We start from the raw sequence: 115,343 nt of genomic DNA, 5'->3' as shown, positions 1-115,343 counted from the left end.
GAAACGTACCAGCTCGAAGACCAAGGCCAAAGCCGCCGCCAAGACCACCGGCGCCCCCTCGACGGCCCCCGTGCGCCGCAGGAAGGCGGCCTGACGGATGGATGAATTCATCGACTTGCTCCAGTGGCCGGCCATGCTGGTCACCCTGTACGCGGCCTATTTGATCGGCTCCAAGCGGCCCGAGCGGCGCGTGTTCGGCTTCTGCATGTTCATCCTGAGTAACGTGCTGTGGATCGTGTGGGGCATCCACGACGAAGCCTGGGCCCTGATCACGCTGCAGGCCGCGCTCATGGCCATGAACATCCGCGGCATCTTCAAGAACGAATCGGGCTGAGCGCCGTCCGGCGGCTGCCCGCGCTCGCCCATTCCGCGCGTCCGATTCCGCGCGCGTGAGCGATACTTGCAGTATCTCGACTATTCATCCCGGCACCGACCATGACCGACCATGCCATGCCCTTCCTCGTGCTGACCCGCGCCGGCTTCGACGATATCGCCGCCCGCGTCGATCTCGGCAGGGCCAGCCTGTTCCTGAATCCCGGCCTGCTGTCGGAAGCCGACATCGCACGCCTGCGCGAAACGGGCACCGCGGTGCACGTCATGGCGACGCCGGTCGATCCAGCCAGGCCCCGGGAGGTACAGCAGGCCCTGCTCCTGACCCGCAACGCGCGCGGCAGCGTCTGGGTCGAACGCGGTGCGCCGCTTGCCGCCACGGCGGCCAACGCCACCGACAGCCTGCAGCCGGCCGACGCCCCGCTCACGCCTGCCATGCCGCTCGGGCGACGCCTGGCGCGCAGCGCCGGCGCCTTCGCCGGCGCTGCGCTGCGCCGGCTGCGCGCGCCCGAACGCGGGCGCCGCCTGATGGCGGTGCCCTACCTCGGCTTCGGCAATGCCGGCCGCATCTGGCTCAAGGGCCGCCTGCTGGACGAAGCCGACTTCCGGGAACAGAGCGACCTTGATACCGGCTGGCAGAACCTGGTGGCCCTGTACCAGCGGCTGGAATCCGACGAAGTCGCCGATGCGCGCGTGCAGGCCCATTTCGCCGGGGCCATCCACGAGACCCGCACCGACAACGGCGGGTATTTTTCCTTCGACTTCGCGACCGGCGCGCCGCTGGCGGGCGGCTGGCACCGGGTCGAACTCGAATTTCCCGATAACCTGCAGCCTGACGGCGCGCCGCTGCGCGCCAGCGCCGAGATCCGGGTGCCGTCCGCCGGCGCGCGCTTCGGCATCATCAGCGACATCGACGACACCGTCCTGTGGACCAACGTCACCAACAAGCTGAACATGGCCTTGATGCTGGCCCGCACCAACCACCACACGCGCAAGCCCTTCAAGGGCGTCGCCGGTTTCTATCGCGCGCTGCGCGACGGCGTCGGGGGCAACGAGGACAATCCGCTGTTCTACGTCTCGAGCAGTCCCTGGCACCTGTACGGCCCGCTGGTCGACTTCCTCAAGCTGCAGGACATCCCGCTCGGCCCCCTGCTGCTGCGCGAACTGAGCGTGCGCCAGGTGCTCAAGCTCACCGAGCACGGCAACCACAAGCTGGAACAGATCGAACGCATCCTGAACTTCTATCCCGGCATGCAGTTCGTGCTGATCGGCGACAGCGGCGAACAGGACCCGGAGATCTATGCCGAAGTGGTGCGTCGCCACCCGGGTGCGGTGAAGATGATCTACATCCGCAACGTCAATCCGGACCCCTCGCGCATCGATGCGCTGGATCGCCTGATCGAGGAAGTCAGCGCCACCGGCACCCAGCTGGTGCTCTCGCACGACAGCGTGTTCGCGGCCTCCCATGCGGCGGCCGAGGGACTGATCGCGGTCGACCGGCTGCCGGCGGTCCGCTCCGACAAACGCGATGACGAGGAGGCGCGGCCGCCGAAGACCGGATTGTGAAAAGCTATCACTGCGATACAATCAATCAAATTTATTAATTTCCGGCTCAGCCATAGAATCTCCCTATTGATCACACATCGAGGAGATTCCCGAATGCGCCACCCCCGCCTGACCACCGCTTCCGGCATCCCGGTCGCCGACAACCAGAACTCGCTCAGCGCCGGCCCGCGCGGCCCGCTGCTGCTGCAGGACTTCCACCTGATCGAGAAGCTGCAGCACTTCAACCGCGAGCGCATTCCGGAGCGCGTGGTCCACGCCAAGGGCTCGGGCGCCTACGGAACCTTCACCGTCACCCACGACCTGCGCCCCTTCACCAAGGCCGGGCTGTTCTCGGAAATCGGCAAGACCACCCCGGTGTTCCTGCGCTTCTCGACCGTCGGCGGCGAAAAGGGCAGCGCCGACACCGAACGCGACCCGCGCGGCTTCGCGCTGCGCTTCTATACCGAAGAAGGCAACTGGGACCTGGTCGGCAACAACACGCCGGTATTCTTCCTCAAGGACCCGATCAAGTTCCCGGACTTCATCCACACCCAGAAGCGCGACCCGCGGACCAACCTCAAATCGGCCAACACGATGTTCGACTTCTGGAGCAAGGCGCCGGAAAGCCTGCACCAGGTGACCATCCTGTTCTCAAGCCGCGGCACCCCGGACGGCTACCGCCACATGGACGGCTTCGGCAGCCACACCTACAGCCTGATCAACGAGGCGGGCGAGCGGGTCTACGTGAAGTGGCACTTCAAGACCCGCCAGGGCATCAGGAATCTCAGCAACGCCGAAGCGGTACGCCTTGCGGGGCTCGATCCCGACCACGCCGGACGCGACCTGTTCGAGGCGATTGCCAAGGGCGACTATCCGCAGTGGGACGTCAAGGTGCAGGTGGCGACCAGCCGCCAGCTGGCCGACTGGGAACAGCGCACCGGCTGGAACCCCTTCGACCTGACCAAGGTGTGGCCGCATGGCGACTTCCCGATGCTGCCGGTCGGCGTGCTGGAGCTGAACCGCAACCCGGACAATTACCATGCCGAAGTCGAGCAGGCGGCCTTTTCGCCGGCCAACGTGGTGCCGGGCATGGGCTACTCGCCGGACAAGATGCTGCAGGGCCGCCTGTTCGCCTACCACGACGCCCAGCTGTACCGGGTCGGCACCAACCACCAGCACCTGCCGGTGAACGCCCCGCGCTGCCCCTTCCACAACCAGCAACGCGACGGCGCGATGGCGATCGCCAACGGCGGAGCCGCCCCCAATTACGCCACCATCGACAGCGTCGGGAGCGGCGCCCTGGGCATGGGCCACGGCGAGCCGGAGCTGCCGATCACCGGCGACGCGGGCCGCTACGACTTCCGCGGGATGGAAGACGACTATACCCAGGCCGGCAACCTGTTCCGCCTGATGACGCCGCAGGAGAAGCAGAACCTGTGCGACAACCTGGCCGGGCCGCTGAGCGGGGTGGATGAGGACATCCTGCTGCGCCAGCTGCGCCAGTTCGACAAGGCGGATCCGGCCTACGGGCGTGGGGTGCGGGCCTCGCTGAAGGCGCTGGGGCGGAACGTCGATTGATGCCCGCGTGTTTGTAGGGTGGACGGCTCGCGCCGTCCGCTCCTTCAAGCACACGATGACTGTGCGGTCGCGTGGTTTCGGGCGCGATTCGAACGCGTCAAACCCTTGACTAGTCGTCGAATCCCAGCAGCTTCATCGCCTTGGTCAGCCCCTTGGCCGCCTTGGCGTAGCCCGCCCACGGTTCGTTCCCCTTGTCCAGCCGCGTGTGCACGTTGGCCACGGTCCACTGCGCGCTCGACTTCAGCTTCATCAGTTCATCCCACGCGAGCGGCACCGAGATGCCCAATCCCGGCCTGGCGCGCGCCGACCAGGCGCTGATGGTGGTCGCGCCGCGGCCATTGCGCAGGTAGTCGATGAAGATCTTGCCGACCCGGTTCCTGGGGCCGCTCTTGAAGGCGAAGCGGTCCGGCAGGGTCGCCGCCAGGTGCCGCACGATGGCCTGTGAAAAGGCTTTGACGGTGTCCCAGCCGTACTCCGGCTTGAGCGGCACCACCACGTGCAGGCCCTTGCCGCCGCTGGTCTTCAGGAAGGACGGCAGTCCCAGTTCGTCGAGGAAGGCGTGCATGATCTGCGCCGCCTCCTGCATCTGGGTCCACTCCACGCCCTCGCCCGGGTCGAGGTCGAACACCATGCGGTCGGGGGTCTCGTAGCTTTTCGCGAGCGCGTTCTGGGTGTGCAGCTCGATCGCATTCCATTGCGCCACCGACAGGATGCCCTCGACGCCGGCGATTTCCAGCATCGGCGGGTTGTCCGGATCGAGCGACTGCGCCATCTGCTTCACGCCGGGCAGCTTCTTCACGTCGGCGTGCTTCTGGAACACCAGTTCCGCGCCGATCCCGCTCGGCGCCCGCACCAGGGTCAGCGGGCGGCGCTTGAGGTGTTCCATCATCAGCTCGCCCACCAGCGCGTAGTAGCGGACGACATCCAGCTTGGTGATGCCGGTAGAGGGGTCGACCACCCGCTCCGGGTTGGTCACGCGCAGCTTGTCCGGCAGCTTGCCGTGCAGGCCCGGAGGCGGCGGCGACACCGGCTCGTCGGGCGCCGGACGATGCCTGCTTTCCTCGATGTCGTCGATGTGGCGCGGTTCCTCGCGCCGGATGCCGCGCGCCGGCTTGTCCTGGCGCAGTCCCTGGAACACCGGGTGGCGCACCGAGCCGGTATTGGTCCATTCCGAAAAACTGACCTCCGCCACCAGCACCGGCTTGACCCAGTGGTGCTGGCGGCCCGGCACCGCGCGCGGCGGGAACGGGCTCTCGTCGGTGCGCAGCGCTTCCAGGCGTTCGCTGATGTCCATCAGGGAGGCGTGGTTGAAGCCGGAACCGACGTTGCCGGCGTAGCGCAGCTTGCCCTCGCGGTCGTAGAAGCCGAGCAGCAGCGAGCCGACGCCCTTGCGCGATCCCTTGGGGTCGGTAAAGCCGCCGATCACGAATTCCTGGCGCAGGCCGCACTTGAGCTTGATCCAGTCGGGCGAACGGCGCGACACGTAGCGCGAATCGCGGCGCTTGCCGATCACGCCTTCCAGGCCGACCTTGCAGGCGGCCACCACCAGCTCGTCCGGATTGTCGCCGAACTCGGCGGAGAAACGCACCTTGTCCGACCTGGCCTTCTTGAGGATCTGTTCCAGCGCCGCGCGCCGTTCGACCAGGGGGACCTCACGCAGGTCGTAGCCATTGCAGTAGGGCGCGTCGAACACGAAGTACACGACGTCGGCGGTGCGCACGCCATCGAAGGCCAGCTGCAGCAGGCCGAAGTCCGGCTTGCCATGCTCGTCGTGCACCACGATCTCGCCGTCGTACCAGCCGTCCGGCAACTTCATGCGCACCAGTTCGTCGTGCAGGGGCTTGAGCTTGTCGGTCCAGTCGTTGGCGTTGCGCGTGATCAGGCGCACCGCGCCGTTCTCGACCCGCGCCAGCATGCGGTAGCCGTCGAACTTGACTTCGAACACCCAGTTTTCGGGATCTGGCGGGGCGGCGTCGACCAGCGTCGCCAGTTCGGGCTGGAATGCTTCCGGCAGCGCGGCCTGCTGCACCCCGTCCGGCAGCACGGCCTTCGCGCCCTTGCTGCGGCTGCGCTTGGCCGCGGGCCTGGCCGGTGTCTTGGCATCGGCCTTGGCGGCCGCACGCTTGCGCGCGGGTTTGGGCGCATCCGCGGCCTTCAGTGCCGCCAGCTTGCCGCGCGCCGGCTTCGGCATCGGTAGTTCCTTGACGCTGTCGGGCATCTCGTCGACCACCGAGAATGCTTCCGCCGGGCGGGCGTACTCGTCGTTCTCCTTGATCAGGAGCCAGGGTTCCTGCTTGTCGTCGCCGCGTCCCTTCATGCGCACCAGCACCCAGCGTCCTTGCATTTTGTGGCCGTGGATGGCGAACTTCAGGTTGCCTTTGCGGTAGCCCTCGTGCGGGTCGCCGATCGGTTCCCAAGTACCCTTGTCCCAGATAATGACTTTGCCCGCGCCATACTGCTTCGGCGGAATGGTGCCTTCAAAATCGGAATAGGAAATGGGATGGTCCTCGACGTGCACGGCCATGCGCTTGTCGTGGGTGTCGTAGCTCGGCCCCTTGGGCACGGCCCAGCTCTTCATGGTGCCGTCGAGTTCGAGCCGGAAGTCGTAGTGCAGGCGGCTCGCCCAGTGCTTCTGGATGACGAAGCTCAGCGCCTCCGTGCTCGCCACGCCGCCTTCGGCAGGCTCCGACGTGATCTTGAAATTGCGCTTGGCCTTGTACTGTTTGAGCGCGTCTGGCATGTGACACCTCCCGGCTATCGGCGTGCAGCCAGTGTAGGCCCCTGCAAGCCGGCCCGACTGTACGCCAGCTAACCGTGTCGCCGGACTTGTAACCGGTTGTAAATACCGTCAACGCGCCTGTGCGCGTCCCCGTTGAATGGCCAGGATACGGGGATGGCCCCGGTTCCCAACCTGAATGAGGACAAGCACCATGCGCATGATCGTTGCTACCCTGATCGCCGGTCTGTTCGCCACCTCGGCGTTCGCCCAGACCCCCGACGCCAAAGCAGCCAAGGACGTGGCCAAGGCCGAAGCCAAGCACGACAAGGAAGTCGCCAAGGCCGACGCCAAGGTAGAAAAAACCAGGGCCGAAGCGAAGAAGGACGTCGCCGAGGCGAAAGCCGATGCTGCCAAGACCAAGGCCAAGGCGCATCAGAAAGAGGCCGCCAAGAAGGCCGACGCCAAGGCCGACAAGGCTGAAGCCAAGGCAGAGAAGGCCGCCGACCATGCCGATGCCAAGACCATGACGACCGCAGCCACCAAATAATACGCCGCCCAGGCCCCCATATGCCAAAGGACAGGTTCGCCCTGTCCTTTGTCGTTTCCGGATCCCGGATGGCGTCTACAATGTGGTTTTCACCCGCTGCGAGCACGCCATGCACCGAATCGTCTTCCTCGACCGCGACAGCCTCCAGGCCCATGTGCGCGTCCCCGCCTTCGAGCACGAGTGGCAGGACCATCCCGGCAGCGCCGAGCAAGACGTGGTCGAGCGCCTGGCCGGGGCCACAGTGGCCATCACCAACAAGGTGCCGCTGCGCGCTGCGGCCATCGCGCGCCTGCCCGACCTGAAGATGGTCGCGATCGCGGCCACCGGCACCGACAACGTCGACCTCGAGGCCTGCCGCGCGCGCGGCATCGCGGTGTCGAACATCCGCGATTACTCGCTCGTCTCGGTCCCCGAGCACTGCTTCGCCCTGCTGCTCGCCTTGCGCCGCAACCTGCGCGCCTACATGGCGGACGTCGAGGCCGGACGCTGGGAGCGCTCGAGCCGTTTCTGCCTGCTGGACCACCCGATCGGCGACCTGGCCGGCAGCCGCCTCGGCATCGTCGGCTACGGCGCGCTGGGGAAGAAAGTGGCGCAGCTCGGTCGTGCCTTCGGGATGGAAGTCGTGGCCACTTCGCGCTCGCCGGTCAAGGAAGCCGGCGTGGCGCAGCTGCCGCTCGAGGCGCTGCTGGCCACGTCCGACGTGGTCAGCCTGCACCTGCCGCTCAGCGCCGAGACGCGCCACCTGATCGGCGCGCGCGAACTCGGCCTCATGAAACCGCAGGCCCTGCTGATCAACACCGCGCGCGGCGGGCTGGTGGACGAGGCGGCGCTGGCCGCGGCCCTGCTGGACGGGCGCATCGGCGGCGCCGGCTTCGACGTGCTCGGCAAGGAGCCGCCGGAACCGGACAATCCGCTCCTGCGCCTGCGCCTGCCGAACTTCATCCTGACCCCGCACGTGGCCTGGGCCAGCGGCGGCGCCATGCAAACGCTGGCCGACATGCTGGTCGATAACATCGAGGCCTGGGCCGCCGGGCGGCCGCGGAACCTGGTGGCCTGAACCGCTCAGGCCGGCGCGGGCGTGTCGATTGCCCCGGGCGCCGCCTGCGGGTCGGGTGCGCGCAGCGGCAGCTCCAGGATGAAGGCTGCGCCCTGCCCCGGCTGGCTGTCGACACGCAGCGATCCGCCCAGCAGCGTGGTGACGATGTTCCAGGTGATGTTCAGTCCGAGGCCGGTGCCGCCCTGACCCATGCGGGTGGTGAAGAAGGGGTCGAAGATGCGCGACTGGTGCTCCGCGGGGATGCCGCGTCCGTCGTCGCGGAATTCGATGCGCACGCTGCCGCCCTCGACCAGCGTGGCGCCGAGCAGCATGCGGCCGCCCGGGCCCTCGAAGGCGTGCAGCAGCGCGTTGTTGACGAAGTTGATCACCACCTGCCCGAGCGGGCCGGGGAAACTGTCCATCGCGATCCCCGCCGGCACCGCCAGCTCGAGCCGGTGGCCGGCCAGGCGCACGGTATTCATCAGGGTGGCGGAGATCTCCTGGCAGACCTGGGCCAGGTCGAAGCGGCGCCGCTGCGCGCTGGCCTGGTCGACCGAGACCTGGCGGAAGCTGTTGACCAGTTCGGCCGCATTGTGCAGGCTGCGCATGATCAGGCCGGACGCCTCGCGCGACGCCGACATGTACTCGGCCAGGTCGGAGCGGCGCAGTGTCGCGCCGTCGAAGCGCGCCGCGATGTCGCTGGTCTTTTCCTGCAGCGTGCTGGCCATCAGGAGGCTGTTGCCGATCGGGGTATTCAATTCGTGGGCGACACCCGCCACCAGCGAGCCGAGCGAGGCCAGTTTTTCGCGCGCCGCGAGCTGGGCCTGGGTTTCCTTGAGCTGGTGGTAGGCGCTGGCGTTGTCGATCGCCACGCCCACATAGGCGGCCAGGGTTTCCAGCATGTCGAGGTGGACCTGGCCGTAGGCCCGGGCGGCCGGGCTCTGCACCGTCAGCGCACCCTGCACCCGCTCGCCCACCATCACCGGCACCAGCAGCAGCGAGCGCGGCGCCATGCCGGCGCGCGCCGCGCAGGGCAGCGCCAGTGCGAGCGCGCGCCCGGGGTCGTCGTGCGGCAGTGCCGGCAGGTAGTCCATCAGCTCGTGCGCCAGCGCTCCCTGCGACTGCCCGGCCAGCAGCTCGCGCCCGCGCACGATCGACCAGGCCGCCAGGTGCCGGTCCGGATCCTCGGCCAGCTCCAAGGTATCGCGCCGCTCGCCATCCACCACCACGTAGACATAGTCGAGGGTGCCCCGTTCCGGATGGCGCAGCACCACCGCGAACAGGGTCGCATCCATCAGCGCATGCACCTGCTCGTACAAGGTACACATCACCGCCTCCAGGTCCAGGTTGGACGTGAGCGCGCGCCCGATGTCCGACAGCAGTGCGATGTTGCGGTGCGCCTGCTCCACCACTTCCTTCTGTTCCTCCACCTCGCGCTTGCGGCGCTCGGCCGACTCCTTCTGGCGCAGCAGTTCGTCCGTGCGCGCGCCGACCTCGCGCTCCAGCAGCAGCTTCTGGGCCACCAGGGCGCGGATGCGCAGCCGGTAGCCGGCGGTGAACAGCGCCAGCGCGGCCAGCACGGCCAGCATGCGGAACCACCAGGTCTTCCAGAACGGCGGCGTGATCGTGATCGTCAGGCTGGTCGGCTGCGTGCTCCAGACGCCGTCCTTGTTGCTGGCGCGCACGCGGAACACATAGGTCCCCGGATCGAGGTTGGTGTAGCTGGCGTAGCGGCGCCGCGCATCGGTATCGACCCAGCCCTGGTCGAAGCCTTCCAGCTGATAGGCATAGCGGTTGCCGTCGGGGTCGGCGTAGTGCAGCGCGGCGAATTCGAGCGCGAACACCGAATCGCGGTGCGACAGCGTCAGCGCCGGCTGCGCGTGGAGGTCGGGCGTGGCGCGCGAGCGGTTCAGCACCAGGAAGTCGGTGATCACGACCACGGGCGGATACGGGTTCTCGCGCACAGCGTCCGGCATGAACGAGGTCAGCCCGTTGACGCCGCCGAACCAGAACTGGCCGTCCCGGCCGCGCATGGCGGCGCCGACGAAATAGGAGCCGTCCACCAGCCCGTCCTTTGCCGTGTAATTGGTGGTCGCGCCCGAGCCGGGATCGACGCGCGTGATGCCGGTGGTGGTGCTGGCCCAGATAAAGCCGTGCTGGTCCTCGATCACGGCCCCGATCGGCCGCGCCTCCGGCCCGCTGCCGAAAGGATAGTAGCGGAAGCGCACGCCATCCTTCCCGGCCTGCATGCGGTGCAGGCCGCCCGCCGTGCCGACCCACAGCTCGCCGCGCGCCGACTCCATCAGGTAATAGATGCGGCTGTGGCGCAGGCCGTTCGGGTTGCCCGGTTCGTGGCGGAAGTGGGTGAAGCGGCCGGTCGCCGGGTCGTAGCGTTCCAGGCCGGTCTCGGTGCCGATCCAGACGATGCCGCGGCGGTCCTCCAGCGCCGTGAAACCGTAGTTCTCGCCCAGGCTGGCAGGATCGTCGGCAGCGTGGCGCCAGGTGCGCACCCGGTCGCCGCCGGCTGAGCGGCCGGGCGCCAGCGCCGCCAGCCCGCCGCGCGTGACGACCCACAGCGTGCCGCTGCGTCCTGCATGGATCGCCTGCACGTAGTTGGCGCCGGGGTTATCGCCGAGCGCGCTGCGGCCGAACCGTCCGGCGGAGTCGCGCCAGGCCAGGCCGGTCGGCGTACCGATCCAGGTGCGGCCGGCGGCGTGCGCCAGCGCGGTCACGACCTCGCCCGGCTGGTCGCCGCGGCCGATGCGTTCGACCTGCCCGCCCGGCCGCTCCATGCGCATCAGGCCGTCGCCGGTGGTGCCGATCCAGACCCTGCCGTCCGGATCTTCGGCGATGGCGCGCACCTTGGCGCGTCCCAGGCCATGGTTGCTGCCGTAGCGCACGAAGCCGCCGCTGGCCAGGTCGGTGCGGTTGACGCCGCCGAACTGCGTGCCTGCCCACAGGGTGCCGGTACGGTCCACCAGCATCGCGCTCACCTGGTTGTCCGACAGCGAATGCGGGTCGGATCGATCATTGCGGTAGCTGAGGAAACGTCCGGTAGCCGGATCGAGCCATTTCAGGCCGTCCATGTCGGTGCCGACCCACAAGGTGTTGCCGCCGTCGTGGTACAGGGCGTTGATACGCGATTCGCCCAGGCCGTCCTGGCTGCCGATGTGGCGGCGCTCGGGCTGCGCGTAGGGGGTGCCGTCGCCGAGGCGCCAGGCTTCCAGCCCGGCCGCGGTGCCGATCCACAGGGTGTCGCGCGGGCCCATCGACAGGGCCAGCACGGTGTTGCGCTGCAGGTCGCGGGCGTCGACGTCGTAGTGCTGGAAGTGCTCGGCGCCCGGCGCCAGCCGGTCCAGACCGGCTGCGGTGCCGATCCACAGGTTGCCGTGGCCGTCGAGGGCCAGCGCGCTGACGCGGTTGTCGCGCAGCGTGGCCGGGTCGGCCGGGTCATGCCGGTAGCTGCGCAGGCGGCCGCTGGCGGGGTCGAGGAACTGCAGGCCGTCGCTGGTGGCCAGCCACAAGCCGCCGCCGGACGCTGGCTGGATGTCCAGCACGGCGCGGTTGCCTGCATAAGGGCTGCCGGCATAGGCGCTGGCGCCCGGCGCGCCGCCGGCGTTCGGACTGCCCGCGCGCCGGCCGTTCGCCTGCGGCGCAGCGTAGCGCACGAAGCCGCCGCGAGCCGGGTCGAAGCGGGCCAGGCCGCCCTTGGTGCCGAACCACAGTCGCCCCTGCTCGTCCTCATGGGAGGCCAGCACATAATTGTCGGGAAGGCTGTCGGGCTTGTCGGGGTCGTTGCGGTAGACCGTGAAGCGGTAGCCGTCGAAGCGGTTCAGGCCCGCCTGCGTGCCGAACCACATGAAACCGCGCCGGTCCTGCAGGATGGTCAGTACCGATTGCTGCGACAGCCCCTGCTCGATCGACAGGCGCTCGAAGCGCAGGCTGCGCGGCGCGGCCATGGCGGCGCCGGCCCAGGTCCACAGCAATATCAGGGCGCACAGGGCAAGGCGCGGTCCCGGCTTCCAGGCAAACATACGAATCCTCGATGATCGAACCCGGCTAATCTACCAGAGCTCGTTTGCCTACGGAAAAAATTGATACTTCCGGAAATAATAAGCCGCTGCTATAATGCGTGCATCGGGCGGCTGTAGCTCAGCTGGATAGAGTACTTGGCTACGAACCAAGGGGTCGTGGGTTCGATTCCTGCCAGCCGCACCAGAATATCAGGGACCAGATTGAAAAATCTGGTCCCTTTTTCGTTGTGCCGTCGTCGACGACGATGGATGACGCCGATCGCAATGCGGAGCGATCGCTTGGCAGAGGCGATCCGGTTGCCGTCGAACGCCCATCGTCATGAAGCTTGGGCCGCTAGTGCGCCGGCGGGGCGGCTCGCCCGCTTGCTGCGCAATGCCGCGCTGGCGGGCAAAAGCCCGGCAGGCGGCATGCCTGCCCCTCACTAAGGCGCATGCATCGCCGCTTCCCATGGCGGCTGCGCAGCTCGGCCATGCAACGGCGCAGCAGTTCAAACCTCATCCATTGCCAATGGATGGCGGCGCCGTCTTCGCTGCGCGTCGATTGCGCCTGCAAGCTGCCTGGCGTCTTCTTTCCATCCGGATGCCAATGAGATTTTGCCAATTAGCGATCCCCTGCTATAATGCGTGCATCGGGCGGCTGTAGCTCAGCTGGATAGAGTACTTGGCTACGAACCAAGGGGTCGTGGGTTCGATTCCTGCCAGCCGCACCAGAATATCAGGGACCAGATTGCAAAATCTGGTCCCTTTTTTCGTTGTGCCCTGCCCCCATCTTGCGGTGTGCCCGCATCGCGGAGCGAGGCAGCGCCGGCATGCTTGGCTGGGTGCCGATAGGGTTTTGCCAATACGCGAACTCCTGCTATAATGCGTGCCTCGGGCGGCTGTAGCTCAGCTGGATAGAGTACTTGGCTACGAACCAAGGGGTCGTGGGTTCGATTCCTGCCAGCCGCACCAGAATATCAGGGACCAGATTAAAAAATCTGGTCCCTTTTTTCGTTGGGGCGCCGGCGCATCCGGTCGCCTTCTGCATCGTTGCCGACGCGCTTCACATCAGGCCACATGTTGTCTATCACCACCATTATTTACGCCAGTGAAATTGTGTGAATTTTAATACGCGCTCGTCATGTAGACTGCCGCGCATGATTCCTCGCACTCAACTGAAAGTCGCAAACGGCCTCATGCTCCTGGGGGCCGCCCTGGTCCCGGTCGGTTTGGACCGTTTCCTTGCTGCCGCCGCGCCGGCGCCACACCGAAGCGCCATGCTGGCGGAAGGCTTGCTGATCCTGGGGGGATTGATCGCCTTCGCGCTGGCCGTCGGGATGTCGGGCTTCGTCTGGTCGCTCCTGGTCGAGAAACGTCATCCTTCGTTGCGGGTCGCCGGAACCCATGCGATCCGCATCCTCGTCTTCATCGTGCTGTTCTCGCCGATCGTCATCGGCAGCTTCTGAGCCGCGCCGGGCAACCCCTGGGGCCGGTTCGCCGCGATCACAAATGGGGTTTGCCAATCCGGCAGCTGCTGCTATAATGCGTGCCTCGGGCGGCTGTAGCTCAGCTGGATAGAGTACTTGGCTACGAACCAAGGGGTCGTGGGTTCGATTCCTGCCAGCCGCACCAATTTTTTTTAAATGGCTCAGAAGCGATTCTGGGCCATTTTTCTTTTCTGCCCTCCTCCCTCGTTTTTTCTGACCTGAGTAGGCGCATTCTCCGGCCTCGCGCATCGTTCCTCATCGCGTATGGCCGCGGCAACTCAGCAAAAAGCACCTAAAACCCATCAACTTCTACGCTTCAATCATTAAACCGGGCTGAAATAGCGGGGCCTCGACGCCGGAGAGGCTCCCCTCTTTTTGTAGGACTATGCCCACGCTTTTTTAGCAACCCGATAAAAATTTTCTATTCTTCAACGCCTATCAGCCGCGTTCTCCTATGAGGAAACGCGCTTTAGCATGTCCCGTTGGAAATTTATTGATTCCTAGCATGACAATCACGAATTGACCGTTCAATCACACTTTCACGTGCTTTTTTTTATCCTTTTGATAGCATGAAGTTCCCCGATACTTGAAACCCAGGCTGCAGGACGCGGCTGATTCTATGCGAGGAAAGAAATGAAAAAATCTCTTATTGCTGCAATTGTGTTGGCTTCCGCTTCGTTTGGTTCGTCGGCCGTCATGGCCCAGGACGTCGTCGGCAACTCCCCTCAGGCGCTCGACCTGATCGACAACAGCGCCTTCTTCGGCGATACCTTTGAAGCTGACAACGGAGGCAATACCTTCGCTGACCGTTTCACCTTCACCATCGATGGTGACATGGGCATGAACCTGGATGCGATCATCTCGTCGATCAGCCGCAGCGCCGACGTGGGCCTGGACATCACCGGGCTGGCTCTGTACGGCGAAGACGACACCCTGATCACCAATGGCACCATGCTGCAGAGCGGCGCCATCGATGTCTGGAGCATCACCGCCAACAACCTGAGCGCCGGCGATTACTACCTGCGCGTCAGCGGTAACCTGGTGTCGGATGCCGGCGCCTCGTTCGGCGGCGCCGTGATGCTGGCCCCGGTTCCGGAGCCGGAAACCTACGGCATGATGCTGGGCGGCCTCGGCGTCCTGGGCTTCCTGGCGCGCCGTCGCAAGGCCAAGCAGGCCTGATAGCAGCCTGGCATAGCACATAGACGGAAGCGCGCAAGCGCTTCCGTTTTTTTTCGTCTTTCGCCTGCGTACCGGACAAGGGCGGGTGGACGATCGGCCGGCTCCGCCTGGAGCCAGTGACGCCACGCCCGGTTCACGTTCCCTTCCCTGCCGCGCAGTATCCCTTCCTCCCGATCAGGTGCGCAGCTTCTTGATGATGCTGCGGTTGCCCAGGATTTCCTCGATCTGCTCGAAGCGCACCGGCTTGACCATGTGGTGGTCGAAGCCCGCCTCGAAGGCGAGCTGGCGGTCCTTTTCCTGGCCCCAGCCGGTGACGGCGATCAGCACCGTGATCGCGCCGCAGGGCAGCTTGCGGATGCCGCGCGCCAGGTCGTAGCCCGACATGTGCGGCAGGCCGATGTCCAGGAAGGCGTAATCCGGGCAGAAGCGCGCCGCCGCGGCCAGCGCATCGGGGCCGTTGTGGGTGATCACGACGCTGTGGCCCATCGCCGTGAGCAGCGCGCCGATGCTGTTGACGAAATCGACGTTGTCGTCGGCCAGCAGGATGCGGTAGCTCTCGGTGCTGATGAAGGCGGCCGGCGTCGGCTTGGCGATCGGTTCCGGATCGACCACGATCGGCAGGCGCACCACGAAGCGGCTGCCGTGGCCCAGGCCTTCGGACCTGGCTTCGATCGTGCCGCCGTGCAGCTCGACCAGCTTGCGCGCCAGCGACAGGCCGACGCCCAGGCCGGCGACGCTGCGCTCGAGGGTCGAGTCGACCTGCACGAACATCTCGAACACGGTATCGAGCATGTCGGGCGCGATGCCGATGCCGTTGTCGGCCACTTCCAGCACCAGAGTGCGGTCTTCCACGCTGGCCTTCAGGCTGACGTGCCCGCCGCGGTTGGTGTACTTGGCGGCGTTGTTCAGGAGGTTCGACAGCACCTGCGCCAGGCGGGTGGCGTCGCCGTGCAGGAACACCGGACGGTCCGGCAGGTCGATCGACAGCTCGTGGCCATGCAGTTCTATATAGGAGCGCACCACCTCCAGCGCGTCGTTGACGACCGCCTTCAGCTCGACCCGTCCCATCTTGATGGTGAACTTGCCGGTGTTGATGCGCGAGACGTCCAGCAGGTCGTCGACCAGTCGCACCATCTGGCGCAGCTGGCGTTCCATGATGTCGGTGGCGCGCTGGGTCGCCTGGGCGTCGCCGCTGCGGATACGCAGGATGTCCAGCCCGGTACGGATCGGCGCCAGCGGATTGCGCAATTCGTGCGCCAGGGTGGCGAGGAATTCATCCTTGCGACGGTCGGCCACGATCAGGGCCTGTTCGGCGCGCTCGCGTACCGTCATCTCGTGTTCGAGGGTGCGGTTGGCCGCCTGCAGCGCGTCGGAGCGGCGCCCGATCTCGGCCAGCATGTCGTTGAAAGCCTCGACCAGCACCCCGATCTCGCCCTTCTCGTTGCCGGGCACGCGCAGGGTGAAGTCGCGCCGCAGCATCACCTGGCGCGCCACGTCGGTGACCGCCTCCAGCGGACGCGTGATCGAGGCTTGCAGGCGCGAGGCCACCAGCGCGGCGATCACCAGCGCGCCCAGCATCACGACACCAAGGATGGCGCCGTAGCTCAGCACGCGGTCGAGCAGGCCGTAGCGCGAGCGCAGGTAGACGGTGCCGAGCGGCTCCCCGTTCTCGACGATCGGGCGGAATACCACCAGTTCGCCGCGCTCCATGCGGTAACCGGCTGCTTCCGGCCGCGCCGGGAAGGCGGCTTCGGTGCCGGCCTTGGCCCAGGTGGCGAAGCGCTGGCCGCTGTTGGTATAGATGGCGCCGGCCAGGATCTGCGGACGCACCCGCAATACCGCCAGGCTGCGGGTGGCGGCGGCGGTGTCGTTGAACGAGAGCGCGGGCGCGGCGACGTTGGCGACGATGTCGGCCTGGGTGCCCAGGTCGTCGACCCAGACGCGCTGGAAGGTGCGCAGGTCCACCAGGATCATGGCAATGGCGGCCGACAGCAGCGCGACGACCGTGGTCGCCACCGCCATCAGGATCAGCTTGCTGCGGACCGAACCGGTATCGTGGATGCTCATCACGAGCCTCCTTTCTGGATTCGGTTGGCGACCGTCAGCAGGCGCGAACTGAGCTTGACGTTGTTCTTTTCGGCGGCATCCAGCGACACGTCGAAACGCACCCGCTCATCCACGATGCGGAAGTTGATGACGCTGCCATAGCGCAGGCCGCCGTCGCATTCGGTCACGGTAAGGAAGGAGCCGGGCGCGGCGCGCAGCACGCGGCCGGCGCGCTCGCCGTCGCTGCCGGCAACGAACAGCAGGTGCACCGGCGGCACCGTTTCGTGCTCGGCCACCCGGCGCACCGCGATCGGGCGCCCGGCGACCACGCGGCCGGCGGCAATGCGCGCCAGTTCGGCGGCCATGTCGTCCGAGCCCACCACGGCGATCGTGAGCGGCCCGGCCGGGTCGGCGAAGGCCTGCGGCGGGAATTCGGCGTAGCCGAGGAATTTATACAGGAAGGCCGCCTTGACGCGGCGCTCGAGGGCCTGGCCGGCGGCGCCGGCAACATCGGCGCTGGCGCGCGGCGCCGTTCCCGCGGCTGCCGCGCACAATGGAAATGCGAGCGACAATACGAGCGGCAAGGCCAGCGTCCTGCAGGCCAGGCGGCGTCGCATGCGGTCGGGAGGGTGGATCTTCATTCTGGTCATGGGCCTTCAAAAACGCAGCGATGCGCTGGCGAACACACTGCGTTCGGCCAGTTGGCGCACGCTCGCCGCCCCGAACTCGGGATGACTGGCATGCAGCAGGTTACGGCCGGTGAGGGCCAGTTCGACGCCGGGGCGTGCCTGCCACGCGATCCGCGCGTCGAGTTCATGATAGCCCGGCACGGCCGGCTGAGGCAGTCGCGCGACGCGCCGCAGCAGCAGGTCGGCCGCCAGGCCGCGCGCCAGTTCGTGCGAGGAGCGCAGCTGCCAGTAGCTGCGCGGATCGCCGGTCGCCAGCCCGATGCGCGCCGAGGCATCGCGGCTGGACGGCGCGACCCCGGTGTCGACGTCCTGCAACACCGCGCCGGCCGACAGGCGCCAGCCGCGCATGGCCTGCCAGCTGCCCCACAGCTCCAGCCCGTGGCCGCGGCCGTAGCCGAGGTTGCGGAACACCGCCCCGCCGGGCTGCGGCTCCAGGGTGCGCAGCCGCGCGTAGTCGCTGTAGAACAGCGTAGCCGCATATGACAGCGCCGTGGCCGGTTGCGCCCGGTAGCCGAGCTCGAACACCTTGGCCGTTTCGGACTGCATGTCCGGCCCACCCGCCACCAGGTAGGCGCGCCCGTCCGCGGCCGGGTCGGCCAGCATCAGGTCGCGGTCGATGCGCGCCGGCGCCCGCACCGTGCGCGACGCCGCCGCCCACGCCATGGCGCCCGGCGCATGGTCCCAGGCCAGGCGCAGGCTGGGCAGCACCTCGGTGCCGGTATAGTCATTGTGCTCCAGGCGCAGCCCGGCTGTCGCGCGCAGCGCCGGCGTGGCGGCAAACTCGTCCTGCGCGAACAGGTTGGACCAGCGCAGGCGGCGCTGGGTCGGCGCGAACTGCAGGACCGGGCCGTTCTCGAAGCGGTCGCGCGCATGGCGGTAGCCGCCGCCCCAGGTCAGGGCGTGGCGCTCGCCGACCCGGGTGGCTAGCTGGGCTTCGATATCGGCCGTATCGAGCCGGTGCCTGCCGACCCCGCGCTGGCGGCGCCGGTCCTGGTCCACCCAGGCCTGCAGGCGCAATGCGGCGGCGCCGGCCAGGCGGCGATCGAAGCGCGCGACCAGGTTGGCGCCGGAAAAATCGGTGCGCGGCGCGCGGTTCTCGCGCAGCGCGCCGGCATGCAGGTCGCCGCTCACGCTCAGGGACTGCTCGGCGCCGTCCCAGTCGAGCCGGAAGCCGGCCTGGCGCCGGCCCACGCCGCCGCCTTCGCTTGCCGCGGGGTGGCCGGCAGGGTCCAGCTTCAATGCGCCGGCCTCGTCGCGCTTGCCGTACACCCGCACGAAGGCGCCGTTGGCCAGCCGGCGGCCGTGGCGCAGCACGGCGCCGGCATAGCGCTGGCCCGCATGGACTTGCGCCAGCCCGCCCTGGGTGTCCGCGGCGCTGCGCGTGATGATGTTGATGACCCCGTTGACGGCATTGGTGCCCCAGATGGTGCCGCCCGGGCCGCTGATGACCTCGATCCGCTCGATATCGGCCATCACCAGGTCCTGGGCTTCCCAGTAGACGCCGGAGAACAGCGGCGAATACACGCTGCGGCCGTCGACCAGCACCAGCAGCTTGTTGGCCAACTGCGAGGAAAAGCCGCGCGCGCTGATCGCGTACTCCTGCGCCCCGGCGAGCGCCACCTGCAGGTTCGGCGCCAGGCGCAGGGCCTCGGGAATCGTGAGCGCACCGGCGCGCGCGATGTCGGCGCCGCTGATCACGTACACCGACGCCGGCGCGCTGGCCAGGCGGCCCGGCTGGCGCGCCACCGAAGTGACGACGATGTCGGACAGCTGTTCCAGAGAGTAGTCTTCCAGCGCCAGACCGTCGGGCCCGGCCGCACCGTCCGCCGCGGCCTGGCCGGACGCGTGCCCGCTGCCCGTGTGCAGCAGAAACAGTGCTGCACAAACGCAGGCAAGCTTGGAAGGTTTTGACATAGTTGCCATCCTAGAACATTTTCCCTCCTGCACCAAGGGCGCACGATTGCCGCGGCGCCGGCGTCGCAGCGACGCCACGAACCGGTTGACAAAGCGCGCTCATCAATATTCCTGATGGCAGTCATTGGAAATATAAATTAGACGAATTTGCGGCAATGCAGCATCATCCTACCTGTCTCCTCTATTCTCCTCCAAGGAAATAGATTCAGCCCGCTTCCAGTAAGCGGGCTTTTTTTTGCTCGCGCGGCGCAAGGCCTGCACGGATCGAGACGGCAGTACGGCGCCATTTGGTGTAGGATTGCCGCCATGTTTTCGTTCCTACAACAGTTTGCCCATGCCTGAATACGATCCGCGCAGTGCCACCGAGCCGCGCAACGCCGCCTCCTACGACTGGTCCGGCACGAGCCTGGGCGAGCCGGGCCGCTGGCCTGTCCCGCTGCGCGTGGCGGCCGACCTGCTGCTCAATACGCCCCTGCCGGGACTGCTGGTGTGGGGACGCGAAACCGTCTTGGTCTTCAACGAAGCGTATGCCGCGCTGGCCGGGGTGGGTTGCGGCCGGGTGCCGGGCGGCTCGGTGCCCTCGGTACTGCCGCCGCCGCTGGCCGGCGCCGCCGGCGCGCTGCAGGGGGCATGGGACGGCCAGCCCGGCGTGGTCGCCGACGCGCACATTTCCTTCCGCCACGCGGACGGCCCGCTCGCGCACCACTGCGACCTGCGCCTGACGCCGGTGCCCGACGGCGCCGGCGGCATCGGCGGCGTGCACGTCCTGCTGGCCCCGCCGGCACCCGCCCCGCTGCTGGGCGAGCAGGAAGCGCCCGACGCCGCCTTGCGCATCCTGGTAGTCGAGGACAACCTCGATTCCCAGTACCTGGTATGCGAAATGCTGAAGGCCTTCGGCCACGAGGCCGACGGCGTCGCCCATCCCGACGACGCCCTGGCGCTGCTGGGAAAGCAGCGCTACCACGTGCTGTTCTCCGACGTCAGCCTGCCCGGCATGTCGGGGGTGGACCTGGCGCGCCGCGCGCTCGCCGACCATCCGGGGCTGAAGGTGATCTTCGCCTCCGGCTACGGCGACTCGCTGCTGCGCCACCTCGAATTCCCCTACCTGTCGCTCCAGAAGCCCTACGAGCTGGACCAGCTCCAGGACGCCCTGGCGAAGGTCTCGCAGCGGCCGGCGCAGGGACGGTGACCCTGGTTTCCCGACTCAGCGGGTCCCGGCTGGGCTACAATGGCGCTACCTTGGTCGTGCCGGGCCCGGCGCAGCCGTGCGCCCGCGGCCTGCTACCATGCCAGCGATGATGATTCCGACTGAACCGATCGGCAGCATTCCCCGCCCGCCCGAGCTGGTCGCCGCGATCCGTGGCGGCGCCGGGCCGCACGAACTCGCGCCCCTGCTCGATGCGGCGGTGCGCGCCACCGTGGCCGAGTTCGAGGCGACCGGCGCCCCCGTCATCAGCGACGGCGAACAGGGCAAGCTCGACAACTTCTGGTGCTACCCGGTGCGCGGCGCGGCGAATACCGCGCCGGACGGCTTCATGATTCCCCTGTCCAACGGCAGCAAAGCTGCGCGCCACCGCATGCCGCGCCTGACCCACGGCCCGTTCCGCTACCGATGCCATGCCGACCAGTTCCTGCGCGCGGCGCGGCGCCACGCCACCCAACCGGTCAAACAGGCCATCATCTCGCCGTCGGCGCTGTCGCTGCTCTACCCGCCCGACGGCCTGCCGGGCTATCCGCGCGAGCAATTCCTGGACGACCTGGTGCGCGAACACGAAACCGAGATCCGGCGCTGCCTGGAAGCCGGCGCGCACAAGGTGCAGATCGATTTCGCCGAAGGACCGCTGGCGATGCGGCTCGATCCGAGCGGCGCCCTGCTGGCCAGTTTCATCCACCTGAACAACATGGCCCTGAGCCGCTTTTCGAGCGCCGAGCGGGCCCTGATCGGGCTGCACGTGTCGGCTGCCGGGATACGGCCGGCCGGCGCCCGCCCGGCCGCGGACGAGCACGTCGACTATGCCGAACTGCTCCCGGCGCTGTTCGAAATCCGCGCCGGCAGCGTCTATATCGCCATGGCCGGCCAGCCCGAACCCGAACGCGTGCTGCGCATCGCGCGCGACTATGCGCGCCCGGACCAGCGCGTGTTCGTCGGCGTGACCGACCCGGCCAACCCGCAGGTCGAAAGCCTTGAGGAGGTGCGCGACCGGGTGCTGCTGGCGGCGCGCTACCTCCCTGCGGACCGCCTCGGCACCACCGACGATGCCGGCTTCGCGCCCTTCTTCGACGACGACAGCGTCAGCCGCGCCACCGCGTTCGCAAAGGTAGCAGCGCGGGTCGAAGGCACGCGCCTGGCCGCCATGCTGCTGGAGGGGGGTGCATGAGCGACGAGCACGAACTCGAGATGATGCGCACGGCCGCGCTGCGCAATGCGCAGAGCGTGCTGGCCGCGCGCCAGCGCGCCGAAGACGAGCTGCTGGCCGCGCAGGAAGCGCTGCGGCGCGCCAACGAGCGCATGGAAAACATGCTCGAGAGCCTGTCGGACGGCTTCTGCGCGGTCGACCGCGAATGGCGCATCATTTATATCAACGGGCGCGCGCTCGACATGATCGCGCCGCTCGACAAGCACCGCGCCGGCCTGCTCGGCAAGAACCTGTGGAAAGAGTTCGAGGACCTGCACGGCACCTCGGTGGCCGAGGACTGCCGGCGCGCCATGGAGCAGCGCGAGACCGTGGTGCGCGACTTCTATTATGTGCGCCTGCAGTGCTGGCTCGAGATGCGCCTGCACCCTTCGCCCGATGGCCTGACCCTGTACTTCCAGGACATCACCCAGCGCAAGCTGGACCAGCAGGCCCTGGTCGAGAACAACAACCGCCTGCAGGTGGCGCTGGCGGCCGGCCGCCTGGGCGACTGGCGCTGGGATGCGGCGCTCGACCGCGTCATCCTGGGACCGCGCGCCGCCGGCATCCTGGGACTGCCGGCCGAGACGCCCCTGCCCTGGCCGCAGTTGCGCGCGCGCCTGCACCCCGAGCATCGGATCCAGGTGCGGCGCGCCGTGCTCAAGGCCTTCAAGGCGCGCGCCGACCTGAACATCGAATGCCGGGTTGCCGCCAGCCATGGCGGCAAGCCCGCCGATCCGCACGAGTCCGGCCACGGCGCGACGCGCTGGGTGGCCCTGGTCGGGCGCCCCGACTATGCCGAGCGCAAGGGCCAGGAAACCCTGGTCGGCATGACCGGCGTGGTGCAGGACATCAGCGGCCGCAAGAGCGCCGAGGACACCCTGCGCCAGAGCGAGGAACTGCTGCGCGCCCTGGCCAACACCATCCCGCAGCTGGCCTGGATGGCCGGCACCGACGGCGGCATCGTCTGGTTCAACGACCGCTGGTACGCCTACACCGGGCGCACGCCGCAGCAGAGCGTCGGCTGGGGCTGGCAACAGGTGATCGAACCGAGCGTCCTGTCGGCGGTGATGGCGCGCTGGCGCGACACCATCCGCACCGGCGAGCCCTTCGAGATGGAATTCCCGCTGCGCGGCGCCGATGGCGGCTACCGCTGGTACCTGACGCGGGTGAGCGCAGTGCGCGACGCCGAAGGCCGCGTGGTGCGCTGGTTCGGCACGAATACCGACGTCGACCAGGTCAAGCGCGCCGAGCAGGCGCTACGCGACGAGTCGCACGTGCTCGAACTGCTCAACAATACCGGCAACGTGCTGGCCTCGACCCTCGACCTGCGCGCGCTGCTGCGCGCCGCCACCGAAGCCGCGCTGGGCGTCAGCAGTGCGCGCTTCGGCGCCTTCATCCACTACGGCCAGGCGGACGACGGCGCCGTGTTCTCGATGGCGGCGGGCGCGGCGGCATCGAGCCAATTCCAGGGCCTGGACGCGGCGCGCGTGGATGCGCTCTACCCGCCCGCGCTGCGCGCCGATGGCCTGGTGCGCAGCGCCGACCTGGCCTGCGACCCGCGCCATGCCGGCGCCGCGCCCCAGTTCGGCCTGCCCGGCGGCCACCGCGCAGTGCGTTCCTACATGGCGGTGCCGGTGGCCGCGCGCTCGGGCGAATTGCTCGGCACCATGGTGTTCGGCCACCCGGAAGCAGGCGTGTTCAACGAGCGCAGCGAGCGCATCGTGCGCGGCATCGCCGCCCAGGCCGCGATCGCGGTCGACAACATCCGCCTGTACGACGCCACCCGCCGCGCCGCCGAGGAGCGCAAGGTGCTGCTCGAAAACGAACGCGAAGCCCGCGCCGAAGCCGAGCGCAGCAGCCAGATGAAGGACGAATTCCTGGCCACCCTGTCGCACGAACTGCGTACCCCGTTATCGGCCATCCTCGGCTGGTCGCAGGTGCTGCGCCGCGGCAGCCGCGATGGCGCCGACCTGCAGCGCGGCCTGCAGACCATCGAGCGCAACGCGCGCGCCCAGGCCCAGCTGATCGAAGACCTGCTCGACATGAGCCGCATCACCTCGGGCAAGGTACTGCTCGACATGCAGGCGATCGCGCCGACTTCCTTCATCGACGCCGCCATCGAGACCGTGCGTCCGGCGGCCGACGCCAAGCACATCGCCATCGAGAAGCACTACGAGGCCCCAGGGGCGCTGGTGGCCGGCGACGCCGGCCGGCTGCAGCAGGTGATCTGGAACCTGCTGTCGAATGCGATCAAGTTCACTCCGCGCGACGGCAAGGTGGCGGTGGAGGTGAACGAGCGCGAGGCCCAGGGCGGCAAGGTGGTGGCGATCACGGTGCGCGACAACGGCGTCGGCATCCGCTCCGAGTTCATCACCCACGTGTTCGAACGTTTCCGCCAGGAAGACGCTTCCATGACGCGCCGCCATGGCGGCCTCGGACTGGGCCTGTCGATCGTCAAGCACCTGGTCGAGCAGCACGGCGGCACGGTGCGCGCCGAGAGCCCCGGCGAGGGCCTGGGCGCCAGCTTCACGATCGAACTGCCGCGTGCCGAGGCGCCGGCCGGGGCCGGGCGCCTGCTGCGCACCACCCCGGCGCCGATGCCGACGCCGGAAGCACCCGAAGCCGCCGCACGCGACCTGAACGGACTGACGGTGCTGGTGGTGGACGACGCACGCGACGGACGCGAGCTGATCGCCCGCATCCTGACCGATTGCCACGCCCGGGTGCGGGTGGCGGCCAGCGCGCGCGAGGCCTTCGACGCCCTGCGCGCCGACCGCCCCGACCTGTTGATCAGCGACCTGGGCATGCCCGAGGTCGACGGCTTCGAACTGATCGGCTGGGTGCGCGCGTTGCCGCGCGAGCTGGGCGGCCAGCTGCCGGCGATCGCGCTGACCGCGTTCGCCCGTCCGGAAGACCGCTTGAAGGCGCTGGAAGCGGGTTTTTCAACCCATATTTCGAAGCCGGTGGAACCGGGAGAACTGATTGCCGCGGTGGCCTCGGTGGCCGCGCCGGCCAAGCCGGCGGCGCTGGCCAGGCCGGCCGGGGACGCACAGGAACACGGTCGTTGATGATCCTACCGCGACACGCGGCGCTGTCCTACAAGAAATTTTATGAGCTTTGCTAGACTATGAAGAGATGGGATGTGTCCATTCCAAATGGAAATGGAACATACTCCCGACAGCATACAAGAGAACGAGCATGCCGAGCAGACAAGACATTTTGAACGCGAAGATCCTGGTGGTGGACGACTCGCCCGACAATATCGAGCTGATGGAAGAGATATTGCGCGAAGAAGGCTACACTTGCGTGAGTTCGACGATGCTGCCCGAGCAGGTTTGCCCGCTGCACCGCGAGCACAACTACGACCTGATCCTGCTCGACCTGCAGATGCCGGGCCTGAACGGCTTCCAGGTCATGAAGGGCCTGAAGGAAATTGAACAGGGCGGCTACCTGCCGGTGCTGGCCCTGACGGCCCAGCCGAGCTTCAAGATCGCCGCGCTGGAAGCCGGCGCGCGCGACTTCATCAGCAAGCCCTTCGACCTGCTCGAGGTGCACAAGCGCATCCACAACATGCTCGAGGTGCGCCTGCTCTACAAGGAACTGGCGCAATATTCGCGCGCGCAGCAGGAACTGGCGCTGCACGACGCCCTCACCGGCCTGCCCAACCGCCGCCTGCTGGAAGACCGCATCGAGACCGCCCTGCAGCACGCCAACCGCAGCCATACCAAGGCCGCGATCATGTACCTCGACCTGGACGGCTTCAAGGCGATCAACGACACCTATGGCCACGCCTACGGCGACGACATCCTCAAGATGGTGTCGCAGCGCCTGCTGGCCAGCTCGCGCAAGGAAGACACCGTGGCCCGCCTCGGCGGCGACGAATTCATGGTGGTGCTGGGCGAGATCCACAGCCTGGCCGACGCCCAGGGACCGGCCGCCAAGCTGGTCGAGGCGGTGTCCGAGCCCTACTTCATCAACGACCTCACGCTGCGCCTGTCGACCTCGATCGGCATCAGCATCTATCCGGACGACGCCGAATCGGTGGACGCCCTGATCAGCATCGCCGACTACGCCCTGTACGAAGCCAAGCGCGCCGGCAAGAACCGCTTCTGCTCGCCGGCGGCCAACCGCCAGTCCGGCGCCAAGGCGGCGGCGCCCGCGCCCGCAGTCGAAACCGCCGCGCATCGCTGATTACCCCTCTTCCAGCCGGACCATGAACTGGCCGGAATGATGCTGCTGGCATTATTCCGGCCAATGTCATTGCGGCCATGTCATGAGCCCTGAAGCAGGCGACATGAAAAACGGGCCACGGGAGGCTGGCGCCGCCCGTGGCCCGTCATCGCACGACGGCAAGCGCCGTCTAGCGGTTCCCGCCCTCGTCCTTCTGCAGGTACCTGGTATTGATCTCCGCCGTGCGCAGCATCTCTTCCCTATTGGCTTCGATGGCCTGGGCAGCCTGGTGGTCGCGGCTGGCGTCGACCTTGTCCGGCGCCACTTCGATCCGGGTGATGCTGGACTGGACCGAGACCGGATCGCTGGCCGGGAAGGTCATCTCGACGGCGTCGTCGAGCAGTTCTTCTTCCGCCTGCTCCTTGCCGGTCGCGCCTTCGCAACCGGCCAGTGCCTTGATGGCAATTGCATAGTTGACCAAGCGCATATTGGCCAGCTCGCCGATGGTGCGTACGCCGGCGGCGGCAAAGGCGCTGGCCTGTTGTTCGCTGACACCGCATAGTGCGCTGAGTGGCGCATTGACGAGTTCAGCCAGCGATTTGCCGTGATAATCCTGATTGACGATAGAGTCGATATTCATTGCGTGTCCTTTCATGTAGGCAGCCCCGTCTTCCATGGATACGGTTGAACTGGACGATTCCACTATCGCACACCCACTCTGCGGCGTATGTGCGGCACCGAACATCGTCACCGCGCGCACGATTGATTTTTGCCTATTTGCACTTAAATTGCTCGTGATATCATTCTTTGTTATTACAGCGATTTCATTACGCTGCCGTTCGTGATCTGGTATACCCTTGCCTGAAGGCAAATCTTCTGGCGAAAGCATGACATTGCATCGTGGCCGATACTGATAAACCCAAGATCCTGGTCGTCAACGACGACGCCGCCAGCCTCCTCGCGCTGACGAGTCTGCTCGACCAATGGGCGGACGAGAGCAATTACAGCGTCCATTCGGCCCGCTCCGGCCAGGAGGCCTTGCGCCAGGTGCTGCTCCACGATTTCGCGGTGATCCTGCTCGACGTCAACATGCCGGGCATGGACGGCTTCGAGACGGCCGAGGCGATCCACCAGCGCGCCCGCTCGGCCGACATCCCGATCATCTTCGTGACCGCCTTCCTGGCCGACGAGATCGACCGCCTGAAGGCCTACCAGCGCGGCGCCGCCGATTTCCTGTTCACCCCGGTGATCCCGCAGATCCTGCATGCCAAGGTGTCGGTGTTCGTGGCGCTGGCGATGAAGAACGAGCAGCTCAAGCGCCAGGCCGAGAAGCTGTCGCAGCGCACCACCGAACTGACCGCCACCAACCGCCGCCTGGTGCGCGAGATGGAAGAACGCCGCGACGCCGAACGCAAGAGCCACGCCAAGGACGAATTCCTCGCCATGCTCGGCCACGAGCTGCGCAACCCGCTGTCGGCGATCAGCAGCGCTTCCTCGCTGATCGGCCTGCCGGGCGCCAACGCCGAAACCGTGGGACGCGCCAAGCAGATCATCCAGCGCCAGAGCCAGCACCTGTCGCGCATCGTCGACGACCTGCTCGACCTGTCGCGTGCGATGTCGGGCAAGATCCTGCTCACGCGCAAGCCAATCGACCTGTCGAACCTGGTCTCGGGCTGCCTCGAGACCTTCCGCGCCACCGGCCGCACCGCCGGCTACCGCTTCAGCGTCGACCTGGCCCCGAACTGGGTGGACGGCGACCCGACCCGCCTCGAGCAGATCACCTCGAACCTGCTGGACAACGCGCTCAAGTACACCCCCAGCGGCGGCAACATCGACATCAGCCTGGCCCAGTCGGGCGAGGATGTAGTGCTGACGGTGCGCGACAGCGGCGTCGGCATCCCCGAAGAGCTGCTGCCGCATGTGTTCGACGTGTTCGTGCAGGGCGCGATCTCGATCGACCGCTCGCAGGGCGGCCTGGGCATCGGCCTGTCGCTGGTGCGGCGCCTGGTGGAGCTGCACGGCGGCAGCGTCAGCGCCGCTAGCTCCGGCAGCGGCAACGGCAGCAGCTTCATGATCCGCCTGCCGCGCACCGAGCCGGCCGTCGCCGCCCAGGCGCCGCAGCAGAGCGCCGGCGACAACAGCGGCAAGCCCTCGGTGCTGCTGATCGAAGACAATGACGATGGACGCGAGATGATGGCCACCATGCTGGCCGCCCACGGCTTCCCGGTGGCCACGGCCGCCGACGGCCTGCAGGGCGTGGCGGCGGCACAGGCCGGCAAGCCGGCCGCGGCCCTGGTGGACATCGGCCTGCCCGGCATCGACGGCTATGAAGTGGCGCGCCGCCTGCGGGGCGACCCCAGCACCAGCGGCATTCGATTGATCGCACTGACCGGCTACGGCCTGGCCGAAGACCAGCGCCGCGTGCTGGAGGCGGGTTTCGACCAGCACCTGGTGAAACCGGTGGGCATGGACCAGCTGCTCGAAGCGCTGGCGCCGGCCAAGCTGCTGCCGGCCGACGCGGCCTGAGGATTCCGGCCGCCGGCGCCATCCCGGCGCGTCCGGGACGGCCGCTGCCGCCCCGGAGCCGGCTTACTGCAGCTCCGCCGCCCGCGCCGCCATTTCCTGGCCCAGCGCCTGCAGGTCCAGCTTGAGTTCCTTCATTTTCGGGAACATCTCCTGTTCTTCTTCCTCGACGTGGTGGTCGACCATCTCGCCCAGCACCTTCACCTTGGCGTCGTACAGCTCGTCGCCCGGGTCCATTTCCTGGATCTGGGCGATCAGGTCCTTGGCCGATGCGTGCTCGACCACGGCTTCGTCGACCAGGTCCTCGGTTTCCTCGCTGGCTTCGCGCACCGCCGGATACAGGATTTCTTCCTCGATGGTGGTGTGCATGATCAGCGCCTGGCAGATCTCGTCGGCCAGCTTTTTCTTGCTGACCTTGGCGCGATCGGTCATGTTCTCGAACTTCTCGAACATCGCGTGCACTTCGCGGTGCTGCGCGGTCAGCAGCGTGATGGCATCCTGCGTCTTGCTTGCGGTCGTCATTGTCGTACCCCCGATTGTTAGATGCGTCTGTTAATAAAGTGGCATCCGCCACGCCCCAAGCTTCGCCCGAAACCGGCGGCGCGACTGTACGGCAGCGCACGCTGTCCCGGCGCCCCGGCTGCGACCGTGCACGCGGCTTGCGCGCCGCCATGCCGCGGAGTGATGTATTATTTGGGAAACATTCAACCGAGCCTACGATGACCGAACCGGCACATCCGCAGCCCGACACGGCCGCTGTCGCATCCACAGTGCCGGTCGTGGACCGCACCGCTGAACTCACCGAGATGCTGGGCTACCTCGCCGCCTGCTGGGACGAGGAACGCCGGCTGCTGGCGCGCCAGCTGCACGACAGCCTCGGCTCGTCGATGACGGCGCTGACCATGCACCTGGCCCTGCTCACCCAGCACATCCCGGCCGAGAACCAGTCGATGCGCGACCGCAGCGCGCAGATGAAGCAGCTGCTCGCGCAGATCATCGAGACCAACCGCAAGATGCAGCTCGATCTGTGGAACGACAAGCTCGAATTCCTCGGCCTGAAAGCCGCGCTGGCCGAACTGGTGCCGGGCCTTGCCGCCGCCCACGGCATCAAGGCACGCACCAGCCTGCCGGACGAGGATGTTTCGTACACCCGCACCCAGGGCGTGGTGCTGCTGCGCTGCGCCGAGGAAGGCCTGCGCAACGCGGCCGCGCATGCGCGCGCGACCCTGGTCGACGTGATCCTGGGCGACGACGGCGACCAGGTCATGCTGACCGTGCGCGACAACGGCGCCGGCCTGCCCCAACACAGCTGCGCCGACGAATTGCTGGCATCGACCAGCTGCCACGGCCTGCGCCTGCTGCGCGAACGGGCCCGCTTCCTGGGCGGCTCGCTCCAGCTGCGCAGCCAGGAAGGCGGCGGCGCCACGCTGTGCATGACCCTGCCGAAGGCGGCGCCGGCGGCCTGAGGCTCGCGCGCCCAGCCCGCCCGGCGGGTCTGCTACACTGGCTGGTTCATCAAACCAGCATCCTGCACCGATTGATCCAGACTCCTGCCCCCGAGGGCCTTCCGCCCGTGCTTGCCGGCCCTGTCCTGCGCCGCCTCGAGCCGGACCGCCTGGTGCTGTGGCTGGTGGGCAGCGCACCGCTCGACCTGAGCCTGGTGCTGGCGCCCACCATCGGCGCGCCACAGCGCCTGGCGCTGGACGCGCGCAGCTGCCGTGTGCTGCGCATCGGCCGCCACGCCTGCGTGCACCTGATCGATGTCGCCCTGCCGGAACCGCTGCCGGAAGACACGCTCATCGAGTACGACCTGCTGCTGAAGCAGGGCGACGGCCAGGAGGCCGGCATCGCGCAGTGGGCGCCGCACCTGCTGCATGCCGGCGCCATGCGGCCGAACCTGGTGCTGCGCAGCCGCAGCGACAATATCCTGTTCGGTTCGTGCCGCAAGCCGCATCATCCGGCGCCCGACGGCCTGGCGCGCGCAGACGCCTTGCTGGCCGCTCGCATCGACCGCGCCGACGAGCGGCCCGCCATGCTCATGCTGTGCGGCGACCAGGTGTATGCCGACGACGTGGCCGGCCCGACGCTGGCGGCGATCCACGCGCTGGTCGAGCGCCTGGGCCTGTATGGCGAAAGCCTGCAGGGCGCGGTGGTGGCGGACAGCGAGGCGCTGTACCGCCATCCGGCCGCCTACTACCGGCGCGAAGAGCTGCTGCCTGCGTTCAAGTCCAATGATGCGCTGCGCGACCGCTTCTTCGGCGGCAAGGAAAAGCCGATCTTCACCACGGCCAATGCGCACAACCACCTGGTTACCCTGGCCGAGGTGATGGCCATGTACCTGCTGGTCTGGTCGCCGGTGCCGTGGCGGCTGGTGGCCGATGCGCCGCCCCCCGCACTGGCGCCCCGCCATGCGCAGCGCTGGCGCCGCGAGTCGCAGGCGCTGGCGGGCTTCCGGCGCGACCTGCCGCAGGCCGCGCGCCTCCTGGCGCACGTCCAGACCCTGATGATCTTCGACGACCACGACATCACCGACGACTGGAACCTGTCGGCGAGGTGGGAAAGCACCGCCTACGAACACCCGTTCTCGCGCCGCATCGTGGGCAATGCGCTGATCGCCTACATGCTGTGCCAGGGCTGGGGCAACCGCCCCGATGTGTTCGCGGCGCCGCTGGACGACATGGCGGCGCTGGCCGCCACCGCCGCTGCCGACAACCGGCTCGACGCGACAAGGCAGGATGCACTGATCCAGCGCCTGCTGTCGTTCCGCCAGTGGGACTTCGTCCTGCGGACCAAGCCCACCGTGATCGTGCTCGACACCCGCACCCGGCGCTGGCGCAACCGGCGCAGGCCCGGCCATCCTTCCGGCCTGATGGACTGGGAATCGCTGACCCAGCTGCAGCACGAGCTGCTGGACGAAACGGCCGCGGTCATCGTCTCGCCCTCGCCCATGTTCGGGGGCAAGCTGATCGAGGTGATACAAAGGCTTGCCACCTTCGCCGGCCTGGCACTGACCGTCGACGCCGAAAACTGGATGGCGCACCGCGGCGCGGCCAGCAGCATGCTGAACATCTTCCGCCATTCGCGCACCCCGGCCAATTACGTGGTGCTGTCGGGCGACGTGCGCTACTCGTTCGCCTACGATATCCGATTGCGCGAAGCGCCCGAACTGGCCGAAGGGGAGCGCACGCCGCACGTCTGGCAGGTCACCAGCAGCGGCATCAAGAACGCATTCCCGCGCCGCCTGCTCGACTGGCTCGACCGCCTGAACCGCTGGCTGTATGCGCCGCGCTCGCCGCTGAACTGGTTCACCCAGCGCCGCGATCTGGCCCTGACGCCCTACCTGCCGGACCAGCGCAGGCAGGGCGAGCGGGTCTGGAACGGCGCCGGCATCGGCCAGGTGTGGCTCGATGCGCAAGGGCGGCCGGCGCGCATCGTGCAGCATAACGCCGATGGCCGGCCCTCGACCCGTTTCCTGGCGCCGGAGCAGGACGCCTCGCTTGGCGCGGCCGCCGGGCGGCCCCTGGGCAAGCACTGAGGAAGCACTGAGGAAGCACTGAGGAAGCACCGAGGGCGCCGCCGGCGGTACCGGCTGCCTCGGGTCAGTGCAGCTTGACCAGCGGCGTGGCGCGCCGCACCAGGAAGCGCGCCAGCGCCAGGACGCCGGTGCGCATGGTGCCCAGCACCGCGCGGTGGTGCATCAGGTGCAGGCTGGTGTACATCAGGCGCGCCATCGTGCCCTGCACGAACCAGCTGGCGCCGCGCAGGGAGCCCATCAGGCTGCCCACGCTGGTGGAGCGTCCCACCGACACCAGCGAACCGTAGTCGCGGTATTCGTAGGGCCGCTCCTGCGGCGGGTGGCCCTTGGACTTGCGCAGGAAGGTGGTGACCAGGTAGTCGGCCTGCTGGTGCGCGGCCTGGGCGCGCGGCGGCACCGCGTTGCCGTTGCCGTCGACGCAGGCGGCGCAGTCGCCCAGCGCGTAGATGTCGGCGGCGCCCTTCACCCGCAGGTGCGCGTCGACCTCGATCTGGCCGCCCTTCGCGGTCGGCAAGCCGAGCGTCGCCAGCAGGTCGGGCGCCTTGATCCCGGCAGCCCACACGCACAGGTTGGCGGGATAGACCTTGCCGTCCTTGTCGATCACCTTGTCGCGGTCGATCTGCGTGACCCGGCAGTCGGTCACCACGCGGATGCCGCGCTTGGCCAGCAGGTCGTTGGCCGCTACCGACACTTTTTCGGGCAGCGGCGCCAGCACCCGCGGCGCCCCTTCCAGGATGGTGATGCGCACGTCGCGGCGGACGTCGAGCTGGTCGAAACCATAGGTGACGTAGGCGCCGGACGCTTCGCGCAGTTCGGCCGCCAGCTCCACGCCGGTGGCGCCGCCGCCGATGATCACCACGTCCAGCCCCTTGCCCTTGCCTTCCTCGTGATCCTGTTCCGCGGCCAGCATCAGGCGCAGCATGCGCAGGCGGAAGCGTTCGGCGTCTTCGGTGGCGTTGAGCGAGATGGTGTTTTCCTGGGCTCCGGGCACGCCGAAATAATTCGAGGTGCTGCCGATCGCCATCACCAGCGAGCCGTAGCCGATGCGCCGTTCGGGCAGCACCTCGTCGTTGTCGGTGGCGGCGACGATCGCGCCCACGGTGATGGTCCTGGAGGCCGCGTCGAGCGCGGTCATGGGCCCGAACACGAAGTTGAAGCCGTTGTCGTGCGCCAGCATCTGGTAGGACAGGCCTTCCTGGTGGATGTCCAGGGTGCCGGCCGCGACCTCGTGCAGCGAGGGCTTCCAGATGTGGTACAGCCGGCTGTCGACCAGCGTCACCTTGGCGGGACCCAGCTTGCGGCCCAGTTTGCAGGCCAGTTCCAGGCCGCCCGCACCGCCACCCACGATCACGAATTCGCTACGCAAAGTAAGCTCCTCTCATGGCGCCCGTCCGGCAATGCCAGCACATGGGCGATGTGGCAATCTTACTACGTTGGCGCAAAGCCGGCTTCGCACTGGCCGCGCGTGGCAGCCCAGGCGACCCCGCCCCTGGTCCTGGATGCCTGGGCGATGCGACGCCGGCTGCTTCGTAGCCGGCAACGCCAAGCTTTCCTGTCTGTCGGGAGCTCATCGTGGGTTAGTTACATTTTTGTGTCGCAATCATGCGCGCCACGCACGGGTGTAGCATGGCGCGAGCACCCGACAACGAAAGGACTCCACGTGAACCAGCGCTACCGACCGATCACGCGCCTGGGCCTTGGCGGCACCGGGCTGGGCGACATGTACCACACCACCAGCGACGAGGCGGCCCGCACCACGGTCGACGTAGCCTGGGAGAGCGGCATCCGCTATTTCGACACCGCGCCCCACTACGGCACCGGCCTGTCCGAGCACCGCTTCGGCCAGGCCCTGCGCACCCGGCCGCGCCACGACTACACCCTGTCGACCAAGGTCGGGCGCCTGCTGCTGCCCGACCCGGCCGGCGACATCGCCCCGCCCTTCGTGTCCTCGCTGCCGTTCCGGCGCGTGACCGACTACAGCGCCGCCGGGGCGCGCCGCTCGGTCGAGGACAGCCTGCAGCGCCTGGCGCTGGGCAGCATCGACGTGGTCTACGTGCACGACCTGTCGCCCGACCACCTGGGCGAGGCCTTCGACCACCACTACCGGATCGCGGCCGGCCCCGGCGGCGCCTTCGAGGAACTGGTGCGGATGCGCGAGGAAGGCCTGATCAAGGCCTGGGGCCTGGGCGTGAATACGGTCGAACCCTGCCTGCGCGCACTGCGCGATTCCGATCCCGATATCTTCCTGCTGGCCGGACGCTACACCCTGATGGAGACCACCCCGCTCGATGCGCTGTTTCCGCTGTGCACCGAGCGCGGCGCCGGCATCGTGCTGGGCGGCCCCTTCAATTCGGGCTTCCTGGCCGGCGGCGACCACTACGACTACGTGCCGGCCAGGCCGCTGCACCACCAGCGCCGCGAACGGCTGCGCCAGGTCGCGGCGCGCCACGGGGTCGACCTGCCCGCGGCGGCCCTGCAGTTCGGCGCGGCGCATCCCGTGGTGGTCGCGACCATTCCCGGCGCCAGCAGCACCCGCCACCTGCGCCGCAACGCCGAGCTGATGGACCTGAGGATTCCGGCGGCCTTCTGGCAGGACCTGGTGCACGAAGGCCTGCTGCCGGCCGCGGCGCCGCTGCCGGCATAGGGCGTCGTGCAGACGCGCAGAAGAAGCGGGAAACGAAACCTGAGAAGCGCAAGACGCTGGAAGCGGAAGAGGCGCGCGCGCACGAACGGCGCGACGCCTTTGTCGGCAGGTCGTGCAGGTAGTTCTGCACGGGAGAGTAAGCGCAGCGAATGCGGGGCCCGCCGCGGGGCCCCTGCCCTCGCTTAGCCGTGACCGCGGCCGTGGCCCTTGCCGTGGCCGTTGCCATGACCATTGCCATGACCGTTGCCATGACCGTGGCCGCCGCCGTGGCCGCGCTCTTCATAGTACTCGCGCACCGGGGCGCGCTCGTGGTGACGCTCCTGGTAGTGCACTTCGCGGTAGCGCGGCGCATACACGTCGTTGTACCAGCGGTCCTGCACGAACAGCACCGGCTGGCCGCAGGCGCCGTATTTGCGGCAGTGCTTGCTCCAGTTCTTGCGGTGGCCCGGCGGCACGCGCAGGTAGACCGGCTCGGCGCGCGCGCGGTAGTGGCGCTCGACGATGATCGGCTGCGCCACGTAGACCGGCGGCGGGCCGTAGCTGCGGAAGTCGCCGATGTCGAGCCTGCCGTAGAAGCCGGGCTGGCCGACGCTGATGCTGACATTGGTCTGGGCCAGGGCCGGGAACGCAGCGCCCGCCAGGGCTGCACAGAGGATCAGGGCTTTCATGGGAATCTCGCAAGTTATTTGACAGGCGAACTTTACCACCGGAAATACCGAACCCAATGTGCGCCAGCCCACACTCTTACACTCTGTGCACGCTTTAACATTCGCTTACATGTTGGCGCTGTCATCGTTGACTATGGATGAGGCCGATCGCAATGCGCAGCAATTGCTCGGCAGAGGCAATCCGGTTACCGTCGAGCGCCCAGCGCCAACCCAGGTAGTTGGATAGGTAGCGCGAGGCCACGCCGCGAAAGCGGCTCAGCCATTGGCGAAAGCGGCTGTGGTAGGCGTTGACATTCTGGACGTGGATCGCACCGGCAGTGCTCCGGCGTAGCCGTACCCCGGCGCGCAAGTCGACCGCCTGGTGCGCAATGCCGTGCTGGCGGGCAAAGGCCCGATAGGCGGCATGCCCGTCACTCACCAGGAGCACTTGCCGATCGAGCCTGGGCAGCAGGTGGCGCGCCAGGTGCGCCGCCGTCAGGGCGCCACGGCCGACCACGGCATCGATGGTTTGCCCGCCGCGGTCGCGCGCCACAAGGATGCAGTCGAGCTCGCACGAGATCCCGCGCTTGCCGGCGCGTCCACCGCGCGTGCGCGCCGGACGGTTCAGCTTTTTTGCCCCCTTTTGCGACTCCAGCAGGTACATCTCGTCGGCCTCGGCAATGCCATTGAGCAGTTGCGGACGGTCATGCTTGGCGCGCTCGAGAAAGCGGTGGCGCCAGCGAAAGGCCGTGTTGCGGTGCACGCCGACCTGGCTGGCTGCTGTCCGCACCGAGGTCGAAGCCACGACCGTGCCCAGGTACTTCAGCCATTTTTCGCGCTGTCGCAGGCGCGCCAGCGGTGTGCCGCTCAGGTCGTTATAAGTGCGCCTGCATGCGCGGCAGCGGTAGCGTGGCAGGCCATTGGCCTGGCCGTGCCGGTGGTACCGTTCGCAGGCGCAAGCGGGACAGCGCCGCTGCGCCGCGCCAAGCTGGCCGATCAGCGCTGTCACCTGCGCCAAGCCGGCTGCCGGCTGCAGGGCGGCCAGCGTGTGCAGACGCTGCGGCAGGTTCAGGGCCGGCAGTCTGGCAAACCACTTCTTGAAATGAGGCGCACGCATGCTCGTTTCCCGGTGGTGGAGACCGGTGTTCGACCATGAAACAGCTCAGCAGTTCAAACCTCATCCATAGCGAAGGAGGACAGCGCCTACATGTTACGGAACAGCGCCATGAAGGGCTGGCTCACCGCCAGGGTCTCGGGCCGGTTCTTCAGGCGCAAGCTGCCGCGCCCGCTCTCGTCGCGGGTGACCCCGGCCACCGCGCGCAGGTTGACGATGGTCGAGCGGTGCACCTGCTTGAACATGGACGGGTCCAGCACCTCCAGCAGGTCGCGGATCGGCTTGCGCAGCAGGGTTTCGCCCTCGGCCGTCATCACCACCGTGTACTTGCTGTCGGCCTGGAAGTAGGCCACGTCGTCGACCAGGATCAGGCGCGTCTCCTGCCCCCGGCTGGCGGTCAGCCACACCAGCGGCGGCGACTTCGGCTGCGGCGGCGCCACCACCTGCAGCTGCTGCAGCATCGCCTGCAGCTGGCGCAACTGCTCGTTGTCCTGGCCGCCGCGCTGCAGGCGCGCCTGGACCCGCCCCACCGTCCCCGCCAGGCGCTCGCGCGCCACCGGTTTCAGCAGGTAGTCCACCGCGCCGCGCTCGAAGGCGTCGATCGCGTACTGGTCGTAGGCGGTGACGAACACCACCTCGGTCTGCAGGCCGGAGTCGATCAGGCTGGACGCTACCTCGAGCCCGCTCAGGCCCGGCATGCGGATGTCGAGGAAAGCCACGTCCGGGCGCTGCGCGGCGATGGCTTCCAGCGCGCTGCCGCCGTCCTCGCAACTGGCCACGACCTGCAGTTCCGGCCATACCTGGCCGAGCAGCTGGACCAGCGATTCGCGCAGCAGGGCTTCGTCTTCGGCGACGACGCAGGTGAGCGGCTTATTCATGGTAGGCCCCCGCGGCCATGACCGCGCCGCCCAGGGTGGTCGTGCCGTTGACGGCATGCGGCACCGTGATGGTGGCCGCCACTCCGTTCGGGAAGTTCGCCACGATCGAGAACGACGCCGCATTGCCGTAGGCCAGGCGCAGGCGTTCGCGCACGTTGCGCAGGCCGACCCCGGTGCCGGCGCCTTCGGCCGTGAAGCCGCGGCCGTCGTCCGCCACCGTCACCGCCACGCTGCTGTCGACCTGGCGCGCCAGGATCCAGATGGTGCCGCCACCCGGTTTCGGCTCCAGCCCGTGCTTGATCGCGTTCTCGACCAGGGTCTGCAGCATCATGCTCGGGAACAGCACGCCGCGCAGTGCTTCCGGGACGTCGACCTGCAGCTGCAGGCGCGGGCCCATGCGGATCTTCAGGATGTCGAGGTAGGCGCGGGCCCGCTCCAGTTCCTCGCCGATGGTCGAGGGTGCATCCTCGGTGCGCGGCAGCGAGTGGCGCAGGTACTGGATCAGGTTGCCCAGCATCTCGTCGGCGCGGGCCGGGTCGGTGCGCGTCAGCACCTGGGCGCTGGCCAGGGTGTTGTACAGGAAGTGCGGCTCGACCTGGGCGTGCAGCAGGTTCAGCTTGGCTACCGTGAGCTCCTTCTCGGTGGCGGTCTGGCGCACCCGCGCCGCTTCGCCGCGGCGGCGCTCGGCCACCCGGCGGGTAATGGCGCGCCCGATGGCCTCGGCATTTTCCAGGTTGGTGCCGTGGTCGACCAGGAACAGGTCGGTCCATGCCGCCGGTTCCGGCTCGCAGATCAGGGTCACGCTGCCGGCGTCGTCGCCGTTCGGGGTGACGGTGGCCAGGATCTGGTTGCGGTGCGCGCCGAAGCGGTCCAGCGCCCAGCCGCCGGCCCGGTCGTCGCCCTGGGCGCGGCCATGGCCGCTTCCATAGGGGTCGATGCGGGCCACCTTGGCGCGCACCTGCAGGCTGTCGCGGGCCGAGTCGACGATCTCGATGCCCGGCAGTTCGCGGATCGCGGCGTCGATCAGGTCGAAGGCCTCGCCGGCCTCGAAGGGGATCTCGATCTGGCGGCGCTGGCGGTTCGACAGCGTGCTGCCGTTGACGCTGCCCGCCACCAGGCGCACCCGGCGGATGTGCGAGAACACGCCCGAGGCCACCCAGGTGCCCAGCAGCAGCGCCAGCAAGGCGGCATATCCGCCGATGTCCCGGTCGGTCAAGGGTTCGAAGACCGTTTCGTTGAACAGGATGCACAGGAACAGGTAGCAGCCGAGCCAGGCCAGGAGCAGCCGTCCGAGGTGAAGAATGCTTGCAATCATGATGTTCTTTCAGTAGTCAGGGCAGCGCCAGATTAATGCCGGTCTCAGTTGCCAAGCGACATTATGCGACGGAGCCGGGATAGCGGCGACGAAACCCGGCGCCGGCGGCATAAAAAATCCGTTGCGCGCCGCCCTCATTCCGCCTGTTCCGCCGTGGGATTTCTCCCTGGAAGCAAGCGCCGGGGCTACAATGCTGCGCTGATTCGACACAGAAAGGTTTTTGCAGCATGGCACTCAAGCACACCCCCATCGCACTGGCCGCACTGGCCGCACTCGCCGCCACCGCGTCGGCCCAGGCCCAGGTCGGCGCCGCCCTCACCGCCGACCTCGGCAGCACCGGCGCCGGCTTCCACCTGGTGGTCCCGATGGAGCGCACCCTGAACGGCCGCTTCGGCGCCAACTACTTCAAGCACGACTTCGAAAAGCGCTCGGGCCTGGTCGACTACAAGCTCGACGGCAAGCTGGCGACCTTCGACGTCCTGTTCGACTGGTACGCTCTGTCGAACAGCAGCTTCCGCCTGACCGGCGGCGTGCTGTACAACGGCACCCGCTTCAACGCGACCGGCGTGCCCGGCGCCGGCGGCAAGTTCAGCTTCAACGGCAACAGCTATTCGACCACCGACATCGGCAGCCTCAAGGGCGACGTCACTTTCCGCCGCGCCGCGCCTTATCTCGGCATCGGCTGGGGCAACGCCCTTACCCCGAACAAGCGCTGGAACTTCGGCGCCGACATCGGCGCCTTCTGGCAGGGCAAGGCCACGGTCAACCTGATTCCCTACGGCTGCACCACCTCGAACGCCGTGTGCGGCCAGCTGGCCAAGGACGTCGCCGTGGAAGAACTGCGCCTGCAGGACGAAGCCTCGGACTACAAGATCTATCCGGTGCTGCGCGCCAGCGTCTCGTACAGCTTCTGAGCCTGGGCGCCGCACACGACGCCATATGTATTTCGGAGGCGGACCGGCGTATGATGGCACTTATCAGAAAGGAGCCATCATGCCGACGCCCCGCATTCTCCCTGCCGCGCTCGTCGTTGCCTGCCTGTTACTCACCGGCTGCAAGGACCAGCGCGAGCCTGTCAAGCCCATCGTCGACCTCTCGAACGCCGTCTTGTCGGCCTGAGCCCGCACGCGCCCTTCGCTTGCCGCGTCCGGCAAGGTAAACTACGGCTTGTACATTTACTCGTCGTAAGGTTTCCATGCCCTTCGCTGCCCTCGGACTGATCGAACCGATCGTCCAGACCCTCGTTTCGCTCGACTACACCACCCCGACCGCCGTGCAGCAGCAGGCGATTCCTGCCGTCCTGTCCGGCAAGGACGTCATGGCCGCGGCCCAGACCGGCACCGGCAAGACCGCCGGCTTCGCCCTGCCCATCCTGCAGCGCCTGTTCAAGCGCGACAAGGCGGTGGGCAGCAATGCCGTGCGCGCCCTGGTGCTGGTGCCCACCCGCGAGCTGGCCGAACAGGTGCACGAGAGCTTCCGCGCCTATGGCGCCGGACTGAACCTGCGCACCATGGTGGCCTACGGCGGGGTCAGCATCAATCCGCAGATGATGAACCTGCGCAAGGGTGTCGACGTGCTGGTGGCCACCCCGGGCCGCCTGCTCGACCTGCACCGCCAGAACGCGGTGAAGTTCAACGAGGTGCTCACCCTGGTGCTGGACGAGGCCGACCGCATGCTGGACCTGGGCTTTTCGAAAGAGCTCGACCAGGTGTTCGCGGCCCTGCCGAAAAAACGCCAGACCCTGCTGTTCTCGGCCACCTTCTCGGACCAGATCCGCGCCATGGCCAACCGCCTGCTGCGCGAACCGGTGCGCATCGAGGCCTCGCCGCGCAACACCACGGTGTCGGCCATCAAGCAGTGGCTGGTGCCGGTGGACAAGAAACGCAAGCCGGAGCTGTTCCTGCACCTGCTCAAGAAACACGGCTGGACCCAGGTGCTGGCCTTCGCCAAGACCCGCAAGGGTGTGGACGACCTGGTCGGCCTGCTGGACGCCAAGCGCATTCCGGCCGACGCGATCCACGGCGACAAGCCGCAGCCGGCGCGCCTGCGCGCGCTGGAACGCTTCAAGGCCGGCGAAGTGAAGGTGCTGGTGGCGACCGACGTCGCCGCGCGCGGCCTCGACATCGACGACCTGCCGGTGGTGGTGAACGTCGACCTGCCGATCGTGGCCGAGGACTACGTGCACCGCACCGGCCGCACCGGGCGCGCCGGCGCCTCCGGCGAAGCGGTGTCGCTGGTGGCGGCCGACGAGGTGGAATACCTGTCGGCGATCGAGGCCCTGACCCGCCAGACCCTGCAGCGGGTGGAGGAAAGCGGCTTCGAGCCGGAGCACCGCGTGCCCGAGACCATCGCCGGCGGGCAGATCGTCAAGAAGCCGAAGAAGCCCAAGAAGCCGAAGGGCGAGGCCAAGGTGGTGCAGGAGGATGTGCGCTTCCGGCGGTGAAATATTCTCTCATTTTGATTATTCAGATGAAATAATATTTCGTAGGGTGGTCGGGTTCCCCGACCGCGCGTTCAACCGGCAAAGAAATGGCCGCGCAGGCAGCAGAACCGTGATTTGAACGCGCGGTCGGCGGAGCCGACCACCCTACAACACCAGGCGCATTTCGCGCATCCCTTCCAGCCCGCTCGACTTCACCGTGAACCCGAGGCTCCTGGCCAGCCCGGTGATGCGCGAATTCTGCGGCAGCGCCTCGCCCACGATCTCGCGCGTGCCGCGCGCGCGGCAGTAGTCGATCAGCTTGCGCATCATGATCTTCCCCAGCCCCATGCCCTTCAGGTCCGAGCGCACCGTCACCGCGAATTCGGCCGTGATGTTGTCGGGATCGGCCACCACCCGTCCCACCGCCAGGGTCTCGGCCACGCCTTGGGCGTTGGGGCGCGTGGCGATGAAGGCCATCTCGCGGTCGTAGTCGATCTGGGTGAAGCGCGCCAGCTGCGAAGGCTGCAGTTCGCGCACGCGCACGAACATCCGGTAGCGCACGTCGTCCGGCGTGAGGGCGTCGAAGAAGGCCAGGTGGGCCGGGCCGTCCTCGGGGCGGATCGGCCGCAGCAGCAATGGCGCGCCCTGCCAGTCGATGGTTTCTTCCAGCTCGCGCGGATAGGGCCGGATCGCCAGCCGGTCCAGGGTGCTGCCCGAGCGGTCGGCCAGCGCCAGCCGCATGCGCGCGTCCAGCACCACCGCGCCACGGCTGTCGGCCAGCAGCGGGTTCAGGTCGAGTTCGACGATTTCGGGAATGTCGGAGACCATGCGCGAGACCTGCACCAGCGTGGCCAGCACCGCGTCCATGTTCACCGCCGGCCGGTTGCGGTAGCCCGCCAGCAGTTTCGCCACCCGGGTCCGGTCGACCAGGTCGCGCGCCAGCACCAGGTTGAGCGGCGGCAGGCCCACCGAATGGTCGTCGGTCACCTCCACCGTCACCCCGCCCTGCCCGAACACGATCACCGGGCCGAACACCGGATCCAGGGCGGCGCCGGCGATCAGCTCGTGCGCATTGGTCCGGCGCACCATGGCCTGCACCGAATAGCCCTCGAACCTGGCCTGCGGGAACAGCTCGGCCAGGCGGCGGCGCATGCGGGTGGCGGCCGCGCGCACGCCCTCCTCGCTGTCGAGGTCGAGCGCCACGCCGCCGAAGTCGGATTTGTGCATCACGTCCGGCGTCAGGATCTTGACCGCCACCGGAAAGCCGATGCGCAGCGCCGCGTGCACGGCCTCGTCGACCGTGGCGGCCCGGCGCGTCTCGACCACCGCCATGCCGTAGGTGCGCAGGATGGCCTTGGTCTCGGGATCGGACAGCAGGTAGCGCCCGCCGGCGATGGCTTCGCGCACCAGCGCGCGCGCGGCGGCGCGGTCGGGCGTGACCGTGCCCGCCATCGAGGGCGGCACTTCCATCAAGAGGTTCTGGTTGCGCCGGTAGTGCACCAGCTGCAGGAAGCCGGCCACCGCGTCTTCGGGGGTGCGGAAGGCCGGCAGGCGCGCGCCGGAGGCGATCGCGCGCGCCTCCGACACGGCGGCCCCGCCCAGCCAGCACGAGAGCAGGGTCTTGGAGGCGCTGCGCACCAGCGGCGCGATGGCGTTGGCGACGTCGCGGCTGGCCACCGTGGCGGTGGGCGACTGGATCGCCAGCACCGCGTCGACCGCGGGATCCTGCAGCAGGATGTCGAGGGTTTCGCGATACAGCTCGGGCGCGGCGCGGCCCTGCAGGTCGACCACGTTGCCGCGCCGCCAGCCGGGCGCCAGCAGCGCATCCAGGCGCGCGCAGGCGGCTTCCGAGAACACCGCCTCGACCCCGCCGCCATAGGCCAGCGCGTCGCGCGCCAGCACGCCGGGGCCGGCGCCGTTGCTGACGATCGCCAGGCGCTCGCCGTGCAGGGGACGCGCATAGGCCAGGGTCTCGGCGGCCGAGAACAGCTGGTCGGTGGTGTACACCCGCAGCATGCCGGCGCGCCGGATGGCGGCGTCGAACACGTCGTCGCGGCTGGCCAGCGCCCCGCTTTCGCTGGCTGCGGCGGGCGCCGGGTCGTCCTCGCGCCCGGCCTTGAGCACCAGCACCGGCTTGCTGCGCGCCGCCGCGCGCGCGGCCGACATGAACTTGCGCGCATAGCGCAGGTCCTGCAGGTACAGCAGGATCGCGCTAGTGCCGCCGTCGCTGGCGAGGTAGTCCAGCACGTCGCCCAGGTCGACGTCGGCGGCGTCGCCCAGCGCGATGAAATGCGAGAAGCCGATGCCGCGGGTGCGCGCCCAGTCCAGCAGCCCGACCATCAGCGCGCCCGATTGCGACACGAAGGCGATCCGTCCCGGCAGCGCGCCGCTGGTGGCCACGCTGGCGTTCAGGCCCAGGCCGGGGGCCAGCAGGCCGGCGCTGTTCGGCCCCAGCAGGCGCAGCAGGTAGGGATGGGCGGCGTCCAGCATGGCCTGGCGCAGGCTGCGTCCGCCCTTGCCGCGCGCCAGGCCGCGCTCCGCGGCCAGCCCGCTGCTCAGGACCACCGCCGCCCGCGTGCCGCGCTCGCCCAGCTGGCGCACAATGGACGGGACGGTGGCGGGCGGGGTGCAGATCACGGCCAGCGCCGGCACCGAGGGCAGCGCGGACACGTCGGCATGGCAGGGCCGTCCGGCCAGCTGCTGGTACTTGGGATTGACGAACAGGACTTCGCCCTTGAAGCTGCCGGCGAGCAGGTTGTGCAGCAGTGTCGCGCCCAGGCTGCCCGGCCGCTCGGAAGCGCCGATCAGCGCCACCGACTTCGGTGCGAACAGGTGCTCGAGGTTGCGTACGCTCATGCCGGTGACCTTTTCTCGGGAATGACGGCGGGCGCCCGCGCGCCCCTCGGATGGAGCATAGCGCCCCTGCGCAAGGCGGCGCGCACGGACCCGCTAGCGGGTGCGCAACAGCCGGCGCCGCTCATGGCGCGCGGCCGGCAGCGCGCACAGGGCCGGCGAGCGGGCGCGCAGCTCGCGCACGACGGCGTCCGCCATGATGCGCGCCTGGATAGCCAGCGTCGGCGCATCGATGCCGGCCCGGACCACCTGCGCCCGGAACACGCGCGCCTCGCACAGTTCATGCATGGGGATGCTGGCCAGCACCGTGGCCGGGGACTGCGGCGGCACGGCGTAGAAATGGAGGCGAAAGCGCCGGTCGAGCAGCATGGTGCCCGCCAGGAAGCGGTCGAGGCCGACGTCGAAGAGCACCTGCACGATCACCTCGGCCGCGCGGGCAGCGATCTCTTCCTGGTTTTTCCTGCGGCGCGGGCCGAACATTCGGAACAACATGTGCATGGGCCCTCCCGAGTCGATCCCAGTGGAATACTAACAGTAGATTAAACTTACGACAACATCAAGCAACACGGCCCGCCTGGGCGTTCGCCAGCAGGTCGATCAGCTGCTGCGGCGCCACCGGCTTGGTCAGGTGCTCGTTGAAGCCGGCCGCCAGCGAGGCCGCCCGGTCTTCCTGCCGGCCACGTCCCGTCACGGCCACCAGGAAGGGACGCGGCACCCGCCGCGCCAGGATCGTCGCCACCTCCAGGCCGTCGATCTCGGGCATGCCCAGGTCCAGCACCACGATGTCGGCCGGGCGCCCGTTGAACAGGCGCAGCGCGCCGGCGCCGTCGTGCGCCACGTCCACGGTCGCCCCCTCCGAGCGCAGCAGCCAGGCCAGCGACTCGGCGGCATCGACGTTGTCGTCGGCCACCAGCACATGCTTGCGCAGGCGCGCGCCCCCCCCGGCCTGCTGCTCGGCGCTGTCGCCGGTCGCCGCCGGCTGGATCGCCGGCAGCAGCACCGTGAAGCTGGAACCGTGGCCCGGCCCCTCGCTATCGGCCTCGATGCGGCCGCCATGCAGCTCCACCAGGCCCTTGGCCAGCGACAGGCCGATCCCGAGCCCGCCTTGCGCCAGGTGGCTGGCGCTGCTGACCTGCACGAAGGCGTCGAACACCCGCGCCAGCATGTCCGGCTCGATCCCGATGCCGTTGTCGCTCACCCGCACCCGCGCTTCCCCGTCCTCCTCCTTCAGGAGGATGTCGATACGTCCGCCCGGCGGCGTGTACTTGGCGGCGTTGTTGATCAGGTTGGCCAGCACCTGGGTCAGGCGCAGCGCGTCGGCCTCGACCCAGACCGGCTCGTCGCACAGGTCGAGCTCGACCTGGTGGCGTCCGGCCTCGATCAGGGGCATGCTGGTCTGCAAGGTGTCGCGCAGCAGGCGTCCCAGCTCGACCGGCGCGCGGTGCAGCTCGATCTTGCCGCGGCTGATGCGGGTGACGTCGAGCAGGTCGTCGAGCAGGCGCGCCATCTGCGCGGTCTGGCGCCCGACCATGGCCGCGATCCAGTCGATCCGGTCCTGGGCCAGGCCCTTGCCGCGCAGGAGCGAGGCGGCGTTCGCGATCGGCGCCAGCGGGTTGCGCAGTTCGTGCGCCAGGGTGGCGATGTACACGTCCTTGCGGCGGTCGGCCTCGCGCAAGGCCTCCATCGCTTCCTCGCGCTCGCTCACGTCGAGTACCAGCGAGAACACCCGGTCGATGCGGCCGTCCTCGTCGTGCAGCACCGAGTTGTACCACTCGCAGGAGAGCGTGCGGCCGTCGCGGGTGCGGTTGCGGTTGCTCGACTTGACGTAGCGCGTGGCCGAATCGAGCAGGCGCCCGATCGCGCCCGCCACCCTGCCGGCGTCTTCCTCGTGGATCATCGGCAGCGCGTCGATGCGCCGCCCCACCGCTTCCTGGGCGCTCCAGCCGAACAGCTCCTCGGCGCGCCTGTTCCACAGGCGGATCACGAAATCGCGGTCCCATTCGATCACGGCCAGCGGCGTGTTCTCGATCAGGTAGCGCGTCTGGTCCAGGGCGCGCGCCAGCGCGGCATTCGCCTCGGTCCGCTCCGTGATGTCGTCCAGGACGATCACCGCCGCCGCCAGGTCGGCCGCGCCGTCGCGCAGCGGCGCGCCGCTGACCGTGTAGACGCGGCGTCCGTCGCGGGTCAGGCTTTCGAGCACGGCGTCGCGGAAGGCTTCGCCCGCGATCGCGCGCCGCACCGGCGCCCCGATCAGCGCCAGCATCGCCGCCGGTCCCGATGCGCCCTGCTTGCCGGCGTGTTCGAAGCGCGCCGCCATGTGCTCGGCCTGGTCGTTGGCCATCACGCAGCGGCCCTCGCGGTCGACGATCAGCACGCCGTCGGGCAGCTGGCGCAGCACCGAGCCGAGCAGGCTTTGCCACTGCGCGCGGGCGCGCGTCTCGATCATCTCTTCGAAGGTGTCGCGCAGGCGCGCATGCAGGGCGATGTTGTCGATCGCGACCGCGCCCAGCACGAACAGCGAGGCCGCCAGGCCGTACATCCGTCCGGCGTAGAAACCGAGGTCGAAGCGCCCGCTGTTGAACAGGCAGGACAGCATCACCTCGAAGGCCCAGGCCGACATGGCGATGGTCAGCCAGACATCGAGCACGGCGCGCGGACGCTTGCGGGCGGTGATCCACAGGGCGAACAGCGCCAGCGCCAGCACTGCCGCGCCGATCCAGCGGTAGGCCGGAAGAAACCGGTGCCCGTCCATCAGCTCGGGCAGGTAGGGTGCGCCGCTGGTGCAGAGCAGCACCAGCAGCGCCACGAACAGGGCCGTCAGCAAGGCGCCGACCCGCAGGAAGTGGGCCGGCAATGGGCGCCGGTAGCGGCGCGCGTAGCCGATCACGAACAGGGGGAACAGTGCATGCCAGGTCATGAACAGCCAGGGCGTGGTCTGGCTGTTCCCGCCCAGCACGCCATCGGCCGAGAACAGGCCCGGGACGGTCAGCATGTAAGCCAGCGCGATCAGGGCCGTGAACAGGTAGCCCAGCGTGAGGATGCCGAGCGACCAGGAGCGGCTGGTCTGCGTATGCCCCAGCAGGAGGATGCCGGTAAGCAGGTTGCTGCCGATGAGCACCGTCTGGACCATCGGAACGAACTCGGGCGCCGCCGGCAGCGGCGTGCGCGCGAACGGCGCCAGCAGCAGGAAGAAAAGCGCCAGCACGGCCAGCACCACCAGGACGTTGCGCAGCTGGGCCCCGGAGGGAGGGTGTTTCGCCAGGTCTGCCGGTTCCACCAAAACACCTTGTCCAGCTCGTCGCATGTGTCATCCCAGGGGAATGCTGCCCGAATCGTCGTCGCGCGCCGTGATTTCTTCTTGTATTTACTCTACATAAAAATATATCCCATTTGAGGAAATTGGGCAGCTTGTTTTTTTGCCATTTCAGGAACGGGCGCTGACCGGGTAGCCGGCGGCATCGATGGCGGCCACGATCTGCTCGAGCCCGGCCTTGCTGTCGATGCTCACGCGCTTGCTCGCCAGGTCGACCTTGACCTGGGCGGCGGCGTCGACACCCTGCACCGCCTTGGTGACCCGGCCGACGCAATGGCCGCAGCTCATGTCTTCTACAGTCAGTTCATACATATCATGTGCTCCTTGTTGAACGGGGGCATCCGCCCCCATGGTGGTGGATGATTGCTGCGACATCGATACGTGCTTGCCTGCGGTCTCCGGCCGCCAGCCGCGCAGCAGCAGCGCGTTGGCGACCACGCTCACCGAACTGAGCGCCATCGCCGCGCCGGCCAGCACCGGGTTGAGGAAGCCGAAGGCCGCCAGCGGGATGCCGACCACGTTGTAGACGAAGGCCCAGCCGAGGTTCTGGCGGATCTTCGCATAGGTGCGTTGCGAGATCGCAACGGCGTCGGCCACCAGGCCGGGGTCGCCGCGCATCAGGGTGATGCCGGCGGTCTGCATGGCGACGTCGGTACCGCTGGCCATGGCGATGCCGACGTCGGCCGCCGCCAGCGCCGGCGCATCGTTGATGCCGTCGCCGACCATGGCGACGCGCCGGCCGGCGGCCATCAGTTCCGCGACCACACTCGCCTTGTCGCCCGGCAGCACGCCGGCATGGAAGCGCTCGATCCCGGCCTGGGCCGCCACGGCGCGCGCCGCGCCCTCGCTGTCGCCGGTCAGCATCACCGATGCGATGCCCATGGCCTTCAGGCGCGCCACCGCCGCCGGCGCGCCCGGCTTGAGGGTGTCGCCGAAGGCCAGCAAGCCGGCCACCTCGATGGCGCCCTGTTGCTGCAGCGCCAGCCACGACACGGTGCGTCCTTGGGCCTCGTGCGCTGCGGCCTGTGCTTCCAGGGCGGCGATCGACGCGCCCTGCTCGTGCATCAGCCGCGCATTGCCGAGCAAGACGGTGGCCGCGCCGACCGCGGCCTGCACGCCGCGTCCCGGCAACGCCCTGGCATCGGACGCCGCCGGCAAGGCGATGCCGCGCTCGCGGGCGGCGTCGAGCACCGCCTGGGCCAGCGGATGGGTGCTGGCCTGCTGCACCGCCGCGGCCAGCTCCAGCACCCGGCCGGCGTCGCTGCCGGCGCCCGCTTCGAGCGCCACCAGGCGCGGCTTGCCCTCGGTCAGGGTGCCGGTCTTGTCGAACACCACCACGTCGAGCGCGTGGGCGGTCTCGAGCGCTTCGGCGTCCTTGATCAGGATGCCGTGGCGCGCCGCCGCGCCGGTGCCGACCATGATCGAGGCCGGCGTGGCCAGGCCCAGCGCGCAGGGACAGGCGATCACCTGCACCGCCACCGCGTGCAGCAGCGCCATGCGCCAGTCGCCGGTGGCCAGGCCCCAGCCGAGCAGCGTGAGCAGCGACACCATCAGCACCGCCGGCACGAACACCGCGCTGACCCGGTCCACCAGGCGCTGGATCGGCGCCTTGACCGCCTGCGCATCCTCGACCATGCGGATGATCCGCGACAGCATCGTTTCGGCGCCGACGGCGCTGGCGCGCACCAGCAGCAGGCCGTCGGCATTCACCGCGCCGCCCGCCACCCGCTCGCCCGGGCCCTTGGCCACCGGCAGGCTTTCGCCGGTCAGCAGGGATTCGTCGAGGTGGCTGCGGCCTTCCTCGACCACGCCGTCGGCCGGCACCCGTTCGCCCGGACGCACCACCATCAGGTCGCCCACGCGCAGCTCGGCGAGCGCAATCCGCAGGTCCTGGCCGGCGCGCCGCACCAGCGCGTCGTTGCTGCGCAGCGCCTCCAGCGCACCGATGGCGGCCAGCGCCTGGCGCTTGGCGCGGGCCTCCAGCCACTTGCCCAGCAGGACCAGGGTGATCACCACGGCCGAGGATTCGAAGTACAGGTGGGGCGTGCCGTGGTGGGCGTCCGCCGTCAGCAGCAGGTAGAGCGACAGGCCGTAGGCGGCGCTGGTGCCGATGGCGACCAGCAGGTCCATGTTGCCGCTGCCGGCGCGCAAGGCCTTCCAGCCGGCGCGGTAGAAGCGCGCGCCCAGCCAGAACTGCACCGGGGTCGCCAGCAGCAGCTGCACCCAGCCCGGCAGCATCCAGTCATGGCCGGCGGCCTGGCCCAGCATCGGCGCCACCAGCGGGATGCTCAGCAGCGCGGCGGCGGCCACCGGCCACCAGGCCGGCAGGCCGCCGCGCGTCGCGTCCGGGCCTGCGGCCGGCGCGGCCGCGCCGGATGCCGGGACCGCGCTCGCTTCGTAACCGGCATCGCGCACCGCCGCCACCAGCGCGTCGGTGGCGGCGGCGCCGTGCACCGTCGCCTTCTCGGTGGCGAGGTTGACCGCGGCGCCGGTCACGCCGGGCACCCTCTGCAGGGCTTTCTCGACCCGCGCCACGCAGGACGCGCAGGTCATGCCGTCGATCCGCAGGACCGTGCCGGCGTCGATTGTGGTTCTGGTATCCATCGTGCTCCCTTTTCGATCCATACCCGAAGGATATTCCTTCCCACGATGGGAAGGTCAAGCAGCTTCTTGCTACCGTCCTGGCGCCCGTTTGAGCGCATCGGACACCGCCCCTACGAGCGCGAGCGCGCGCTGCATTCGGATATCTGTTCGAGTGTGTACGAAGGCACGCCGGGGAACTACCTGGTGGCGTATTCGGTGGCCAGGCAGCGCACCAGCGCCCGCCTGCTCGGGGTGGGCAGCCACGGCAAGGTCGCCTTCGACTTTGCCTACCCGACCAATGTGTGCGCGACCCTGTTCATCGCCCAGCCGCTGGCCTGGACCGACCTGCGGCTGCGCTGACGCCGTGCCGATGCCCGGGGCGCTCCGGGGCTAGCAGGGACGGCGAACCGAGCACACCCGGCCGCGCCCGGCCTTCTTGGCCTGGTACATGAAGTGGTCGGCCTCCTTCAGCAGTTCATCCGGCCCGCGCTCATGCTTGCCGGTATCGAGGGCGATGCCGATGCTGGCGCGCACGCGCACCGCGCGGCCCGGCAGTTCCACCGGCTCGGCGATGCTGTTGATCAGCTTTTCGGCCACCGTGTGGGCGTCGTCGAAGGTATCGGCCATGTCTTCCAGCAGCACCGTGAATTCGTCGCCCGCCAGGCGGTACACGCTGTCGGTCTTGCGCACCCCGGAGCGCAGGCGCTCGCCGATCACGCCGAGCAGGATGTCGCCGGCTTCGTGGCCCTGCGAATCGTTGACGGCCTTGAAGCCGTCCAGGTCGATGAACAGCATGCCCACCGTCTTGCCGCTGCGCCGCGCGCGCGCCTGGGCCATCGGGATCGACTCCAGCAGCGCGCGCCGGTTCAACAGGCCGGTGAGCGGGTCGTGCCGGCTTTCGTATTCGCGCCGCGCCTGCTCCTGCTTGCGCGCGCTGATGTCGTGCAGGAAGGCGCTGAACATGGTGCGGTCGCCGAAGTCGAGCGCGCGGATGCGCACCTCGACCGTCAGGGCGCTGCCGTCGCGCCGCAGCGCCGGCAGCTCCAGGCGCTGGTCGACCGCGCTGGCGATGCCGGTGGACAGGAAGCTGTCCATGCCCTGGCGATGGCGCTGGCGGTATTCGTCCGGGATGATCAGCTCCTCGAGCTTGCGCCCCAGCGCCTCGCTGCGCGTCCAGCCGAAAGTTTCCTCGGCCTGGCGGTTCCAGTCGGTCACCGTCCCCGCCTCGTCCAGGCTGATGTAGGCGTCGTTCGCGTTCTCGACCACGCTGCGGATCTCCGCTTCGCGCGCGCGCAGCGCTGTTTCGGCGGCGCGCTGGCGCTCCATGGTCTCGGTGAGGCGGCGGTTGGCCTCCACCAGTTCGGCGGTACGCAGCGCGACCCTGCGCTCCAGCTCGGCGTTCAGCGCGGCCAGGTCGGCCTGCGCCGCCTTCTCCGCGCCGATGTCCTTGATCACCGAGACGAAATACTCGACCGCGCCCTGCGCGTTGCGCTTGGGCGAGACGTTCAGGTTGATCCAGACCGTGCCGCCGTCCTTATGGATGTAGCGCTTCTCGAGCTGGTACTGGTCGATCTCGCCCCGCACCATCGCCTCCAGCAGCCCGAGGTCGGCCGCCACGTCGTCCGGGTGGGTGATCTGCTGGAAAGTCAGGCGCCACAGTTCTTCTTCGCTGTAGCCGACGATGTCGCACAGCGCCTTGTTGACGCTGATCCAGCCGCCGTCCGGCGCCACCAGGGCGATGCCGGCGCTGGCGATGTCGAAGATGGTACGGAAGCGCGCCTCGCTGGCGCCCAGCACTTCGCTCGAGCGCGCCAACTCATCGCGCGCCAGCGCCATGCGCTCGCGGTACTGCACTTCCTTGGTCAGGATCGCGGCCAGGTCGTTCAGCACCTGCACCTCTTCCGCGCTCAGGATGCGCGGTTTGGTGTCGAGCGCGCACAGCGTACCGATCGCCAGCCCGGCCGTGGTGCGGATCGGCACACCGGCATAGAAGCGGATCTGCGGCGGGCCGTTCACCAGCGGGTTGTCGCTGAAGCGCCGGTCTTCGCGCGCGTCGTGTACCACCAGCGGCGCGCTCATGCCGATCGCGTGGGCGCAGAAGGCATATTCGCGCGCGGTCTCGGCAAGCTCTATCCCGACGCGCGACTTGAACCACTGGCGGTCGGCATCGACCAGCGAGAACATGGCCATCGGCACATCCAGCAGGCGGCTGGCGAGGCGGGTGACGCGGTCGAAGACGGGTTCGGGCGGGGTATCGAGCAGGTGCAGGGCGTCGAGGAGCGACAGCCGGTCGAGTTCGTCTGGTGGCAATGGGGCAGCGGGCATACACATCCGTGAAGTCAGGTGACGGCATGGCTGCCGTCCACACCGAACTGTATCAGAAACTCAATTTCCAGCACAAAATTTTAGTGTCGTGCCTACAACAATGTGTCGCAATCAGGAAGATCTGTGACTTGAGCGACAAGCCGGCCTGGCGCAACCAGCCCGCCGGGGCCGTCCGGCTCACGCGTCCGGGGCGCGCATCGCCTCGCCGATTGCATAGAAATTGCCGCCGGCGATGTGGTGGATGCTGCGCAGGGACGGATCGGCCGTCTCGAAGTGCCAGTGGCCGTCGCGGAACACGCGCGCATCGGCCCAGGCCGCGCTCACCTCGCCGATGAACAGGTCGTAAGCCTGCTGGTTGTGCGGTTCCGGCAGCAGGCGGCAGGCCAGCCAGGCCGAGCAGCCTTCGACCAGCGGCGCATCGACCCCGTCCATGTGCATCAGGCGCACGCCGGCGCGCGCCAGCTTGTCCGGTTCGGCGTTCAGGCTGTGGCTGCCCACCTGGTGCGTCAGGCGCAGCTGGGCCACGGTGGGCAGCTGGACGACGAAGCTGCCGCTGCCCTCGACCAGGGCGCGGGTGCGGGTCGACTTGTCGAGCACCACGGTGAGCCTGGGCGGCGCAAAGTCCAGGGCGCAGGCCCAGGCGGCCGCCATCACGTTCTCGACGCCCCGGTAGCGCGCCGACACCAGCACGGTCGGGCCATGGTTGAGCAGGCGGTAGGCTTTTTCCAGGGGCACGGGCAGGATCTGGTCGTTCATGGCGGTGCGGGTGCGATGGCGGAACGCCAGTCTGCCACGAACGCGCGCGGCGGCGCGTCCCCTTGGGCGTTTCGCTTCCCGGGAGCCTCGCTCCTTGCCTACGCAGCGTGTGCCGCCTGGCTGGCCCGCCCGGCCCTCAGCGCCAGCACGGCCGCGGCAAGCAGCAGCACGGCGCCGGCGCCGAAGGCCGCCCGGTAGCCGCCCGCGTCGAACAGGACACCGCCGACCATGGCCCCGAGCATGATCGCCAGCTGGATCACCGCGACCATCAGCCCGCCTCCCGCCTCGGCATCCTGCGGCAGCGTCCTGGACAGCCACATCCACCAGCCGACCGGCGCCGCGGTGGCTACCAGCCCCCAGCCGGCGAGCAGGATGGCGGTGGCCGGCAGCGAGCTGCCGGCGCCCAGCAGCGCCAGGGCGATCGCCGCCATCAGCGCGGGAATCCCTGCCAGCACCCGGTACAGCCCCTTGCGCAGGAGCGCGCCGATGACGGTGGTGCCGACCAGGCCCGCGACCCCGATCAGCAGCAGCATGAACGAGAGCATCGCCACGTCCACGCGCGTCACCCGCTCCAGGAACGGCCGCAGGTAGGTAAACAGCGCGAACTGCCCCATGAAGAACAGGCCCACGGCCGCCATCCCGCAGCGCACCTCGGGCCGCCTCAAGAGGCGGGAGGGCTTCGCCGGCGCGCCCCCGTGCGTGGCCTCCAGCCTGGGCAGGCTGACGAGCTGCCAAGCCAGGGCGACGGCCGCCAGCGGCACCACGCAGAAGAAGGCGCCACGCCAGCCGACCACGGCGCCCAGGTAGCTGCCGGCCGGCGCCGCCACCACGGTGGCCAGCGCGTTGCCGCCGTTGAGAATGGCGAGCGCGCGTCCCACCAGGCGTCCGGGCACCAGGCGCATGGCGATAGCGGCCGACATCGACCAGAAACCGCCGATCACCACGCCGACCAGCGCCCGCCCGGCCATGAACACGGCGTAGTTCGGCGCCAGCGCCACCAGGGCGCCGGAGACCATCATCAGGAGCGTCAGCCCGAGCAGCAGGCGCTTGCGGTCGATGCGCCCGGCCAGCCGCGGAAACAGCAGGCTGGTGATGAGGGCAAAGGCGCCGGAGATCGCGATGGCCTGGCCGGCCTGCCCTTCGGTAATGCCGAGCTCGGCCGCGATCGGGGTCAGCAGGCTGACCGGCATGAATTCGGACGCGATCAGGACGAAGGCCCCCAGCGCCAGCGCGCACACGGCGCCCCAGGCGGGGGGCCGTTGCGCCGGCGCGGCCGCTGCGCCGGCGGCAAGCTCGAACTGCATCTCCGACTCAGGCGCCGAGGGTGGCGCTGTCGATCACGAAGCGGTACTTGACGTCGCCGGCCAGCATGCGCTCGTAGGCGGCGTTGATCTCGTCGGCGCGGATCATCTCGATGTCGGCGACGATCCCGTGCTCGGCGCAGAAGTCCAGCATCTCCTGGGTTTCCGGGATCCCGCCGATCATCGAACCAGCCAGTGCGCGCCGTTTCATGATCAGGTTGAACACCTGTGGCGACGGATGCGGCGAGGACGGCGCGCCGACCAGCACCATGGTGCCGTCGCGCTTGAGCAGGGTCAGGTAGGCGTCCAGGTCGTGCGGGGCCGCTACCGTGTTGACGATCAGGTCCAGGCTCCTGGCCTGCGCCGCCATCGCTTGCGGGTCGCGCGACACCACCACGTCGTGCGCGCCCAGCGCCTCGGCATCGCTGCGCTTCGATTCGGAAGTGGTGAAGGCCACCACGTGGGCGCCGAGGGCGCGCGCCAGCTTGATGCCCATGTGGCCCAGCCCGCCGATGCCGACGATGCCGACCCGCTTGCCCGGACCAGCGTTCCAGTGGCGCAGCGGCGACCAGGTGGTGATCCCGGCGCACAGCAGCGGCGCGACCGCCGCCAACTGCGCCTCGTCGTGGCGAATGCGCAGCACGTAGCGTTCGTCCACCACGATCCGTTCCGAGTAGCCGCCCAGGGTGTGGCCGGGTGCGTCCGGGGTCGGCGAGTTATAGGTGCCGACCATGCCGTCGCAGTAGTTTTCCAGGCCCGCCTCGCAATCGGCGCAGTGGCGGCAGCTGTCGACCATGCAGCCGACGCCGACCAGGTCGCCCACCCGGTAGCGGCTCACGTGGGCGCCGACGCCCGACACGCGGCCGACGATCTCGTGCCCGGGCACGCAGGGGTAGACGGTGCCGGCCCACTCGCCGCGCACCTGGTGCAGGTCGGAGTGGCACACGCCGCAGTAGGCGATGTCGATCTGGACGTCGTGCGCGCCCGGCGTGCGGCGGGTGATCGCGAGCGGTCCGAGGGGCTGGTCGCCGGCGTGGGCGCCGTAGGCTTTCACAGTCATCTTGATTCCTTTACTTGTTTGGTGCAAGGACTGGATGATAGCGCCTGGCAGCGAGCGCACACGGGCCCGGAATTGCATGGGCTTATGAATCTCATTCATGAATAAGGCGCTCGATTTGTGCGAAAATTTGCTCAATCCCATCCAAAAGGCGCCGATGGCCCGCGACAACATCAACGATATCCTGGTCTTCCTCGCCGTCGCGCGCGAGCGCAGCTTCACGCGCGCCGCGGCCAGGCTGGGCATGACCCAGTCGTCCCTGAGCCATACCGTACGCGCGCTCGAGCAGCGCCTCGGGGTACGCCTGCTCCAGCGCACCACGCGCAGCGTGTCGCCCACCGAGGCCGGCGAGCGCCTGCTGCAGAACGTGGCGCCCAAGCTGGAAGAGATCGAGGCCGAGATCGCCGACATCAGCGAGCTCGGCGACAAGCCGGTCGGCACCGTCCGCATCACCGCGATCGACCACGTGATCGAAGACATCCTGTGGCCGCGCATCGCCCCGCTGCTGCCGCAGTACCCGGACCTGCACGTGGAATTCAGCGCCGACTACCGCATCGTCGACATCGCCGCCGAGCGCTTCGACATCGGCGTGCGCCACGGCGACCAGGTCGAGAAGGACATGATCGCGGTGCGCCTCACCGATGACGTCCAGATGCGCATCGTCGGCGCACCCGCCTACTTCACCTGGCATGCCAGGCCCACCTCGCTGCAGGAACTCATGCGGCACAATTGCATCACCCTGCGCCTGTCGAGCAGCGGAGGCATCTATGCCTGGGAGCTGCGCCACGGCGGCGAGGACATCGAAGCGCGGGTGCGCGGCCAGGCCGTGTTCAACGACGTCAAGCAGCACCTGGCCGCGGCCCTGAGCGGCAACGGCCTGGCCTTCCTGCCCGACGAGCTGGTGGCGCAGCACATCCGGGCCGGACGCCTGGTCAGCGTGATGGAAGACTGGTGCCCGCGCTTTCCCGGCCTGCACGCCTTTTATCCGAGCCGGCGCAATTCCTCGCGCGCGCTGGCCCTGGTGATCGACGCCATCCGCTACAAGGGCGCGTGAACGCAACGGGCAGCGCCTTGCGCCTGCCCGGCCTGCTGCAAGGCTCAGTTACAGGGAAGGTCGCCGGCCCGGTAGCCCAGGCTTTCGGCGGTGACGATGGTGACCGAGGTGGGCAGGGTGAGCGGCATGGGGATGAAGGGGAAGATCGTCTTGTATTCGACCGCAGTGCACGCCCCTTCGGCCTGCCCTTCTGCGCAGATGCTGGCCCGGACCGCACGAATGCAGTTGGTGTTGGGGCCGTTTGGATCGTTCATGCAGATCAATCGGTTCTTTGCCGGGCAACTCGGCAACAGGGCTTCCGGAATCGTCTCCAGCGTGTACGAGTTTGCACGCAAGCTCAAATATTCGAAGCGGATATGCCTGTAGTCGATCGGGCTGCCGAAAGGCAGCTCCCCGGTGGTTTCATTGAAGACCGCGCGCTTGCGTACCAGGTCGAGCCCGCCCGTGTCCTTGAACGACGTATTCGCGGCGCCGCGCGCCGCGCTGCGGGTGACTTCGGCCAGCGTATTGAACATATACATGACCCGGGCGACTTCCAGAATGCCGAACAAGACAATGAGGAAGGCGATCACCAGCAGTGCAAACTCGACGGCAGCGACACCGTCCTGGTATCGCGAGCCTCCGATCCGATGGGACTTAGTTGCCGACATAATGGCTCCTCGCAGTCGCGACAATCGGATAAGTCACTGATGCGTCGGGACCCATGAAAAAAGATGCCAGGCCAGTCAAGAAAGGATCTTCGACTGTCATGCGAATCTCGGCAGAAATCGCCGACGGCAGGCCTGTCCCTCTGTTTGTGGGGCACTTCTTGTCGTCGCAGTAGATCGCGACTGAAGGTGCATCTATCCCGCCGGGATTGAGTTCTTCCAATTCGGTGGCTGCCAGCCCCATCGCCGCCATTACAACGCATGGATCTCTATAGAAAAGTACGGTGCACTGTACCTTGAGCTCGGTCGGACTCGCAGTGGCAACGAATCTGGCGGCATCCTGCGCGGCCTTCTCGGCCACCGTGTAATGCCAGAAGAAGCGCCCAAAAAACAGTGCGCCGGCGAGTAACGGGATCAGCATGGTGACCAGCAGGATGGCGAATTCCACGGCAACCGAGCCGGATTCCCTGCGCGTCGACTGGGACAGCAGTCTGTTCATCGATACAACTCCACAGGACCTGAACGTTCTTCTTGCAGGGTCGCGCCTGCAAACTCCGCATAGATGCCGCTCGGCGTACCCGAGCTGCTGCCCGCGATGGCCGGCACCATCATGAAGAAGCGTCCGATGGCCACGACCTTCCCGGGTGTGCCGACTGCCGGACATTCAAGCAGGGGAATATTGAGTACCCGCCTGTTGCGCAAGCCCGGGTAGTTGGACGCCGGCTCGGTCGAGGATGCGAAATAAGGAGTGATTTGCCTGCCCGACTTCGGATCGGTCGGATAGACCTTCACGTCGGGGCCAGGGTCGTACAATTTCTGCCAGTTGTCGTCCGTTGCCTCGAACGGCAGATAACCCGATGACGGCTCGGCTTTCGCCGGCGTATAAGCCGACCAGGGTACCGGACGGGAATAGGCCCACAGCGGCCCGTAGGCTTTCGTATCCAGTTTTTGGGGAGCCAGATCGGCAACCGTCTCGAGGCGCAGGGTTGGCGGCGTGGTCGGCGGCGGCTCGCTGGCTGCCTGGCCGGCCGGGGCGTCCATCCAGCTCAGGTTTGCGGGTGCGTATTGCGTCGTGTTCAAGTCCGGCGGGGCTGCCGTTGCATTGCATTTTCCGCTTCCGGAATACATATTGAAGCGGGAATTCAGCTGATTGACGAAGTCGGCAATTGGAAAACCGCTTTGCAGATTCAGGCTTTCACCGATGACCTTCGGAAGCTCCACCGTTCCGGTGCAGACGTAGGGCCCGATAGTATTCGTCGAGAAATTCCCGCTCTTCGGAGGGAGGCTGATCGGGTCCACGACATAGTTCACGGGCGTCGCGGTATGCGGGCTCAGCCTCAGCAGGTTGTAGCTGACGCCGCGCCGGAATCCATATTCGGTCAGTTCGGAAAAACCGGGCGCATTGACCCGCTCCGCAAACGGCTGGGTCGGATCCTTCGACATCGCGCAGATGGCGAGTGGCGTCAGCTTGAGACGCTGCCTGCCCGCGATCGAAACATGCGCGATGTTCATGGAGGTGAGCTTGCTCACGAAGCGCATGAACAGCAGGTCGACCGTTCCATAAGCGGCATCCAGGTTGCCCGTGTCGACCTTCACGTAGGCCAGGCCTGCCGGCGATGCCTTGGCCGTGGCCGCATCCAGCCAGTCGGCGTTGTCATCGGGCGACTTGGCGAACCGGATCGCCGCACTCGAGAACGACATCGTGTTGACGTACTCGTAGCGCGGCTTGGTCGCCGTTTCGTCGCCGCCGCTGACCACGTCTTCGGCAGCCGCCAGGGCGTTCGCGATGCCCTGGTCAGTGCCGTCGAGTTTTTTTGCCGCGGCGACGGCAATGCCATCGGCCAACGCCTGCATCTCGGCCTTCCTGTTATACATGCGCCCCAACTCGAGCGCCAGGCCGATGAAACCGATGATCACGGGAAGCAGCATGGCAAGCATGATGGCAAAGACGCCCGCCTGTCGACGCAGGCCGGGGACAGGCGCGCCTTGCCGCGTCGGCGCATGGGCTCGGCCTGCATGCGTGGGCCCAAGCGGTCTGGCTGTTTCCCTCATCGGCTTTCCTTATGGCACGAGCGCGAGATCTTGCGACCTCGCAATTAGCTATAAGAAAATACTAGGACGTACCAGCAGCAGGACTTTGCGCCTCCACAAGTCATCGGCGGCATGTTTCGCGCGGCATGGGTTGGCTGGACTCGCCAAATGAAGAGTTTGTTCAAGCGCAAGGCTTTACGTCGCCGGGCAGCGGCAACGGCGCCCTGGAGGAAAACGCTCAGTCGGGTACAAAAGAAAAAAGCCACCTTGCGGTGGCTTTTTTCTTTAATACTTGGCGGAGACGGTGGGATTACTATTCGAGGCATTACACCTACACCCGCACTGGTCTCTTCCTAATGCCATCTCGTACCTACCCTGACCCGTACCCTCAACGCCTCTGATACCTCATCAATACACGTCGATCTACTCTAGCCTGCAGCCATATTTCGAAACGATCAATAGTCCGAATGCTCAGATACTAGGTTCATCAACACGATAGACCGCGTCATTGTTAATATTGCAATAAAGAACCCATCTCTCCTAGGAGCTCTCATGAACACGAAGGCTGCCGCTACTGAACGCCTGATAAGAATAAATGAAGTCCTTCACATATGCGGTTTCTCTCGCAGCTCCCTTTACGCAAGCATACAAAAAGGTGAGTTTCCAGCCCAGGTCAAACTATCGAAAAAAGCGTCGGCTTGGGTCTACAGTGAGGTAACAGCTTGGGTTTCTGCTCGTGCCGCCGAGCGCTCGATGTTATGAGAGGCGGAAGTAGTTTGATCTGCGGCAGAGTCCCGTAAATGCCCTATGGTCGTTGAGCGGATTTGCAGGGCGTAACCGCTTGCTCCCTGTTACGGACTAGCAGACCTTGCCACACACTCGTGATAACGCGTCAGTTTATTGCCGAGTGTGCGCGTGGTATTCAAAAGGCGAGGCGACTATCTCGTGATCAACACGCCGGCTGAACAATGACGGTATGTCGAAGTTGTATCACGACTGAGCCAGACTGCGTACTCATCCGCCGATAACGAGGTCAAGTGCCGCATGGGCTCGACCGCACGTGCGCCACAGATAAGGCTCGAGATGGCACATCGTCGACAAGTGCGACCGAAGCGTTGTCGCTTCGTCGCGCGTCAGGTCACGCAACGCCAGCTCCGCTACAAATTCGCCGACTGCGGTTGCCCACGCCATCAATTCGGCGTGGGAAGCGCTGGCTACCAGGCCAATGTGGAACATCTCGCCGATCGAAAACTGGCCGCGCCGCAGGTAATCGCTGGCGCGCACAACCGAAAGTACAGCGTTCGCCAGCCGTACGCTTCGGCTGGCGGCGGCTGTCGCCGCCAGCCGAAGGAGGCAAGTATAGAGCGGTAGATCAACCGTCTCGCGCAACTGGTAATGCTGGCGTTCGATGGCATCTGCGGTGTGCTCCGCCAGCACAGCAGGCAGGCCGAATATCATCGACATGTTAATTAAGACGCGAAAGGCCCTGGTATCGACCGCGGTGCCAAGCTGTTCCGCAACATACAATTCATCTTCGGCGGAGAGCTTGACCGGCGGGTCTATGCCACCCTCGAGCGGCCCCGGAAGCAGCATCAGCAGGTGATCGATGTCGTGCATGATTGACTTTGGATTGTCATCATTAAGGAAGTCGCCAAGGGTGGGCCCTCCAAGCTCGGGCATTGACCGCGCGGCGTTCAGAACCCGGCCCAACAGCTCATGCTTCCATTGGTTGGCTGAGTTGAGTTCGGGGAACCAGCGCGGCTCGGCCCTCATGTCGATTAAAGCCTGCAGCATCCAGTGTTCTTGTTCCACGCCGTCGAGCCAAATCACAAGCCCGGCTCGTTCCGCATTCGCATCAGGGAAATGACGGCTGACCATAGCCGCTTGAGCTAAGGCTGCCAAACGGCGGGCGTATGGAGGCCAGTGTGTAAGGATCCTGCGTTTCGCCATGTAACCGTAGATCGCGCCAAACAGCGCTGGAATAAGTTCGAACCCACTGCTTGCCGAATCTAGATCACCGTCGGCAAAGGTCGATAGCAGCGTCTCCAGCAAAGGCGCCAACTCTGGTTGTGCTGCAAGCCGGCGCAAGCCAACCTCAATCGCACCCACCCGGCTAATAGGGTCCCCCGTTTCAATTAGCGACGCGATGCTTTCGGTCAAGACGGTGTCGCCATGATCAAAAGCCTGATCGATAATGACGCTGATCGACGAGTGCGAACAGAGAAGCCAGCACAAGCCCAGCGCTTGAGGCTGCCGTGTCGCCAGCAAATCCGACAGATGAGGAGTCGCTACGTCAGCAATGTACTTGTTGAGGTCTCCGGCGGCGGAAACATTGCCGACAAGTTGACGATAATAATCCTCCCGGTTTGGAACCATCTGCTCTAGTGACAAACCTCCACCGAGAAGGCTTTGACCGATTGCGTCATTTACCGCATGCGGCGTATGAATCAATTCGTCGATGATCGCAGTTAAATCGTCACCAGTCGGGACACGCATGCGAAGCAGTTCGAGCCAGCGCGAGAGGCGATCACCCCGTAGTCCTTGCTTGTCGGCGATGAACTTGAAGGCAGCGACGCGAGCATCTGAATCCGGATTCAGGAGCGCAAACTGAGGCACAACTGCCCGATGCGTTCCGCACTCGATCGCCACGGTGGGAATCTCCGAAGAGGCAGCAAACGAGACCTTCCATTCGGCTCCGTCGATCGATTTAACGGTTACAACCGACACCTGATCGTAAGCAGTTTGAACCGCTGGAAACAACACTGATCCCGCGATCGACACAAGGTTGTTTCCGATCGCGATTACCCCATCGGTCTCGATTGTACTCGTGTCGACAAGGTCGGGGCGCGACAGGATCTCACTCCTGAGAATAGGCGGGTAGCCATTCGCCAGGTATGCGGCCCTGACGGCCTTTACGTAGCCAGGTTCTTCAGTCGCTGCCATTGCTGGGGTACCTATTTAACACGTCGTCGAGCAATCGCCCCGCAAGCAGGACAAGGCGTTCGAATATTTCAGGTTCGGTTTCCTTGATCGGTTTGAGGATTCGGTCTTCAATCCATCGGTGGAATGCATAATCGGTGCATTTGAGCGTGCTATCGGATGCGAAGCACAATGCGTGCAGCATCGCGGCATGGCTGTCGATAACGAAAGCCGTTACTGAAGCCGGCTCGACAACAGACGCCCACCCCCGGGTATCGAATTGTCCGAGAATCCATTCACATCGAGCCTGCGCGGTCGCCGCGTCAGTCTCGGTATCCCATACCGTTCGAACAGCGTGGAGCAGCGCAGCCTTGAACTGGGTGAGCCACGCAAGTTCTGAGGGCGCCTGGAGTACTTCTCTCAGCCGCAGCAGCAGCGCAGATTCGCGAATCGCTCGAAGTTCGGCGGTTTCGACTAACGAACCCTCGTAAACGGGGGCATCGAGCAGATAGCGGGTCAGCTCATCGTCAAGAACGGGTACGAACGTATAACCCGAACGCCGCAGACTCGTACGGTGATCATGACCGTCCGCCACACTGATGCGCCCCACCTCGATCAGGTGCTCAACAACATCAAGGCTGGTCACGATTGGCGTGTCGCCCGCACTACGGGTCATATGGAGAAAACGGTTGACGAAGCGATCGTCGACTACCACCGCATCGATGACTCTTTCACTCGACAGAAAGTTCAACTGCGCCTGAAGCGGCGTATCGTCGCGGTCCTGCTCGTCCGATGGAATGAGCTCGATCCTTCCGTTATCAAGGCCACTCGACAGTACTGCGCGTATGGCTTCAACTTCCGTTAGCTGTGCGTTGGCGACGCTTTCGTAACGCATGAGTCTGTTTCCATGCTCCTCGAGTGTTCTGCTGATATAAACTGTGTACCCTGCCCCGCTTAGCTTCTCGAGGACACCTGCAGCCTTGAGATGGGTGACCGCTAGATCGTCCAGATACAGGACTGCTCTCCGCCTTATGTGCGGTTCGCTCGGCCACCGTCCTTCGCGAAGACTGAGATAGGAATGGGCACGCTTCGCTTCAGACGCGGTCATTGAGGCGCGCATCGCATCAACTAGCCCTTGGCAGCTGCACAGATGTCGATCGTAATGCGAAAGGTCGACATTCTCCTCCGTTAAGCTTCTGAGTCGACGGATCGGCGATGAACTGACAACATAGGCATCCGGCTCCGATTTGGCTGCCGCTTCTAGCATGGCAGCGAGATCAAACCCGACATCCTGCGCCAGGCCGACATTCTCGGGCGCCGCAGGGCCGAGGACACGCAGTACGCCCAGTTCAACCAACCTCTTGATGGCGTGAGCTTCCCTAATCTGACTAGGCTGATGAAAAGAAATCCTACGGCGCTCTTGGAAAAGCCAAACGAGCAGCTGATCAGGAATCAGTACTCGATCGAAATGTTTGACGACCTCCTCCAGAATCCCGAGTTGAGCGAAAGTAAAGATGGCGGTCAAATCGAGCGCCAGTCGGCGCGCGGCAAACCTGCAGTATGGCGGCCGGGCTCCACTGAATGCGAATATCAGTGCGCGCCTGCGTGCGTCAGCTTCCGAACGGTTGGCCGCCGCTCGCAAGCAGACCTCACTCATCGACTGGTTCATGACATACGCCGCACCCGAAACGGTAATCTCGCCGGCTTTTAAAGCCGTGTAAGCCTCCTCATGGCGGCGATCCCAACTTGGCTTCAACTGGAGAATTTCCTCCATGGTGACTGACTTCAACGGCCCATCACCGCCAGATTTTTCGGCAGCCTGTATAAGCCAGCCAGCAGTGAGAGCACTATCCTCCCAACCGGCATGCGTCGCTAGAAAATAAGCCCCGGCCAGGATCGTTGGGTCATCGGGCGCCATCCGTGTCGCCTCGACAACCAACTCCTTCGCGTGCGGAGCGCTTACGGCGTGGGCCAACTGGCCAGCGCGCAGTAAGCGCTCTGCAGTGCGCTGCCCCCGCAGCTCCCACTCTCGTGCTGTGTGCTCGACGATCCTTTCCCAGTGGCCCGCTGCTATCGCGAGATTGACGAATAGTTCGCAATCGTTGACTGCATCCCTTCTATTCCGCAAAGGCTCCAGCACCTGCGATGCGAGGTTCAACTGACCGTCTTGATACAGCGCCCAGGCATACAGCGATTGCAGCTGATTTTCCTGCGCCACAATGTCAGGAATCGTCTGCAGGAACTGCAGCGTGTCCCTGCGCTTGCCGGACCGATCGAGAGATTTTGCCACCAGGACCGCGTCATCGATTGAGCGAGTCAAGTCGAACAGCGCACGTGCATGGGGCGCGAGCTCTTGCCACCTTCCTTTCTGCTCAAGGAAGCCCACCAGTGTAGCAAGGTCCTGCATGTCGCCGGTCTTCTCGTACAGCTTGCGCCGAACAGCAGCGGGATCGGCTCCCTCGGCTTCAGCAATCATGCGTTGAAGCCTGTCAAGCTCGTGTTCGGTGAACGGCAGCTGCGTTGACTCGGACAGAACCGCTTTCGCTGTTTCTACCTGCTCGGATCGGCAAAGAAGCTCGACTTCAATCATCACCAATGTCGACCGTGCAACGCATTCGGTGAGCAGCGCGCGGTGTGTATTGATATATTTCGCCGCTTCAGCAGGATCCTTCTGGGTCGAGACCAGCGCCAACCGCGCCACCGCTTCCTCATACGACGCCTTGCCGACGAGCGCTACCCGTTGACTGATGCGTCGCTCGACAGCGGCCAGGTCGACCTTGACACCAAACTCCAGGGCTAAGGGCAGGCGCCGCAGCAGGATGTCATCATCGTGCAGGCTTGCACGTAAAACTTCCAGGGCGGTGTCTTGCTGAACGGGGTCGCGTAGCCGAAGCCATAGCGCCATATCGGCGGCGAGTCTCGCAGCTGTGGCAACCCCGTACTCCCGGGCGACCGCATCGAGCTTCTCGTAGAATTCGACCGCGCGCCGTCGGTCTTCTATCGCTTCCTTCGTGCCAGCAAGCGGAAAATGTTTACTCTCGAATGGCACATGAAATGGCGCCTGGTTTTTAAGATCTCTGGAAAGAACACGCGCGAGATGCGCCTGCGCGGCGGCATGATTTAGGAGAGGCACCGATTCATAATCAGCGGACGTCAGTGCTTTGACATGGTCGTATGCCGCATCCCAGCGTCCTGCCGCTTCTTCATTCATGATGAAATTCAACTTCCCTTCGCTGTCAAACGAAGCGAAGTCCAAACCCGCGCTCTCTGCCCAATCCAGCGCATCTTTTTCCCCTTTTTCGTTGGTGATAATTCGGAGCATTGCGGAAAATGATGACGGCGTGCCCAGCGCCAGGAGGATCTGCCGCGCCAGAATGCTGCTGCCCTCCTTCGCCGCAACGATGAACGCCTGCGCGATCTGCGCCTCATCGGTCTTGTCCAGCTCACGCGATTTCGCCAGCAATTCCTGCGCTCTTGCCGGATCGTCCGACCTCACCAGCAGTCTTGCACACCACGCCAATGCTCGCGCGCGAACGGCGCTAGACCCACCAGCGAACTCCTTGTTCGCAACGCTTTGTGCCAACGTGCGAGCGCGTTCCACTGTGGGGAACCCAGGCAAAAAGCGTCCGTTACGGATTTGATGAATCTGCTGCTCAATTTGTTCATCGGTAAGCGCTGTCACATAGGCCAGCTGCTGTGCACGTTCCTGCAGACGGATCGCTTCAGCGGTATCTCGCTGATATTTGCGTTCGTGCGTGCGCTTCCACTCCTTGAGGGTTTCAGCAGGAAAGTCCGCGTGCTGGGAATCGACCAGTGGATGATGGTGGCCACACATGAGGATCAGATTCTCGTCACTGTTTCGTTCCTCCTCGGTCAGTCCCGGCTTTCCCCGAGGCCCGTTGTCTGATGCGGCGTAGATATGACAGATCTGAGCCAATACGGCGGCGTCGCTCTCTTCCGTTCCAGGTGCGATCACTTCATTGAGACAGTCGGGATGAGCGCATTGATTGCCACTTTTTCCGAACAGGACCTTATAGGTCTTGATTGAATAGGAACGTTTCACCATTCCTACATATTAGCGCGTCGGTACCGGAATGTGCCAACTTGCTAGTACGGCCGACCTGAACGTCGGGATGGCAAAGGAAACCCCGCACACGTTGGAATCGGGGTTGATCAGTCAAGCAAAGAGTGGCAGCTGTCGAGGGTCTATCGCTCTTTTTCTACCGCCTTTGTACGAGGCGACTTCCCCCTATCCACGGCCTCTGCGGCCGTCTTGGTCTGGTCGCCGACATCGATAGTTTTGGTTGGCGCCAAGTAAATTTTCGGCCCTTGGATCTGCTGACCAGCCATGATCTTTTCAACCATATGCAGCCTAGCCATCTCGACGAAGTCTTTACGTGCTGCTTCAGGTAGCTTATCGGCAGCAAACGCCTTAGCAGCTGCAACGATCCCGTAGGCTGCGGCCAGATCCGGATACTTCTCCACGACAAACGCTGGCTTGTCCTTTTGAAAAGCCTTGGCCTTTACCGCGAACTCTGTATCGGGTTGCGTACCCCTTGGCGCCGGCTCGTTGAGCACAGTTTGTGCTGGGGCCGCTGGTTGCGCTGGGGTCGCCTTAACGGCCGGCTGGTCGGCAGTCGACTGCGTCGGCACGCTGCTCTTTGTCTGAACTGATCCTTTCTCGACCGTGTTATTTGCCGGTCGATTCGCCAGGGCTGCTAAGTCAATGGCCGTGGGCTTGTAACCGTCTACGTTCAAGCCGTTCTGTGTCGCTTCCATCCAAGCGCTGCGACGAAAGTCCTCGGTACCCTTGACGGTGATAGTGTCCCATCCGCGTGCCCTTGCGATCTCGATCAGCGAATGGACTACTTCAGGATCGGTACCGCGTGTGGCGAGCTTGTTGCCTCGGTCCGAAAAGGCTGGCCTTTTATCTCGAAAGTAATATTCGCGCTCGACTCTAAGAAAGCGGCGTGCAACAGATTCCGGCACAACGGCCGACTTATCGTCGACCGGTACCGTCGAAACCGCAGACTTGTCCAGAGAGACTTTCGCACCGGCTGCACGCCCCAGGCTTGCCTTACCCTGCCCCGGCAGCCAGCTGCTGGCCCAATTCGCCACGCCGCCAAGAGCAAGCCCCAAACGTTCGCTAAATCTCAGAGCCGGTGTTGGATTCGGTCCAACCTGCTCGCCCGGCGCCGCCGACGCAGCTGGCTTATCGACAGACTCTTTGGCGGTCGTAGACGCTCGCGTCGAGGCTGTTAGGGGCGCAGTGGATCCTTGCTGCGCCGCCATCACAAGCTGCACCGGGCTCCGCTCGATCGAGTTATCAAGCGCCTGCGGTACTTTCCAGCCAGCAGTGGCCCTCGCCTCTTGGGTCTTGTAAGCAGCTTCCGCCAGGGTGACGAGATCCGGAGCCTGGCGTGCGAATTCCACTTTGTACAATGGCTGCCAATGACCAATCTGATGACTTAACGCTAATGTCTCCTGCCTGTACTGTTGGCCTTTAATCGCGCGAATTGCCTCGATGGTCTTTTTCGCAACAACGGCAGTTTCGTCCTTGGTCAGCGGCTTCTCGGCATCCGCGAGGTAGCTGAGGGTAGTGCTAACCTCATAGGCTATGCCCCAATCCGCTTTCATGGCCTTGTGTGCCTGGTTGGCCTGCCCTACCAATTCTGGCGCCTGTTTTGCTAACTCGGCCTGATAGCGCGGCTGTGCAAGGCCACTCTCGACCATCGCATTAAGCGCAAGCCGCCGTGCCGCAATGTCCTTTATGGCGTGTAGTTCTTCGACGTCGCTGGCGACCAGGTCGGCAACTTCCATCAGTGTCAGGTCGTTGCTCGGAGCGCTCATCAGGATGTGCGCCGTACCAATCACTCTGTACGCGCGCTTGTGATCGTCTGGCGTGGGCTCGCTGGTCTGTGTCTGGATGGCGCTCTTGCCGGAGTCGATTTCGTGCTTAGGAAGTTGAACATCGACGGGGTTATAGGCCGATGTGGTAGCTGCTTTCTGGCGATAGGATGGGATGGCGACGTGCGCCGTCTGTCGCTTTTCCGATTCTGGCACCTCGGCTGCGGTTTGCACGACCGCGACATTACGGTCACGAATACCGTGCTCCCCCAGCGCATCGGCGAAGTGCTGGAAGGCTGGGCTGACCGGCCGAGCATTGGCGATCAGATAGGCGTTCATCAGTTGGCTGTTTGCCTCGAGCTGCTGTAAATACTTGAAGTGGTATTGGACGAATGCCAGACTTTCGGGGGCAAGCTTGAGGACGTCGGCGGCAGTCGCGTCCTGCTTTCCCAGCAACTCGATTGCCGCGGGGGTGATCGGCGGTATTTCGCCACCCGCAGGCGCTGGCAGGGCAGGAACCTCGACGACCTTGGCCATTTTCCTGCTCGAAGGACGTTTTGGCTTGCTTGCCGCCTCCGCCTGGTTCTTCACCTCCTCTGCGGGCTGCGTACTTGTGCGCTTTACACGTGCCGGTTTGGCTGCTGCCATCGTAGGGTCTGGATTTTTTTCCGGTTCCTCGCTGCGGATCTTTCTCGCTTCAGCGCGGGTGGACTTCCGGACCTCATCCCGCTCTTTCGGCGGTTTTTCGTTGCCACCTTGCGTGGTCCCCTCGGCCTTGGCCGCCTCATTGGCTGGACCTGCCCCAATTGCGTACCCTGCTGGCGTCGCCTCCCGGTCGAAGGCCGTACGTTCCACAGACGTTCTCGGCAACGAGTGTTGGGTATTGCTCTCTTCGTTCTGTGTCCTCATGTTTCCACTCCTTAAGCTTCAACTGCGGTCATAAAGGAATCGAAGGTTCTTTGCAGGTCCTCGCTGGTCAGTTGTTTTCCTTTCGGCAAGTGGACATTCGAAAAATCCGCTGCGAAGTCGGTTAGCTTCAGGTTGCTAACCCGAGTAACGTCCTGTGGCGTAATGTCGCGTGGTGCCCTACTCTTGTCCGCCACTTCCTCTTTTTCCTTAAAGGGCGGCGGTGACGGCGGCATCGTGATCTCGATCGGTATGGTCTCGGGAAGCGGTCGGTTAGCGCGGCGAAGGAAGACAGGGCGCTGCCAATACCAGATCTTCCGGCAGAAGATCGGTGGACAGTGTTCAATGAACACAATCTCATTATTTATGCCCATCAATTTCACTTCTTGTGGATTGAGCAGCGCCCGAGCCACTTTGGACTTGGTGACGCTTCCAGCCTGCATACTTCTGGCTGGACGTGAATGCGAAGTGTTCTCGGCAGTAAAGGTGCCGAGCTCGCGCGATATCTTGGTCGCGTATTCACTGTCATTGGGGGCATACACGACACGCGCGCCGCAGCAGGCGATGATGTTCTTGGTCTGATCCGGGCCATACACGGCGCGCAGCTGCGGGACCGAGTGCGCAATCAGTAGCGGCCGGATGCCGTACCCGCCCATCAGCTGGATGCTGTTCTCAATTATCGGCATGCGACCCAATGCGGCGAATTCATCCATGATTGGCAGCAGCTCATGTTTGATGGTCGGATCGTCTTCCGGCATCGTGTCCATGTTCGCGTCCAGCAGCTGCGTGAAGAAGAGATTCATCAAAAGCGAGAGTCGGGTCAGATCGCCGGGATTGACTCCCAGGTAGATCGACAGGCGCTTGCGGCGCAGGTCATAGAAATTGAAGGAATCACCGCTGGTCGCCGCGTCGATGAGCGGATTGGTCCACAGTTGCAGCTTGGCGGTGAAGGTCTTGCGCACCGATGACTGAGTCTGGGGACTGAGGGCGATGAAGTCGTAAAGCATCCGCTTGCAGGTCGATGACAGCGGGTTGCCGGCCTTGTCGCGCTCGCTGATGATCTTCCTCCAGTGGTCGCTAACGGAGTCGTCCGCGTCATGCATGATCTGGCGGACCATTTCGCCCATCGTGCGTGGCAGCGAACGAGTCTCGATTACATACAGGCCGAGGCCAAGGAACAGGTCACGGCAGGACGCTGGCCAGAACGGATCACCCGACGCCGGATCTGGCGACAGCTGGTTGGCCAGCTTCTGCAGCGCGCTGACGCGCAGGGGCGGGTCGTCTGGCACGTAGTAAGTCGATATCGGATTCCATTGCGCGGTCAGGCCTTTAGGCGACAAAGGATCGAACAAGTACACCCTGGAGAACAGCCGGCGATAGCCGGCCGTGATCCGATAACACTCCCGGCGCACGTCGTTCACTATCAGGCTTCCACGCCAAGACAAAGCATTGGGCTGGACGAGGCCGGCGCCCTTCCCCGAACGCGGCGGCGCGATAATGATCGCTGCCAGCTGCCGTCCAAGAACTAAATAGCGCCGCCCCCATCGTCCAAGAATAATACCGAGTTCGCCAAACAGTCCGGCATTGGCCACTTCGCGCAGTGTGGCAAAACGAGCATCGCCGTGCAGTGATCGATTGATCGGTCGAACCAGCGAGAACACGCCTGCGGAGACCGGCACGGCGCCGGCGATCAGACACCCGACCAGCCAATGACGGGTGTATGGGTCGGTACCGTAATGCTGCCAGTACCGCACCACCGTCATCGGCGTGGCGGCTGTGGGTGGCAGCAACGGGCTGGAAAGCTTGATCAAGAACAGGTAGCTCGCCAGGTAGAGGGCGACGAGAACGCCTCCGAGCAGCAACCCGCTGAAAGCCAACGCCTTATAGCGCGGGCTGTCGATAGGGGTAATGAGCATAGCGGGCCTCTATCCAAGTTGACGCGCCGCGAAAGCCGGGTCGAAGTACACCTCAGTAGCGACCCGGCGACCGCCAGGCAGGCGCTCCATCTGCACCACGATGTCGACAAGGGTGTACAAGTTGTCAGTGATATCGGCCAGCTCGAGGCCCGCTCCTTCCACGCTGCCTTTGATCAGCAGGGCCAGACGGCGAAACGCGAGCTTGGCCCGGGTAGCGTGGACCGTGGTTATCGTCCCCGGGTGGCCTGAATTGAGCACGTTCTGGATGAAGAAAAACGTTTCATCACCACGCAGCTCGGCCAGCAGCACGCGGTCGGGTCGCATGCGCAGCGTCGCTTCGAGCAGGTCGCGCGCTTTCAGCTTCGACACGCCGTTCTCGCCCTTCTTGTATTCCAGGTTGACCTGGTTCGGATGCGGCAGCCGCATTTCCCGCGTGTCCTCGACGGTGATGATCCGTTCGTCGAGAGGAATCATCGCCGCTAACGCATTGCTGAGGGTAGTCTTGCCAGATCCAGTTGCCCCTGATGACACGATGTTCTTGCGCCCTTGAACGGCGGCCTTGAAAAAACCGCCCCAGGTGCCCATGCGGAACAGTTCGAGCATGGAACGCTCGCTGTCGGGCAGTGCTGCTTCGAGCCTGGCCCGTTCCTCCGTGGTCAGCAGCAGCGACTGTACGCAGCGGGCGCGTTCAAATGCGCCGCCGTCGATGATTTCACCCATCGTACGTACTTCCCCGATCGGGCGCCGGGTCGTGAATGAGATCTTCCCAGCCTCGATAGCCGGCGGGATCACAACCTGTACGCGCAGGCCTCCTGGGATTTGCGCGCCAAGCAGGGGCCAGCCCTCGGTCAGGTCCTGATTAGCATGATTACGCAGGAGCATGGCCAAGCCGTCACACCACTTGTAGGAGAGCGCATCGTTCAGCACGGTCTCCCAGCCGTCGCGTCGTTCCAGCAGTACTTCACCGGGTCGGTTGATCACGACTTCGGTCACGGTTTCATCGGCCAAGTATCCGGCGATCGGCTGCAGGTGCAGGTCGAGCGTCGAGGCATCCGCGCCGAGGGGCAGAATTTCGGCTTTCATGATTACTTCGTCCTCTCCAGTTGATAAACGCCGCGGAAGTCGACATCGCCCGCTAAGTAGATCAGGACCTGGGCAGCGTGCGGTCGGGTGAGCGTGGGCAGGATGTTGACGGTACTTTTCAACACCTCGGACATCACATCTTTCGGCCCGGTGATAGGCGGGAAGGAAACCGTCGTATTGTTGTTTCCGCTCTGGCGGGTGGCGATCAGGTAAGGACCAATGTCGGTAATCAGACTTAATGCGACCGCCGCCCCAAAGCGGTCCCAGAAGTGGTTGTCGACCTGGCCTGGAATGCCCGGACGTCCAAGAAAATCCGCAGCGTCTGAGTTAAGGGGGACCATCACGTGCTGGGGCGTCTCGCAGCGCTGCCAAATGATGCCGACCCGGCGCTGGCCCTGGGTAATGCCGCCGCCCTGCTTGCCGGTGCAGATTGTGCCGCGGTCCATCAGTGACACTTTGTTATCGGCACCGGTCGCGTCCTCGCCGGTAACGCAAGTGACAATGCCGGTCAGTGTGGTGTCGATCGCCGGCATCACCGTGCACGGGATCAGCTTTCCCCGGGTCATTATCAGTGTCGGATCCGGCAACAGGTAAGCGCGAGAATCAGCGACGTTGGCCGATGCGGGAACATTGGGCGCGGCCGGGTGCGACTCGGCAGGTGCCTTGGTCTCAACGGTCGGGACACCTGCCTCGATGGCTGCGGCGTGATCGACCGCTACTACACCAGCGGCGGCCGCGCTCACATTACCGTCCAGGTCAAAACGCACTTCTCGTTTCAGGCGGCGCTCGCGCACCAGCTCGGCCAGACTCTTGACGGGTGGCTGGCCAGAGACTGCGCCGGCGCCAACCGTCATCCCGTCCGGCTGCCGCAGGGGCGGCGGTTTGTCACTCGCGTCGCGCGCCGCAGCTGCCGTTTCTGGCTCGGGTCTGGGATCGGGCATGGTCAGCGGCGGCAGGCCGGTGGTAGCCACGGTACGAGTGAGATCCTTCGGAGGCGCCTTCTCCTCCCGGTACTTGTCATATACGCTGGCGTAATACTTGTACAGGAAGAGCGCGGCCAGCGCGCAGGCCCCGCAAGCGACGATCCAGTTCACGACCTTGTTTTGCCGCGTGAGGCCTTTATTGACTGAGCCAAGTTCACGCTCGCCCTCGATGCTTTCTTCTTCGTCGGGGTCCGGCTCCTGATACTTGGACTTGAACAGGGACTTGAGCAGGTTCATTTGCCGGTTCCTTTCAGAATGCGATTTACTTGCGGCGATGCCGTATTAGTGACGGGACGTGAAGCATTCGTGTCGTAGTCGTCATTGAACACGCACGCGACCTCTTTTCCGGTCTGCAGTACAAGCTTGCGGCGCACGCCTTGGACCTGTAGGACGTCGTCCTTGACGTTGATGTTCTCGATCCGCCTCACTGTGCTGTCTTCGTTGGGTTCATAGATGGCCGGGATCATGGACCGGGCACGGAAACGCAGAAATGTGGTCCGCCCGTCATCCCATACCTCGATTGGGGCCAAGTCGCTCGATCCCTGTACTGAATAACGACGGTTGGCAACTGGCGACGCTGTCTCGAGCAGGTCGCGAACCTGATCGGCTTCCTTGGCCATCGTCGCCGCAGCCTGCACCGCGTCCGGGTAGCGGAAATAGACGGTCATGAAGGCGACTTCGCTTTTCGCCTTCTTGGCAAGCTTCAGGTCGAAGCTATAGGAGCGCTTGTTGGTCACGACGTGCAGGTTTGCGTCCGCCACTTCTGCAGTGGGCTTGAGGAATACGCCATCACGCGCCTTCCGAGTGGCGGCGCCCCATGCCTCGACGTCGCCGCCCGTCATGTCCACGATTCTTTCGTCCTGGTCGAAGACAATCTGGGTAAGGAGGCCGACGCGGGTATAGATCGTCACTACGTCGTGCGGGTCGTAGGTGGCGAAGCGGATCCGTGCATCTTTTTTTCCGGCCTCAGGTAGTTGCGCGCTGTGCGCGGCGGCAGCCATCGACAGCGCTACGAGTGCAAATAGGAGCTGCTTGTTCATGGCGTCGCTCCCTGGGCGTTACCTGGAGCGACCAGCGCCATTTGCGACGACTGCGTCTGGTGGGAAGCCTGCCGCACCGGCGCAGGTACCGGTGCCGGCTTGGTGGCGGTCAAGTCGCGGTCGGATGCATAGTCAATGACTTCCATTCCAAGGTCGTTGACGCGGCGCTCGCGCTCGCTCGTAGGCTGGTTCACCCAGCGAAACGAGAGGTTGGCGACCCAAGTGGTTGGCGTGCCATCCTCCATGCCGTTCAGCGTTTCGGTCCGCGTGTAACTGGCCCGCGCGCCGATCGCCGCGCCCAGCCCGTTGCGCAAAACGGTAATCGCGCCAACCTTGGCACGCACTTTGCGCTCTCTCTTGAATTTGTTTGGCGGGGATTCCGGGTTGGATTTATCCCACTTCCGCGCCCACTCTGCTTGCAGCTGCGGGCTTAGAAACGCTGCGCAATGGTAGTAATGCGTGTCGGCCTGCTCATAGCTATACCCTTCACATGCGGTCACGAGCGTATCGATGTTGCGACGAATTGTCGCCTCTTCCGGCGAAATCTGGAATTCGGCCAAGGAAATCAGCGGTTGCACGACACCACCGGCTTTATCTACGACCAGTACCTCGGGCGGAGGCGCCGGCCGCATCGATGTTTGCACCGCACCCCATGCGATGCCGAACGCGATGACAGTCAGGCCTCCGAGAACGCCGGCGACGCGCCAGGCGAGGCGGCGCGAGCGTTCGTTATCAAGAGCGTGGCGGTCCGCCTCGTCCGCAGCCAGATCAAGTAGTTGCTGGACGTTGGCATGGCCTTCGATCAGTTCACGAATAGCTGCCATCTCCTTGATCAGCTTGTCGGCATCAACTTGCTTTGTCATCATGTTCTCCTTACGCGCCAGTGCCGCAGCTTGGATAAGCCACCCCAGCCTGGGCCGGGGTATTGATGGGACGACGGTCTTTGCCGTCGCAAACGCGGAGGGTGTTCGCACACCCGGCCAGGCTGCCGGCCATGGCCAGCACGATCAGTAGTCTGCGCATGGTGTTCCTCACGGTTCGTAGGTAAGGTATTTCGTCTCGGAATGGCTTTTGGCCGGACGCGACGGCTCATAGCTTCGCGCCTTGGCCTTTGCTGGCTGAATGGAGTTGCGCTTACGGCTCTGGTAAGAATTCCAGGCACTGCGGGCGATCTTCTTGCCAGCACGACCCAGCGGCCTGCCTGCATGGGCGCCAAGCCTTGCCCCGCCCTTCCCGAGCTTAAGCCCACCGTTCCTCAGCAGCCCTGCCGTGAGGCGCCCCATTCCGAAGGATGACAACGACATACCACCTGCCAGGCCGGCGGCGATCGTGAGTACCGAGGCAAGGGCCAACAAGGAAACGAGTCCCATCGCGAAGAACGGGAACGCCTGGGCGACCTCGGTGGTCGACGTCATGGCAGCGGCACCGCTACCGGCACGCGCGAACAGCTTCATGACGAGCAGATTCACCATCACGACCAACAGCGGAATGAGGAAATAGTTGGCCAGCTGCCGGATCCAGGAATTAAAAAATCCGGCGGTCGCCTGGAACAGCAGCCCAAGAAAAAACAGGGCACCGAGGCCGATGAGGACGGTCAGCGCCACCTTGGACAAGGCCATCAGAAAGAAACCGTATGCGGTAACGACGATGGTCAGAAACCACACGGCGAGGGCCACGAAGTACATGCCCATGTCGCCGTCGAGCACGCCTGCCTTCGCCCAGAACCGGGCGCCGAGCTCGAAGCCCTGGGCGAGCATCGCATCCAGACCGTTTACCACGCCGTTTGGTCCGCCCGACCTGGCCAGGCCAGCGACGAACTCGTCCGGACCACGGAGAAAAGTGTTGGTGACTAGGACGTTGTAGTTCGCGAGGTTGAACCCGATCCCAAACACGACACACACGGTGATGAGCCGGTTGATGAACTCATTGGCTGGCTCTTTGATCAGACCGCGGTAGTGGGCAAAGCCCCACAGTGCCACATACAGCGTCAACATCGTAAAGGCGAAAGGTCCGATGACGCGTGCAACAGCAGCAACGTTTTCGCCAACGTAGCTTTCGCAAACGGCATTGATGTAGTTGAGGCTATCTGTGTAGAGGGTAATCGGCGCGGCCATAATTGCCCCCTCAAGGAGCGATGCGCGGCATGCCGGAGCTGCTGCCGGCGGAAGCGACACGATCAGCGCGCTGCACATTGATGCAGTTCGCGTCCTGCCCGGTGCGGCCAGGATCGTTACTGCACACGGCACTGACTTTCTTTCGCAACTCGGGCTGCGCCAGATACTCTTCCACGGTGTAGACGCGGTCTGCTGGTACGAGCGACACTTCGCGCTTGCAACCCGCCATGGCTAAGGGCAGCAGCAAGAAGATCATAGCTAGGCGTTTCATCGTGTTCTCCTGTTATGAATGGAAGTGGCCCGTTTAGAGCTCTGGCATATCGAACTTCGGGATTTGAGTGCCCGCTGACGCTGCCCGCATCTGGCTGACCATCAGGCGCTGCGCGTGATCCTGCGCCGCAGCAGCGCTCGCGGCGGCCTCGAGCTGGTTCTGGTCCTTGAGCAGCGCGGCGTGCTCGATGGCGATCCGATTAGCCAGGTCGTAGGCCGCCTTGGGATCCTCAGTCCTCGCCAGAGTGACGGTCAATGTCTGCAGGCGCGATTGCCGTGCGGCTGCGTCGTTGAATGCCGTCTGAGCCATAGCCTGATTCGCGGCTGACAGGTTTTGTGCCTGCGCCAGAAATTGTCGAAGTTGTTGCGACATGTGTGCGGTTTGCTGAGGGGTCAGCACAGCCTGCGACTGGCGGATCTGCTGTGCAAGTGACGACAGGTTCCTCATCGACTGGGCCCAATCCGCTGGCAACATAGGTGCAAGAGCAGGCAAGATGGTTTCCATCCCGCGGCCACCGGTCAATGCCTTGTATTGGGCTGTCATGTTCTCGATCTGGGCACGCATTTGCTGGTATTGCTCGCCCCACGCTTTTACCTGCTTTGTCGCCTCCGCAAGACTTTTCACATCGATAACTGCCATCTGCGCATTTGCATGAATTGATGCGCAGGCCAGGGTGACAGCGATAACCACGGTACGAAATTTCATAGCGACTTCCTTTCCTCGTTGAAGTAGGGAATCCAGGCGTCCGGGTCGTCGCCGTACTGCGCGATGAGCCGATCCATCAATGCAAGGCTGGTGGTGCGGGCCGACAAGACGGCCATGTCGTCTTCCATCCCGTCGAGGGGAAGCCTCACTACTGTTGAGTGTCTTCCCTGCTTAAGCAGGAACATGCCGCAGCCCTCGGGCAGGTCAGTCTTGATGAGCTTGAACTCACGCTCGGACAGGCCGAGATATTCCCGGTACTCCTTGCGGTCGGCTTGGGGGTTAGGAAACAGGATCAATGTGGGGCACTGCTCGATTAGCGTGCGAGAGATCTCGAGCCTCAGCGCATCGCTAGGCGATTGCGTATCCAGCACAACGAACCCGTTTAGCTTTCTGACAGTCTTGAGCGCCTTCTTGAAATAGGCAGCGTAGTGGGCGTCGCCAAGCGGCTTCCAGAACTCCGCAACGAACAGGCCAAAACGCCGCCCGTCAACCAAGCGCGATGCCAGGTGCAACAGGTGCATGTTGATCGGCGTGCGCAGTTCGGGGTCATCAAGGTAAGCGGTGGTGTCGAATGCCGTGATGGGTGCGCTTCCGAGCTCACCGGCGATCGTTGGCACTGGGTTGTCGAACACCCATGCCAGCGGTCCATCCTCTCGGCCTGTTTCGCGCGCGTAGCACCAGCGTGCCAGGCGATCGTAAATATCCCCTTTAGGCAGGAAATCCAGCACACGCCCAATGCGCCGTACTCCGCGCGGCTGCATGTGCAGCACCGCGTCGATCGCCTTGTCGACCTCTTTCTCTTCCTGAACGGTCAGCGGCTTGGTATCCACCTCGATTCCGGCTTCGGTAACGACCGGCCGGCTCATCAGCTTGCGCACCAGGACCTGCAAGTGCCGGCGAGTCTCCGGCTCGTCCGGATCAAGTGCGAACGGAGCAAGCCCCGTTGATTCGTTAAGACGCAGTGGATAGACCTTACCGCGCATGCGCCGGACAGCGATTTCGGTGTCTCGGTCTGTCGAAAACAGAACCGATGTCATGCCGAACTTCTGCATCATTGTGAGCGTGAAGGTAACGGTCGCAGTCTTGCCGGATCCAGTAGGCCCCATCACCAGGGTATTTGCCACGTCCTTCTTATTGCCGCCGTTCTTGGCCTTTGGGTCAGAAGCGTGCAGGCTGAAATAATGGGGCGTGCCGGCGGCTGTCACCAGCATGGTGATAGCAGGTCCCCAGTGATTCCCGCTGCGACGCCCAGTCGGGAAGTTGTGCAAGGGGACAAAGCCGCACAGATTGCGGCTATTTATCGGCGACAGGCGCGGTCGCATCGCAAAGTTTGCAGGCAGCTGCGCCCAATAGGCAGCCTCTACAACCAGGTCTTCACGCGCCGGCCTAATGCCGGCGTCAATGAGGACACCGCGAGCATCAGCCACGTTTTCCTGCAGGTCGTCCAGGTTAGCGGCTTTCACCATCACGGTGTAATGCTGGCCACCCATGACGGTTCGACGCGCTATCAGGTCGTCGGCAAGTTCGGGAATTTCATCGATCTGCGACTGGGCGGCGTCGCCAACGTTTTCCATGCGCCGGCCTTTGAGCTGCATCTTGAGCAATGCGGCATCTTTGGCGTGAAATTCGAACGATTGCGTAATGATGAGCTCGAACGGCAGCGTTAGGAGGTCATCGAGGAACAGCGGATTCGTTTCAGATGGATAGGCTTCGATGCCTAGCAGCGCACCAAAATGGGTTCCTGCTGGATTGAGGATCTTCACTGATTCGTCCCCGAAGACCGGACGCATTCCACCGATCAGGTGTTTGAGAGGAACTGGTGCGTAAGGAACACGCTCCCACCTGCCAGTCAAAAGGTAGTTGAAGAACTCGGCCGGCTCGGAAAACAGCACACCGTTGCGTTCATATAGCTCTAAGGATTCGGCCTCGTAGTAACCCAGAGCTGCAACCAGATCGGCTACTACCCTCCCCAGTTCAGCAACCTGCTTGAAGCGCGCCTTTTTGATCTCTTCAGGGCTGCGTGCTGCAAACAGCGCTGCCAATACACTTTCCGTTCGATTTGCGTACGTCCGTAAGACGACAGTGATATATAGCTCGTTTGCCATAAGGCGTTCAGCGCTGACCTTGGCCCTGAAACGTTCATTCAACTCACGCGCGTACCCTAGCGGGAAATCGCCCTCGGGGTATCGGTTCTCCTCACGCCGTACGATGTGCTGCCATATCGTGATGCGCGGATCAGCCAGGCTCATTACGACCCTGTTCAGGCGGTCGTGCCGGTTGTTGATGACATCATCGTCTGCGCATTCGAAGGCTGCACCAGCCAAACGCAGAACGCACAGGCATTCGCCGGCGCTGGTGTCAACGATGCTGCGCGTCAGATGCCCCTTGTAGGGTATGTTTTTGGCGGCCGGCGTCTCGCGCCGTGCAGCCCTTTGTCTCTTCTCTGAAATATTCATCCTTGGTTCTCCTTTCTGAAGCGACGCTTGAGACGCCATCTTTTGAAGAGGCCGGAACGTTCTCTGAACGTCAGCGGGCTATAAGAAGCTGCCGACCAGTACCATCGCGACGCGATGAGTGTGCCCAACGTCGTCCGCGCCCATAGCGCTAGGAGTTCGAAGGTCCGAGGATCTTTCAACGTGATGAGATAGAAAATGCCGTGGACCGGGATGCACATCAGCATCCACAGCAAGTTCTCGGTCAAAGCCAGTGCTTCGACCGAAACCAGCACGTTCAGCATCACGGCCCCGTAGGGCACCCCGAGGACAGTCGAGGGCCGGGTTAGTCCGACCGCAAGCGTGTCGACGTTGACACCGTTCTCGTTGTCCATATCAGGTCCCCGTCCAGCCACGGAACATCGTAACGACCTGGTCACGGCCGAAGAACAACGCAGTCCCGACGATCGCGCCAACGAACCATCCCCAGTTGACGCGGCCTGTCCAGGCGAGGATGCCAACCACGGCGACAGCGAGCGGGATAATCGGAGTCAGGATTTGAACTACCCAGTTGGTAGCCTGGGTGCCGGCGCCAGTGAACTGTGCGAATGCTGGCGTGGCCTGCATGGCGCATAGCGCAGCGATCAGCGCGAAGCTAACTGCACGGTTGACGTTCGTACGCATGATGAATCCCTCCTAAGGGGTGGTTAGAAAGTCGGTCGGTATTTCGAGATCCGGAGCGCGGTTGTACGGGTTCCAGAAAGTGGCCGCCCTGCTTACACGTCGAACGCGAGCCGGGACGGCTGATTGCCTAGCTCTGGCTACTAGCCGGGCGGGTTCGTCTGACTCGCTTTGGTCTCTCACGGCGGCGAGTTCTCGCTGCAGCGCCTTGATGTTCTCTTCGCGGCGATGCACTTCTGCTGCTGACTCTGTGCTTCCTCCCCTGCCAAATGCTCCCTGCGCCTTTGCAAGTTCTTGATGTTCGGCGACCAATTCCGTGCGAAGAATCATGTGCCGATCCTTATCGCGTGCTTGTTGCTCTTCTTTACCAATTGTCATGTTCGAAGCCTGAGCTAACGCACAAGTGGAATACGGAATTAGTAAAAAAATGACAATACAAAATTTGAACATAGGAAATCCGTATCAAAACAGCTTTTTGCTTTTGAAACATTCCGCATCACTAATCAAATGCAGAATCGCAATTGGGTCGCATAGCGAACTAGTTACATCCAAAAGTTAACCACCTGCGCTCATGCAGGACTTTGAGTAAACGCATATTTGAACCGTTGACTTAACAATAAAGTTATCTGGCGCTGAGCAGCGCAAGAAGCGCGATGATGGAGCCGAATCATGAGAAACAAAAAAAGATTATCGGCAACGCACTTTGAATCAATTCAAACTCATCTAGGAAACTTTGAAAAAAAGAATATCAATGCGCTTCGCCGTATATTGGTCGACGGTACAAAGCAGAAAGATATTGCACTTGAGTTAGGAATGAGTAAGGAGGCTGTAAGCGCTATGGTTGGCCGCGCTTGGAAGATTTCCCTACGTTACGGCCAGCGGCCTGAAGGTTGGAGAACCTTTGAGGTGACGCTTCCCTCAGAATACGCTGACGTTATTGAGGAACTTGCCAGCATCTTGCATACAAGGATCCAAAGATGAAAAAGTTCGCAGCAGTGAACCAAAAAGGCGGTGTTGGTAAGACAAACACGAATTGCAATTTCGCGTTCTTCCTCGCTGAATGCGGACACCGTACTTTGCTCATCAATGGAGACGAACAGGAAGACGCTAACGACACGATGGCGGATTTCAGGCTTCCTGGGCTGTACACCCATCAGCTCTTCGGCAGCGACTCACTCGCTGTGCCTCTCCTGTTGAACAAGCTAGCTTTAATGCCTTCTCAGCGGGAACACTTGCGAGAAATTGAAGAGTCGGAGGTCGACGACTTGGATTTGGTGTGCAATCTGACCGCTCGCTTAGAAGAACTTTCCACATACTTTGATTACGCCGTCTTCGATACCGCAGGTGCGAACAGCCGAATAGCAAACGCATTCCTGATTGCTTGTGATTTCGTGACTGTGCCCACGAAAATTGATGAACACAGCATTAGGGAAACCGTGGAAACTATCGGACGAATTGGCGGAATAAGGTCTCACCCTGACCCTCGAGTTCGAAATGGAAACCTTGTTTTTCTCGGCATCCTTGTCAATGAGTTCGACCCTCGCCAACCTTTTCAAGTAAAGCAGTTGAAGTCTCTACTAGAAACCCATGGCAAATTAATGGTTCCGCACGCGATTACAGACCGTCAGGCATATCGAGAGGCAGTTAGTTGCAGGGTGCCTGTTTGGAGACTGAAGAACGATGATGGACGCCATATAAAGACAGCGGCTAGGGAAGCTGGCAAAGAGATCCACGCTGTATTCGCATACTTTAAGAGCTTGATGGGCGCAGACGAGACAATACGATGAGAGCCCTGACGAAGCTGGCCCAGATAGCAAACGTCAGCGGAAAAGACGTTGGGGCACTACCTGAGATGCCGCTTGAGAAGATTCTTCGCGACCCTGAGAATCCTCGTCCCCCCATGCACTTGAGAACGGCTGAAGAACAGCAGAGGCAAACTGAGCTGAATGCAAGCGTTCGGCAGCGTGGGGTCAAGTCGCCCATATCACTGCGTCCTCACCCGACCTTGCAGGACATGTGGCTGATCAATCATGGACATTGCCGCTATGACGCTGCCGAGGCGGCAGGCTCTGCGACGATCCCCTACTTCGTCGATCCGAATTTCGACAGCTACGACCAGGTTGCAGAGAACTTGCATCGATGTGACCTATCGATCTGGGCAATCGCAGCGTTCATCCGGCGCAAGCTAGATGAGGGGCATTCCAAATCACAGATTGCGGAAAGGCTGGCGAAAAACCTGAACTATGTAATCGAGCATCTGGCACTAGTGGATGCGCCTAGTTGCGTTCATCAGGCATATGCGAACGGGGTCAGGTCTCCGCGGACACTTTATGACCTGCGCCGTGCGCACGACGAATTTCCCGAACAGATCGAGAGATGGTGCGCCAGCGGCGCGAAAGTCACACGTGATGCCATCAGTGAGCTGCTGGATGAGTTACGTCATGACGTAACTGCAGCTGCTGCAGAACCTACAGTCGTCTTACGGCAGCAATTCCCGACCTCCTGCACCGGCGAGGTAGAAGTGGCTGCTCCCGACACTGTGCAAGCAATGCTGGACAAGGTGGACAGCGAATCGTTACGTCATGACGTAACGCCGCCATTGCAGAGTGACCATGAGCATCGCCCGTCGGGACTACGTCATGACGTAACGCCACCCTCAGGAAGTGTCCTGTTGCCGACCAATGCGAACTTGGAGCATGGCGGCGCCATATCTACTGCAATCCAGGTTGTCTACCGCGGCATGAAAGCGAGCATCGCATCCGACACTAAGCTCACTATCGCCTTGGAAGGCAGAAGTGAACCTGTGGAGGTATCGCTGGGTGATCTCGTGTTCCAAGCAGCGAAGCGGCGACGCATTACCCGGTGAAGTGAACGGAAACTGAGAGGTCAGGCATGAATGCGGCAATTAGGAATATCACCTTGGGCATAGGACGCGGGGCATGGAGAGCCTTCAGTTTCATCCTTTACGTGCTGTTGCTCGTACTCGGCCGCGTGCTGCTTCCAATCGCAAATCTGGCGATCTTCGTCGGCACCGTCATGTTTCTGTTCTGCCTGGTTCTTCGTCCAGATCTTGCTTTACCTATGTGGGCTGGCGCTGGACTCGCAGTCGGTGCCATCGCGGTGTCGGTCCTTTATGAGGCTGCGTTGCGTGCAGTAGCGCCTCCCAACACCGTGGTTGTTAGCGATGTTTAAGGTGTGCGCCCGCAGTCCCGAAGGGACGAGGACCCCATTGGTAACCTCGAAGAGGTTAACAATCTAAGACGACAGTCTATCCTGCCAAGATCTAAAACCGCAGGCAGAGCAGGCTCGTCGAATACGCACAGAAGCAATGCTGAAGCGATATCGATCCGCAACCGTTGTTACGCCTGGAGGTATGCAAATGCCAATCATAGGAGCAAGAGTCAGTGCAGAGACGAAGGTCGAGTTTGAGTCACTGGCGCATGATCGGGACACGACTTCTTCGCGCTTAGCGGCACTGCTAATCACTGATTTTGTGAAGCATGAGAAAGCGGCATCCACAGAGGCCATCCCGCCACAACGCCCGTGGCCAGCGGCGGCACCCGTCGGGCGAACTGCAGAAGCCAAGACTGAACAGGTCTTCGTTCGCCTTGAGCCATACTACTTTGCCGAGCTTGGGCGTCTAGCGAGCGCGCGGCAGTGGTACCGCGGCACGTATCTCAGTAACCTCTTCCGTGCCCATCTGGACCGGCGGCCGGTGCTATGTGACGTCGAAATTCAGGCCGTGCGCCAGATTGCGCGTCAGCTGGCCGCCATGGGGCGAAACATCAATCAAATAGCCAGGAAGCTGAACACTTCGCTTGAGACGGCGCACCTGGTGACATCACTCGACTTTGAGCTGGTCAAAATGCTGATCGAACTAGAGACGAACGCAGTCAAGGACCTGATAAAGGCGAATGTGCGCGGATGGGGGGTGAATGATGGCGAAGCATGAGGTGCTTGATTCCAGCGAACCTGGGCGCCGTTCTGGACTCCGTCGCCTGGTCTACCGATTCTCGGCAGACGCACAAGCCAGCGCCGGAGCTTCCAACAACGGAGCTTGGCGTGATAGTCGGGACTGGTCCGCCATCAAAGACCGATTACGCTTGACCGTGAAGCGGGCGCCGGAAGTCGTCATCAATGTCAAAGGCAGTCGTCGAGCCAAGGACGGTGATCATGCCGCTGTTGAGGGCGTGCTGCGATACATGATGTATATCTCGCGTAACGGCCGCCTGCTGACTGTGAACGAGCGTGGTGAACAGTTGAATGGCCGTGAGGCGATCCGAGAGGCACATGCGTCCTGGGACCTCGATATGCAGCGCATGCGGAGCGGGAAGAACGAGCCGCTTCATCCTTCATTCAACATCATCTTCTCCATGCCTGCCAAAACCGATCCTGACAGGATGCTGGATGCTGTCCAAGCTTTCGCGCGCGAGCGTTTCCAGGATCATCAGTATGTGATGGCGCTCCATACCCATGACACGGATCCAGCTGACGACGCACCAGAACATCCGCATGTTCACTTGATCTTGAGGGCGGAAGACGATAATGGTCAGCGCATATATATTCGAAAAGCCCATCTGCGCGCCTGGCGGGAAGAGTTTGCAGCGCAGTTACGGGCGCGGGGGATTGAGGCCAACGCAACTCCACGGTCCGAGCGTGGTAGATCGTTCAAATCCAAGCGTAGTGCTGAGTGGCACATCCAGCGCCGATATGAAGAGGACATACGTAGAGGAAGAAATCCTGAACCGCCTAGAGCCCGAACAGGTCGATTCCACGATGCTGCGAAGGAGCTGCAAGAGGGCCGGGTTGAACAGAAGCCGTGGGAGATCGCTATGGCCGCCCGGCGGCGTAATGTGATGCGCGAGTTCGCTCAAAGCGCAACCAGGTTGCGCCAAGAAGGTGACACTGAGCTAGCAGAACAGGTCGAGTGCTTCATGCAGAATATGCCGCCGCTCGATTCCGAGCGTCGCCAGATACAGCGCGCCCTGATCGAACAGGTGCGACATCGTCTGCAGGAGCACGATCTCCTCAAGGAGAAAGATCCACCGCGATAGGTCTGAAGTACCACTCCTGCGATAACGTGAATAGGTCTAGGAGACCTGATGAAGCGCAAGCCGCATTAGGTCTCCTAGACCTAACATGGTTGTAGCCCATCCATACCGGAGGGGCGTACTGGCCTCGGAGGACTAAATGGATATGTTCGCTTTGCAGCCAATTCAGCCTGCTGCTTCGTTGTTTCATATACAGAACCTGGAGTTGGCACCGACTGGCTGGCGCCATTGCGTGGAAAAAATTGCAGAAGGCTTTGCTGAAATGATTGGTGAGCATGCCTATTGTCTGAACTGCGGTGGCGCACTATCTGGCGTTCAGGGACATGATGCTTCCTGCGTGACGATGCTTGCACGCCGCATCCTCACAAATGAGCCCCTCCTGCACGCGTGCCACAAACCTGCATCTACCAATCCAACCATCGATACCACCCATGTCAGCGGCGCTGCTGGAGTAGACATGCCGCTACCGATATGCCGGGCGGCGCCCAATTTAAAGTCCGCGCCTCACGTCGAAATTCCGACTTTCCTGCCAGACACTCACGCTACACGAGCTGATCAGTTCTCGATGAATATCGACCGCCACTGCACCTCCCGAGCCTGGTAGGGACATTTCAATGGCGGCAAAAAGCGCGGTGAAGATTGGGCGACGTTATGGCGTATTTGGCTAAATTGTTTTAGCGCTGCTAGTCCAATCGCTGTTTATGAGCACGGCCAAGACGTGAACGCGAACAGGTCAAGCGATGGCTTGTCGCGGTACCAGCCATGCTCGAAGTGGCATTACTGGCGACATGAATCGCACGGTCGCCAAGAAGATCAGTGCGACGATTGAAACAGCTTCCAGCATCAATAGAGAAAAAACAAGCTATGACCTGCGTATCGCCTGCAACGCTCTTTGTATACACGGATCCTGCCTTCCAAATGCCGACGCCAGAGGATGTGCGAGCGGTCATTCAGATCCTCGATTTGACGGCTGACCAAGTGGCCGGCATCGTAGGTGTAAGGGACGGCCGTGCCGTTCGCCGCTGGCTGGCACCCGTGACATCGAAAACACATGCCCAAATTGACTACGCTACCTGGCGACTCCTTGTACTTGAAGCTGGGTTAGTTCAGCTGCAGAAGCGACGCCTCCGCAGACGTTCTTGACCGGCGCTAGAGCGTCCATCGCTGAAGAACCCAAGACAAAGAAGAGCCAACGAATCGACCTTTCATCCGGTCTCGCCAGAAAACTAAAGGAGACATCATCATGGCCCTCTTCGTCCCGATAGAAGAGTTGGAAGCAACGATCAACAAAGTTCGCCGGGTGGCGCCTCCCGTGAATGGGGTCCTTTCGCCAGAGCTGCGTACTTTGGCAGAAATCTATGGCGTAATGATCTATGCGAGCGAGAGATCGATCGACCTGGACCGACTGAGCGAAAGTACCCGGCTCACTGTTGTCAGGTGTCTGGCGCTGGCCGGGACAACGAACCGCCCCATTAAACCTCGAACGTCCACCGACTTGTCGGCACCATGCATTGATGCGCGCGCGGCATGTCAGTAGCTACTCAAACTTCACCGCCAAACGAAAGGAATCAGCATGAGTCTGCAAATCGCTGTAGCTGTACTGCGTGATCAAGCCGCTGGTCGGCCATTTACGAACCAATCCCAGCTCATTGCTGCCGCGCTCGCACTGGATACGGCAACCTTAGAGCTTGGCAATCAGGATTTAATGGATGCTGCTGCCGGTTTGCGCATGCTTGCTAGCGGTGGAACTTTGGATCTCGCTCAACAGGGGTGTAACCGCGCAGCGCACTTGGCCAATGTGGTTTCAGCCATATGCTGGCGTAAAGACTATGGTTATGTTGGTAGGGCCGGGGTTGTTATCGTCTCAGAAGGAAAGGCGCAAGGGTGGGTAAACGAACTGCGTAACCCGGAGCATTGGCAACCAGGTTGTGTAGCGGTGGACGAGTCAGGGCTAACTTGGACAGCAGTCGGAGGAAATGCGCAGGACGGTGCTATGAGTTGGAGACCTAATGGCGAACATCAAGCTTGATTCGAAGTAGCTTCTCTGGAAGTGGCCTGTCACAATACGCATCCTGGACGTAAAGTGGCAGGTCAATCTCCTCAACATTGAGGACAAAACGGCCCGAAATGCTTCGATGATATTACGGATTATTATCTAAGGAGCATTAGAGCGAAGCGAGTTGCTGGACGCTAGACAAATGCGGACAGTGCGGCATCGCTGAACGTCAGAGTGACTCTGCTTCTCGTCACTAGACTGACACTTCATCCGTCCGCATTTCCCAACTGGAAGCATCGGTTGCCGATCCTTTATCGACGGACTATCCTTGCGGACTCTCCGTCATCTGCTGGCAGTACTTGCCGAGGTTTTCCGACAGATCTGCCGGACACACGCCGCATTGCTTATTGCCGGGAACGGCATAATCGATAAATTTAGGGTATGGCAGGTTGAGCCCCGCCATGATCTGCCGGAACTCCTCGATCGAGCGGTCTGCACCAAGGCGGGGATTGCGCTCCTTCTCCTGCATGACGGAAGACACCCATCTTTTCTGATAATCGTGCGCCGGATAGACGAGCGTTTCATCGGGCAGCGTGAACAGCTTTCCCCGCACGCTGTGATAGAGCGCATCCGCATCGCCCTGCTGGAAGTCGGTGCGCCCGCAAGCTTCGATCAACAGGGCGTCGCCGGTGAAGACGCGGTCACCTAGCACGTAGGCGAAATGCCCCGACGTATGGCCCGGCGTGTGCAGGGGCTGGAATTCCATGGAGCCGACTCTAAATGGCGTTCCCTCTTCCAGTTGAGCATCCGCGCAGTCGACGCGTTCCGCCGCCGGCGCTGCAATCCTGCTCCCCACCTTGTTCTTAAGTTCGAGCGCCGCCGTGATGTGGTCGGCGTGGACATGGGTGTCGATGCTGTATGCAAGTGTCAGCCCCAGGCGCCGAAGCTCCTCCAGGTCACGATCGATGGTCACGATCACGGGATCGATCAATACCGCTTGCCCGGTTTCCGGACAGCCGATCAGATAGGTATAGGTGCTGGACAAGGGCTCAAACAGTTGGCGGAAGATCATTCGGCTTCTCCTACTGACGATCAGGGCGTACATGCCCTCGGGTGCCGCAGTATAGAACGCCGATGAGGTTCCTGGCGCGCGCTGCCACGCTGAAACAGCCGCGCTCGATTGCTAATGCTGCATTAATCCGCGCACTTTAGCATTCCCTGGCAAGCGGTCCCGAAGCCATGACGCGGCCGCTGCATGACGGTCATGCAAGACTGTCCTTTCAGGAGGAGTGGTGGACGAATTCGACATAGGCAGGTGGGCAATACCGGCGCTGGCCATCCTGACCAGCGCTGCAGTGAGCTGGTGGTACCGGCGCAAGCGCGGCTGGCACAGCTGGCCGGTGGTGTGGAAGACGATCCTGGGCGGCCTGGTCGCCGCCCGGATCACGTTCGTGCTCCAGAACGCACCGGAGTACGCCGCCGAGCCGCTCTCGATCTTGGCTGTCAGCGACGGCGGATTCTCGGATACGGCCGGCGTGCTGGTGGCATTCTTGCTCGGCGCGCATCTGACGGCCAGGACGAACACGCCGCGCCGGCCGGTCTTCGCCGCGGTCCTGAGCGCGGGCGTGGTCTGGATCGGCGGCGCCATCGCCATGCTCGATTTCGGACCGCCCAGCACGCCGGTGCCCCTGGTCGAACTGCGCCGGCTCGACGGCACACCGGTGCAACTACGGACCCTGACGGACAAGCCGATGGTGGTCAACCTGTGGGCAACCTGGTGCCCGCCGTGCCGGCGCGAGATGCCTGCGATGCAGGATGCCCAGAAGCGCCATCCCGGCATCACCTTCGTCTTCGTCAACGAAGGCGAGGACGCGGCGGCGATCGAGGCGTTCCTGGCGCAGCAAAAGCTGGATCTCGACAACGTACTGACCGATCGCGCCCGGGAGCTGGGCCGACGGACCGGATCGTTTGCGATGCCGACGACGCTTTTCTATGGCAGGGACGGCCGCCTGTTCCTGCGCCACATGGGTGAACTCGACCGTGACGGCCTCGACAGGCGCCTGGAGATGCTCGCAGCACCTGCGACTGGGCGCAAGCGCTGACCCGCATCAACCGATTACCCCGCCATTGCTGGCAGTGCAAGACGGGACCTGTGCGAGCCGCCGCCGCCCAGGCGCTGCGAATGCGCAGCCGGCTCCGGGGCGAGCTTGAAGGTGCTGACCACCGCCAGCAGCTCCTGCGCCTGCGCCTGCATCGAGTCGGCCGCCGCGGCGGCCTCTTCGACGAGCGCCGCATTCTGCTGGGTGACCTGGTCCATTTGTGCGATGGCCTGGTTGACCTGCGCGATGCCGGCACTCTGCTCCTGTCCGGCGAGCGTGATCTCGGCCATGATGTCGGTGACGCGCTTCACGCTGGCGACGACCTCGGTCATGGTATCGCCCGCGACATTGACGAGCTTGCTACCCGCATCGACCTTGCCCACCGAATCGCCAATCAGCGTTTTGATTTCCTTGGCCGCCGCGGCGCTGCGCTGCGCCAGGTTGCGGACCTCGGAAGCGACGACCGCGAACCCGCGTCCCTGCTCGCCCGCCCGTGCCGCTTCCACCGCCGCATTCAGCGCCAGGATATTGGTCTGGAATGCGATCCCGTCGATGACGCCGATGATGTCGGCGATGCGCTTGGCGGCCTCGTTGATCGCGCCCATCGTGCCGACGACCTCCTCGACCACCTGGCCGCCCTTCAGCGCCACCTGCGAGGCGGTCGTGGCCAGTTCGTTGGCATGCCGGACGCTCTCGGTATTCTGCTGCACGGTGCTGGTGAGTTCCTCCATCGAGGCCGCCGTCTCCTCGAGCGAACTGGCCTGCTCTTCGGTGCGCGCCGACAGGTCCAGGTTGCCCGCCGCGATCTCGCCTGATGCCGTCGTGATCGTGTCGGTACCGTCGCGAACCTTCTGCACCAGGGTCGCCAGGCTGTGCTGCATCTGGCGCATGGCGAACATCAGGCTCGTCTGGTTGCGCTCGTCATCGAGGGCGATTTGCACGGTCAGGTCGCCCGCCGCGATCGAACCCGCGATGCGCGCGGCATAGTCCGGTTCGCCGCCAAGCTGGCGGGTGATGCTGCGGGTGAGCCAGAACGCGACGGCGCCGCCGGCGACGATGGCGAAGGCGGCGAGCGCCAGGCTGGCCAAGAACATGGTCTGGGTACGCGTGATCAGTTCGGTCTTGACCTGCTCTGCCGCCGCGTTCTTTTCCTTCAGGATCTTAAGCAGTTCGCCACGCATTTCACGCCACACCGGGGTTTCCTCGCCATTCAGGATGACGACGCCGGAAGCGGCATCGGTTTTCACGAGTCCAAGGATGCGGTCCTGTACCGCTGCGCGCTGCTGTTGCAGCGTTTCCAGCCTGGTGAGCGCCGTCTGTGCAGCGGCATCCTTGCCCGCATGTGCACGGGCGGATGTCAGGGCGCTACCGAAGTCCTTGCGTGCCGCCGCCAGGTTCTTGTAGCCGATTTCGTTGTCCGGTGCCAGGACGGCGTTGCGCAGCGCCTGCCCCATTTGCAGGCCTTGCGCGTACATCGTGTTTGCGTCGGCCAGGAAAGCCTGGTCCTGATCCACAAATTTGCCGAAGCGCGCCGTCGCATCGCGCATTCCCGAGATCGCGACAGCCAATGCAATCGCGAACAACACAAAGACAATGGCCATGCATAGGGCCATTCTATTCCGAAGTTTCATCCGTTCCTCATCCGATTCTGATCCAGCTGACTGCTCAGCAATAGAGAAAATTATCCGGGGAAACTTAAAATTCCAGAAGGAAATAATTGTGAAAACAGGTTTCTGTGCTGTAAATGACACGGCTGTGCAACAGCATTATGCAATGCGTGTAGCAAGACGTTCAGCCCGCATCTTCGTTGGAAGAAACGGGCCAAATCGACCGATGGGACATCGCATGCGACGCGCGGGCGCGGCAGTTTATCAACGCATATGAAGCCGCGCTTTCCTTGGAAACGGATGCTTCCTCATACCTTGCTGTATTACTTGAATTTGGCCAGCGCCGGGTCGGTCACCGGTTGTTCGGGCAAGCCCGTGATGGACGGAAGCTCCGACAGACGCGGCATTCCGCCTTTCACCTGGACCTTGCCCTGCTTGTCACGCCAGACCACGCCAGGGGTTCCGGCAATGCCGAAGGCCTCCATGAGTTCTCCGTTACGGCGGATCGACGCCGCCACCGACGGGTGCGACTGCTCGGTCTTGCCGGCGTCCGGCTTCCACGGCTTGCCGTGGTTTCCCTCCATGCGCCGGAACGCTGCGGTTTTGTCAGGCGCTGCCAGTACTTCGATCGCTTTCGGCATGCTGGTCGGGCCGAGCGTCGCGACCGGAATCCAGCGCACCTGCAGTCCTGCCGCTTCGTAGGGCTGTACTGCGCGCCACATGAAGTGGCAATATGGGCAATTCGGGTCGACGAAGGCGTAGATGACACTCTTCGGATTCTTCAGGCTGCCCTCGGCGATGAAGGCCGATTTCTCCAGCTGCGCGAACGCGGCGCCGAAATCCGGCTGGGGGATATACATGTCTTCGTGCTGGGCCGACAGATTCTGTCCCCGCTCGTCGATCAGCGCTCCCGCCACCAGGGTCTTCCCGTCGGCCGTGGTGTACACCAGGGAATGGCGTGCTCCTTGGGCCAGCACCCAGCCCGTGAGCCCGGAGGGCGCCGGGAACTGCTTCACCACCTTGACGCCGGCGTCGACGGCGCGCGCGAGCGCCGGCGGGGTCTGCTGGGCGGCAAGGGCCCCCGTGTTGATGAGTGCCGCTGCGAGAGCGGCGATTACCGTGGCTGGAAGCGCGAGTTTGTAAGCCTGCATGTTGTCTCCAATGTGGAAGTGTTATTCAAGGTTGGGTTCCCGTTTGCGCAGCCTCGGCCTTGCGCAGCGAGGCGAGGAAGGCATCGGCATCCTCGTAGCCGATCACCCGGGTGCCGCCGAGTTCGCGGCCGTCAGGACTGAAGAAGATGATTCCGGGTGGCCCGAACAGGCCGAAGCGCTTGAGCAGGGCCTGGTCGGCCGCATTGTTGGCGGTGACGTCGGCCTGGAGGAGGAGCATCCGGCCGAAGCGTTCCTGCACCCGCGCATCGGAGAAGGTGAAACGTTCCATCTCCTTGCAGGACACGCACCAGTCCGCGTAGAAGTCGAGCATGACGGTCTTGCCGGGACTCCTGGCCAGGATGGCGTCGAGCTCCTCGACCGAACGGACGCGCTGGAACGGCGTCTCTCCATGCGCCTCGGCCGTAGCGAACGGCGCCAATGGATCGCTGCCGCCGGCGGCCAGCCCAGCCAGCTGGGTCAGGCCGAGCACCCCTGCGACCAGGCCGGCCGCTACCGCGAACGGCCGGCGCGGTCGTGGCATCAGCAGCGACGCCGCATAGCCGGCGCCCAGCAGGCCCCATCCCAGCATCAGGGCCCGTGACGGCAGGACCGGCGCTGCGATCCACAAGGCGGTACCGAGCATCAGTACGCCGAAGAAGCGCTTGACGCCAACCATCCAGGCACCGGCGCGCGGGAGCAGTGTGCCCGCCGAGGCCCCGACCAGCAGCAGCGGCACGCTCATGCCGGCAGCCATGGCGAACAGCGCGCTGCCGCCGATGAAGGCATCTTTGGTCTGGCTGATGTACACGAGCGCGCCCGCGAGCGGCGCGGCGACGCAGGGCCCGACGATCAGCGCCGAGATGGCGCCCATTGCGAACACACCGGCGTGGGTGCCCGCCCCTTGCCGGTTGGACGCCCCCGCCAGGCGCGACTGGATCACCGCCGGCATCTGCAGCTCGAACACGCCGAACATCGGCAAGGCCAGCACGACCATCAGGAGGGCGAACGCGCCCAGCACCCAGGCATTCTGCAGTGCCGCCGCCAGTCCTTCGCCCGCCAGCCCCGCGGCCACGCCCATCGCGGTGTACACGATCGCCATGCCGAGCGAATACGACACCGACAGTGCCAGGCCACGCACACGCGACGCGGAACCCTTGTCACCGACGATGATCGAGGAAAGGATCGGCAGCATCGGCAGGACGCAGGGCGTGAACGACAGGCCAAGGCCCAACAGCAGGAACATCGGGACGATGACCGCCAGCTCGCGGCTGCTCAATGCACGTTCGATGCGTCCGCTATCGTTGTCGTTCGACAGCGTGCTGTCCGGCGCGGCAGCTGCCGGCTGAGGGCTTGCCTGCGCCGCCGCGGCGGTCGAGGACGCCCCCGCCGGCCCGGCAGCAGCCAGGACCGCGGTCGATGCCATCGGCGGGTAGCACAAGCCCTTGTCGGAGCAGCCCTGCGAGGTGGCCTTCAAGGTGAAACTTCCGTTCCCGTCCACGGGAATACGTACCTTGACGATGCCTCGGTAGGTCTCCATCTCCTTCTGGAAGGTCTCGTCAAAGTGCTTCTCACCGGCCGGGAAGGCAGGCTGTCCAAGCCGGGTCTGCCCGGCTTCGAATGCGAAGCGCTCGCGGTACATGTAATAGCCAGGCGCGATGTCGAAGCGCACTTCAGCCGTCTGTCCGTCGACCATGTAGGCGGCGAAGCGGAATGCCTGCTCAGGGGGCAGGAAATCGTCGTCGGCCGCCGCCGCGCCGTTGGAGGCTGCAAGCAGCACCGCAACAAGCTGGGCCAGCAGCAGCGCACGCAGCCACTGGTGAAATCCGGATACCGTCCGGGATAAGAAAACCATACGCTTTCTCCTGTCGTTTGTTGATGTCGCTATCGCACGCTTTTCGGTTCAGCGCTTGCCGCGCAGGACGGTCAGGTGTTCGGCCAGCGTGGCGCTCGATACCTCGCCCATTCGCTTGTCGACCAGTATTCCGTTTGCGTCGAAGAACAGCGTAGTCGGCAGACCCGGGGCGCCGGCTGCCTTGGCAAGTTCTCCGCCGGGGTCGAGCACCACGTTCCGCAGCGGCAAACCCTCTGCCTTCAGGTAGGCACGCACCGCGGCGCTGTCCTCGCCCTGATTGACGAACACGAAATTCAGGTCGCTCGCTTCCCGCTGCGCCTTGCCCAGTGCGGGCATTTCTCGCCTGCATGGGGGGCACCAGCTAGCCCACAGGTTGACAACCATGGGCTTGCCGGCAAACGAGGCCAATGGAACGGCGCGCCCGTCGAGATCGGTCAGCGTCACTCCGGGCAAGACCTGGCGCTCGTTGGCCATGCGAAGCAGCCCGTTCCCGCCGATCCAGATGAAGATGGCTGCCCATACGGCGATGACGATCGCGGCGCGCTGCTCGGCCCTGCGCCATGCCAGGAGGGTGCCGATGACGACAGCCGCCGCAAAGCCCGCGACAGGCGCCAGCCCGCCGTCGCGCAGGTCGGGCAACCGCCAGGGCTCTTCCGCGTACAGAGGCCAGTAACGGGCAACAAAGACGATGCGGGCGACCAGAATCGCCCCGGCGATGATCAGCCAGAGCGAGCCCTCGGCCTTCACGCCGCTCCTGGCTGCTACCCGGTTGCCGATGGCAGAGCCGATGATGATCGTTGCAAAGATGACCAGCAGTTGCCCGGGCAAGGCGAGCGGTCCGAGTGTGACAGTCATGGTGGTGTGCTTTCCTGCGCATGGCGCCGGCCCGGACGGGCCCGGATGGGCCCGGCCAGCGCCTGGCGAATGCTTCATGCTATTCCTTGCCGATTAGCACCACATTAACGAATCTGCCGAACTGGCAGAACGCCCGCTCCCGCATACCCGTTAATCGCGGCATAACCGTAAAGCGGTAAGATCGCGGTTCCTGCTTTTACTACTCGGGTTAGCCATGCGTGTACTCGTCATCGAAGACGACGAACTTGTCGCCAGCGGCATTCTGGCCGGCTTGCGCCTTTCGGGAATCGGGGCCGACCATGTCGCCAATGCCTCGCAAGCGGAGATGGCCGTCCAGACCGGTCGCTTCGACGTCCTCCTCCTCGATCTCGGACTGCCGGATACGGACGGACTCACGCTGCTCAAGCGCTGGCGCGGCGCGGGCAAGGACTGGCCGGTGCTGGTCCTGACCGCGCGCGACGACGTCCAGGACAAGGTGGCCGGCCTGCGCAGCGGCGCCGACGACTACCTCGTGAAACCTTTCGAGCTCGACGAACTGGTCGCACGGCTGCATGCGCTGCAGCGGCGTAGTGCCGGCCGCAGCGTCGACCGCATCGAGCATGGTCCGCTTGCGTTCGATCCGGCCACCCAGGTGGTGACGCTGGATGGGAATCCGGTCGAGCTGTCGCGGCGCGAGCTGGCCCTGCTCCAGGCCCTCCTCAACAGCGGCCAGCGCATCCTTAGCGCCGACCAGGTCAAGGACAGCCTGTATGGGCTCGGCGATGGTGTCGAGAGCAATGCCCTGAACGTCCACATCTACCACCTGCGCCGCAAGCTCGGGCCGAACATCGTGGAGACCGTGCGTGGCCTCGGGTACCGGCTTGGCAAGGCGGGCGCATGAAGACGCTGCGCCTGCGCCTGCTGGTCACGATCGGCGCTTCGTTCGCGCTGTTCTGGACCCTGTCCTCGGTCTGGACGCTGGTCGACCTGCGCGACGAGTTCCGCGACGCGCTCGACGAGCGGCTTGCCGCATCGGCACGCATGGTCGCCGCCCTGATCGCCGACTCGCCCCATCTTTCGGTGCAGCCGGGCTCGCGCGGAGCCAGCCCCATTCCCTACCTGGTTCGCACCGACAACGTCGCCTGCGAAATCCGGCTGCTGCGGGGCGGCATCGTGGGCCGCACCGAGAACAGCCCGGAACGCCTCGGCCTGGTGTCGCCCGGCTACCGCACCCGCGTCATCGATGGCGTCACCTGGCGCAGCTACACCATCGAGCACAACGGGATGCGCATCACCACCGCCGACAAGGCGGAGCGCCGCCAGCAGCTATTCCGGAATATCGCCTTCGCCACCTTCGTGCCCTTCCTGGTCGCGATGGGCGCGACCCTGATCGCGCTCTGGTTCGCCGTACGCCATGGGCTGCGCCCGCTCGAACGGATCCGCGTTGCCCTCGAAGCGCGTGCGCCCGGTGCGCTCCATCCGCTGCCCGAGCAGGGCCTGCCGCGTGAGCTCGCCCCGCTGGTCACGACCGTCAACGGCCTGCTGGCCAGGATCGAGCACACCATCGAACGCGAGCGGCGCTTCACCGGCGACGCCGCACACGAGTTGCGCACCCCGCTCACCGCCGTGAAAACCCATCTCCAGGTCGCCCGGATGAGCGGCGACGGACCGGACACGGCGGTCGCACTCCAGCAGGCCGAACGCGGGGTGGGCCGCCTGCAGGGCATCATCAACCAGCTCCTGATGCTGGCCCGCGTCGAGGGTTCGATGTCATTCGACGACGACGAGCGCCTGCAGGCTGGCGCGGTCGCGGAGCAGGTCGTCATGCAACTGCCGGCCCAGCAGGTCGCCAGGGTGTGCGTTCGCGACGAAGGCGGCGCAACGCGCGCCCTGCGCATACCCGCATCCCTGGCCGTGACCGCGCTACGCAACATCCTCGATAACGCCTTGCGCTACGGCGATGCCGAGGCGGTGGTCGTGCTGCGGATCGTGCAGCATGGCGGGATGGCGGGTTTCACGGTGGAAGACCAGGGCAGCGGGATGAGCGACGCGGAGATAGGCAAGGCAGGACAACGCTTCTGGCGCAGAGGGAGCGGCCAGGGCAGCGGCCTGGGCCTCTCGATCGTCAAGGCGATCGTCGCGCGCTACGACGGGAGCTGGAAGCTGGAACGCCGCGAGGGCGGCGGCTTGGCCGCGCACCTCGCCTTCCCTGCCGAATAGCGCTTCCGGGCCAGTCCTGGTTCAGGTGCGCAGCCGCGCACGCGGTCCGGATAGCAGCCGTCCCGAATTCAGCATGACGCTCAGGCTGCTGGCCAGCATGGCGCAAGCGGCGGCAACCGGCGTTACCATGCCGCTCGAGGCCAGCGCCAGCACGGCCACGTTATACACCATCGAGAAAGCCAGGTTCTGGCGCACTACCCTGGCGGTTCGCCGGGCATGCCGCCAGGCCGCGGCAACTTGCTCCACCCCACCGCTCGCGATGACCACCCCTGCCGTCGCAACGGCGGCCGGCGTGGCGCCCTGCACTGCGACGCCGCATTCGGCGGCAGCCAGGACGAGTGCGTCGTTGACACCGTCGCCGACGAACACCGCGGGCCTGGCGGCCCGCTCGAGGACCTTCACCTTGTCCTCGGGTAAACAATGCGCATGGACCTGGTCCGGCCCCAGTCCGACCGCTTCTGCGACCGGGGCCGCGGCAGCCGCACTGTCTCCGGTAACCAGGCGGGTGCGTATTCCCGCCTGCGCGAACGACCGCAGGGCGCGCGCGGCGTCTTCCCGTATGCGGTCCTGCAGCAGGATGGCCCCGATCCAGATCCCGTTACGCGCGACTTCCACCCTGGTGCAGTCTGCCGGTGCGCCCGGCGGCAAGCTCACGCCCTGCTCTTCGACGAAGCCCGCACTGCCCACAAGTACCATGACTTGTCCGTCCTGGCTGCGCCAGGTGCAGCCGCGCGGATGGCGCTGCACCAGCCCATCGGCGCGGCTGTCGGCGCCTGTTGCTTCGGCCGCCGAGCGGATCGCGCGCGCCACCGGGTGCGCAATGTCCGCTTCCGCCCGCGCCGCGAAGGCGAGCACCTCGGCCGCATCGGCGTGCCGCGAGCCGAGCACCTCGCGCACTTCGAGCATGCCTTCGGTCAGGGTACCGGTCTTGTCGAACAGGATCTCGCGCGCGTTGGCCAGTGCTTCGAGCGAAGCAGGGTCGCGCAACAGGATCCCCTGGCGCGCCGCGCTCGCGGTCGAGGCGGCGTACGCCAGCGGCAGGGCCAGCCCGACCGCGCAGGGACAGGCGGCGACCAGTACCGACAGGGCGCGCAGGGCGGCCTGCACAGGATCGCCGCCGGCGGCCCAGCTAAACGTGAAGCTGGCCGCCGCCAGCACCAGCGCGGCCGGCACCAGCCAGCGCGCAAAGCGCTCGGCCTGCATCGCGGCGGTGCTCTTGGTGCCGAGCAGCTCGAGCATGCGTACGCCGATGCGGTCGATGAAGCGCTGGCCCCAGGCCTGGTCGACGCGCAGCACCAGTCGCGACGACAGGTTGATGGAACCGGCGACGATGCTGTCGCCGGGCGCCACCGGCAAGGGGGCCGACTCGCCGCTCACGATCGCGGCATCGATTTCGCCTTCACCTTCGACGACCGTGCCGTCGACCGCCACGCGCTCGCCGGCGTGCACCAGCACCAGATCTCCGGGACGGACCCGGTCCGCGGGTTCTTCCGCCGGGACCCCATTGACGCCGATGCGGCGCACCGTTTCCGGCACCGCCTGGCGCAGCGCATTGACCGCCACCGAATTACGGCGCCGGGCATGCAGTTCGATCAGGCGCCCGCACAGCAGGAAGCTCACCAGCATCGTCGCGGTGTCCGCATACACGTCGGCGCTGCCGCGCAGCAGCGACCATGCGGAAAGGAGGCAGGACGCCAGCACGCCCGTCGACACCAGCGCATCCATGCCGGGCACGCCAGCGCGCAGGGTGCGCCAGCCGGCACGGTAGAAGGCCAGGGCCGACCAGGTCACGACCGGCAGCGCGGCCAGGCAGGAAGCGAGCGCGATCCACCATCCTGCCTGCGAGGCCGCCAGTCCGGCGTCGAGATACAGCGCCACCGACCCGAGCATGCTCCACATGCCGAAGAAGCCGGCCACCGCCAGCCGCATCCAGACCGCCCGTGCCTGCGCGTCGATCTGCCCTTCCATCTCTTGGGACTCGACCAGCGGGACAATGCCGTAGCCGAGCCGTTCGACCCGGGCGAACAGTTCGTCGAGGTCGATCCGGTCCGGGTCCCAGCGCACCAGCGCCGAGCCGCCGGCAAAGCTGGTGCTGGCGGCCGTCACGCCGGGCGAACGCGCGATCGTGCGCTCGACCGCCAGTGCGCAGCTGGCGCACCACATGCCATCGATGCTGACGACCATGCGGCCGGCACGGCGCAGCGCATCGCGGTCGATGCCGGCGAAGGCCAGGTTCACTATCCTAGCCCTTGCTTGCGGCGACCGGGGTAGCGCGGGCCACGCCGACACCGAGGATCTTGCCGTTCACGTCCTTGCCGTAGTAGCTCTTCTCATCCTTGTGGAAGCGCACCCGTGCCTCCTCGATGGTCCCGGTCTGGCGCGGATCCTTCGGCCGCTCGTGGCTGTTGATGTAGGCCGCGGCATCCCATGCGTCCTGGTCAGACAAACTGTACGGCTTACCGAGCGGCATGTTGGCCTTGATGAAGCCCGCCGCGGTGTCGATGCGCGACATGCCCGCGCCCCAGTTGTAGGCTTCCGGGCCCCACAGCGGCGGGAAGCGCAGCTTGCCGCTCTCGTCCTTGCGGCCCTGGCCGTCGTCGCCGTGGCACAGCGCGCAGTTCTGCGCGTAGACCTTGGCGCCGCGCGCATGGTCGTAGCCCTGCGGCGTTTCCTTGACCTTGATGTAGCCGCCGCCGCGCATCTGCTCGCCGGTTGGCGCGCCATCGGCAAGCCAGTACATGTAGATCATCAGGTCCTTGTAGATGTCGTCGCCCGGCGGCGGCGCCTTGCCGGCCTCGGAGGCCTGCGCATTCATCGAATAGTTGAAGCAGCCGTTGATGCGCTCTTCCAGCGTGTTGACCTTGTTGTTCTTGGCGCGGTATTTCGGGTACTGCACATAGGCCGCCCACATCGGCGCCGAATTCTCGCGCCGTCCCGCGTCCAGGTGGCACTGGGCGCAGGCCATGCTGTTGCCGACATAGCGCTGGGCATACTGCGGCGTGTGGACGAAGATGTCGCGGCCGCGCCGGATCGCCTCGCCCTCCGGCCCCTCGGGCATCTCGCTCTCGAGCGGCGGCACGAAGTAGCCGTCCGGCCCGGTCGGCTGCAGTGGCGCGGCCACCTTGCCTTCCTTGTCTTTCTTGCGCTCGGCGCGTGCGGCGAGCATCTCCTGGCGCGCTTTCGCCTCGGCTGCCTCGCGCGTGAGCGCCGGCGCCGGCGTATCGGGGGTGAATCCGGCCATCGTCTGGAATCGCTGCCAGGCGCCGGTCTGGACCACCAGGGCGCCGAAGGCGAACAGCACCAGGCCGCCGCCGGCCGCCGCCGCCATGCGGCGGGCCGTGCTGCCCAGGGTATAGGGGGACTTGGTCGTGGTTTTTTTCGGGTCGTTCATATCGTATCTCGAGATCGCATTGCCATCACAGCGGTGGGGTGGAAGCGGCGCCGGCCCTGGCCGGCATGGCCGGAATGGCCGGCGCCGGCATCGAGCCGAGGTAGTCCGACACGGCGCGCATGTCGTCCGGATTCATGCGCCGCGCAACGTCGTCCATCAGCTTCTGCGGCGAATTCTTGCGCTCGCCCGCGTGCCAGGCGGTCAGCTGGGCGAAAATGTAGTCGGGCTGCTGGCCCGCCAGCGCCGGGAACCCGGGTGCGACGCCCTCGCCGTTCATGCCATGGCACTGGAAGCAGGCCGGCACGTTGGATTTCCAGTCCCCCTTCTCGGCAATCAGCTTGCCGCGTTCCAGGTTGCCGCCCAGGCTGGGCGCCAGCGTTGCGCGCAGTTCGATGCCGGCGTAGTAGCGCGCCAGCTTATCGATGTCCTCGTCGCTCAGGGCGCGCGCGACGAAGGCCATCGATTCGTTGTGGCGCAGGCCCGAGCGGAAGTCTTCCAGCTGCTTGACCAGGTAGGCAGCCGGCTGGCCGGCCAGGCGCGGCGTGCTGAGATTACCCTCGCCGGCTGCGCCGTGGCAGGACGCGCAGCTCCATGCCTGGCCCGTGCCGGCGCCAACCGCCTGCAGGGTTGCCGGGTCGGCGTCGGCCAGGCCGCGCACGACGTCCGGCGGCGCGGCTGCGACGGCCACGGCCGCCGTCGCGGCAGTCTGCTGGTTCTGCTGCTGCCCGCGGCGCTCTGCCTGGTACTCCGACACGTAGGTGAGCAGGCCCCAGAATGCCAGCGCGAACACCAGCGCGACCACGAACAGGGGAATCGGACGCGTGCGCTCCCACGGATCGAAGGCTTCGTCGACCTGCGGCGCTGCCCCGTTCTTGGCCGGATCGTTCTTGTTCATCGCTGTTCTCCCTTCGACAATGCATAGCCTTCGTCACGGACGGCCTGGCCCGCCGGCGCTGCCGGATAAGTACGCTTGAGACCCTGCAGGTAGGCCGCCAGGTCGAGCGCTTCCTGGCGCGCCACCACCACCTCCCCTTTCGGCTGGTATTCCGGCGGCAGCTTGACGACGACGTCGCCCGGCGCCGCCTGCTTCTTGCGCTCGAACAGGTAGGGATAGGACGGCATGATGCTCCAGCCGAAGATGGCGCGCGGCTGGTAGAGGTGGGTCAGGTGCCAGTCGCGGCTCGGCAGGCGCGCGCCCACATTGAGCAGGTCGGGGCCGGTGCGCATGGTGCCGAGCTGGTGCGGACGGTCATAGGCGAAGTCGGCCGACGTCGGGGCCCGGCCCCAGCCTTTCGACAGGTCGGCCAGGGTCTGGCCGGCCGCGCGCGGCTGCTGGCTGTGGCAATAGACGCAGCCCTGGTTGATGTACTGCTGGCGCCCGGCCAGCTGCTGCGGCGTGTAGTCCGCCAGCCCCGGTGCGGGGGCCTGGTCACGGATCTGCGCGCCCGGGATCACCACCAGCATCAGGGTCGCGAAGGCGAGGATGGCGATGGCGCCGACGAAGATCGGAATGAGTCGGTTCATGGTCATGCTCCGGCGGTAGCGGTTTCCGGCGTCTGGCCCGCAATGGCCGTACGCTGGGTGCCCTTGCCCATCAGGAGGGCGGCGATATGGAAGGCGAACACGAGGTGGCCCAGGGTCATCAGGGTGCCGCCGAGCGAGCGCGCCTCCAGGTAAGGCATCGTAGCGCGGGTCACGGCTTCGAACGAGCGCCCCGGTTCGAGCAGGCCTATGCCCTGCAGCCAGCCGCCGATCGACACCGCGAAGAAATACACCGAGAAGCCGCTGACCACCAGCCAGAAGTGCAGCTTGAGCAGGCGCGGCCACGGCCAGTCGCGGCCGGTCAGGTAGGGCAGCATGTAGTAGAAGGCCCCGAACAGCACCATGCTGGTGAAGCCGTAGGCGCCCAGGTGGGCATGGCCGACCGTGTAGTGCGTGAAGTGGGTGATCGAATTCACCGGACGCAAGGCTTGCAGCGAACCCTGGAACGAGGACAGCGTGTACATCAGCGCGCCCAGCGCCACGAAGCGCAGCGCCACCGACTGCTTCAGCGCCCACGCGTTGCGGGCCACCGTGGTGTGCTGGTTGATCGCCACGGCGATCACCGGGATGAACATCATGACGCTATGGACGATCGAGAGCGTCACCAGCCAGGTCGGCACCGGGGCGCCGATCAGGTGGTGGATGCCGACCTGGCTGTAGAACAACGCCAGGCCCCAGAAACCGAGCAGCGACAGGCTGTACGAGTACACCGGCTGGCCGACGATCTTCGGAATCAGGTAATAGGCGGTCCCCACGCCGAGCGGGGTCAGCCACAGGCCGAGCACGTTGTGCGCGAACCACCAGTTGACCGTGGCCTGCTGGACGCCGGCGTGCAGGCCCGGCAGGTTGGCGATGAAGTACAGCACGGGGAACCACACCAGGCCGCCCAGGAAGTACCAGCCCGACACGTAGATGTGGTGCGACTTGCGGTGGCGCGCCGTCATCACCAGCGGAAAGGCCAGGCAGGCGCCGCCGACCGCGAGCAGCAGCCCGATCTGCCAGGGAATTTCCAGCCATTCGACGCCCTGGGTGTAGCCGAGGGCGATGGCGGTGACGCCCATGGCGACGCCGATGGTCCAGACCATGGCGCCGAACATGGCCACGCGCGGATGGCGCAGGGGCGTGTGGAAGATGCGCGGCACGATCCACAGCGCCGAGGCGATGCCGGCCACCGAGAGCCAGCCGTAGGCGACCAGGTTCAGGTGCATGCTGCGCATGCGGCCGAAGGTCAGCGGCGCGTGCTCCACCAGCCAGTCAGGCAGGTGCAGCTTGAGCGAGGCGATCACGCCGAACACCGAGCCCAGCACCAGCCAGAACGCGGCCACGGCCGCCATCAGCAGCACCGTACGGCGCCCGGCGACGTCGATTTGCTCGCGGATCACGTCGAAGCGGTGGGCATGGGAACCGGCCGGCGCGCGGCCGAAGGCGGTGGTGTCGTCGGGGGCGCCGGTCTCGCCCGGCTCGAAGATCGTGGACGCATCGCTTTGCGACAGCGCGAACTGGCGGCGTGCGATGGCCCAGATCAGGAAGCCGAGCGCGGCAAGCGATGCGGTAAAGCTCAGCGCGAGCAGTAGTCCGATAGTGATAGGCATGAGTTGGAATGCGTAATGGACTGCGCCGGTACGGCGCAGACAAGTTCATCGGGTTCGCACAGAGGGAGCGCTGCGGATGCGGCGTGGCGTCCCGGTTGAGCGGTGCCGCAAATTTAATACGAGCAAGTTCCTGTAGCGGATTGCAATGCTATGCACTGCGGATTAAGGCAGGATTAAGGATTTGCCGCGCTGCGCGTAATTGATGGGTCTTGATGCGGCCGCATTACACCACCGCAATTTTTTCTTGCCAGGATTTGAACAAGCACACCATACTCGCCCCTCGCCTACTCAAATGACAACATCGGCCAGAGACGAAATGCATGCAGCAATGGGCACGACCGAAATTTTTCTGATCGCGATGGCGATCATTGTCAGCATTCCCTACCTGATCTGGCGTCTGGGCGACACGGATTATTATGCCCCGCTGGTCGTGGTACAGATCATTACCGGCATCCTGCTCGGACCGGGCATCCTGGGCAGGGTGTACCCGGAATACTATGGCTTCGTATTCAATCCCGAAGTAATCCAGTCGCTCAACGGTATTGCCTGGTGGGCCGTGATGATCTTCGTGATGATCGCCGGGATCGAACTCGACCTGAAAGCGGCCTGGGCCCATCGCCGCGAGAGCATGATCACCGCATCGCTCGCGCTGGGTACGCCGCTGCTGTTTGGCTGCGTCGCCGCGCTCGGCATGCTGGGCTACGCCGGCTGGATCGGTCCGAAGGCCGAGAGCTGGCAATTCGTGCTGGGCATCGGCATGGCGTGCGCCGTCACGGCCTTGCCGATCCTGATCTTGCTCATGGAGAAACTGGAGATCCTGCGCCAGCCGATCGGGCAACGCATCCTGCGTTATGCAAGCCTGGACGATATCGCGATCTGGGGCGTGCTGGCGCTGATCCTGCTCGACTGGGACCGCGTCGGACGCCAGCTCGGGTTCCTCGCGGTGTTCGCCCTGGCCACCGTGTTGTTCCGCAAACTGATGGCCAAGTTACAGGAACGCGACCGCTGGTACGTCAGCCTGATCTGGCTGACTGCCTGTTCCTTCGCCGCCGACTGGGCCGGACTGCACTACATGGTTGGCGCCTTCCTGGCCGGTGCGATCATGGACGCGCACTGGTTCGACCAGAAGACAATGGATTTGATGCGTCACCACGTGCTGCTGGCCATCATGCCGGTGTTCTTCCTGTCCACCGGCTTGCGCACCAACTGGGCGATGGGTGGGCCGGCGGTGTTCCTCGCCGCCGCGGTGCTGCTGCTCGTCTCGGTAAGCGGCAAATTGGCCGGTACCCACGTCGCCGGCAAGATCCTCGGGTGGGGCCAGGGCGAAGCGTCCATCATCGGCTGGCTGCTGCAGACCAAGGCGCTCATCATGATCATCTTCGTTAACATCCTGCTGGACAAGGGCATCGTCACCAGCGAAACCTTCACGGCCCTGCTCTTGATGGCCGTTGCCAGCACCATGCTCACCGTGCCCGTGGTCCACGCCAAGTTGCAGCGCGTTGGCGCGCTGGTGTTCAAGTCAGGGTGACGATGCGCAGGATGTCGTCGGCGCCGGCCCTGTTTCACCAAGCGGTCGAACTAGGGAAAATACAAGTACAACAGCCACAAGGCCGCGCCCAACACCGGCGCGAACACGAGCAGGAACGGCATGGTACGCACGCCGATCAGGTCTGGGAGCTGGATGCAGCCGCGGTCGCCCCAGGCCAGCACATTCGAACCGAGGCTTCTGGACAATTCGGCAAACAGATAGCTTCCCGCCAGCAGTCCGGCGATCCCGGCGACGGCATCCAGATTCCCCTGTCCCAAGGCTGCGGCGCCGGTTCCCGGGCAATACCCGATCAAGGCAAATCCTGCGCCAAAGACCAAGCCGCCAATGACATTGGCGGCATACTTCGTGGGTTTGAGGTGCAGCTTGACCAGTCCACGCGCATGCATGGCGAAAATGCCGATCATCCCGACAAGAATCGCCGTCAGCATGATTTTCATGACCGTGAAATCGGTCAGCAGGAGCGCGCCCAGCAGAACGTCGTACTTGGCAACGCCGCCCTTCTGCAACAGGAAGCCAAAGATCATCCCGAACAACAGGCCCAGGACGAGCTGCTTCGGCGAGTCGCTTTTCTCGGCCCCGCCGCCAGTGCTTCCGGCAGGCGTGGCACCGGCTTTTGTGGATTTGCTATCCATACATCACCTGCGCCGCCAGGGAACCGCCCGCGAAGAAGCATGCCAGCGCAATCCACGATCCGACCGACAATTGCAGTGCGCCGCTGATGCCGTGGCCGCTTGTGCACCCGCCTGCAAGCCGCGCCCCGAACGCCATGATCACGCCGCCAATGAAAGCCACCGACAGACGCAGCGGGATCGAACTTCCGAAATGCGCCGCCCACAGCGGCGGGATCACGCTGGCGGTGAATTCGCCACCCGACAAGGCGGCAAAGAAGGCCCCGACGACGATGCCGAAAGCGAGCATGACTTCCCACTCGACTTTGGGCACCTTGTCCTGGTAGAACGCCAGGGAATCGGTGTGCTTCCTGGAGACCAGGTAGCCCAGCATGCCCGCCATGCGTGCGAAAGCAGTCGACACGCCCAGCGGCTTGCTGGAAAAGTAGAACGTCGCCATCGAGAGGACGCCGATCAGGGCCCCCACGACATAGGGATTCCATGCACCGCCAGCCGTGTTCATGTCCGCCTCCTCCGCCTTATTCGACCTGGTTCCGGTTCAATGGCAGCCCGAGCTTGTCCCATGCAGTTATGCCGCCAAGCATGTTAAACACGTTCGTGTACCCGTTACGCCGAAGGATACTTACCGCGAGGCCGGAACGATGCCCCACGCTGCAGTGCGCGACGATCCGGCGGTCCTTGGGAATCGCGGGCAGGTTCTCTTCGAGATGGCCCACGAAGGTATGCTGCGCGCCGGGAATGTGCTTCTCCTTCCACTCCATGTCGTCGCGCACGTCGAGGATGGTCAGGTCCCCTTCCTCGTTCCAGCGCGCGGCTTCGCTGGCGCTCGTGGTGCCAAGGGCCTCGATCGGCAAGCCCGCTTCGCGCCATGCCTCGACCCCGTTCACGAGCACTCCCTCGACGCGGTCGATGCCGATGCGTGCAAGCTGTGCGATCGCCACAGGCGCCTTGGCGGGCTGTTCCACGACCATGAAGACCGGTGTCTGTTCGTCCGCGAGCCAGCCGCCAAAGGTGGACAAGCCCTCCAGCCAGACGTTGTACGAGCCCGGGATGTGGGCGCCTGCAAAGGCGTCGGGCGACCGGGTATCGATCACGAGCCAGCCCCTGGCGCGCTCCTGGAATGCCTTGGGCAACAGCACCCGGTCGTCGGGGGATGTCGGCACGGGCCGCCCGGCCTCCAGGTTGACCACTTCCATGTGCGAGAAATACGGGGGCCGCGGCAGATGTTCACCGGCCTTCTGCGCCATGAATTCCGCGCGGCTTTTCGTGAATACTGGGTTGGTCGCACGTTCGATGCCGAGCGTCGACTCGTCGCGCTCGGAGATGTTCCCGCCGCATGCAGACCCGGCCCCGTGCGCCGGCAGCAGGATCGCCTGGTCGCCGAGCGGCGCCAGTTTCTGGTGCACCGAATCGTAGAGCAGGCCCGCGTTCTCCGCGGTCTTTTCCGGGTCCGACAGGTCGGTCCGCCCGGTGTCGCCCACGAACAGGGTGTCTCCGGTGAACACGCCCCAGCACCGGTCGCCGGCATCGCCGGGATAGACCGCATAGGACATGCTCTCGGGCGTGTGTCCGGGGGTGGCGAGCGCGACGAAGCGGGTCGTCCCCACCGTGAATTCCTCGCCGTCCCCGACTTGCACGTCGACGCGGCCAAACAGGGGGTGCTTGCCCGCCAGGATTCTGGCGCCGGTGAGTTCCGCCAGGCTCGCCGAGCCGAACTCGAAATCCTCCTGGCGATGCGTTTCGATGCAGTAGGCGATGCTCAAGTCATTGTCGCGTGCCAGTTGCAGGTACTCCGCCACGTCGCGCCGCGGATCGACGACCACGGCAAGCCCATTGCCGCATCCGAGCACATAGGCATTGTGGCCCAACCCCGGCGTTTTAACGCGTTGAAAAAACATGGTTCAGCTCCTTTCGTTGAGAGTCAGTCTTGCCTGCAAAGACGGCTGCGATCGCCGCCCATACTTTCACACAAATGCGCCGCGAAGCGGCGCACTTGTCGGCTTCATCGCTGTCTTCATGGCCCTTGACCGAGTGTCGCGACCCAGGATTAGCTGCACGTTAACGTGCGGGGCGGGGCAACTGCCGCGCCGGGCGGATTCCATGCCGAATGCGCTGCCTAACGGGCGACGGCGCCAAGCGGCTGTATCTCGACGATGCCATGCTGCGCGGCCGGAAGCGGCTTGACCAGGCGGATGCGGTCCAGCTGCAGCCCGCCTTTCGTCACGCTCTTGCCCGGCAGGGAGTCGAGATACCTCGTCACGACGTCGGTGCCGTCGAGCAGCGCCCCCTTCTCGTCCTTGACCACCACGACGCCCTTGGCCGGCAACCTGTTGATGAGGCCCGGAATCTCCTTGTACCAAAGCCCGGCCACGGTATAGGTCGCGTCCATGCGCACCGGCTCGCCATTGATGCGCATATTGCTCACGCGCGAACCCTGCGGCGCCTGCGGGTCGAAGTCCGCCGTCAGTCCGCTGATGCCCGCGGTCCAGCCATTGATCCATTCGCCGGTCCGTGCCTGCGTGTTCTGCGCCTTGCCCTCGAGCGCCTTCTTGATCTGCATGCCGGTCAGCTCGCCGCGCGCGATCTGGGCGCCCACCGGCAGGAAGTGGTACAGGTCCTCGAGCTTGATCGGCCCGGGCGCCACTGCCGTGCCATAGCGAAAGCCCGTGATCATGCCGAGCTGCGCCCCGCCCTGCCGCCTGAAAGCATCGGCCAGGAAGTCGTGCGAGGAACCTTCGATCACGGCCGGCATGCGCTCCTTGCTGAAGTTACTGCGGTGCAGCGGCACTTCAGTCTGTCCGACCACGGTGTCGATCGGAGAGCGCAGCCGTGCGCCGCTGAACGGGTTGACAATGGCGCCCGGCTTGAACGCCGGACCGCTGACCAGCGGCGCGCGCACCTGCGCGACCATGGCGGCGATGCGCATGTCTTCGGCCAGCTGCTCGGTGATCCGGTGCGACACATAGCGCTTGTCGGCGACCACGCCCTTGTTCACCCGCACCTGCAGTTCACCCACCACTTGGCCGTCCATGCCCTGCTCCACGATCAGGGTGCCATTGCGGGAAACCACGGGCCGGGGCGTGATTTCATGCTTGTCCGATGACAGGATCACGTCCACCCCGGGAATGGCATCGGCCAGCGTCAGGTTGCCGTGCAGCCCGAGCTCCGAAATCACCACGACCAGGTCGACATCCTGCGCACGCACTTGCTTCACATGCTTCGCATACTCTTCCTTGCCGTCGGTGAAACGCAGGCCTGCCGTCACCTTCTCGTCGCCCGCCTGCGGGCCGCGGTCCGAGGTAAAGCCGATGATGGCGACCCGCAGGCCGTCGACCTGCTTGATGAGGTAGGGCGGCGCCACCGTTTGTCCATTCCGTGCGCTCAGGCCAGGATAGTTATCGTAGTACAGGTTCGCGATCACCGGATTCCAGCGCGCCTTCGGCTTGGGGCCGGTAAAGTACGACAGGAACTTGCCTGCACCGTAGACGTAATCCCAGTTGCCGGGCGCATAAGCGTCGAAACGGAAGGCGTTGAGCACCTCGATCATCGCTTCGCCCTCGGTGAACAGCGCCTCGGCCCCGCCGTGCAAGGTGTCGCCCGTATTCACCAGCAAGGTCTTTTCGGGATAGGCGCGGCGGATCCGTTCCACCAGCGTGTAGATGCGCGCAACGCCGCCTTCCGTCTTGCCCGCCGCGTCGCTGCGCACGCTTGCGTGTGGCACCAGGTGGCCATGCAGGTCGCCCATGTGGATCAGGGTGACCTCGCCACTACGCTCCGAGGCGTTCGCCTGCGCTCCCATGCCGAAGACCAGGCCGGCGAGGACAAACATCGCTGCTTTATGCACTTTCATTGGAAGCTCCTTGTGTGGGACTGCCAATCGTAAGCGGCCGCGATTAAGGCAGCGTTACCAGGCGCTGCCCGCCACCATGGAGGCGCGGCATTCAAGGCTTGATGTAGGCGTACCCTTCCTGGGACTGCAGGCGCGCCAGCTCCGCGACACCGGACGGCACCACGGTCGCTTCCGGCATCACGCGCTTGCGGTCGATCTTGCGTCCTTCCAGGGTGTTATTGCATATCCGGAACTGGACCTTGCGGTTCGCGAGTTCCTGGACCACGGCGTCGAAGGGATTGCCGTTCTTGTCCTTGGCGTCCTCGAGCAGGAAATCGATCCCGGCGCCGTGCGTGACCACGACGATGCTGGCGTTCGGACTGGCGTTCAGGTGGTTACGGATGTTCCCGAGCGCCTGCATGGCATTGCTCGCGTCGCTGATGTGGTACACGACTTTCTCGGGCCGTCCGGCGGCCCCGGCGCTCACGGCGACACTCAGGAACAGCATGGCAGCGATTACACGGAACAGTTTCATATCGTCTCCTTTGGATGGTAAGCGGGCTTACTTCTGCTGCAGGCTTTCGCGCTCCATGAGCAGGAAAGTCCCGTAGGCATTGATGCGGTTGGCCTGGGCAAAGGCAGGATAGCCTGCGTACGCGCTCCAGTCGACCCGCGCGTAGGCTTCGTCGAAGGTCGCCAGTTCCGCGACCGCCTCGCCCATCACCTTGCGTAGGAAGACCAGGTAGGAGCGGGTCAGTGCGAGGTCCTTGCCCGGATCGCGCGACGCTTCTCCATGCCCGGGCACCACGATGGCCGGGGCCAGCGCCAGCATGCGCTCGAGCGCGCCCAGCCACACGCGGCTGTCGGCTTCGCCGACGAAGGGCAAGCGTCCGGTGAAGAACAGGTCGCCGGCGAACAGCAAGCGGTCTTCCGCCACCAGCAGCATGATGTCGTCCGGCGCATGGGCGCCACTCGTGTCGATCACCTGGAAGTGCAGTCCGCCCATCTCGAACGCGATCGGCTTCCCTCCCGGGAAAGCGAGCCAGCGGTCCGCCGGCAGCAGGCGCGTGCGGCCGTCGACCCACGGCTTGAGGGATTCCTTGCGCTGCGCCAGGCGCAGGGCCGCGGTGTCGGAGGCCAGGTAGGCGCGCCCCTGCTCGTGCGCCCAGATCTCGGCGCCCGCCGCCTTGAATGCCTGCAGGCCGTAGAAATGATCGGCGTGGTAGTGGCTGACGATGACGCGGCGGATCGGCTGCCTGGTCACGCCGCGGATGGCCCGCACCATCGCCTCGCCCAGCGCCGGCGTGCCGAGCGCATCGAAGACGACCACGCCATCCCGCGTGACCACGAAGCCGGCGTTCGACATGAAGCCCGCGTTGGCGTCGTCGGCCATGCCGGCGTCACCCTTGAACATGTAGGCGTGCGCACTGATTTTGATCGGATACAGTACCGGGAGCGGCGCCGCGGCGGCGCCGGCCGCCAGCAAGGATGCGGTGGACAGCACCAGCAGCAGGCGCCACGCCCTGCGGACGAGTACGGCGGTGGTGTGAATCGACGTCATGGTCAGGTCCTGTTGTGCAGCGTGGCGCATGTCGAGAAGCGGGTCAGAAATTCAGGTCGTCGGCCACCGCGGCGATTCCCGCGCGAGCGCAGGCGTCATCGGCGGCGCCGCCGGGCGCGCCGGAAATGCCGATCGCGCCCAGCATTGCGCCATTCGCCTCGATCGGGATGCCGCCGCCGACGGCGAGCGCCCGCCGGATGTGCCGGATCCCGCTCGCTTCGCCCCCCTCCCTGGTGGCCAGCGCCAGCGCCGTGGTAGTCATCCGGAAACTGGCCGCAGTCCAGGCCTTGTCGGCCGCCGCATCCACAGTATGGCTCCCGGCGAGGCGGTCACGCAGCAGTACCTGGACCTGGCCGCCGCGGTCGGCCACGGCCACCGCCACCTGGTAGCCGGCCTGGCGGCATGCGGCCAGCGCGGCCTGGGCGGCCCGCAGGGCCAGCTCGGGACTCATCACGGTGACGGTATAGGTGGCGGGTGCCGGCGCCTGCGCTTGCGCGGGGCCGGCGTTCAGCGCCAGCAGCAGCGCGCCGCCAAGGATAGGCAGTCTCATTCGGTTCTCCTGGTTGTGGATTCGGCCAGCGCGCGGCGCGCGGCGGCCAGGGCCTCGTCGAGATAGGCGCCGTACATGCCGGAGACATCCCCGCCCTCCAGCACCGGCGCCAGTAGTTTGCCGCGGCTGTCGACCACGGCCACGCTGGGCGCCACCCGGATACGGTAGCGTGCCGCAAGCGCCTTGCCGCTGCTGGCCTTCCGGTCGAAGTCTTGCAGGCGCGCGGCCGACGCCATGACGGTTTCGCGCACGATCGGACGCCGCCCCGGTTCGCCTTCCCGCGCCAGAGGCAGGAGATAGTTGCGGCGCACCGTTTCGCAGTATCTGCATTCGGGCAGCGAGAACAGGATCACGACCGGCACGCGCCGCCGGTCGGCATCGCGGCCGTCCTTTGCAAGGTCTTGCGCGGCGGGCAAGGCGGTGTGCTGCGCCGCCGCGCCGCTGCCGGCCGCCCATGCAGCCAGCAGCACCATGTGCAGGACGGCGCGCGGGATGATCCCTGCCCGATCAATAAGCCGGGAAGTAGGCACGCGCCTTGCCCAAGTCATAGGACCACGGAAGACCGGCGTTCTTCCAGCCGTTCAGGATGCGCTGGCCCTGTTTCTCGCCCGAGGCCACGGCATCGCCTTCGAAGCCGTCGATGACCGTGTACACCGACGTGTAGCCAAGTTGGCTCAGCAGGTTCGCCGCGCGTGCGCTGCGATCGCCCGAGCGGCAGAGCAGGAGTACCGGCGCATCCTTGCCGAGTCCGGCCGCCTGCAGCCGGCGCGCCAGTTCCGGGCCGAAGTCGCTGTTGACGTCGAGCCGGAACCGGCCCGCCTTGTCGTCCCAGGGGGCATCCTCCGGGTGTTCGACATAAGGAATGTTGGCATCCACCACGGTCGGCAGGCCGACGTAGGCGACTTCGTAGCGGGTCCGCACGTCGACGAAATAGGCGCGCGGGCCCAGTTCGCGCTTCATCGCGTAGGCTTCGCGGGCATCGAGATAGCGCCCCGCAGTGGTCTGCTTGTTCTTCGGCACCGCAGCCGCCTCGACCGCCCAGGCGTGCGCGCAGGCCAACAATGCCAGCGCGGCCGCCAGTGCCCTCATCGTCATCATCGTCATCCTCGTCTCCTCAGGCCATGATGCCCGGATTGCCCTGCACGCCGATCAGGCGCGGCGTGTTCAGCTTGCGCGGCTTGACGACCTTTTCAGAGCGCAGCCATTGTGCCACCACGTCCCACACCGGCTCGCCGGAAGCGCCTTCCGCCACCGGCGCCCAGCCGGCCACCTTGTAGGTCTTCCCCGCCTCGACCGGCTTGCCGCCCAGGCGCATGTCACTGATGCGCGAACCCATCGGCGCCGTGGGATCGATCGCGTAGGTCATCCCTCCCACCCGCACCATGTCGCCGCCCTGCTGGTAGTAGGGGTCGGGATTGAACAGGTTGTCGGCCACGTCTTCCAGCACGGTCTTGATGGTCGCGCCCGTCATTGGGGTCAGTGTGGAATGCGAGTACGTGGTGGCGGTCTGGTCCATCAGGTGTTCCATCAGGATCGGACTGTCCGGCAGCAGCGTGGTGCCCCAGCGGAAGCCTGGCGAGAATGCCAGGTCAGCGCCCTTGACCGCCATCAGCGCGTCGACGATGAGCTGGTCGAAGGTGCCGTTGAAGTTGCCGCGCCGGTAGAGCGTGCCTTCGGTCACGGCCAGCTTTTCGTTCAGGCGGGTTTCATAGGGCTTGCGGATCTTCGTTACCAGGGCGGCCATGTCGCGATCGGCCGGCAGGAAATTGGAGAACACCGGCAGGAGGCGGTATTGGAAATCCTGCACCTTGCCGCTGCGCACATCAAAGTCGAGCACGCCCAGGAATTTGCCGTTGCTGCCGGCATTCGTCACCAAGGTCTTGCCGGCGCCGTTGCTCACGATGACCGGCGCCGGAATGCCGTCGTGCGTATGCCCGCCCATGATGGCGTCGATACCGCGCACGCGCGACGCCATCTTCAGGTCGACGTCCATGCCGTTGTGGGACAGCACCACCACCGCTTTTGCTCCCTTGGCGCGGACCTCGTCCACCATCCGCTGCATGTTCTCCTCCTGGATGCCGAAGCTCCAGTCGGGAACCAGGTGGCGCGGGTTGGCGATCGGCGTGTACGGGAAGGCCTGCCCGATGATGGCCACCGGCACCCCGTTCATTTCCCTGATCACGTAGGGTGGGAACACGGGATCGCCGAAGTCGTTGGTCTTGACGTTCTGGGCCACGAAATCGACCTTGCCCTTGAAGTCCTTGCCAACGATTTCCTGCACCCGCTTGTCGCCCAGCGTCATCTCCCAATGCGCCGTCATGACATCCACGCCCAGCAGCAAGCCGGCGTCGACCATGTCCTGCCCCTTGGTCCATAGCGCCGTCCCCGACCCCTGCCAGGTGTCGCCACCGTCGAGCAGCAGCGCGCCCGGGCGCTCGGCCTTCATCTTCTTGACCAGGGTGGCCAGGTGGGCGAAGCCGCCGACCTTGCCATAGGTGCGCGCGGCGCGCTCGAAGTCGAGCGCCGTGAAGGCGTGGGCCTGCGGCGTGTGCGGCGCCACCCCGCTTGCCTTGAGCAGGGCTTCGCCGACCAGGTGTGGCATGCGCCCTGCGGCCGGCCCGAGTCCGATGTTGACGCTCGGCTCGCGGAAATACACAGGCATCAGCTGCGCGTGGCAGTCGGTGAAATGCAGGAAGTGGACGTTGCCGAAGCGCGGCAGGTCGTAGAGGGTGCCCGGCGACGGCGCCGCCATGGCGCCGCGGGAGCCGAGCAGCATGCCACCAGCGGCGGCAATCCCGAGCAGTTGCGCGAATTCGCGCCGATTCATACCCATGCTAAGTCCTTGATGCTGTTAGCCGGCAGGCACTCGAGTGCCCGCCGCAGTGGTTCACTGGTTGACAGGCGACGCCGGATCGAGCAGCAGTGCCATCACATCCTTGATCTGTGCCTCGGTCAGGATGCCGCTATGGCCGAAACGCGGCATGTTGGAACAGGCCGTGTACGCCTGGGCGTTATAGATCTTTCCCCAGGTGTACTTGAGCATCTCGTCGCTGCTGCCGCGGATCTTGCCGTAGTTATAGAGGCTCGGGCCGATGTTGCCGAACGAGATCTCCTGCTTCGAGATCTGGTGGCACGCGTAGCAGTTGCCACCGTTGATGCCGCCGACCGTATCGGACGACTGCATGCCGCGCCCGTTCTGGGCGATCTTCTCGCCCTCCTTCCAGTCGCCCAGGTACTTGCCGTCGGCAGGCTGGCGGATATTTTTCATCTGCGTGGCTTCGATCCGGGCCGCAACCTCGGCCGGACGCTCCTGCGGATACTGGCTGCAGAGCTGCTGGGCTTCATCCTGGCTGGTGACGCGCTCCAGCGTCGCCGGTCCCTTCGAACGGAAGTCCTGCTTCAGCAAAGCGAGCGCGGCCTGCCGGTAATCGGGCTCGGCTGCGACGGTTGCGCACCCGGCGGCAGCGGCTCCCAGCACGACGATCAGCGTTGTTTTCAGTGTTGTCATGCTGGCCTCCTATCGTTTCAGTGCGGGACCGGCGTATACGCCGCCGTTCGCGTTTTTAGCGAGGAACATCGTGATCGCGGTGATCGCCTCGGACGCGTACATCGGCTCGGGGAAACGCTGCTGTCGGAAACAGTCGTTGAGGCGGTGCTGCATGGTGCGTACCTCGCCCTGGGAAACGCGATAGGCGGGCCAGGTGGTGTAGGCCGCCTGTGCATTCGCTTTTTCCAGAATGTTCGGCAGTTCCTGCAGGCGGATGCGCTGGCCCGATGTGGAATGGCAGGTGGCGCAGGCAAAGTCGTGAGCGCCGCCACGATAGAAGAACAGCTGCTTGCCCGTCTCGTACGCCTGCTTTTCCTTCGGATGCTGCGTCGACACTGCCATCGTGACGCCCCTCGATTCGGCCGTGATGTACGCAACGAGCGCTTCGATGTCCGACTGCTTGCCAGTCGAACCAAAGGGTATCTTCGTAGCCTCGTCCCTGCTTAGCCCTTGCAGGGTCATTCGGCAATGCAGCAGGCGTTGTTCGAGATCCATGACCTTGTCGACGTCCCTGAAGTAGCGTGGCAGTTCGGCATAGGCGCCCTTGAGTACGCCCGGCCCCTTGCCGAAGTCGCATCGCTCGAGCGATACATGCTTCGGGCCCGCTTTCTTCTTCCACAACTCTTCACCACGCATTTCCCACAGCTCGGCGGGATTGCCATCCGCCAGCATTTGGCGGTATTTGGCGATCTCGTCGGTTGCTGACGATTGCGCCAGCGCCGTGGCGCACAGCGCCAGCAGCGACGCTGCGACGAAACCGGAACGCATCCTGGTCATGGCTGTCTCCTCTTGATATGTC

Annotated in this window: 95 protein-coding genes and 4 tRNA genes (1 of these 99 only partly in view); 39 read left to right on the top strand and 60 right to left on the bottom strand. The window is 65.0% G+C overall.

Features of this window, described 5'->3' with window-relative positions; genetic code table 11:
- The 4 genes from AB3347_RS02830 to AB3347_RS02815 form a co-directional block, all read left to right on the top strand.
- Positions 1–94 carry the 3' end of a Ku protein gene (locus AB3347_RS02830; RefSeq protein ID WP_369090242.1) on the top strand. 959 nt of this gene lie to the left of the window's left edge, so the window shows 94 of its 1,053 coding nt (coding positions 960–1,053); its start codon lies off the left edge, out of view; the stop codon is at positions 92–94.
- A gap of 3 nt (positions 95–97) precedes the next feature.
- Entirely contained in the window at positions 98–334 is a 237-nt protein-coding gene (locus AB3347_RS02825; protein ID WP_369090241.1) for a hypothetical protein, read from the top strand.
- Positions 335–435: 101 nt separating this feature from the next.
- The gene (locus tag AB3347_RS02820) at positions 436–1,896 is read left to right on the top strand and encodes an App1 family protein (protein WP_369090240.1); all 1,461 of its coding nucleotides are present in this window, start codon (positions 436–438) and stop codon (positions 1,894–1,896) included.
- A gap of 93 nt (positions 1,897–1,989) precedes the next feature.
- Positions 1,990–3,453: a catalase gene (locus AB3347_RS02815; protein WP_369090239.1), complete on the top strand. Its 1,464-nt coding sequence runs from the start codon at positions 1,990–1,992 to the stop codon at positions 3,451–3,453.
- Positions 3,454–3,562: 109 nt separating this feature from the next.
- Here the strand turns inward: AB3347_RS02815 and ligD are convergent, their stop codons facing one another.
- Positions 3,563–6,193 (bottom strand): DNA ligase D, encoded by a 2,631-nt coding sequence (ligD, locus tag AB3347_RS02810; RefSeq protein WP_369090238.1) that lies wholly within the window; start codon positions 6,191–6,193, stop codon positions 3,563–3,565.
- Between the two features lie 190 nt (positions 6,194–6,383).
- Between ligD and AB3347_RS02805 the strand changes: the two genes are divergently transcribed.
- Positions 6,384–6,719, top strand: a complete 336-nt coding sequence (locus AB3347_RS02805) for a hypothetical protein (protein WP_369090237.1) — start codon at positions 6,384–6,386, stop codon at positions 6,717–6,719.
- A 109-nt stretch (positions 6,720–6,828) separates the two neighbouring features.
- The gene (locus AB3347_RS02800) at positions 6,829–7,776 is read left to right on the top strand and encodes a D-2-hydroxyacid dehydrogenase (protein ID WP_369090236.1); all 948 of its coding nucleotides are present in this window, start codon (positions 6,829–6,831) and stop codon (positions 7,774–7,776) included.
- A 5-nt stretch (positions 7,777–7,781) separates the two neighbouring features.
- On the opposite strand, the gene AB3347_RS02795 is transcribed toward AB3347_RS02800, so the two are convergent.
- On the bottom strand, positions 7,782–11,789 hold the full coding sequence (locus AB3347_RS02795) for a two-component regulator propeller domain-containing protein (protein WP_369090235.1): 4,008 nt from the start codon (positions 11,787–11,789) through the stop codon (positions 7,782–7,784).
- 107 nt (positions 11,790–11,896) lie between these two features.
- Between AB3347_RS02795 and AB3347_RS02790 the strand changes: the two genes are divergently transcribed.
- The 6 genes from AB3347_RS02790 (at position 11,897) to AB3347_RS02765 (ending at position 14,434) form a co-directional block, all read left to right on the top strand.
- Positions 11,897–11,973 (top strand) — tRNA-Arg (locus tag AB3347_RS02790).
- Between the two features lie 449 nt (positions 11,974–12,422).
- Positions 12,423–12,499 (top strand) — tRNA-Arg (locus AB3347_RS02785).
- A gap of 164 nt (positions 12,500–12,663) precedes the next feature.
- Positions 12,664–12,740: transfer RNA gene (locus AB3347_RS02780), tRNA-Arg, on the top strand.
- Between the two features lie 224 nt (positions 12,741–12,964).
- The gene (locus AB3347_RS02775; RefSeq protein ID WP_369090234.1) at positions 12,965–13,234 is read left to right on the top strand and encodes a hypothetical protein; all 270 of its coding nucleotides are present in this window, start codon (positions 12,965–12,967) and stop codon (positions 13,232–13,234) included.
- An 89-nt stretch (positions 13,235–13,323) separates the two neighbouring features.
- Positions 13,324–13,400, top strand: a tRNA-Arg gene (locus tag AB3347_RS02770).
- 488 nt (positions 13,401–13,888) lie between these two features.
- Positions 13,889–14,434 (top strand): FxDxF family PEP-CTERM protein, encoded by a 546-nt coding sequence (locus AB3347_RS02765; protein WP_369090233.1) that lies wholly within the window; start codon positions 13,889–13,891, stop codon positions 14,432–14,434.
- 174 nt (positions 14,435–14,608) lie between these two features.
- Here AB3347_RS02765 and AB3347_RS02760 read toward each other — a convergent pair whose 3' ends face one another.
- The 3 genes from AB3347_RS02760 to AB3347_RS02750 are packed head-to-tail and all read right to left on the bottom strand — an operon-like array spanning position 14,609 to position 19,083.
- Entirely contained in the window at positions 14,609–16,501 is a 1,893-nt protein-coding gene (locus tag AB3347_RS02760) for an ATP-binding protein (protein ID WP_369090232.1), read from the bottom strand.
- Positions 16,501–17,130, bottom strand: coding sequence for a YfiR family protein (locus tag AB3347_RS02755; protein ID WP_369090231.1), 630 nt, complete (start codon positions 17,128–17,130; stop codon positions 16,501–16,503). Before AB3347_RS02755 ends, AB3347_RS02760 begins: the two co-directional genes overlap by 1 nt.
- Before the next feature lie 6 nt (positions 17,131–17,136).
- A complete protein-coding gene (locus tag AB3347_RS02750; protein WP_369090230.1) occupies positions 17,137–19,083 on the bottom strand; it encodes a TonB-dependent receptor plug domain-containing protein in 1,947 nt (648 codons plus the stop codon).
- A gap of 334 nt (positions 19,084–19,417) precedes the next feature.
- Here AB3347_RS02750 and AB3347_RS02745 point away from each other — a divergent pair, with 334 nt between their 5' ends.
- The 4 genes from AB3347_RS02745 (at position 19,418) to AB3347_RS02730 (ending at position 25,670) form a co-directional block, all read left to right on the top strand.
- A complete protein-coding gene (locus AB3347_RS02745) occupies positions 19,418–20,272 on the top strand; it encodes a response regulator (RefSeq protein WP_369090229.1) in 855 nt (284 codons plus the stop codon).
- A gap of 106 nt (positions 20,273–20,378) precedes the next feature.
- Positions 20,379–21,461: a 5-methyltetrahydropteroyltriglutamate--homocysteine methyltransferase gene (locus tag AB3347_RS02740; RefSeq protein WP_369090228.1), complete on the top strand. Its 1,083-nt coding sequence runs from the start codon at positions 20,379–20,381 to the stop codon at positions 21,459–21,461.
- Positions 21,458–24,547, top strand: coding sequence for an ATP-binding protein (locus tag AB3347_RS02735; protein WP_369090227.1), 3,090 nt, complete (start codon positions 21,458–21,460; stop codon positions 24,545–24,547). The genes AB3347_RS02740 and AB3347_RS02735 overlap by 4 nt, the downstream gene beginning before the upstream one ends.
- 130 nt (positions 24,548–24,677) lie before the next feature.
- Positions 24,678–25,670: a diguanylate cyclase gene (locus AB3347_RS02730; RefSeq protein WP_369090226.1), complete on the top strand. Its 993-nt coding sequence runs from the start codon at positions 24,678–24,680 to the stop codon at positions 25,668–25,670.
- 169 nt (positions 25,671–25,839) lie between these two features.
- Here AB3347_RS02730 and AB3347_RS02725 read toward each other — a convergent pair whose 3' ends face one another.
- On the bottom strand, positions 25,840–26,289 hold the full coding sequence (locus tag AB3347_RS02725) for a hypothetical protein (RefSeq protein ID WP_369090225.1): 450 nt from the start codon (positions 26,287–26,289) through the stop codon (positions 25,840–25,842).
- 260 nt (positions 26,290–26,549) lie between these two features.
- Between AB3347_RS02725 and AB3347_RS02720 the strand changes: the two genes are divergently transcribed.
- Positions 26,550–28,175, top strand: a complete 1,626-nt coding sequence (locus AB3347_RS02720) for a response regulator (RefSeq protein ID WP_369090224.1) — start codon at positions 26,550–26,552, stop codon at positions 28,173–28,175.
- A gap of 63 nt (positions 28,176–28,238) precedes the next feature.
- Here the strand turns inward: AB3347_RS02720 and AB3347_RS02715 are convergent, their stop codons facing one another.
- Entirely contained in the window at positions 28,239–28,694 is a 456-nt protein-coding gene (locus AB3347_RS02715) for a hemerythrin domain-containing protein (RefSeq protein ID WP_369090223.1), read from the bottom strand.
- Positions 28,695–28,891: 197 nt separating this feature from the next.
- Between AB3347_RS02715 and AB3347_RS02710 the strand changes: the two genes are divergently transcribed.
- Together AB3347_RS02710 and AB3347_RS02705 are read left to right on the top strand one after the other, a co-directional pair.
- The gene (locus AB3347_RS02710) at positions 28,892–29,638 is read left to right on the top strand and encodes a sensor histidine kinase (RefSeq protein WP_369090222.1); all 747 of its coding nucleotides are present in this window, start codon (positions 28,892–28,894) and stop codon (positions 29,636–29,638) included.
- Positions 29,639–29,745: 107 nt separating this feature from the next.
- On the top strand, positions 29,746–31,707 hold the full coding sequence (locus AB3347_RS02705; protein ID WP_369090221.1) for an alkaline phosphatase family protein: 1,962 nt from the start codon (positions 29,746–29,748) through the stop codon (positions 31,705–31,707).
- 64 nt (positions 31,708–31,771) lie between these two features.
- On the opposite strand, the gene AB3347_RS02700 is transcribed toward AB3347_RS02705, so the two are convergent.
- Positions 31,772–33,073: an NAD(P)/FAD-dependent oxidoreductase gene (locus tag AB3347_RS02700; RefSeq protein ID WP_369090220.1), complete on the bottom strand. Its 1,302-nt coding sequence runs from the start codon at positions 33,071–33,073 to the stop codon at positions 31,772–31,774.
- Between the two features lie 294 nt (positions 33,074–33,367).
- Between AB3347_RS02700 and AB3347_RS02695 the strand changes: the two genes are divergently transcribed.
- Positions 33,368–34,351 (top strand): aldo/keto reductase, encoded by a 984-nt coding sequence (locus tag AB3347_RS02695; RefSeq protein WP_369090219.1) that lies wholly within the window; start codon positions 33,368–33,370, stop codon positions 34,349–34,351.
- A gap of 182 nt (positions 34,352–34,533) precedes the next feature.
- Here the strand turns inward: AB3347_RS02695 and AB3347_RS02690 are convergent, their stop codons facing one another.
- The 4 genes from AB3347_RS02690 to AB3347_RS02675 form a co-directional block, all read right to left on the bottom strand.
- On the bottom strand, positions 34,534–35,019 hold the full coding sequence (locus tag AB3347_RS02690) for a hypothetical protein (protein WP_369090218.1): 486 nt from the start codon (positions 35,017–35,019) through the stop codon (positions 34,534–34,536).
- Positions 35,020–35,140: 121 nt separating this feature from the next.
- Positions 35,141–36,115: an IS1595 family transposase gene (locus tag AB3347_RS02685; protein WP_369090217.1), complete on the bottom strand. Its 975-nt coding sequence runs from the start codon at positions 36,113–36,115 to the stop codon at positions 35,141–35,143.
- An 86-nt stretch (positions 36,116–36,201) separates the two neighbouring features.
- Complete coding sequence (locus AB3347_RS02680; RefSeq protein ID WP_369090216.1) at positions 36,202–36,990, bottom strand: LytR/AlgR family response regulator transcription factor; 789 nt, start codon at positions 36,988–36,990, stop codon at positions 36,202–36,204.
- The gene (locus AB3347_RS02675) at positions 36,983–38,305 is read right to left on the bottom strand and encodes a sensor histidine kinase (RefSeq protein ID WP_369090215.1); all 1,323 of its coding nucleotides are present in this window, start codon (positions 38,303–38,305) and stop codon (positions 36,983–36,985) included. Before AB3347_RS02675 ends, AB3347_RS02680 begins: the two co-directional genes overlap by 8 nt.
- 227 nt (positions 38,306–38,532) lie before the next feature.
- Between AB3347_RS02675 and AB3347_RS02670 the strand changes: the two genes are divergently transcribed.
- The 3 genes from AB3347_RS02670 (at position 38,533) to AB3347_RS02660 (ending at position 40,748) form a co-directional block, all read left to right on the top strand.
- Positions 38,533–39,219 (top strand): hypothetical protein, encoded by a 687-nt coding sequence (locus tag AB3347_RS02670; protein WP_369090214.1) that lies wholly within the window; start codon positions 38,533–38,535, stop codon positions 39,217–39,219.
- A 79-nt stretch (positions 39,220–39,298) separates the two neighbouring features.
- Positions 39,299–39,424, top strand: a complete 126-nt coding sequence (locus tag AB3347_RS02665) for a hypothetical protein (RefSeq protein ID WP_369090213.1) — start codon at positions 39,299–39,301, stop codon at positions 39,422–39,424.
- A gap of 76 nt (positions 39,425–39,500) precedes the next feature.
- Entirely contained in the window at positions 39,501–40,748 is a 1,248-nt protein-coding gene (locus AB3347_RS02660) for a DEAD/DEAH box helicase (protein ID WP_369090212.1), read from the top strand.
- A 144-nt stretch (positions 40,749–40,892) separates the two neighbouring features.
- Here AB3347_RS02660 and AB3347_RS02655 read toward each other — a convergent pair whose 3' ends face one another.
- The 4 genes from AB3347_RS02655 to AB3347_RS02640 form a co-directional block, all read right to left on the bottom strand.
- Positions 40,893–43,583: a GNAT family N-acetyltransferase gene (locus AB3347_RS02655; RefSeq protein WP_369090211.1), complete on the bottom strand. Its 2,691-nt coding sequence runs from the start codon at positions 43,581–43,583 to the stop codon at positions 40,893–40,895.
- A 93-nt stretch (positions 43,584–43,676) separates the two neighbouring features.
- Entirely contained in the window at positions 43,677–44,078 is a 402-nt protein-coding gene (locus AB3347_RS02650) for a hypothetical protein (protein ID WP_369090210.1), read from the bottom strand.
- 58 nt (positions 44,079–44,136) lie between these two features.
- Positions 44,137–46,857 (bottom strand): ATP-binding protein, encoded by a 2,721-nt coding sequence (locus tag AB3347_RS02645; RefSeq protein WP_369090209.1) that lies wholly within the window; start codon positions 46,855–46,857, stop codon positions 44,137–44,139.
- Between the two features lie 147 nt (positions 46,858–47,004).
- Positions 47,005–49,497 carry a heavy metal translocating P-type ATPase gene (locus tag AB3347_RS02640; RefSeq protein WP_369090208.1) on the bottom strand — a complete coding sequence of 831 codons (2,493 nt, stop codon included), beginning with the start codon at positions 49,495–49,497 and terminating at the stop codon, positions 47,005–47,007.
- 66 nt (positions 49,498–49,563) lie between these two features.
- Here AB3347_RS02640 and AB3347_RS02635 point away from each other — a divergent pair, with 66 nt between their 5' ends.
- Positions 49,564–49,836: a hypothetical protein gene (locus AB3347_RS02635; RefSeq protein WP_369090207.1), complete on the top strand. Its 273-nt coding sequence runs from the start codon at positions 49,564–49,566 to the stop codon at positions 49,834–49,836.
- A gap of 30 nt (positions 49,837–49,866) precedes the next feature.
- On the opposite strand, the gene AB3347_RS02630 is transcribed toward AB3347_RS02635, so the two are convergent.
- The 4 genes from AB3347_RS02630 to AB3347_RS02615 form a co-directional block, all read right to left on the bottom strand.
- On the bottom strand, positions 49,867–51,801 hold the full coding sequence (locus AB3347_RS02630; protein WP_369090206.1) for a PAS domain S-box protein: 1,935 nt from the start codon (positions 51,799–51,801) through the stop codon (positions 49,867–49,869).
- A gap of 177 nt (positions 51,802–51,978) precedes the next feature.
- Positions 51,979–52,557, bottom strand: coding sequence for a flavin reductase family protein (locus AB3347_RS02625; RefSeq protein WP_369090205.1), 579 nt, complete (start codon positions 52,555–52,557; stop codon positions 51,979–51,981).
- A 98-nt stretch (positions 52,558–52,655) separates the two neighbouring features.
- Entirely contained in the window at positions 52,656–53,861 is a 1,206-nt protein-coding gene (locus AB3347_RS02620) for an MFS transporter (RefSeq protein ID WP_369090204.1), read from the bottom strand.
- A 7-nt stretch (positions 53,862–53,868) separates the two neighbouring features.
- Positions 53,869–54,918, bottom strand: a complete 1,050-nt coding sequence (locus AB3347_RS02615) for an NAD(P)-dependent alcohol dehydrogenase (RefSeq protein WP_369090203.1) — start codon at positions 54,916–54,918, stop codon at positions 53,869–53,871.
- Positions 54,919–55,072: 154 nt separating this feature from the next.
- Here AB3347_RS02615 and AB3347_RS02610 point away from each other — a divergent pair, with 154 nt between their 5' ends.
- Complete coding sequence (locus AB3347_RS02610; RefSeq protein WP_369090202.1) at positions 55,073–55,969, top strand: LysR family transcriptional regulator; 897 nt, start codon at positions 55,073–55,075, stop codon at positions 55,967–55,969.
- 44 nt (positions 55,970–56,013) lie between these two features.
- Here the strand turns inward: AB3347_RS02610 and AB3347_RS02605 are convergent, their stop codons facing one another.
- From AB3347_RS02605 to AB3347_RS02595, 3 genes are read right to left on the bottom strand one after another with little or no spacing between them, the layout of a single operon-like run.
- Positions 56,014–56,619 (bottom strand): TadE family protein, encoded by a 606-nt coding sequence (locus tag AB3347_RS02605; RefSeq protein ID WP_369090201.1) that lies wholly within the window; start codon positions 56,617–56,619, stop codon positions 56,014–56,016.
- Positions 56,606–57,115 carry a TadE/TadG family type IV pilus assembly protein gene (locus tag AB3347_RS02600; protein WP_369090200.1) on the bottom strand — a complete coding sequence of 170 codons (510 nt, stop codon included), beginning with the start codon at positions 57,113–57,115 and terminating at the stop codon, positions 56,606–56,608. The genes AB3347_RS02605 and AB3347_RS02600 overlap by 14 nt, the downstream gene beginning before the upstream one ends.
- Positions 57,112–58,668: a TadE/TadG family type IV pilus assembly protein gene (locus AB3347_RS02595; protein WP_369090199.1), complete on the bottom strand. Its 1,557-nt coding sequence runs from the start codon at positions 58,666–58,668 to the stop codon at positions 57,112–57,114. Before AB3347_RS02595 ends, AB3347_RS02600 begins: the two co-directional genes overlap by 4 nt.
- Positions 58,669–59,199: 531 nt before the next feature.
- Between AB3347_RS02595 and AB3347_RS02590 the strand changes: the two genes are divergently transcribed.
- Positions 59,200–59,409: a helix-turn-helix transcriptional regulator gene (locus tag AB3347_RS02590; protein ID WP_369090198.1), complete on the top strand. Its 210-nt coding sequence runs from the start codon at positions 59,200–59,202 to the stop codon at positions 59,407–59,409.
- 252 nt (positions 59,410–59,661) lie between these two features.
- Here AB3347_RS02590 and AB3347_RS02585 read toward each other — a convergent pair whose 3' ends face one another.
- The 15 genes from AB3347_RS02585 to AB3347_RS02515 all read right to left on the bottom strand — a co-directional run bounded on the left by AB3347_RS02585 (position 59,662) and on the right by AB3347_RS02515 (position 79,994).
- Entirely contained in the window at positions 59,662–61,590 is a 1,929-nt protein-coding gene (locus AB3347_RS02585) for a hypothetical protein (protein ID WP_369090197.1), read from the bottom strand.
- Positions 61,577–65,632, bottom strand: coding sequence for a hypothetical protein (locus AB3347_RS02580; RefSeq protein ID WP_369090196.1), 4,056 nt, complete (start codon positions 65,630–65,632; stop codon positions 61,577–61,579). Before AB3347_RS02580 ends, AB3347_RS02585 begins: the two co-directional genes overlap by 14 nt.
- A 140-nt stretch (positions 65,633–65,772) precedes the next feature.
- Positions 65,773–68,322 carry an LPD7 domain-containing protein gene (locus tag AB3347_RS02575; protein ID WP_369090195.1) on the bottom strand — a complete coding sequence of 850 codons (2,550 nt, stop codon included), beginning with the start codon at positions 68,320–68,322 and terminating at the stop codon, positions 65,773–65,775.
- Between the two features lie 11 nt (positions 68,323–68,333).
- Complete coding sequence (locus AB3347_RS02570) at positions 68,334–70,235, bottom strand: type IV secretory system conjugative DNA transfer family protein (RefSeq protein WP_369090194.1); 1,902 nt, start codon at positions 70,233–70,235, stop codon at positions 68,334–68,336.
- A 9-nt stretch (positions 70,236–70,244) separates the two neighbouring features.
- Positions 70,245–71,318 (bottom strand): P-type DNA transfer ATPase VirB11, encoded by a 1,074-nt coding sequence (virB11, locus tag AB3347_RS02565; RefSeq protein WP_369090193.1) that lies wholly within the window; start codon positions 71,316–71,318, stop codon positions 70,245–70,247.
- Between the two features lie 2 nt (positions 71,319–71,320).
- The gene (locus AB3347_RS02560) at positions 71,321–72,538 is read right to left on the bottom strand and encodes a TrbI/VirB10 family protein (RefSeq protein ID WP_369090192.1); all 1,218 of its coding nucleotides are present in this window, start codon (positions 72,536–72,538) and stop codon (positions 71,321–71,323) included.
- On the bottom strand, positions 72,535–73,341 hold the full coding sequence (locus tag AB3347_RS02555; protein ID WP_369090191.1) for a TrbG/VirB9 family P-type conjugative transfer protein: 807 nt from the start codon (positions 73,339–73,341) through the stop codon (positions 72,535–72,537). The genes AB3347_RS02560 and AB3347_RS02555 overlap by 4 nt, the downstream gene beginning before the upstream one ends.
- Positions 73,338–74,207, bottom strand: a complete 870-nt coding sequence (locus tag AB3347_RS02550) for a virB8 family protein (protein WP_369090190.1) — start codon at positions 74,205–74,207, stop codon at positions 73,338–73,340. Before AB3347_RS02550 ends, AB3347_RS02555 begins: the two co-directional genes overlap by 4 nt.
- A 165-nt stretch (positions 74,208–74,372) precedes the next feature.
- On the bottom strand, positions 74,373–75,455 hold the full coding sequence (locus AB3347_RS02545) for a type IV secretion system protein (RefSeq protein ID WP_369090189.1): 1,083 nt from the start codon (positions 75,453–75,455) through the stop codon (positions 74,373–74,375).
- A gap of 10 nt (positions 75,456–75,465) precedes the next feature.
- On the bottom strand, positions 75,466–75,726 hold the full coding sequence (locus AB3347_RS02540; RefSeq protein WP_369090188.1) for an EexN family lipoprotein: 261 nt from the start codon (positions 75,724–75,726) through the stop codon (positions 75,466–75,468).
- Between the two features lie 33 nt (positions 75,727–75,759).
- Complete coding sequence (locus AB3347_RS02535) at positions 75,760–76,431, bottom strand: type IV secretion system protein (protein ID WP_369090187.1); 672 nt, start codon at positions 76,429–76,431, stop codon at positions 75,760–75,762.
- Positions 76,428–78,887 carry a hypothetical protein gene (locus AB3347_RS02530; protein ID WP_369090186.1) on the bottom strand — a complete coding sequence of 820 codons (2,460 nt, stop codon included), beginning with the start codon at positions 78,885–78,887 and terminating at the stop codon, positions 76,428–76,430. Before AB3347_RS02530 ends, AB3347_RS02535 begins: the two co-directional genes overlap by 4 nt.
- Positions 78,884–79,258, bottom strand: coding sequence for a type IV secretion system protein VirB3 (locus AB3347_RS02525; protein ID WP_369090185.1), 375 nt, complete (start codon positions 79,256–79,258; stop codon positions 78,884–78,886). Before AB3347_RS02525 ends, AB3347_RS02530 begins: the two co-directional genes overlap by 4 nt.
- Before the next feature lies 1 nt (position 79,259).
- Complete coding sequence (locus AB3347_RS02520) at positions 79,260–79,547, bottom strand: TrbC/VirB2 family protein (RefSeq protein ID WP_369090184.1); 288 nt, start codon at positions 79,545–79,547, stop codon at positions 79,260–79,262.
- Positions 79,548–79,559: 12 nt separating this feature from the next.
- Positions 79,560–79,994, bottom strand: coding sequence for a hypothetical protein (locus AB3347_RS02515; RefSeq protein WP_369090183.1), 435 nt, complete (start codon positions 79,992–79,994; stop codon positions 79,560–79,562).
- Positions 79,995–80,213: 219 nt separating this feature from the next.
- Here AB3347_RS02515 and AB3347_RS02510 point away from each other — a divergent pair, with 219 nt between their 5' ends.
- From AB3347_RS02510 to AB3347_RS02470, 9 genes are all read left to right on the top strand, one after another.
- Positions 80,214–80,525 (top strand): TrfB-related DNA-binding protein, encoded by a 312-nt coding sequence (locus AB3347_RS02510; protein ID WP_369090182.1) that lies wholly within the window; start codon positions 80,214–80,216, stop codon positions 80,523–80,525.
- The gene (locus AB3347_RS02505) at positions 80,522–81,331 is read left to right on the top strand and encodes a ParA family protein (RefSeq protein ID WP_369090181.1); all 810 of its coding nucleotides are present in this window, start codon (positions 80,522–80,524) and stop codon (positions 81,329–81,331) included. Before AB3347_RS02510 ends, AB3347_RS02505 begins: the two co-directional genes overlap by 4 nt.
- On the top strand, positions 81,328–82,410 hold the full coding sequence (locus AB3347_RS02500; RefSeq protein WP_369090180.1) for a ParB/RepB/Spo0J family partition protein: 1,083 nt from the start codon (positions 81,328–81,330) through the stop codon (positions 82,408–82,410). The genes AB3347_RS02505 and AB3347_RS02500 overlap by 4 nt, the downstream gene beginning before the upstream one ends.
- A gap of 26 nt (positions 82,411–82,436) precedes the next feature.
- Positions 82,437–82,736, top strand: a complete 300-nt coding sequence (locus AB3347_RS02495; RefSeq protein WP_369090179.1) for a hypothetical protein — start codon at positions 82,437–82,439, stop codon at positions 82,734–82,736.
- A gap of 187 nt (positions 82,737–82,923) precedes the next feature.
- Complete coding sequence (gene mobC, locus AB3347_RS02490; RefSeq protein WP_369090178.1) at positions 82,924–83,496, top strand: plasmid mobilization relaxosome protein MobC; 573 nt, start codon at positions 82,924–82,926, stop codon at positions 83,494–83,496.
- Positions 83,480–84,598 carry a hypothetical protein gene (locus tag AB3347_RS02485; RefSeq protein WP_369090177.1) on the top strand — a complete coding sequence of 373 codons (1,119 nt, stop codon included), beginning with the start codon at positions 83,480–83,482 and terminating at the stop codon, positions 84,596–84,598. The genes mobC and AB3347_RS02485 overlap by 17 nt, the downstream gene beginning before the upstream one ends.
- A 136-nt stretch (positions 84,599–84,734) precedes the next feature.
- Positions 84,735–85,199 (top strand): hypothetical protein, encoded by a 465-nt coding sequence (locus AB3347_RS02480; protein WP_369090176.1) that lies wholly within the window; start codon positions 84,735–84,737, stop codon positions 85,197–85,199.
- Between the two features lie 639 nt (positions 85,200–85,838).
- Positions 85,839–86,132: a DUF3717 domain-containing protein gene (locus tag AB3347_RS02475; protein ID WP_369090175.1), complete on the top strand. Its 294-nt coding sequence runs from the start codon at positions 85,839–85,841 to the stop codon at positions 86,130–86,132.
- 36 nt (positions 86,133–86,168) lie between these two features.
- Entirely contained in the window at positions 86,169–86,624 is a 456-nt protein-coding gene (locus tag AB3347_RS02470; protein WP_369090174.1) for a hypothetical protein, read from the top strand.
- A 289-nt stretch (positions 86,625–86,913) separates the two neighbouring features.
- Here the strand turns inward: AB3347_RS02470 and AB3347_RS02465 are convergent, their stop codons facing one another.
- On the bottom strand, positions 86,914–87,663 hold the full coding sequence (locus tag AB3347_RS02465; RefSeq protein ID WP_369090173.1) for an MBL fold metallo-hydrolase: 750 nt from the start codon (positions 87,661–87,663) through the stop codon (positions 86,914–86,916).
- 220 nt (positions 87,664–87,883) lie between these two features.
- Between AB3347_RS02465 and AB3347_RS02460 the strand changes: the two genes are divergently transcribed.
- Positions 87,884–88,693 (top strand): redoxin family protein, encoded by an 810-nt coding sequence (locus AB3347_RS02460; RefSeq protein ID WP_369090172.1) that lies wholly within the window; start codon positions 87,884–87,886, stop codon positions 88,691–88,693.
- 14 nt (positions 88,694–88,707) lie between these two features.
- On the opposite strand, the gene AB3347_RS02455 is transcribed toward AB3347_RS02460, so the two are convergent.
- The 4 genes from AB3347_RS02455 to AB3347_RS02440 all read right to left on the bottom strand — a co-directional run bounded on the left by AB3347_RS02455 (position 88,708) and on the right by AB3347_RS02440 (position 94,155).
- Complete coding sequence (locus AB3347_RS02455; RefSeq protein WP_369090519.1) at positions 88,708–90,321, bottom strand: methyl-accepting chemotaxis protein; 1,614 nt, start codon at positions 90,319–90,321, stop codon at positions 88,708–88,710.
- A gap of 299 nt (positions 90,322–90,620) precedes the next feature.
- Entirely contained in the window at positions 90,621–91,448 is an 828-nt protein-coding gene (gene dsbG / locus AB3347_RS02450) for a thiol:disulfide interchange protein DsbG (RefSeq protein WP_369090171.1), read from the bottom strand.
- 25 nt (positions 91,449–91,473) lie between these two features.
- Positions 91,474–93,300 (bottom strand): protein-disulfide reductase DsbD, encoded by a 1,827-nt coding sequence (dsbD, locus tag AB3347_RS02445; RefSeq protein ID WP_369090170.1) that lies wholly within the window; start codon positions 93,298–93,300, stop codon positions 91,474–91,476.
- Between the two features lie 48 nt (positions 93,301–93,348).
- Positions 93,349–94,155 (bottom strand): prolipoprotein diacylglyceryl transferase family protein, encoded by an 807-nt coding sequence (locus tag AB3347_RS02440; protein ID WP_369090169.1) that lies wholly within the window; start codon positions 94,153–94,155, stop codon positions 93,349–93,351.
- A gap of 214 nt (positions 94,156–94,369) precedes the next feature.
- Between AB3347_RS02440 and AB3347_RS02435 the strand changes: the two genes are divergently transcribed.
- Both AB3347_RS02435 and AB3347_RS02430 read left to right on the top strand, forming a co-directional pair.
- The gene (locus AB3347_RS02435; protein WP_369090168.1) at positions 94,370–95,035 is read left to right on the top strand and encodes a response regulator; all 666 of its coding nucleotides are present in this window, start codon (positions 94,370–94,372) and stop codon (positions 95,033–95,035) included.
- Positions 95,032–96,354 (top strand): ATP-binding protein, encoded by a 1,323-nt coding sequence (locus AB3347_RS02430; RefSeq protein WP_369090167.1) that lies wholly within the window; start codon positions 95,032–95,034, stop codon positions 96,352–96,354. Before AB3347_RS02435 ends, AB3347_RS02430 begins: the two co-directional genes overlap by 4 nt.
- Before the next feature lie 21 nt (positions 96,355–96,375).
- On the opposite strand, the gene AB3347_RS02425 is transcribed toward AB3347_RS02430, so the two are convergent.
- The 5 genes from AB3347_RS02425 to AB3347_RS02405 are packed head-to-tail and all read right to left on the bottom strand — an operon-like array spanning position 96,376 to position 102,879.
- The gene (locus tag AB3347_RS02425; RefSeq protein WP_369090166.1) at positions 96,376–98,592 is read right to left on the bottom strand and encodes a heavy metal translocating P-type ATPase; all 2,217 of its coding nucleotides are present in this window, start codon (positions 98,590–98,592) and stop codon (positions 96,376–96,378) included.
- Positions 98,593–98,596: 4 nt separating this feature from the next.
- The gene (locus AB3347_RS02420; protein ID WP_369090165.1) at positions 98,597–99,745 is read right to left on the bottom strand and encodes a c-type cytochrome; all 1,149 of its coding nucleotides are present in this window, start codon (positions 99,743–99,745) and stop codon (positions 98,597–98,599) included.
- A gap of 25 nt (positions 99,746–99,770) precedes the next feature.
- Positions 99,771–100,640, bottom strand: a complete 870-nt coding sequence (locus tag AB3347_RS02415) for a cytochrome c (protein WP_369090164.1) — start codon at positions 100,638–100,640, stop codon at positions 99,771–99,773.
- Positions 100,637–101,269, bottom strand: coding sequence for a cbb3-type cytochrome c oxidase subunit II (locus AB3347_RS02410; protein ID WP_369090163.1), 633 nt, complete (start codon positions 101,267–101,269; stop codon positions 100,637–100,639). The genes AB3347_RS02415 and AB3347_RS02410 overlap by 4 nt, the downstream gene beginning before the upstream one ends.
- A gap of 2 nt (positions 101,270–101,271) precedes the next feature.
- On the bottom strand, positions 101,272–102,879 hold the full coding sequence (locus tag AB3347_RS02405; protein WP_369090162.1) for a cbb3-type cytochrome c oxidase subunit I: 1,608 nt from the start codon (positions 102,877–102,879) through the stop codon (positions 101,272–101,274).
- A gap of 316 nt (positions 102,880–103,195) precedes the next feature.
- Between AB3347_RS02405 and AB3347_RS02400 the strand changes: the two genes are divergently transcribed.
- Positions 103,196–104,407 (top strand): cation:proton antiporter, encoded by a 1,212-nt coding sequence (locus AB3347_RS02400; protein WP_369090161.1) that lies wholly within the window; start codon positions 103,196–103,198, stop codon positions 104,405–104,407.
- 50 nt (positions 104,408–104,457) lie between these two features.
- Here the strand turns inward: AB3347_RS02400 and AB3347_RS02395 are convergent, their stop codons facing one another.
- The 12 genes from AB3347_RS02395 to soxA all read right to left on the bottom strand — a co-directional run bounded on the left by AB3347_RS02395 (position 104,458) and on the right by soxA (position 115,312).
- Complete coding sequence (locus tag AB3347_RS02395) at positions 104,458–105,060, bottom strand: DUF6691 family protein (protein ID WP_369090160.1); 603 nt, start codon at positions 105,058–105,060, stop codon at positions 104,458–104,460.
- Positions 105,053–105,559: a YeeE/YedE thiosulfate transporter family protein gene (locus tag AB3347_RS02390; protein WP_369090159.1), complete on the bottom strand. Its 507-nt coding sequence runs from the start codon at positions 105,557–105,559 to the stop codon at positions 105,053–105,055. Before AB3347_RS02390 ends, AB3347_RS02395 begins: the two co-directional genes overlap by 8 nt.
- A 16-nt stretch (positions 105,560–105,575) precedes the next feature.
- Positions 105,576–106,955, bottom strand: coding sequence for a rhodanese-like domain-containing protein (locus AB3347_RS02385; RefSeq protein WP_369090158.1), 1,380 nt, complete (start codon positions 106,953–106,955; stop codon positions 105,576–105,578).
- Between the two features lie 218 nt (positions 106,956–107,173).
- Positions 107,174–108,907, bottom strand: a complete 1,734-nt coding sequence (locus tag AB3347_RS02380) for a bifunctional UDP-sugar hydrolase/5'-nucleotidase (RefSeq protein ID WP_369090157.1) — start codon at positions 108,905–108,907, stop codon at positions 107,174–107,176.
- 91 nt (positions 108,908–108,998) lie between these two features.
- On the bottom strand, positions 108,999–109,421 hold the full coding sequence (locus AB3347_RS02375) for a DsrE family protein (RefSeq protein ID WP_369090156.1): 423 nt from the start codon (positions 109,419–109,421) through the stop codon (positions 108,999–109,001).
- Between the two features lie 27 nt (positions 109,422–109,448).
- Complete coding sequence (locus AB3347_RS02370) at positions 109,449–110,447, bottom strand: MBL fold metallo-hydrolase (protein ID WP_369090155.1); 999 nt, start codon at positions 110,445–110,447, stop codon at positions 109,449–109,451.
- Between the two features lie 43 nt (positions 110,448–110,490).
- Positions 110,491–110,997, bottom strand: a complete 507-nt coding sequence (locus AB3347_RS02365) for a heme-binding protein (RefSeq protein WP_369090154.1) — start codon at positions 110,995–110,997, stop codon at positions 110,491–110,493.
- Positions 110,994–111,527: a thioredoxin gene (locus AB3347_RS02360; RefSeq protein WP_369090153.1), complete on the bottom strand. Its 534-nt coding sequence runs from the start codon at positions 111,525–111,527 to the stop codon at positions 110,994–110,996. The genes AB3347_RS02365 and AB3347_RS02360 overlap by 4 nt, the downstream gene beginning before the upstream one ends.
- Positions 111,505–112,101 carry a rhodanese-like domain-containing protein gene (locus AB3347_RS02355; RefSeq protein WP_369090152.1) on the bottom strand — a complete coding sequence of 199 codons (597 nt, stop codon included), beginning with the start codon at positions 112,099–112,101 and terminating at the stop codon, positions 111,505–111,507. Before AB3347_RS02355 ends, AB3347_RS02360 begins: the two co-directional genes overlap by 23 nt.
- Before the next feature lie 10 nt (positions 112,102–112,111).
- Positions 112,112–113,824 (bottom strand): thiosulfohydrolase SoxB, encoded by a 1,713-nt coding sequence (soxB, locus tag AB3347_RS02350; protein ID WP_369090518.1) that lies wholly within the window; start codon positions 113,822–113,824, stop codon positions 112,112–112,114.
- Between the two features lie 60 nt (positions 113,825–113,884).
- Positions 113,885–114,505 (bottom strand): sulfur oxidation c-type cytochrome SoxX, encoded by a 621-nt coding sequence (gene soxX, locus AB3347_RS02345; protein ID WP_369090151.1) that lies wholly within the window; start codon positions 114,503–114,505, stop codon positions 113,885–113,887.
- 9 nt (positions 114,506–114,514) lie between these two features.
- Entirely contained in the window at positions 114,515–115,312 is a 798-nt protein-coding gene (gene soxA, locus AB3347_RS02340; RefSeq protein WP_369090517.1) for a sulfur oxidation c-type cytochrome SoxA, read from the bottom strand.
- Positions 115,313–115,343 lie beyond the last annotated feature (31 nt).

Origin of the sequence: Massilia sp. X63 (genome assembly GCF_041023745.1) — a bacterium.
GTDB lineage: Bacteria > Pseudomonadota > Gammaproteobacteria > Burkholderiales > Burkholderiaceae_D > Telluria.
The sequence above is the reverse complement of the archived record's forward strand: the minus strand, read 5'-3'. Positions and strand labels throughout refer to the sequence as shown.

Coding starts and splice junctions, on each gene's coding strand:
- AB3347_RS02380 (WP_369090157.1), bottom strand. CDS start 108,907: ATGAAAGTGCATAAAGCAGCGATGTTTGTCCTCGCCGGCCTGGTCTTC.
- AB3347_RS02535 (WP_369090187.1), bottom strand. CDS start 76,431: ATGAAATTTCGTACCGTGGTTATCGCTGTCACCCTGGCCTGCGCATCA.
- AB3347_RS02415 (WP_369090164.1), bottom strand. CDS start 100,640: ATGAACAAGAACGATCCGGCCAAGAACGGGGCAGCGCCGCAGGTCGAC.
- AB3347_RS02400 (WP_369090161.1), top strand. CDS start 103,196: ATGCATGCAGCAATGGGCACGACCGAAATTTTTCTGATCGCGATGGCG.
- AB3347_RS02625 (WP_369090205.1), bottom strand. CDS start 52,557: ATGAACGACCAGATCCTGCCCGTGCCCCTGGAAAAAGCCTACCGCCTG.
- AB3347_RS02575 (WP_369090195.1), bottom strand. CDS start 68,322: ATGAGGACACAGAACGAAGAGAGCAATACCCAACACTCGTTGCCGAGA.
- soxX (WP_369090151.1), bottom strand. CDS start 114,505: ATGACAACACTGAAAACAACGCTGATCGTCGTGCTGGGAGCCGCTGCC.
- AB3347_RS02745 (WP_369090229.1), top strand. CDS start 19,418: ATGCCTGAATACGATCCGCGCAGTGCCACCGAGCCGCGCAACGCCGCC.
- dsbD (WP_369090170.1), bottom strand. CDS start 93,300: ATGGTTTTCTTATCCCGGACGGTATCCGGATTTCACCAGTGGCTGCGT.
- AB3347_RS02510 (WP_369090182.1), top strand. CDS start 80,214: ATGAGAAACAAAAAAAGATTATCGGCAACGCACTTTGAATCAATTCAA.
- virB11 (WP_369090193.1), bottom strand. CDS start 71,318: ATGAAAGCCGAAATTCTGCCCCTCGGCGCGGATGCCTCGACGCTCGAC.
- AB3347_RS02475 (WP_369090175.1), top strand. CDS start 85,839: ATGGCCCTCTTCGTCCCGATAGAAGAGTTGGAAGCAACGATCAACAAA.
- AB3347_RS02640 (WP_369090208.1), bottom strand. CDS start 49,497: ATGGATACCAGAACCACAATCGACGCCGGCACGGTCCTGCGGATCGAC.
- AB3347_RS02815 (WP_369090239.1), top strand. CDS start 1,990: ATGCGCCACCCCCGCCTGACCACCGCTTCCGGCATCCCGGTCGCCGAC.
- AB3347_RS02385 (WP_369090158.1), bottom strand. CDS start 106,955: ATGTTTTTTCAACGCGTTAAAACGCCGGGGTTGGGCCACAATGCCTAT.
- AB3347_RS02755 (WP_369090231.1), bottom strand. CDS start 17,130: ATGACCAGAATGAAGATCCACCCTCCCGACCGCATGCGACGCCGCCTG.
- mobC (WP_369090178.1), top strand. CDS start 82,924: ATGCCAATCATAGGAGCAAGAGTCAGTGCAGAGACGAAGGTCGAGTTT.
- AB3347_RS02655 (WP_369090211.1), bottom strand. CDS start 43,583: ATGAGCGTACGCAACCTCGAGCACCTGTTCGCACCGAAGTCGGTGGCG.
- AB3347_RS02470 (WP_369090174.1), top strand. CDS start 86,169: ATGAGTCTGCAAATCGCTGTAGCTGTACTGCGTGATCAAGCCGCTGGT.
- AB3347_RS02515 (WP_369090183.1), bottom strand. CDS start 79,994: ATGTTCAAATTTTGTATTGTCATTTTTTTACTAATTCCGTATTCCACT.
- AB3347_RS02600 (WP_369090200.1), bottom strand. CDS start 57,115: ATGAACAGACTGCTGTCCCAGTCGACGCGCAGGGAATCCGGCTCGGTT.
- soxA (WP_369090517.1), bottom strand. CDS start 115,312: ATGCGTTCCGGTTTCGTCGCAGCGTCGCTGCTGGCGCTGTGCGCCACG.
- AB3347_RS02525 (WP_369090185.1), bottom strand. CDS start 79,258: ATGGACAACGAGAACGGTGTCAACGTCGACACGCTTGCGGTCGGACTA.
- AB3347_RS02650 (WP_369090210.1), bottom strand. CDS start 44,078: ATGCACATGTTGTTCCGAATGTTCGGCCCGCGCCGCAGGAAAAACCAG.
- AB3347_RS02505 (WP_369090181.1), top strand. CDS start 80,522: ATGAAAAAGTTCGCAGCAGTGAACCAAAAAGGCGGTGTTGGTAAGACA.
- AB3347_RS02395 (WP_369090160.1), bottom strand. CDS start 105,060: ATGGATAGCAAATCCACAAAAGCCGGTGCCACGCCTGCCGGAAGCACT.
- AB3347_RS02760 (WP_369090232.1), bottom strand. CDS start 16,501: ATGAGCATCCACGATACCGGTTCGGTCCGCAGCAAGCTGATCCTGATG.
- AB3347_RS02610 (WP_369090202.1), top strand. CDS start 55,073: ATGGCCCGCGACAACATCAACGATATCCTGGTCTTCCTCGCCGTCGCG.
- AB3347_RS02675 (WP_369090215.1), bottom strand. CDS start 38,305: ATGATTGCAAGCATTCTTCACCTCGGACGGCTGCTCCTGGCCTGGCTC.
- AB3347_RS02440 (WP_369090169.1), bottom strand. CDS start 94,155: ATGACTGTCACACTCGGACCGCTCGCCTTGCCCGGGCAACTGCTGGTC.
- AB3347_RS02685 (WP_369090217.1), bottom strand. CDS start 36,115: ATGCGTGCGCCTCATTTCAAGAAGTGGTTTGCCAGACTGCCGGCCCTG.
- AB3347_RS02765 (WP_369090233.1), top strand. CDS start 13,889: ATGAAAAAATCTCTTATTGCTGCAATTGTGTTGGCTTCCGCTTCGTTT.
- AB3347_RS02740 (WP_369090228.1), top strand. CDS start 20,379: ATGATGATTCCGACTGAACCGATCGGCAGCATTCCCCGCCCGCCCGAG.
- AB3347_RS02520 (WP_369090184.1), bottom strand. CDS start 79,547: ATGCGTACGAACGTCAACCGTGCAGTTAGCTTCGCGCTGATCGCTGCG.
- AB3347_RS02480 (WP_369090176.1), top strand. CDS start 84,735: ATGGATATGTTCGCTTTGCAGCCAATTCAGCCTGCTGCTTCGTTGTTT.
- AB3347_RS02435 (WP_369090168.1), top strand. CDS start 94,370: ATGCGTGTACTCGTCATCGAAGACGACGAACTTGTCGCCAGCGGCATT.
- AB3347_RS02670 (WP_369090214.1), top strand. CDS start 38,533: ATGGCACTCAAGCACACCCCCATCGCACTGGCCGCACTGGCCGCACTC.
- AB3347_RS02555 (WP_369090191.1), bottom strand. CDS start 73,341: ATGAACAAGCAGCTCCTATTTGCACTCGTAGCGCTGTCGATGGCTGCC.
- AB3347_RS02690 (WP_369090218.1), bottom strand. CDS start 35,019: ATGAAAGCCCTGATCCTCTGTGCAGCCCTGGCGGGCGCTGCGTTCCCG.
- AB3347_RS02420 (WP_369090165.1), bottom strand. CDS start 99,745: ATGAACGACCCGAAAAAAACCACGACCAAGTCCCCCTATACCCTGGGC.
- soxB (WP_369090518.1), bottom strand. CDS start 113,824: ATGAATCGGCGCGAATTCGCGCAACTGCTCGGGATTGCCGCCGCTGGT.
- AB3347_RS02680 (WP_369090216.1), bottom strand. CDS start 36,990: ATGAATAAGCCGCTCACCTGCGTCGTCGCCGAAGACGAAGCCCTGCTG.
- AB3347_RS02430 (WP_369090167.1), top strand. CDS start 95,032: ATGAAGACGCTGCGCCTGCGCCTGCTGGTCACGATCGGCGCTTCGTTC.
- AB3347_RS02560 (WP_369090192.1), bottom strand. CDS start 72,538: ATGAACCTGCTCAAGTCCCTGTTCAAGTCCAAGTATCAGGAGCCGGAC.
- AB3347_RS02800 (WP_369090236.1), top strand. CDS start 6,829: ATGCACCGAATCGTCTTCCTCGACCGCGACAGCCTCCAGGCCCATGTG.
- AB3347_RS02365 (WP_369090154.1), bottom strand. CDS start 110,997: ATGAGACTGCCTATCCTTGGCGGCGCGCTGCTGCTGGCGCTGAACGCC.
- AB3347_RS02585 (WP_369090197.1), bottom strand. CDS start 61,590: ATGGCAGCGACTGAAGAACCTGGCTACGTAAAGGCCGTCAGGGCCGCA.
- AB3347_RS02725 (WP_369090225.1), bottom strand. CDS start 26,289: ATGAATATCGACTCTATCGTCAATCAGGATTATCACGGCAAATCGCTG.
- AB3347_RS02580 (WP_369090196.1), bottom strand. CDS start 65,632: ATGGTGAAACGTTCCTATTCAATCAAGACCTATAAGGTCCTGTTCGGA.
- AB3347_RS02540 (WP_369090188.1), bottom strand. CDS start 75,726: ATGAAACGCCTAGCTATGATCTTCTTGCTGCTGCCCTTAGCCATGGCG.
- AB3347_RS02355 (WP_369090152.1), bottom strand. CDS start 112,101: ATGACGATGATGACGATGAGGGCACTGGCGGCCGCGCTGGCATTGTTG.
- AB3347_RS02595 (WP_369090199.1), bottom strand. CDS start 58,668: ATGAGGGAAACAGCCAGACCGCTTGGGCCCACGCATGCAGGCCGAGCC.
- AB3347_RS02665 (WP_369090213.1), top strand. CDS start 39,299: ATGCCGACGCCCCGCATTCTCCCTGCCGCGCTCGTCGTTGCCTGCCTG.
- AB3347_RS02485 (WP_369090177.1), top strand. CDS start 83,480: ATGATGGCGAAGCATGAGGTGCTTGATTCCAGCGAACCTGGGCGCCGT.
- AB3347_RS02730 (WP_369090226.1), top strand. CDS start 24,678: ATGCCGAGCAGACAAGACATTTTGAACGCGAAGATCCTGGTGGTGGAC.
- AB3347_RS02805 (WP_369090237.1), top strand. CDS start 6,384: ATGCGCATGATCGTTGCTACCCTGATCGCCGGTCTGTTCGCCACCTCG.
- AB3347_RS02550 (WP_369090190.1), bottom strand. CDS start 74,207: ATGATGACAAAGCAAGTTGATGCCGACAAGCTGATCAAGGAGATGGCA.
- AB3347_RS02500 (WP_369090180.1), top strand. CDS start 81,328: ATGAGAGCCCTGACGAAGCTGGCCCAGATAGCAAACGTCAGCGGAAAA.
- AB3347_RS02795 (WP_369090235.1), bottom strand. CDS start 11,789: ATGTTTGCCTGGAAGCCGGGACCGCGCCTTGCCCTGTGCGCCCTGATA.
- AB3347_RS02710 (WP_369090222.1), top strand. CDS start 28,892: ATGACCGAACCGGCACATCCGCAGCCCGACACGGCCGCTGTCGCATCC.
- AB3347_RS02455 (WP_369090519.1), bottom strand. CDS start 90,321: ATGAAACTTCGGAATAGAATGGCCCTATGCATGGCCATTGTCTTTGTG.
- AB3347_RS02495 (WP_369090179.1), top strand. CDS start 82,437: ATGAATGCGGCAATTAGGAATATCACCTTGGGCATAGGACGCGGGGCA.
- AB3347_RS02660 (WP_369090212.1), top strand. CDS start 39,501: ATGCCCTTCGCTGCCCTCGGACTGATCGAACCGATCGTCCAGACCCTC.
- dsbG (WP_369090171.1), bottom strand. CDS start 91,448: ATGCAGGCTTACAAACTCGCGCTTCCAGCCACGGTAATCGCCGCTCTC.
- ligD (WP_369090238.1), bottom strand. CDS start 6,193: ATGCCAGACGCGCTCAAACAGTACAAGGCCAAGCGCAATTTCAAGATC.
- AB3347_RS02605 (WP_369090201.1), bottom strand. CDS start 56,619: ATGTCGGCAACTAAGTCCCATCGGATCGGAGGCTCGCGATACCAGGAC.
- AB3347_RS02370 (WP_369090155.1), bottom strand. CDS start 110,447: ATGACGTCGATTCACACCACCGCCGTACTCGTCCGCAGGGCGTGGCGC.
- AB3347_RS02590 (WP_369090198.1), top strand. CDS start 59,200: ATGAACACGAAGGCTGCCGCTACTGAACGCCTGATAAGAATAAATGAA.
- AB3347_RS02570 (WP_369090194.1), bottom strand. CDS start 70,235: ATGCTCATTACCCCTATCGACAGCCCGCGCTATAAGGCGTTGGCTTTC.
- AB3347_RS02465 (WP_369090173.1), bottom strand. CDS start 87,663: ATGATCTTCCGCCAACTGTTTGAGCCCTTGTCCAGCACCTATACCTAT.
- AB3347_RS02825 (WP_369090241.1), top strand. CDS start 98: ATGGATGAATTCATCGACTTGCTCCAGTGGCCGGCCATGCTGGTCACC.
- AB3347_RS02545 (WP_369090189.1), bottom strand. CDS start 75,455: ATGGCCGCGCCGATTACCCTCTACACAGATAGCCTCAACTACATCAAT.
- AB3347_RS02390 (WP_369090159.1), bottom strand. CDS start 105,559: ATGAACACGGCTGGCGGTGCATGGAATCCCTATGTCGTGGGGGCCCTG.
- AB3347_RS02620 (WP_369090204.1), bottom strand. CDS start 53,861: ATGCAGTTCGAGCTTGCCGCCGGCGCAGCGGCCGCGCCGGCGCAACGG.
- AB3347_RS02375 (WP_369090156.1), bottom strand. CDS start 109,421: ATGAAACTGTTCCGTGTAATCGCTGCCATGCTGTTCCTGAGTGTCGCC.
- AB3347_RS02750 (WP_369090230.1), bottom strand. CDS start 19,083: ATGTCAAAACCTTCCAAGCTTGCCTGCGTTTGTGCAGCACTGTTTCTG.
- AB3347_RS02630 (WP_369090206.1), bottom strand. CDS start 51,801: ATGCCCGCTGCCCCATTGCCACCAGACGAACTCGACCGGCTGTCGCTC.
- AB3347_RS02715 (WP_369090223.1), bottom strand. CDS start 28,694: ATGACGACCGCAAGCAAGACGCAGGATGCCATCACGCTGCTGACCGCG.
- AB3347_RS02735 (WP_369090227.1), top strand. CDS start 21,458: ATGAGCGACGAGCACGAACTCGAGATGATGCGCACGGCCGCGCTGCGC.
- AB3347_RS02405 (WP_369090162.1), bottom strand. CDS start 102,879: ATGCCTATCACTATCGGACTACTGCTCGCGCTGAGCTTTACCGCATCG.
- AB3347_RS02530 (WP_369090186.1), bottom strand. CDS start 78,887: ATGAATATTTCAGAGAAGAGACAAAGGGCTGCACGGCGCGAGACGCCG.
- AB3347_RS02410 (WP_369090163.1), bottom strand. CDS start 101,269: ATGAACCGACTCATTCCGATCTTCGTCGGCGCCATCGCCATCCTCGCC.
- AB3347_RS02615 (WP_369090203.1), bottom strand. CDS start 54,918: ATGACTGTGAAAGCCTACGGCGCCCACGCCGGCGACCAGCCCCTCGGA.
- AB3347_RS02775 (WP_369090234.1), top strand. CDS start 12,965: ATGCTCCTGGGGGCCGCCCTGGTCCCGGTCGGTTTGGACCGTTTCCTT.
- AB3347_RS02820 (WP_369090240.1), top strand. CDS start 436: ATGACCGACCATGCCATGCCCTTCCTCGTGCTGACCCGCGCCGGCTTC.